The following is a 112,016-nucleotide window of genomic DNA, read 5'->3' on the forward strand; positions in this document are numbered from 1 at the left end:
AGGGCGGCGGAGGGACGCGGGCGCTGCCCCGGCCGCAGGACGGCCGGGCCTTCGTGTCGTGGTCCTGGCGCTGCCGTCAGGACACGTCGGTCAGCTTGGGCAGCTCGCCCTGGGTGGTCTTGATGTCGATGACGGCGAAGGACGCGCCCTGCGGGTCGCTCAGCGCCGCGAAACGGCCGAACGGGCTGTCCATCGGTCCGAACCGCAGGATGCCACCGTGCTCGGTCGCCTTCGCGACGGCCGCGTCGACGTCCTCGACCGTGAAGTAGACGTTGATGAAGGACGGAACCTCGGGCGGGAAGTCGTCCGTCATCTTCATCCGGCCGAGGACCGCGTCCTCGCCGACGCTGAAGATCCTGAAGTCGACCGCCTCGTCCTCGATCTGCTGGGCGGTGAGCGGGAAGACGGCCGGGAAGAACGCGTCGGGCTTCTCGGGCTCACGGGTGAAGACCTCGGCCCAGCAGTACGCGCCCGGCACGGCCGTCGCCTCGAAGCCCTTGTGGACGCCGGGCTGCCAGACGCCGAAGACGGCACCGCTCGGCTCACGGGCCAGGGCCATGGTGCCGAAATCGCCGACCTGCATCGGCTCCATCAGCACCTCACCCCCGTTGTCCCGGATCTTTCGGGCGGTCGCGGCGGCGTCGGGAGACGCGAAGTACAGGCACCAGGCGGAGTGCCCCTCCTGTCCGGGCATGGGCGGTACGACGGCGGCGACCGCCTTCCCGTCGGCGTACGCCTGTGTGTAGTTGCCGTACTCGGACGACGACTCGCCGAACGTCCAGCCGAGCACATCGCCGTAGAAGGTCTTGGCCCCCTCGACATCGCTGAACATCGCGTCGGCCCAACAGGGCTTTCCCTCGGGGTATACGGCCATGATCCGTGCCCTTCCGTGGCGTCTCCGGTTCGACGTGCGGGTGCGGTTCCTCACGCTAGCCAGGCATCGGCCGGGCCGCGCGCCGAACGGCCCGAGCCGGACCACACTGGGACGGGGCGATCGTCGACGGGACGGGGTACGGGCGATGTGGGCATGGGAAGTGGAGCGGCCGGGTCCGATCGAGGACGGTCCGCTGCGGTTCGTGGAGCGGCCGGTCCCGGTACCGGGACCCGGTGAGCTGCTCGTGCGGGTGCGCGCCTGCGGGGTGTGCCGTACCGACCTGCACGTCAGCGAGGGCGACCTGCCGGTGCACCGGCCCCGGGTGACACCCGGGCACGAGGTCGTGGGCGTGGTGGCGGGACGGGGCGCGGACGCCGGCGGCTACGCGGTCGGGGACCGGGTGGGGGTGGCCTGGCTGCGCCGTACGGACGGCACCTGCCGGTACTGCGTGCGCGGGGCCGAGAACCTCTGTCCGGCGTCCGAGTACACCGGATGGGACACGGACGGCGGCTACGCCGAGTACACGACCGTCCCGGCCGCGTTCGCGTACCGGCTGCCCACCGACGTCGACGACGTGGCGCTGGCGCCGCTGCTGTGCGCGGGCATCATCGGCTACCGGGCGCTGGTGCGGGCGTCGCTGCCACCGGGCGGGCGACTCGGTCTGTACGGGTTCGGCGGCAGTGCCCACCTGTGCGCACAGGTCGCGCTCGCACAGGGCGCCACCGTGCACGTACTGACCCGGGACCCGGCCTCGCAGCGGCTCGCGCTCGCCCTCGGGGCCGCCTCGGCGGGCGGGGCGTACGACACCCCGCCGGAGCCGCTGGACAGCGCGATCCTGTTCGCGCCGGCCGGCGGTCTGGTGCCGGTCGCGCTGCGGGCCCTGGACCGCGGCGGGGTGCTGTCGGTCGCCGGCATCCATCTGAGCGACACCCCGCCGCTGTGCTACGAACGCGAGCTGTTCTACGAGAAGGAGCTGCGCAGCGTCACCTCGAACACGCGCGCGGACGGCCGGGAGTTCCTGGAGCTGGCGGCCCGGTACGGGGTCCGGGCCACGACGCACACCTATCCCTTGTCCGAGGCGCAGCAGGCCCTGCGGGATCTGAAGGCGGGCCGCTTCGACGGGGCGGCCGTCCTGGTCAACGACGTCTGAACGGCACCGGGCCGCGCAGGTGCGGCTCCGGCCTGCGCGTGCGTGGATGGATCCAGGCGTGTGGTGGCGGAGGTGGCCCGCGATGGACGACGTGGACAGTGCGAACGCGCCGTCCGGCGCGTTCGACGCCGTCGAAGCGATCGGCACCACCCTCGACGAGCGCACCACGTGCGCGGAACTCGCCACGTACGTGTGCCGGAAGACGGGCGAGGCCGCCGCGGTGGACCTGCTGCCCGTCGACGTTCCGGCCGCGCCGCCCATGCCGCACGCGCCGCAGCCGGCCCTGACCCGGGTGGCCACCGCGGGCCGGAGCGGGCTGCTGGCGTCGTGGGGCGTCGAGGGCCCGCGGCCGCTGGCCGTGCGGGCGCTGGACGAGGGGCATCCGATCACCGCCTCGATGGATCTGTCCGGCCGTGTCCCCCGGCAGGTGATGACGGTGCCGCTGCTGGCCCACGGCCGTCTCTACGGGGTGCTGCTCGTGGTCCGGCAGGGTCCGGCGTTCACGGACCGGGACACGGCGGTCACGCACTTCGCGGCCCGCCTCGCCGCCGTCCACCTGGGGCACGCCCGGCAGCACGGGACCGTCCGCAGCACGGCGCTCGACCTGCAGCGGGCCCTGCTGGCCGAGCCGGGCCGGCCGCATCCGAACCTCTCCCTGGCGACCCGCTATCTGCCCGCGGGAGGCGGGGCCCTCGTCGGCGGGGACTGGTTCGAGACCATCCGGCTGCACTACGGGCGGACGCTGCTGGTGATGGGCGACGTCATGGGCCACGGCCTGGAGGCAGCGGTGGACATGAACGCCTACCGTTCGATGCTGCGCTACGTCGCCTCGACCGACCTGCCGCCCCACCGGGTGCTGCGCCGGCTGGACGCGGCGGTGGCCGAGGACGGCATCCGCCGCCCGGCCACCTGTCTGCTGGTGCGGGTCGACCCGGCGCGCGGGTCGGTCGCGCTGGCCAGTGCCGGGCACCTGCCGCCCGTCGTGTTCAGCGGGGACGGCACCGGCGAACTCCTCGACGTGCCCGTCGGCCCTCCGCTGGCCACGGGAGTGGGTGGCTACGAGCCGGCGACGCGGCCTCTGGCGGCCGACGAGACCCTGGTGATGTTCACCGACGGGCTGGTGGAGCGGCGCAGAGAGGACATCGACGTGTCCCTCGCACGGCTGGCCGGACTGCGGCTGCCGCCCGGCGCGGTCGTCGAGGAGATCCTCTCCCGGCTCCTCGCACACCTCGACGCCCGGAACGCCGAGGACGACGTCGCCGTACTGGCCGCGCGCATCCGCCGACGGCCCATGGTGAACCGGGACGCTCACGCAGGCTGACCGGACCCGGCCCGGGACCTGGCTGAAGGACCCGGCCGAAGAGGTGCCTCGCCCCACCGACCGGATGACATCTCCTGGCCGACGTATGCCTTCCGCCCGTCGCCCTCCTGTGCTTGCCTGGGGAACCCTTTCGGCGGTCGGGGCGGGAGTTGCTGCATGCGGAAGCCGTGGATCGTGGGGATAGTGCTGGGCGTGCTGCTGCTCGGCGCGTGCGGGGATCCGGCGTCCGGGCCCGAGGGGGCCCCGCCCGCGCCCGAGGTGCGGGGGACATCGGCGGCCACGCGTCAGGGCGCCGCCGCCTCTCCGAGGGCGAGCGCGTCGGTGCGGGCCCCCACCGTGCTGTACCTCGGCGACTCGCTCGCGATGGAGAACCAGAAGGTCCTCGGCGGCCTGCTGCGGGACGGGCTGCACGCGAAGTACACGAGCGCCCCCTACTCCGGGACCACGCTGTGCGACTACCTGGAAGGCACCGCCGTGCGGTCGCTGGTCCCGGCCGCGGACAAGGCCGCCGCCCTGGTCCGCTCGACACACCCCGACTTCGTGGTGCTTCAGTTCTGGGGCAACTCCTGGGGCTACACGCCGTGCATGGACGGGATCACCTACGACGCGGCCCGTTCGAAGTACTTCGCGCGGTACGCGGCGGACGCGAAGACGCTGACCGAGCAGATCGCCGCGGCGGGCGGCGCCCGACGGCCCAAGGTGGTCTGGGTGTTGCAGGGCCCCGACCCGATCACCCCCGACCGCGTCCGCCGTGTGAACGCGCTCTACGAGGAGCGCGCCCGCACCTCGGACGGCCTCGTCGCCGACGCGGGGAAGGCGGTGAGCCCGGCCACCGGCCGCTACACCTGGTCGCAGTACCTGCCGTGCACGGCGTACGAACACGCCCACGCGGCGTACTGCACCCAGCCGGGACGCGACCGTACCGCCCTCCACCGCGACGACGACTACCTGCACTTCTGTCTGGCGCCCACGACGTCCACACCGAAACCCTGTCCGGCCCGCTCCCCCGGCATCCTGCGCATCGCCCGCGCGATCGCCCGGGCGATCGGAGCGCACCTGGGCTGACGGCGCGCGTCCAGCGGTGCGCGGGCGCGGGTGCCGCGGTGCGCGCGAGACGGGGTGCGCGCGAGACGGGGACCCACCGCGCGCCTTTCGTCCCTCCAGGCCCTGTTGACATCACCAGGCAGTTCTTTAGCGTGGAGCCTCGCACAGCATGTCGCACGACATTCGATATATCGAACAAGGGCGGGGGGTGGAGGGACACCGCTGCCCCGTCTCTTCGACATGCGGAGGATTCCGTGAACCCATCCCTCGGCAGACGGCACTTCCTCGCCGCCACCGGTACGGCCGCGGCGGCAGCGACCGTGGCCACCGGTGGCGCCGGCGCAGCACACGCCGCCACCGGAGCCGCCCCGACCACCGCCGGCACCGGCACCGACACCGACACCGGCACCGGCACCGGCACCGGCACGCGCCCCTTCCCGCTCGGCGCGGTGACTCTCCTGGACGGCCCGTTCCGCGACAACCAGCGGCGCAACTCCGCCTATCTGCGCTTCGTCGACATCGACCGGCTGCTGCACACCTTCCGCACCAATGTCGGCCTGCCCAGTGACGCCGAGCCGTGCGGCGGCTGGGAGGGGCCGGGCGTGGAACTGCGCGGTCACTCCACCGGCCATCTGCTGTCCGGACTGGCCCTCGCCCATGCGAGCACGGGCGAGGAGGCACTGCGCGACAAGGGCCGCCGGCTCGTCGCCGCGCTCGCCGAGTGCCAGTCGGCGGCGCCCGCGGCCGGCTTCGGCACGGGCTATCTGTCCGCGTTCCCGGAGAGCTTCTTCGACCGGCTGGAGGCGGGCAGCGGCGTCTGGGCGCCGTACTACACCATCCACAAGATCATGGCCGGGCTCGTCGAGCAGTACCGGCTGGTCGGCGTCGGCCAGGCCCTGGAGGTCGTGCTCCGGCAGGCGCGGTGGGTCGACGAGCGGACCGCGAAACTGTCGTACGAGCAGATGCAGCGCGTGCTGGAGACGGAGTTCGGCGGCATGAACGACGTGCTCGCCGACCTGCACGCCCTCACCGGTGACCCCCGATGGCTCGATGTCGCCGAGCGCTTCACCCACGCCCGCGTCTTCGATCCGCTGGCCGGGAACCAGGACAAACTGGCGGGACTGCACGCCAACACCCAGATACCGAAGATGGTCGGCGCGCTGCGGCTGTGGGAGGAGGGCCGGGCGGACCGCTACCGCACCGTCGCGGAGAACTTCTGGCAGATCGTCACCGATCACCACACCTATGTCATCGGGGGCAACAGCAACGGCGAGGCGTTCCACGAACCGGACGTCATAGCGGGCCAGTTGTCCGACAACACCTGCGAGAACTGCAACAGCTACAACATGCTCAAACTGACCCGGCTGCTGCACTTCCACGCGCCGGACCGGACCGACCTGCTCGACTACTACGAACGCACTCTGCTCAACCAGATGCTGGGCGAGCAGGACCCCGACTCCGAGCACGGCTTCGCCATCTACTACACCGGCCTGGCTCCCGGATCGTTCAAACGGCAGCCGTCCTTCATGGGCCCCGACCCGGACGTCTACTCGACCGACTACGACAACTTCTCCTGCGACCACGGCACGGGCATGGAGACCCCGGCGAAGTTCGCCGACACGGTCTACTCGCACGACGGCCGGAGTCTGCGGGTCAACCTCTTCGTCCCGTCCGAGGTCGTCTGGCGGGCGAAGGGCATCAGCTGGCGGCAGACGACGCGCTTCCCCGACCGGTCCTCCACCACGCTGACCGTCAGTTCGGGCCGGGCCGCACACCGGCTCCTGATCCGCGTCCCCTCCTGGGCCGCCGGTGCCCGGGCGACGCTCAACGGCCGCGCCCTGCCCGACCGTCCGCAGCCCGGCTCATGGCTCGCCCTGGAGCGGGTCTGGCGCACCGGGGACCGCGTAGAGGTGTCCCTGCCCATGCGCACGGCCGTCGAGGCGACCCCCGACGACCCCGACGTGCAGGCGGTGGTGCACGGCCCGGTGGTGCTGGCCGGGGCGTACGGCGACCGGGCGAACCCGTGGCTGCCGCGGCTGGACGTGACCTCCGTGCGGCAGGAGGCGCGGGAACCGCTGCGCTTCACCGCCCGCGCCGACGGCGAGGAGGTCACGCTGCTGCCGGTCGCCCGCGTGCACCACCAGCACTACTCCGTGTACTGGCTCACCGGCGAACCGCCCTCCCCGCCCCCGGAGTTCGCGGCCTGGCACCGCTTCGACGAGACCACGGGCAGCACGGCCGCCGACGCCACCGGGAACGGCAGGACGGCCCGGCTGAGCGGCGGCACCTCCTGGTCGGCGTCCGGCCACGACGGCGGAGCGGTGTCGCTGGACGGCGCCGACGGCCATGTCGCCCTGGCCGACGACCTGTTGGCGGGTGCCGCCGCCCACTCGCTCGCCACCTGGGTCCGGCTGGACGGGAACCCCGGTACCTGGAGCCGGATCTTCGACATCGGCACCGGCGTCACCGCCAACATGTTCCTGACCCCGCTCAGCGGCAGCGGCACCCTGCGATACGCCATCACCGCCGGCGGCGCGGGCGGCGAACAGCGCATCGACGCGGAGCCGCTGCCCACCGGGCGCTGGGTGCACGTGGCCGTGACCTACGGCAGTGGCACGGCGGTCCTGTACGTGGACGGCACGGAGGCGGGCCGCAATGTGAACGTGACGGTGGAGCCGCGCCACTTCGGCAATCACCTCCGCGCCGGATACCTCGGCAGGTCCCAGTACGCCGACCCGTACCTCAAGGGCGCGCTCGACGACTTCCGCGTGTACGGCAGGACACTGACCGCCACCGAGGTCGCGTCACTGGCCTCGTAACCCGTCGACTGCCGCCGCCGTCCGCTACTCGCCCTCGTACGCCTTCTCCAGGGCGGCGATGTCCAGCTTGCCCATCTCCATCATGGCCTTGGACGTGCGGGCCGCCTTCTCGGGGTCCGCATCGCCGATCATGCCGATGAGCTTCGCCGGGACGACCTGCCAGGACAGGCCGTACCTGTCCTTCAGCCACCCGCACGGACCGCCCTCGCCGCCACCCTCGGTGAGCCTGTTCCAGTAGTGGTCCACCTCGTCCTGGTCGTCGCAGAAGATCTGGAAGGAGACGGCTTCGCTGAAGGTGAACTGCGGGCCGCCGTTCAGGGCGACGAACTTCTGTCCGTTGGCCACGAACTCCACGACCATGACGGATCCGGCGGGGCCCGGTCCGCCTTCGGGGTAGCGGCCGACCCGGCCGAGCCGGGAGTTCTTGAAGACCGACACGTAGTAGTCGGCCGCTTCCTCGGCCTGGCCGTCGAACCACAGACAGGTGGTGAATCCTTCGGCGGGCATGGGTACCTCCTCGGGCGGGGAACGTCTTCACCTCTGTCGACCGATCCTCGCCCGGAAACTCATCGGTCGCCCGCCGGGCAGTTTCTGCTCCCCGGCAATCATCGCGTGTTCTGCCGGTCGGGGACGTGCGGGCGTTCTTCAGGCAGCTGCGCGAAGGGGAGTGCCCGGTGGTTGCCCCGGGCGCCTCTGCCCGCGGCGAATCTGCTGCGGGCAGAGAAAGCGGATCCGGCGGCGCTCGGCGGTCAAGAGTGGAGTCGAGCGGCCACGGCAGCCGCGCCGACGACTTACGGAGGACCCATGACTCCACTCACCACGGGGTGGCATCCAGCCCTTTCACCGCGGGCCGAGGAGGGCGACACCCCGCCCTCGCGCTTCGACGACCATCTGGCGGCACAACTGCTCGCCCAGCGGATCGTGCTCCTGGGGACACAGGTGGACGAGGTGTCGGCGAACCGGGTCTGTGCGCAGTTGCTGCTGCTGTCCGCCGAGGACTCGCGCACCGACATCAGCCTGTACATCAACAGCCCGGGCGGGTCCGTCACCGCGGGCCTCGCCATCTACGACACCATGCGGCTCATCCCCAACGACGTGTCCACGCTCGCCATGGGCTTCGCCGCCAGCATGGGGCAGTTCCTGCTCAGCGTCGGCGCGGCCGGGAAGCGGTTCGCGCTGCCGAACGCGCGGATCATGATGCACCAGCCGTCGGCGGGCATCGGCGGGACCACCGCGGACATCGAGATCCAGGCGGAGAACCTGGAGTTCACGAAGAAGGCGATCGAGCGGATCACCGCGGAGCACACGGGGCAGAGCGAGGAGACCATCTCCCGCGACGGCGACCGGGACCGCTGGTTCACGGCCGAGCAGGCCAAGGAGTACGGGATGGTCGACCGGGTGGTGGAGTCACTCGACGACGTCCGCCCGACCGCCTCGCGCCGACGGATGGGGCTGTGACATGGGTTCGTACACGATTCCGAACGTCGTCGAGCGGACCCCGCAGGGCGAGCGGTCGTACGACGTCTTCAGCCGGCTGCTCTCCGAGCGGATCATCTTCCTCGGTACGGAGATCGACGACGGAGTGGCCAACGTCGTCATCGCGCAACTCCTCCATCTGGAGTCGGCGAACCCGGAGCACGAGATCGCGATCTACATCAACTCGCCCGGGGGATCCTTCACTTCACTGATGGCGATCTACGACACGATGACGTTCGTGCAGGCCCCGATCTCGACGTTCTGCGTCGGGCAGGCGGCCTCGACGGCGGCGGTGCTGCTCGCGGGCGGTGACCCGGGCCGGCGGTTCGTGCTGGAGCACGCCCGGGTCCTGCTCGGCCAGCCGGCCAGCGGCGGACGTCAGGGCACGGTCTCGGACCTCAGTCTCCAGGCCAAGGAGATGATCCGGATCCGCTCCCAGGTGGAGGAGGTGCTCTCCCGGCACACGCGGCACGACATCGCGACCCTGCGCGCCGACATGGACCGGGACAAGGTGTTCACCGCGCAGGAGGCCGTCGCGTACGGGCTCGCCGACGAGGTGCTCAGCCGGCGGCTCGCGGTCGTCTAGGTCCTGTCGTCAAATCCCGTCCGCCCCGCGACGGCCTGGGCCGACAGGGCCCCCTGGGTGTCCGACGGCCGCGAGCCACCGCGCGCGGGTCAGGCGGCGAGGCACATGCCGTCGTACCGCGCGGTCGGCGCGGTGCGTCCCCGGGCCGGCCTCGTCCGGGTATGGCGGGTCAGCTCGTGGTGGGCGAGGGAAAGGAGATCCGTCAGGCCGAGTCCGAGGGCCTGGGCGGCGGCCGCGAGGACCTCGGAGGAGGCCTCCTTGCGGCCGCGCTCCAGCTCCGACAGGTACGGCATCGAGATCCGGGCCGCGTCGGCCACGTCCTTGAGCGTGCGCTCCTGTGCGAGCCGCTCGCGCCGCAGCACGTCACCGACGAGGTCGCGCCACAAGGGCTCCTTGGCCGCGGGGGCGGCCGGCCGCTGTCCCGGCCGCTGCGGGGCGCGGCCCGGGGCGGTGACGGGAACGCGCGCGGCGTTCGGACTTCGGGGCGGGGCGCTCGCCGGGCGCAGGGCGATGACGCGGGCTTCGTTCGGCGCTTGATTGCTCACCCCCTCAGCGTAGGAGTGCCGCGCCGAAGGGGAAGGGATCGGCGTTCTGCCCTGGGTGAATCCCGCGGTGCCGGCCCATCGCCTCGGCGTCCGCCATGGACCGAGCACCCGTCAGGGATCCCGTGCGAAGTCCCGTACAACCCTGGTGACCCATCGAGTGTCAAACAGGGCGCCGGACAAGGAACGGGCCCTTTCCGGACACCCCCGCGCTGCCCGGCCACCTTTCTCTTTCAGGAGCCGCTCGTGCGCAAGAACCGTTCGGCCGCCCTCGCCGCGGCCTCATTTCTTCTGATGACCGGAGCGGGCATCGCCGCCGCCCCGTCCGCGTACGCCGGAACACCCGGCGGTACGCACGCGAACGACCGCAACAGCGACTTCAACGGCGACGGTTACGAGGACGTGCTGGTCGGCGCTCCGGGAGCGACGGTCAGCGGCAAGAAGGGCGCCGGTCTCGTCACCGTGCAGTACGGGTCGTCGAGAGGAATCGGCACCACCAACGCGGCCCGCTTCAGCCAGTCCACGGCCGACGTCGCGGGCGCCGCCGAGACCGGTGACGCGTTCGGCCGGGCGGTCGCCACCGGCGACCTCGACGGCGACGGGTACGACGACGCGATCGTCGGCGTGCCCGGTGAGGACCTCGGTACCACCAAGGACGCGGGCGGTGTCGCCGTTCTGTGGGGCTCCAAGTCCGGGCTGTCGGGCGCCGCCAGCGACTGGCTGGAGACCCAGGAGCCCACCGCCGACGAGCAGTTCGGCAGCGCGCTCGCCGCGGCCCACTTCACCGATGAGACGCCGGGCGACCTGCTCGCCGTACTCGACCGCGACGACCTGGAGCTGTTCGGGTACGACTCCGCGGCGCAGGCCTCGCTGAAGCAGCGGTCGCAGCAGCGGCTCTCGGCACGCGCCGACCAGCGCGACATCCTGCCCACGTCGCTGACCACCGGCGACTACGACGACAACGGGTACGCCGACCTCGTCGTGTCCGGCGTGACCGTGGGCGACGAGCCGGGGCACGGCTGGTCCTCGCTGCTGACGGGGCACGCTGACGGGCTGTCGTACGAACGCGATCTACGAGGCGGACCGGTCGCCGCGTCCGGGGACATCAACAACGACGGCTACGACGACCTGGTGACCGGTGAGCCGCACTCCCCCAACGACGTGTACGGCGAGACACGCACGGGCGGTGTGGTCGGCGTGCGTCTCGGCGGCCCGGACGGGCCCGCGGCCGATCCCGACTGGTGGACGCAGGAGTCGGCCGGCGTACCCGGCACCGCGGAGGTCGGCGACGGCTGGGGCACCGACCTGTCGGTCGCGGACACCGATGGCGACGGGTACGCGGACGTGGCGATCGGCGCCTCCGGCGAGGACATCGGCACGGTGGCCGACGCGGGCGCCGTGTGGGTGCTGCGCGGCTCGGCCGGCGGGCTCACCGCGGCCGGGGCCAAGTCGTGGGACCAGAACTCGGCGGACGTACCGGGCGTGGCGGAGAAGGGCGACAAATGGGGCGCCCAGGTCCGGTTGACCGACCCGAACCGCGACGGACGCTTCGGGCTGCTCGCCTCGGCGCCCGGCGAGAACGCCGGCGACGGCTTCGTCTGGGTCCTGTCGGCGGGCACCGGCGGGATCACGGCTTCGGGCTCCTGGACGTACGGCGCGGACACGCTCGGCGCGCCCTCCGTGGCCGCGGCGTTCGGCGCGGCGATCGACGAATAGCCGTACGGCGTGAGCCGTTCCCGGCGTGACGGCCGTCGACGGAAGCCCAATTGCGGGCGAACGGGCGGGCGTACAACGGGCACGGCGGGGTAACCGGGGTCGGGAGCGGTCGGAGCGCCGACCCGAATCATCAACAGGGAGACGAACGTGCTGATGGCCCACCCCGCCGTGCTGCGCAATCTCGTGGAGCAGTACGAGACCCTGCGCGCCCTGCACGCCGAGAACGGCAGTACGGAAGTGCGACAGCGCATGGACGACGCGGCCTACACGCTCTGCGTATCGACCGGTACGAAGGACGTGGAGGCCGCGCTCGTCGCCGCCCGCCGTCGACTGCCCCTGGCACGCACCAAGGAGGACTCGCTGCTCACCACGTGACCGGCGACACATCCAAGTCGCGCGACCGTTGACATGTGTTCCCGATTCCGGGGTAAGCGCGGGAGCACGACGCTTGGACAAAGCCCGACAGGCCGAACAGTGAGTTTCGTGGGAGAGGTAATGGACACCGCCATGAGCAGGTCGATGGTCAAGGACGAGGCGACCCGGACCGCGACTGGTGAGGGGTCGCTGCCACATATCGTGGATCCGCGTACCGTGGCTCCTCGTGACGCGCGGGAGCTGTCCCGCCAGTTCTTCCGGCGCCTGAGCGAACTCGAAGAGGGCACACACGACTACCAGTACGCCCGCAACACCCTGATCGAGATGAACATGTCGCTGGTGCGGTTCGCGGCGGGACGCTTCCGCAACCGTGGGGACGACATGGAGGACATCGTCCAGGTCGGCATGATCGGCCTCATCAAGGCGATCGACCGGTTCGAGATCTCTCGCGAGGTCGAGTTCACCTCCTTCGCGCTGCCGTACATCGTCGGCGAGATCAAGCGTTTCTTCCGCGACACGACGTGGGCGGTCCATGTGCCGCGCCGCCTCCAGGAGTTGCGGGTCGAGCTGGCCAAGGCGCGCGAGGAACTGTCGAGCCGGCTGGACCGCGAGCCCAGCGTCGCCGAGCTCGCCACCCTGATGAACCTGTCCGAGAACGAGGTCGTCGAGGCCCAGATCGCCTCCAACGGGTACAACTCGTCGTCGCTGGACGCCGCGCTCTCCGGGGACGACCAGGAGGGCGAAGCCGTCCTGGCCGACTTCATCGGCGAGGAGGACGACGGCATGCAGCTGGTCGAGGACTTCCACACCCTCGCGCCCCTGGTCGCCGAGCTCAGTGACCGCGACCGGCAGATCATCCACATGAGGTTCGTGGAGGAGGCCACCCAGGCGGACATCGGCGCCCGGCTCGGCTGCTCCCAGATGCATGTCTCCCGTCTGATCAAGCGGATCATCGAGCAGCTGCGCACGGGCATGCTCTCCGATCTGCATCGGGTCGAGAGCGCCTGACGGTTCCTGAAGTCGAGAGCGCCTGACGGTTTTCCTGACAGGGCGGTGGCGCTGCCCCACTCCGGTGAGTGGGGCAGCGCCACCGCCCTTTCGACGCTGTCCTCAGCGTCAGGCTTTCCTCAGCGCAGCCACTGGTCCTTCTCCGCGGGCCGGTAGAGGGTCACCGCCCTGGTCCGCTTGTCCAGGACGAGCCGGGGTGCGGCCGCCCGGGTCACCTCTCCGTCGTACGAGAACCGCGGGTCGCCCTTCAGGACTTCGAGCCGGAGGCCGCGCACCTGCGCGGTGGTCAGCACCCGCGAGTTGTGCAGAGTCCCGGTGAGCACCGCGAGCAGCAGCCGTGTCCTGGCCAGTGGCGTGCCGGCGTCCACGGCACGGACGTCGAGGAGGCCGTCGTCGAGCTGGGTGCGGTACGTGGGCGCGAAGCCGGCCGGGTGGTAGATGCCGTTGCCCGCGAACAGCAGCCACAGGCGCTTGGGGCGGCCGTTCACCGAGACGCTGACGGGGCTGCCCGCCGCGAGCACGCGCGCCAGTCCGACGACGAGGGCGGGCCATTTGCCGATCCGCTTCTCCAGCTGCTCACGGGCGTGCACGAGGTCGGAGTAGACACCGAGACTGAAGGTGTTGAGGAACAACTGCTCGGGGCCGTCGGGAACGCGGGCGCAGCCGACGTCGGCGACGATCGCGTCCCCGTCGCACACGGCGCGTGCGACGTCCTCCATCGTCTGGTTTCCCAGGTCCACGGCGAAGTGGTTGAAGGTGCCGCCGGGGAACACCGCGAGCGGTACACCGAGCCGAGCGGCCACCTCCGTCGCCGCGTTGATCGTGCCGTCGCCGCCGCAGGCGCCGAGCGCGCCGCCCGCTTCCTTCGCCTGCCGGGCGGCCCGTTCGAGGAGTTCCGGCAGTTCCTGGCCCTCCTGCGGCACCAGGAACTCGGCCTTGGGCAGGAGCGAGCGCAGGCGGCCCACGGCGTCGTCCGCGTCGGTGCTCCGCGAGACGCCGGACGAGGGGTTGACGACCACATGGAGTCCGGCTCCGTCGGCCAGTGCCGGCGCGGGCCTGCGGGGCGGCGCCGCGGCGGCCGCCGTCTCGGGCTTGACCGGCCACCAGCGTGCGGTGAGCGCGGCGGCGCCGATGCCGATGGCGGTCCCGACCGCCACATCGCCGGGGTGGCGGGCCCCGGAACGGATGCGGGCCGCCGTCAGGGCCGCGGCGGCCGGGGCGACGAGGAGACCGTACCGGGGCGCTTCCAACACGACGCCCGCGGCGAACGCGGCGGCTGACGCGGCGGGTCCCGCCGCGTGCGGGGCCTCTGCCCGGTGGGCGGTCGGACGCGCGAGCGTGCGGGTGACGGCCGACGCCATGGCCACGGCTCCGATGCCCCGCATCGCCGCCCGGCGCGCCGTGCGCTGCCCGGACACGCCGAGCAGTGCGGCGGCGCCGACCCATACGAGCCCGCCTCCGACGGTCCGACGCCACCCGGACGTCCCGCTCCGCCCCGCCTCGAATGCGGTGGCGACGCGGCGGCCGGTGCCGCCCCCTTGTCGCAGCCAAGCCGTGCGTTCGGAAGCCACTGGGCCCACCCCTTGCGTATCGACGGATCTACCGGTCGGCAAGGTGAGCGCCGCCCCTCTCCCTGATGCCCAGGCTTCTCCCCTTCATGGGTGTTCATGGGTTCACGACTGTTTCGGCAGCTCCATGACGGCCCTGACGCACTTCCCGACCGGCACTCGCTCCACGGTCACCGCGGCCGCCAGCACATGGACGATCTCCAGTCCGTGCATACCCACGCGTCCGGGGTCCGGGGGGTAGCGCCTGGGCAGCGCGGCGCTGCTGTCGTACACCGTGACGGTCACGGAGGCGTCGGTGCCCTCCAGCTCGAGGATGTACGGGCCGTGGCTGTGCCGGTCGGCGTTGGTGACCAGTTCGCTCACCACGAGAAGCAGGTCGCCGTCGGCACGGGCGTCGATGGGCGCGCACCACTCGGACCGCAGCTGTTCGAGGAACAGCGCGGCGAAGGCCCGGGCCTCGGCGATGGACCCCAGTTCCCCCGTGTAGTGGGCCGCCCGCCGCAGCGGCTCCACGGGCATGTCGAAGTCAGTAGGTATCACTGCTCCGTCCAAGCTCTCGATCATGCAGGTCTCTCTCGGAAGCGGGTCCATTCCTGGCGCGCCACACCTCGTCCGTACCTCGTTCCTGGGGTGTCGCACCAGTGCTCGTACCCAGCGAATCGCTTCGCACTCACCCCATGTTCTCCCGGAGCGCGGCGCGGTGTGGCCCGTTCAGCCGGATCGGTGCGGACCAGCGGATGCCGGGCCGCGTCCCCGCCCCCTCGCGACAGGGCTGCCTCAGTACGACGGCGGGGTCGCGGCCGGCTCCGGGGCACTGTAGGTGGTGTCGGACTCGCTGGTGGTCTCGGGCGACACGACACCCGGCGACGGCGGCTCGGTGGTGGTGGGCTCGGTCGTCGGGGGCTCGGTCGTCGGGGGCTCGGTGGTCTTGCGCTCGGTGCTCTCGGGCTCGGTGGTCGGAGGCTCGGTGGTCTTGGGCTCGGTGGTCGGGGGCTCGGTGGTCTTGGGCTCGGTCGTGGGAGGCTCGGAGTACGACTCGGGTGACGACTCGCGCGACGAGTTCGGGGACGACGGAACCGATGGGGACGACGACGACGGCTCCGGCGACTTCGAGGACGGGGAGTGCGGCTTCGGCGAGGAGGAGTCCGGCGGGAGCATCGAGGCGCTCAACGACGGGGACGGCCGATGCCGCGGCGGATCGGTCTTCTCGTCATGTCGGCCCTTGTCGCCGCGCCGGCGGTGGAACCATTCGTCGTGGTCCGGGTCGAACATCACGAACACGTTGATGGCCGTCGGCGCGGGCGTGACGAACACGACGTTCTGCGGCCGGTACGAGGCCCACGTGTCGCCCGTCTGCCTGGGCCTGGTCGTCTGCGGGACCGGGTACAGGAGCGGGTTGCCGCAGGCGCAGCGCACCCGGGGCACGCCGCGGCTGTTGACGAGGACCGCGGTGCCGGCCTGTAGCACCGCCTGGTACGGGGTCGCCACGCCGTTGCGGAAGCCGTGGTTGGTGACCCAGGTGTCCACGCGCAGTTGCACGGGGGTGAGCGACCGCAGATAGGCAGGGACCTCGGACGGCGCGATGCCCTCCACCGAGGCGAAGGCACGGTTCTTCTCGGGGGCCGCCCGGAGCGCCTTGATCTGCTTCTCCACGTCGCAGCTGGAGACCTTGCGGGTGCCGCCGTAGAGACCGGGCTCGGAGCCGTCGATACCGCGCGCCGCCTGGGCGGACGCCGACGTGCTCGCCGGGGCCGGGGTCAGGGGGGCCGTGGAACTCTCGTTCGCCGTGGACTCCGTGAAGGGGTAGGGGCCCGACTTGCCGGCGGCCTGGAGGAAGACCTCGCCGCCCTTGCCGGCGGTGGACGTGCCGTGGGAGCGGGTGAGGACGAGGGCGGCCACTACGGCGACCACGACGGCGGTGGCCATCAGAGCCACCCGGGGTGCGGACTTCCACCAGCGTTCGGGCTCCTTGCCCGCGTCGCCCGGCCCGAGGGGACCGGACGGGCCGCCGCCACCGCCGGATCCCGCGGACCCCCCGCTGCCCGCGTCGCCGCCCGACGAGCTCCGGACGGGGCGGCCGCTCGGCTGGACGGGCCGCTGCTGCGTGGGACCCGACAACGGGCCCGAGGGGGGTCCTGTGGGGCGGCCGGCCGGCGGTTCGACGCTCACGAGCTCTTCTTCCCTGCGTAGGGATGAGCGGCATCTCATCTACTTTGTGCCGCTTTGTTGTAGATCAATCCATTGTGTGCTCCGGTCCCGGGCCGCTCGCAAGCCGACGCGGTCGGCCCTCCCGAGGGGCGGAGCGCCGACGCCGTGCTTAGCGTGACAGCGTGAGCGCCCCCACACCGTCCGACCAGACAGTGGCCCGCCCGGGCCGGTCGGCGTTCGCCCGGCACGGCTGGGTCCAGGCCCTCGCGACGGTACTGGCCGGGCTGATCGTCATGGTGGTGACCGCCGCGCTCGGACTGTTGGCGGCGGGTGCGGCCGGCCTTCCCGGCAACGCGTTCGTGAGCGTCGACGCGGCCACCGTGGTGACGGCGGTCGGCGGCACCGTGAAGCTCTCGGGCGACGCGGGGGCGATCGCCGACACGAAGGCCGGGCTGACCGTGATGCCCCTGTCCGTCTCGCTCGCCGGGGTGCTGACGATCGCCGCGGGCTTCCTGCGGCACCTGCGGCACCGGGCCGTCGCCGGCGCGCGCGAACTCGCCGGCTGGTCCGCCCGCATCGCCGTCGTGTGGCTGGTGGCGCTCGTCGGCCTCACGTTCACGGCCCGTCACACGTTCACGATCTCCCTGGGGAACGGGATGATCGGCGACATCGGCGAGCTCTTCGGCGTCGCTCCGAAGGTCGGCTTCACCACGGACGTACCCCTCACCCTGCTCTTCGGACTGCTGTGGCTGGTGGGTGTGTTCGTCCTCGCCCTGCTGGTGTCGCGCGGTGCGCCGCTGCCGGCCCGGGTCGTGCGCTTCCAGGAGTCGGTGCGTCCGGCGGCGTACGCGATGGTCGTGCTGCTGCTCGCGTATGTCGTCCTGGGGATCGTGATCGGGCTGGTCGTGGCGGCGAGCCGCGGGCACACCGCCGAGACGTTCGCGGTGATTCTGCTGGGGATGCCGAACCTGGTGTGGCTCGCCCTCACGATCGGTCTGGGTGCCACCTGGAACGGCCGGGTGGACGGGCCGTTCGGTCTGCCCATGCCGCATCTGCTCGACGAGGTCCTGCGCACGCCGGACGTCGCCACGCTCGATCTGCGCTCGCTCGCCCACTACGACGGCCGGGTGTGGTGGCTGGTCGTCGTCGACGCCGTGCTGATCCTGGCGGCCGCGTTCGTGATGGCGGTGCGGTCACCGGCGCGGATACGGGCCTGGCAGCACGCCCTGCACATGGCGGTCGCGCTGACGCTGACGGTGCTCATGATCTGTCTCGTCGCCCGCGTCTACGCCCATTTCGGCCTCTCGCTCCTCGGCATCGGAGATATCGACGGCGGCCTGTCCGGAGTGCTGTTCCTGAAGCCCAGGCTCTGGACCGCGCTCGGCTGGGCCGTGCTGTGGGGGCTGGTCACCGGCTTCCTCGGCGCGCTGCTCGCCAGGCCCGTGCACCGGCGAGGCGAAGTCGCCTGAGCGGCCCGGCCCTACCGGATGCACCCGACGGCCGCCTGACACAATTCGAACAGCACTGGCGTACGGCAGAACCTGCCGCGGACGATGGAGGGGCCCTGTGCCGCCGACCTCACGACCCTTGCGGAAGCTGGGCTTCTTGACCATCGGCCTGTTCGACGGGGCCGACCCCGGCCGAGGCCACGAGTCGACCCTCGGGATCATCGAACTGGGCGAGCAACTCGGCTTCGACAGCGCGTGGGTGCGCCACCGTCATCTGCAGTACGGCATCTCCTCTCCCGTCGCGGTGCTGGCGGCGGCCTCGCAGCGCACCAGGCGCATCGAACTGGGCACGGCCGTCATCCCCCTGGGCTGGGAGAACCCGCTGCGGCTCGCGGAGGACCTCGCGACGGTCGACATCCTCTTGGGCGGCCGCCTCAACCCGGGTGTCAGTGTCGGCCCCCCGATGCACTACGACCAGGTCAAAGAGGCGCTCTACCCCGACACCGCGGACGCCGAGGACTTCGGCTACGAGCGGGTACGGCGGCTGCTGGACCTCGTACGCGGCGAGCCGGCCACCGACTTCAGCGGCGTCGAGGGCTTCGAGGTGTTCTCCGACCGCGTCCAGCCCCACTCACCCGGTCTGGGCCGCCGCATGTGGTACGGCGGCGGGAGTCTGCGGTCGGCGCAGTGGGCCGGTGAGCACGGGATGAACTTCCTCACCAGCAGTGTCGTGAAGGCGGAGGAGTCCGAGGACTTCGCCGGCATCCAGCTCTCGCACATCCGCGCCTTCCGCGCCCATCACCCCGACGGCGACCGCGCCCGTGTCTCCCAGGGGCTCGTCGTCATCCCCACGGACTCCGCCTCGCCGGAGCAGCGCGCGAAGTACACGGCGTACGTCGAGAAGCGGACTCCGCGCACCGTCACGCCGCAGGGACCGGCACGCATGATGTTCGCGCCCGACATCGTCGGCACCTCCGCCGAGATCGCCGAACGGCTCCACGCCCACGCGGCCTTCCAGGAGGTGGACGAGGTCGCGTTCGCGCTGCCGTTCTCCTTCGAACACGCCGACTACGTGCAGATCCTCACTGACATCGCCACCCGGCTGGGCCCGGCACTCGGCTGGCAGGCGGCCACCTGAGCCTGCCCCCTAGCGGCGGAAAACCGGCCGGGCCCAGCGCGGTGGTTCGGGGATCGTGGTGGGACCGGTCCGCTTCGGCGGGTGTCTTTGCGGGCCGGCGCCTGCCCCCGCGGTACGCAGCGCGGCCACGAACGCGAGGCACGAGTCGTAGCGGTCCTCGGGGCTCTTGGCGAGCGCCTTGGCCATCACCTCGTCGACCTGCGGGCCCAGGTCGGGGCGCCTGCGGCTCAGGCGTGGCGGCTCGTCGTGCTGGTGGGCCCACAGCAGCGCCATCTCGTCGTCGCGACAGAACGGCGGCGTCCCGGCCAGGATCTCGTAGACGACGCACCCGAAGCCGTAGACGTCGCAGCGGCCGTCCACCGGCTTCCCGCAGATCTGTTCCGGCGCGACGTAGTCCAGCGTGCCCACGAACTGGCCCGGGATCGTGAACCCGGTCACCGTCAGCGACCTCTTGGTCAGGCCGAAGTCCGTGAGATACACATGCTCGGGATGGTCGCTGTCCGTGCCCCGGGCCACCAGGATGTTGCCGGGTTTGACGTCCCGGTGCACCAGTCCGTGGTCGTGCGCGGCGTCCAGCGCGGAGGCCACCTGGAGGGCGATACGGACGCCGGCCGAGAACGGCAACGGGCCCTCCCGGTCGAGCAGATGACGCAGATCGCGCCCTGAGACGAAGCGCATGGCGATGTACAGGACGCCCTCCGTCTCGCCCGCCTCGAAGACCGGCACGATGTTCGGATGGTCGATGGCGGCGGCCACCCGCGACTCGTGTGTGAACCGCCGGCGGAAGGTGTCGTTGAGCGCCAGCTCGGGCGCGAGCAGCTTCAGCGCGACGGTCCGGTCCAGCCGCAGGTCCCTGGCGCGGTAGACGACGGCCATGCCGCCGCGGGCGATCTCGCGTTCGATGCGGTAGCTCGCGATCTGCTTGCCGATCAGCTCGGAGGGCCGCTCCGAGGACAGGCCCGTGCCGTGCGACGGGCCGGCCATCAGAGGTCGTCCGTGTCGTCGGGGAAGTACCGGGCGAGGCCGTCCGCGGACCGGGAGCCGTCCGGGACGGCGTCCTGGACGACGCGGGTCGGCTCCGCCGGGACCGGGCCCGGCGTGTCGCCCTCGGCGGCGTACGTGCTCAGCCGGGTGCCGTCGCAGTACTCCCACCGCTCGTGCTCGGCGTCGTACAGCCACATCGACTCCCCGTCGACGACCACCCCGATCCGCAGCCCGTGGGTAAGGCTGCGAAAGCTCTCCCCGTCCAGGCTTCCGCCCGCCAGTTCCTCCGCCGCGCCGCGATAGCGGCCGAGCGCCTCTTCGACGTGGGCGAGCAGGGGGCGCGGGTCCTCCGCGCGAACGGGAGAGCCGGGCGCGGCGGGCGGTGGCTGCGGCACGCTGACCAGGAGCCGGCCGTCGACCCACGCCGACCAGCCGTTGGCGCACACCACGTGCCCCCAGTCGCCGCGCCGGTCGACGAGCTGGACGGGCAGCAGCGCGTCGAGCGGCACGGTGGGCCGGGCGACGTCCGGGGCCTCCCAGGCGGGCATCCCGTCCTGGGGGACGACGTGGGTCGGGCGGAATCCGGGGGCAGTCATCGCCGCTACTTCCGCATGACCAGGGGTTCGTGCCGGCGCAACAGCCGGTCCACCGCGTACCCGAAGACGAGGGACAGCACGACGAGCATCCCCATGTCGAGCAGCCACACGCCCGCCGAGCGTCTGAACAGCGGGTCTCCGGTGAGGTCGCCGGGCACGATCCGGGCGAGTCCGATCGTGCCCGCCATGGCGCCCAGCGCCCACCGCGAGGGCACCAGCCAGGACAGCTGCTGGATCACCGCCACCCCGTTGAGCTTCAGCAGGGCACCGCAGAAGACCACTTGGACGATCGCGAGGAGTACCAGGAGCGGCATGGTGACCTCCTCCCTTCGCACCAGGGCCGAGACGAGGAGGCCCAGCATCATCGCGGTGAAGGAGAGCAGGGCGACGGCGAGGGTGAGCTCCACGAGCGGTGGCATGAGGACGCCCTCGCCGCCGGGCGCGTCGAGGTCGACGCCGAGCAGGGCGACCAGGGTGAGCACAATGGCCTGGAGCACGGTGATCGTGCCGAGGACGACCACCTTGGACATCAGGTACGCCGACCTGGACAGCCCGACGGCCCGCTCCCGCTGATGGATCGCGCGCTCCTTGACCAGCTCGCGCACGGCGTTGGCCGCGCCGGTCAGCACGCCGCCGACGCACAGGATGAGCAGCGCGTTCATGGCGGTCTCCTGGGTCAGTTTCCCGCCGGCCAGCGCCCGGGCCATGGCGCCCATCACGAACGGCAGCGCGATCATGATGGCGAGGAACGTGCGGTCGGCGGAGAGCGTGGCCGCGTAGCGCCGTACGAGCGTGCCGAGCTGGGCGCCCCAGCTCTGCGCCTTCGGCGGCGGTCCGACGGCTGCCGCCGGGGCGGCCGACGGCAGGTAGGGCGGTGTGCCGACGCCCTCGATGTACTGCTCGTGCTGGAGTGAGTCGCGGTATTCCCCCGCCCAGTCCCGGTCGCGGTCGTGTTCGAAGGCCTCGAACGCTTCCGGCCACTGGACGAAGCCGAAGAAGGGCAGGGTCTCGTCCGGTGGACCGTAGTAGGCGACGGTGCCGCCCGGGGCGAGGACGAGCAGCCGGTCGCAGACGTCCAGGCTGAGCACGCTGTGCGTGACGACGATGACGGTGCGGCCGTCGTCGGCGAGGCCGCGCAGCATATGCATCACCGACCGGTCCATGCCCGGGTCGAGCCCGGAGGTGGGCTCGTCGAGGAAGAGCAGTGACGGCTTGGTGAGCAGTTCGAGGGCGACGCTGACCCTTTTGCGCTGGCCGCCGGAGAGGCTGTGGATGGGCTGGTCGGCACGTTGTTCCAGGCCCAGCTCGCGGATCACCTCGTCGACCCGCGCCCTGCGTTCCGCCTTCTCGGTGTCCTGTGGGAAGCGCAGCTCGGCGGCGTACCCGAGGGCCCTGTGCACGGTCAGCTGGGCGTGCAGGATGTCGTCCTGCGGGACGAGTCCGATGCGCCGGCGCAGCTCGGCGTAGTCGCGGTAGAGGTCGCGGCCGTCGTACAGGACCGTGCCCCGGTCGGCGGGACGCTGCCCGGTCAGGGCGTTCAGCAGGGTGGACTTGCCGGAGCCGCTGGGGCCGATGACGGCGAGCAGGCATTTCTCACCGACCGGGAAGGAGACCTGGTCGAGGAGGATCTTGTGGTCGTGGTCGAGCTCGACGGTGAGGTCGCGGACGTCGAGGGAGACCTCGCCGGTGTCGACGTACTCCTGCAACTGGTCGCCGACGAGGCAGAACACGGAGTGGCCGATCCCGACGATGTCACCGGGCGTGACCGGGGCGCGGGTGACGGGCTGGCCGTTGAGGTAGGTGCCGTTGTGGCTGCCGAGGTCGACGATCTCGTATGTGCCGTCCGGCAGCGCCTGTAGTTCCGCGTGCCGGTGGGAGACCATGAGGTCGTCGATGTCCAGGTCGTTGCCGCCGCCGCGGCCGATACGGACCGTGCGGGTGGGCAGCGGCCGTACGGTCGTCGGCTGCCGGAACGTGCCGGTGGCGGAGGGCATGAAGACGGCGGAGGGATGCTCGGTTGCGAGCCGCGCGCAGTCGACGAGGACGGCGCGCGGGCCGTCGGAGGGGTTCCCGAAGCGGATCTCGCTGCCCGGTCCGACGCCCCACTCGTGGATGCGGCGGCCGTCGGCGTAGGTGCCGTTGGTGCTGTGCTCGTCCTCGAGCGTCCAGTGGTCGGCCTCGACGCTCAGCACCGCGTGGTGCCACGAGACCCGGACGTCGTCCAGGACGATGTCGCTCGAGGGGTCGCGTCCGACGTGATAGTCGCGGCTCGGGCTCATCACCGTGGAGCCCGTCTCGGTCTCGAGGACGAGCTCGGGTGCAGTCGGCGCGACCGGCCGCTCTCCCATGTGCTGAATTCTAGCTATTCGCCCACATGTGCGCCTGATCGGCGAGCCGCGACGGGGGCGGGCCCGTCAGGCCGCGGGGGTGGAGAGCGCGGGCACGAACCGCTGCATCCGCAGCGCGTCCACGGACTCCGCCAACAGCTCGTACTCGGTGGTGTCGTCGCTGGTGGCGATGCGGACGAGCCGGCCTGCGGCCAATTCGTCCGCGACCAGCTCCTGCTGGATCGCGTCGCCGCACCATGCCCGCAGCAGGCTCGGCACGTCGGGGACGGTCTCCGCGACGGGGGCGATGGAGTTCGGCGGGAAGTTCGGGTTGTCGGGGTGGGGATCGAGCCGCTCGGCGATCCATGAGGCACGGTCACGCATCCACCACAGGGCCAGCGCCAGGGTGGGCGCGCGATACGTCCCCAGGGGCACTCCGACGCGCTGACCGCCGCATATGCCGTACGCGGTGACATGGCACAGGAATTCGTCGTGCACGATCGCTCCCCCATTGCGGCGCTCGCTGCCGGGTCGGCCCTCTTTCCTTGCATTCGCTCGCTGTGCACATGGGACAGGCCGGCGATGACGCGCGAGGCGCACGAAGGCGCGATTCGATCGTGGCCGAATTGCCCTAGGAATCGAGTATCGCCACTACTGACACTCTGTCACCATGCCATTCCAGCCAGTCTCCTGGCATATTCACGGTCCGGTTTGGCCGAAATGAGACGAGCGCCGCAGTGAAGGCGGGGCGTACGCCCGGCGCGCTGGCACCCTTACCTCTGAGGTAATCGACGCCGTCCGCCCCGGTCCCGCATGGTTGCGATGTCGGATCCCCACCGCACCAAGCTCCGGGGATCCGGCCTCTGACCAGCATGTACGCAACTGCCGACGCCGATGGAGGCCGATCCGCATGAGCACGAACAGCAACCGCTACGAGTCCGCCGTCGCCCGCTACTTCGAGGCCTGGAACGCGGGTGACCAGGACGCGCTCACCAAGGCGGTCGCCGCCGCCTGGACCGAGGACGGGAGCTACACCGACCCGCTGGCCGATGTCAGGGGCCACGAGCAGATCACGGCCGTGATCGCGGCGGCGCACGAGCAGTTCCCGGGGTTCGCCTTCCGGCTCACCGGCACGGTCGACGGGCACCACGACATCGCCCGCTTCGCCTGGGAGCTGGTGAACGAGGCGGACGGCTCGGCACCCGTCGCCGGGTCCGACGTGATCACCCTGGACGGCGAGGACCGCATCCGGAGCGTGCAGGGGTTCCTGGACCGCGTGCCGGCCGGAGCCGCCTGAGCCAGCTGCGCCGTCCTGACCGCGCGTGGTCGTCGAGCCGGCCGGCCCGGCCCCGGCCGGCTCGACGAGGAGCGCCTGGACCGTCAGGGCCTCGGCTTGATGATCGCCTCGATCCGGGCCAGTTCCTCCGCGTCGAAGTCCAGCGTGCGGGTGGCCGCCACGCTGTCCTCCACCTGCCGGGCGCTGCTCGCACCGATGAGGGCGGAGGTGACCCGGCCGCCGCGCAGGACCCAGGCCAGGGCGAGCTGGGCGAGGGTCTGGCCGCGGGACTTGGCGATGTCGTCGAGGGCGCGCAGCTGTCGTACGAGATCCTCGGTGACCGTGTCCGCGCTGAGGAACGGGCTGTCGCTCGCGGCGCGCGAGTCCTCCGGGATGCCGTCGAGGTAGCGGCCGGTCAGCAGGCCCTGCTCCAGCGGGGAGTAGGCGATGGAGCCGATCTGCAGTTCGTCGAGGGTGTCCAGGAGGCCTTCCTCGGGACGGCGGTCGAGCATCGAGTAGCGCGGCTGGTGGATGAGGAGCGGGGTGCCCAGTTCGCCGAGGATGCGGGCGGCCTCCCGGGTCTGCTCCGGCGAGTAGTTGGAGACGCCGGCGTACAGCGCCTTGCCCTGCTGGACCGCCGAGTGCAGGGCGCCCATCGTCTCCTCCAGAGGAGTCTCCGGGTCGGGGCGGTGCGAGTAGAAGATGTCGACGTGGTCCAGGCCCATTCGGGTGAGGCTCTGGTCGAGCGAGGAGAGCAGGTACTTGCGCGAGCCCCACTCGCCGTACGGGCCCGGCCACATCAGATGGCCGGCCTTGGTCGAGATGACCAGCTCGTCGCGGTAGGGCGCGAAGTCCGCCCTCAGGGCGTCACCGAGGGCCGACTCGGCGGCACCGGGCGGCGGACCGTAGTTGTTGGCCAGGTCGAAGTGCGTGATGCCGAGGTCGAAGGCGCGGCGCAGGATCTGCCGCTGGGTCTCCACCGGCCGGTCGGGGCCGAAGTTGTGCCACAGGCCGAGCGACAGCGCGGGGAGCTTCAGACCGCTGCGTCCGGTGCGGCGGTACGGCATGGCCTCATATCGGGCGGAATCTGCGGTGTACAACGTGCACTCCAGGAGGGCGGCTTCGTGGGAACGTCCGCGTGCGGGCGAACGTCCGTGTAGAGACGTCGTCCACTCTCACCTGCCTCGCGGGCATCGGTCCAACAGAAGAATCGGATGAGATTCAGCGTCTAGACTTCTCAATCATGGAACTGCGCCACCTTCAGCATTTCGTCGCCGTCGCCGAGGACCAGCACTTCACCCGGGCAGCCGAACGGCTGATGGTGTCGCAGTCGGGGCTGTCCGCCTCGATCCGCGCCCTGGAGCGGGAGCTCCAGGCCCCGCTGTTCGTCCGCACCACCCGCAGTGTCACGCTCACCGAGGCCGGCCGCGCGCTGCTGGGCGAGGCGGAGCGGATCCTGGCCCAGGTCCGGGCGGCTCACGACGCGGTGGCGGCCGTGCAGGGCGTGCTGCGCGGCACGCTCTCGCTGGGCACCGAGCAGTGCATCGCCGGGGTGCATGTGGCCCGGCTGCTCGCCGGGTTCCGGCGGCAGCATCCGGATGTGGAGATCCGGTTGCGCCAGGCGGGCTCGGGTGCGCTGGCGGAGGAAGTCGCCGCCGGGCGTCTCGATCTGGCCTTCGCGGTCCGGACGGAGACGGACACCGACCAGTTGCGCTCCGTGCCACTGACCGGCGAGCCGATGACCGTGCTCTGCCACCCGACCCACCCGCTCGCGACGGCCGGCGCGGTCATGCCGGAGGACCTGGGCGGTGAGGCGTTCGTCGACTTCCACCCGGACTGGGGGCCGCGCCGCATCACCGACGCCGCCTTCGCCGCCGCGGGCGTGAGGAGGACCGTCGCGCTGGAGGTCAATGATGTGCACAGCCTGCTCGACCTGGTCGAGGAGGGTCTCGGCGTCGCCGTGGTGCCCCGGCACTTCCGGCACAAGCGTGAGGCGCTCACGGCTCTTCCGCTGAAGGGCACGGGCGAGACGGTGTACGAGACCGTCGCCATCCTTCCTCCCTCCGCGGCCACCAGTCCGGCGGCCCGGGCGCTGATGACCTTGCTGGAAGAGGAGTTCTAGCGCACCTGGAGAGGTGCCGAGAGGGGTCCCACCGCTCCCGACCGGGCCGTCGTGCCGCCGCGGACTCGCGAGCGTCCGGCACACGAACCGCGTTCAGGAGTGGGCAGCGCATCGCCGCCCAGGCGTGAGGGGCAGCGATGCGCGAGGGTGGACCCATGCACGCAAAGGACGTCCTCACCGACGCGTACAGCCGCATCCAGGAAGAAGTGCACGCCGCCGTCGAGGGCCTGGCGCCTGACGTCCTCAACGCCCGGCCCGCCGACGACGCCAACTCCATCTCATGGCTCGTCTGGCATCTCACCCGTGTCCAGGACGACCACCTGGCCGATGCCTCAGGGCTCGACCAGGTCTGGCCGGCCCAGGGCTGGGACAAGCGCTTCGGACTCGACCTGCCCCGCCGGGACACGGGATACGGCCACAGCCCCCGGCAGGTGGCGAAGGTGCGGGTGGACTCGGGCGAGCTCCTGCTCGGGTACTACGACGCCGTGCACGAACAGTCGCTGGAGTTCATCCGCGGGCTCACCGCCAAGGACCTGGAGCGTGTCGTGGACGAGCGCTGGACGCCGGCCGTCACGCTGGGCGCACGGCTCGTGAGCGTCCTGGCCGACGATCTGCAACACGTCGGCCAGGCCGCCTACGTACGAGGGCTCCTTCAGAGCGCGGCCTCGTAGCCGGGAAGCACTACGTCCTGGATGAGGGCGTTGCGCTCGTCGAAGGGGAGGAACGCGCTCTTGAGGGCGTTCACCGTGACCGTGCGCAGATCGTCCGTGCTCCAGCCCGCCTCCTCGACCAGCAGGGACATCTCACGGGTCATCGTCGTGCCCGACACCAGACGGTTGTCGGTGTTGAGGGTGACGCGGAAGCCGAGGTCCTTCAGGGCCGTGATGGGGTGCTCGGCGATCGACGTGGCGGCGCCCGTCTGGAGGTTGGAGGTCGGGCACATCTCCAGGGCGACGCGGCGATCGCGCACCCAGCCCGCGAGCCGGCCGAGCTTGCCGTCGACGATGTCCTCGGTGATGCGCACGCCGTGGCCGATGCGCTGGGCGCCGCACACCTGGAGGGCCTGGTGGATGCTGGGCAGACCGTGCGCCTCACCGGCGTGGATGGTGAAGGGGACGTTCTCCCGGCGCAGGTGCTCGAAGGCGTCCAGGTGGTCGGCGGGCGGGAAACCGTCCTCGGCACCCGCGATGTCGAAGCCGACAACACCCGCGTCGCGGAAGGCGACGGCCAGGTCGGCGGTCTCCCGGGTGCGGTCGAACATACGCATCCCGCACAGCAGTGTGCCCACCCGGACCGGGGTGCCCGCGGCCGCCGCCTTGGCCATGCCCGCCGCCAGGCCCTCCTGCACGGTCTCGACGACCTCGGACAGGGTCAGCCCGCCCTTCAGCATCAGCTCGGGGGCGTAGCGCACCTCGCCGTAGACGACACCGTCGGCGGCCAGGTCCAGGACGTACTCCTCGGCGGTGCGCAGCAGGCCTTCACGGGTCTGCATCACGGCGAGGGTGTGCTCGAAGGTCGCTATGTAGCGCACCAGGTCACCGGAGTTGGCGGCCTCGTAGTACCAGTCGGCCAGCGCCTGCGGGTCCGTGGTGGGCAGTGTGTGGCCGACCGCCTGTGCCAGCTCCACCAGGGTGGCGGGGCGCAGACCGCCGTCGAGGTGGTCGTGCAGCACGGCCTTGGGGAGCCGGCGGATGGTGTCGATGTCGAGCGCGGTCATGCGGTGTCTTCCTCGGCAGGTTCTTCAGTGAGCGGTGGGGGCGGGCGCGGGCTGGAGCAGGTCCCAGCGGTTTCCGTACAGGTCCTGGAAGACGGCGACCGCGCCGTACGGCTCGTACCGCGGCTCTTCCAGGAAGGCCACGCCCGCGGCGCGCATCCGTGCGTGGTCGCGGGCGAAGTCGTCGGTGTGCAGGAAGAAGCCGACGCGTCCGCCGGTCTGGTCGCCGATCCGGCCGCGCTGCGCGTCGCCCTTGGCGCGGGCGAGCAGCAGTCCGGTGCCGGCGGCCGCCGATCCCGGCTCGACGACGACCCAGCGGGAGCCGTCGGGCCGCGACTCGTCCTCCGCGAGGCGGAACCCGAGGGCCTCGGTGTAGAAGCGGATCGCCTCGTCGTAGTCGTCGACAACGAGGGTCACCAGGGCGATGCGTCTCATCGGGCCTCTCCGACCGTCCAGGGTTATACGTAACACGTAGCGTACGTCATCGATCGAGGTGACTTTGTGTCCGGTGGGTCACATGCGCCGGACTGACGCTGCCCCGGCCCCCGGAGACCCGGGTACCGGGGCAGTCTTCATGCCGGAGCCGCCGCCGCGGAGATCAGTCCCGCTCCTCACCTTGCGCGACCTCGACCTGATGGTGGAAGCCGATGACTCCCGTCGCCGAGGCACAGACGGACAGGGCCGCGCAGGCGACCAGCAGGGCGGCCATCCGGCGCGCTGCGCGACGGGGCGGGCGCGGCACCGACAGCAGGGCCGCAACCCGCTGCGGCACGGGACCCGTGGCCACCGCGGGCGCGAACGAGGGGCGGTCGCTGTGGGCGGCCCGCACGGCCAGGGCGGCCCGGCCGATCGCCCGGGCGGTCAGCCGCCGGTCCCCGACGGCCGCGGCGTGCGGCCTCGTCGGCCACCCGCTCCACCGCGAGCCGGATGGCGTCGCCGGCGGCGCGCAGTCCCGGGTGGCAGTGCGCGGCGAGTTCGGCGGCGACGAGGAAGTAGTGGTGGCCGCCCGCGTTGTGGGCCCGCTCGTGCGCGAACAGCGCCTCGCGCTCGTCCGGGCCGAGACTGCGGAGCATCCCGGTGGTGACGACGATCCGGTGCGGCCTGCCCGGCAGGGCGTACGCGTCCGGCTGGGGCGAGTCGATGACGCACAGGTCGCCCGCGGTGTGCCGGTCGTCGGCCGCACTGGTCGCCGCCCGGAAGGCACGGGACTGCCGCACGACCGTACGGACCAGCGTCCACAGACAGACGGCGAGGGCGCCGACGGAGAAGGCGGCCGCCGGTACGACGAACATGTTCGACGCCGTGCGCAGGGGGTGCACCAGCTCGCCGAGGGCCGCGAACAGGGGGACTTCGAGCAGGCCGGTCAGGACGAACGCGCCGAGCGCGACCAGGGAACTGCCCGCGAGCACGACCGCGGAGCAGGTCAGCATCCACAGCGCGGCCGTGGGCGCGAGACGGTCGAGCGCCCGCCGGGCCAGTACGGGCATCGCGAAGGGCAGCGCGACCGGGATCAACAGCAGGAGGATCACTGTTCACCGGATTCCAGCAGGTCCCGCAGGACTCGCTCGTCGTCTTCGCTGAGCTGGGCGACGAACCGCGCGAGGGCGGTGTGCCGGTCGCTGTCCCGGTCGAGCTCGGTGTGCATACGCCGGGCGGTCAGGCCCGGGGCGTCCTGAACGGGGAAGTAGGCGTAGCCGCGGCCATGGCGCTCGCGTCCGACGATGCCCTTCTCATGCAGCCGGGAGAGGATCGTGGTCACCGTCGTACGAGCCAGCCCCGCGCCGAGGCCGAGCTGCACCTGCCCCGGGGTCCGGGGCACGCCCGCGGCCCACAGCGCGGCCATGACGGTGGCTTCGAGTTCGCCCGCCGGTCGGCGTTCGTCCTTCGCTTCGGCCATGGGAACCTTCCTCGCCCTGCAATCGTCTACAGTGTTGTAGACCGTGTACGGATTGTAATCGTCGCGGGCCCGGTCCCGGCTGTGCCCGCACGCCCGTTTCGACTGTGCCCGCACGACCATTATGGAAGGGGCCCACGAGGATGACCGCCGCCCTGTACATCTCGCCGTTCCGCGCGGTCGGTGCTCCCGGGGTGCCGTCATGAAGCGCGAGGACGCCTCCGACCTCGCCGGCTCGACGGCGGTGGGCGCGCTGGTGGCCTTCGTACTGCTGGCGCTCACCGTGTCCGGCCGGGCGGGCGACCCGCTGTTCGGGGACGCGGACCTGTTCGACTGGTCGGTCACCCATCGCCCCCCGGTCGCCGTCGCAGTGGCACGTGCAGTGACGTACACGGGCACGGGCTTCATTCCCTACGCACTGGTCGTCCTGGCCGGGCTCCTGGTGGGCCGCACGGCGCGGCAGCGGCTCTTCTCCGTCGCCGCCGCGCTCCTCTGCCTGGCCGCCGGCCAGGCCGTCCGGTACGGCGTGATGTCCCTGATCGCCCGCCCGCGGCCCGCGACGGCGGGCTGGTCCACGCATGCCTCCGGCTGGTCCTTCCCGTCCGGTCACACCACGACGTCCGCGATCACCGCGGGGCTGCTCGTTCTCGCGGTCCTGGCGCGCGCCCCGCGCGGCAGAGGTCCGCTCGCCGTGGCCATCGGCTGCTGGGGTGTTCTGGTCGGACTCACCCGCGTCTATCTGGGCGTCCACTGGTTCTCGGACGTCCTGGGCGGCTGGCTGTTCGCCCTGTGCTGGCTGAGCCTGAGCGCCTACGTCGTCACCCGCATCGCTCCTCCCGTCCTCCACGAGATAGCGGCCTCCCGTCACCGCCCAGGTCCTACGACGGAAGAGCGCCGCCATGACTCCCCCACCAGCACCGAAGACCCCCTCGACCCTGCTCCGCCGCCATCTCGGACGGGCCGTCGGCGCGGCCTATCTCGCCGCCGCGACCGCGCCGGGACCAGGGATGTGGCTGCGTCATCCGCACCGGATCGCCGTCGTCGGCCTTCCTGACTTATCCCTGAACACGGCCCCGTTCCTGCTGTCGCTCGTCCTGTTCACTGCCGGACTGCAGGTCCCCCCGCGGGATCTCGGTCGGCTGGTCGGACGACCGGCCGCCCTGCTGACCGGTCTCGCGCTGCATCTGCTCGCGCCGCTGCTCATCGTGCCGGGGGTGGCGTTCGCCCTGCGCCAGTCCCCCGACAGCGACGGCGGCAGCGGGCTGGTCGCCGCGATGATCCTGGTCGTCGCGATGCCCGTGGCCGCCGGGGCCACGGTGTGGACGGGCGCGGGCGAAGGAGACCAGTCCACGACCGTCGGGCTCGTGCTCGCGTCCACGCTCGCCAGTCCGCTGACCGTCCCGTTCACCGTGACGGCCCTGTGTCCCCTGCTCAGCGCCGACTACGCGGACACCCTGGCCGGGGCGGCCCGCATCGCGGGGAGCGGGTTCGCGCTCACGGGAGTCGTGCTGCCCTGCGCCGCCGGTCTGGTGGCCCGGCTCGCCCTGCCCCGCCGCGCCCTGGACGCACTCCTGCACGCGGCGGTCCCCACGGCGGCCTTGGGCTCGCTCCTGCTGACGTACGTCAACGCCAGCGGCGTACTCGGCCCCTTCCTCACCCGGCCCCGGCCGGTCCTGCTCGCGGCGGCGCTGGCCGTCGCCGCGACGGTGTGCGGGCTGTCCTTCGCCCTGGGCCGGATCACGGCCCGCGTACTGCGCCTCGACGCCCACGCCGGGGCCTCGGTGACGCTCGCCTGCGGGATGAACAACAGCAGCGCGAGCGCCGTGCTGATCACGACGGCGCTGCCCGACCGGCCGCAGGTGCTGCTGCCCGTCCTCGCGTACGGCCTGTTGCAGAAGGTGGCGGCGGGCCGTGTCGTACGGGGCGGTCACCACTCCGGAAGAGGTGCGTGACAGCGGTGGCGTTCCCCGGGCGCGGATTCCGTTGGTGGCCGGGGGAACCGGCGCCGGTTCCACCGTGCACGGCTGCGCCGTTGAGCGCCTGTGCCACGGCACCCAGGTCCCATCCGGTGGCTCCGGGACGGGCTGCCCGTGGCCGCTCGCGCCCGCCGTGGCCGCCGGGGCGGCGGGAGCGGTGTGCCGGCCGCGGAGCTGGGGACCGGCGCCGCGGCACCTCTTCGAACATCGGTCATGCGGGCGGTTCCACGAGCGGCTGGTGGCCGCCAGGACCCGGCCGTCGGCCGGCGCCGTCCTTGTGCGATGCCGGCCAGTACCGTATCCGCGGCCTTACCAGGCCACGGGCAGCTCGATCGGGAAGCGTCGGATCGTCTCCGTGTCCCAGCGCACTTCCTCCGGCGGTACGGCCAGCCGCAACTCCGGGAACCGCTCCAGCAACCGCCCGATGGCCACTTCCAGCTCCGCCATGGCCAGCGGCACGGCGATGCACCGGTGTCCGCCCCAGCCGAAGGTCATGTGCGGCAGGGACGGCCGGTCCGGGTCGATGGCGTCCGGGTCCGGGTAGCGCTCCGGGTCACGGTTCGCCGTCAGGTACGACACATGGACGAAGTCACCCGCCCGGATCTTCACCCCGTCCACCTCCGCGTCCTCCACCGCCACCCGGGGAATGCCGACCCCCTTGCGGAAGGGAATGAAGCGGAGCATCTCGTTCAGGACGGCGGTCAGCGTGTCCGGCCGGCTCCTGAGGTGCTTCATCAGCTCGGGACGGGTGAGGAGGAGATAGCAGATGTTGCTGATCTGGCAGGTGGCCGTGTCGTGCCCGCTGAGCATCAGCGTCAGCGCCATGACCGCCAGTTCCTGGTCGTCGAGTACGTCCTCGCCGTCCTTGGCGGCGGCCAACGCGCTGATCAGGTCGTTCCCGGGGGAGCTCCGCCGCTTTTCGACCAGTCCGCCGAAGTACTCCCGCAGCTCGGATTTGGCCGTCGCGGCGCTCTGGCGGCTGTCCGGGCCGGTGGAGAGCAGTTGGTGCACGTACTGCTCCATCCGGGGCCAGTCGTCCTGTTCGATCCCGAGAACGTCGCAGATGGTGTGCTGCGGGAGCCGGTTCGACAAGTGGTGCGCCAGATCCGCCGGCGGCCCCTGCGCGGCCATCTCGTCGAGCAGCGTGTCCGCGAGCCGGACGATTCTCCGTCTCATCCGCTCCACATGCCCCTTGGTGAAGGCCTGCGATACCAGGCGGCGCAGACGGCTGCTGTGCGGCGGGTCCACCACATTGATCGACTCCGGGGAGACGATGGGCTCCGGTGTCAGCCGGGGATAGTCGGAGCCCATGATCCCCGCCCGGCTGAACCGCTGATCGGTGGTCACCTGCCGCACCGCGTCGAACCCGGTGACCAGCCAGGCGTCGGCATCGCCGTACGGCAGCCGGATGCGGGTGATGGAATCGCGGGCCATGAGCTCCGCGAGCGAGGGATCGAACTCCAGGCCCTTGCTGAAGTCGAACGGGCACATGATTGCTTCGTCGCTTGGGGTCATCGCGCTGTTCTCCAGTTCCAGCCGCCTTCATTGATCCATGCATATGCCAATTCCGCGTTGCTTAGACGCCTGGATACCTCCACATGCGCTATTTGGCCCCCGCTGTACCCGATGCCGGAGGACAACGGGCGGGGCACGGGGTCTTCCGGCGATCCCGGTATCGGCGCCACAAGGTGAGGCCGAAGGGACCGCGCGGCTCGGAGACACCGCGGATCCCGCCGCGCCATGACCGTGTGTCCTCGCCGGACCGCACCCAGGAGGAAGCCGCGTACCGCCCGCGCACCCGACGGCCGGCAGCTGTCACCCGGCAGCCGCACCGTGTACGACGTCGTGACGCACCAGCAGGCCGCGATGCCCGAGCAGCCGCTCACGGTGCACCGGGAAGTCGAGGCCGCGCAGGGCGTCCCGGAACGGAAGCCTCACCCGGGAGCCGCCCGGCGAGCGCTCAGGACGCACGTGGGGGCTCTGAACCGAGCGGCTGTCAGCTCAGCTCGCCCTGGAACACCGTGGAACGGCACGCCCGCGCTCACCCGGGGGCACGTTCGGAGCGGCCGCCGAGCCGGGCACCGGCGGCTTCCGCCGGCGGCCCGGCGGCCGCCGCCTCATCCCCCGTGCCGGTACGCGGCGTCAAGGCGCGCCAGCTCGTCGGCCGTGAGCCTGATGGCGCCCGCGGCCACGTTCGCCGCAAGGTGGTCCGGGTTGCCGGTGCCGGGGATGGCCAGCACGTGCGGACCCTGCTGGAGGGTCCACGCCAGCCGCACCTGCGCGGGCGTGGCCTCGTGCGCCCGCGCGACGGCGCGGATCTCGTCGTCCTCGCTGCCGCTGGAGCCCTGCGCACCGCCCTCCCCGGCGATCGCGAAGAACGGCACGAACGCGATGCCCTGTTCGCCGCACATCCGCAGCATCGTGTCGGCCCCGGCATCCGGCGAGTGGAGCCCGTACTGGTTCTGCACGCACACCACCGGCGCGATCGCCTGCGCCTCGGCGAGGTGCCGGGGTTCCACGCAGGAGATGCCGAGGTGCCGGATCAGACCTGCTTCGCGCAGTTCGGCGAGCGCCCCGAAGTGCTCGGCGATCGAGTCCTGCCGCATACGCCGGAGGTTCACCACGTCGAGGTGGTCGCGGCCGAGCTGGCGCAGGTTCTCCTCGACATGGCCGCGCAGTTGGTCGGGGCGGGCCGCGGTGCCCCACTCCCCCGTGTAGTCCCGGTACGGGCCGACCTTCGTGACGATCACCAGGTCGTCCGGGTACGGCGCCAGCGCACTGTTGATCAACTCGTTCGCGGAGCGCAGCGAGGAGAAGTAGAAGGCGGCCGTGTCGATGTGGTTGACGCCGAGTTCGAGCGCCCGCCGCAGCACCGTGACCGACCGTTCGCGGTCACTTGGTGTGCCGAGGTGGAAGGCGGCACTGCCCGTCAGCCGCATCGCGCCGAAGCCGACGCGGTTGACGGACAGGTCGCCGAGTTTCCAGGTGCCCGCGGCCTCCGCGGTGATCGTTTCCGAGGTCATCCGGGGAGTGTGGCACACGGGCCCGCAGCCCGACGGGCGTGCTTTACGGATACGTGTATGTGTTCAGGGTGTCCACGGCCGACGTCGGGTTGCCCAGGTCATAGCGGTCCACGGCGAGGAAGTTGGGCTTCTTCCGGGCCGCCGGCCGGCAGAACCGCTGGGCGCGGTCGGCGAGTTTGGTGTTGTCCGTCGTGGCCGTGGAGGCGATCGCCGCGTCGCGGAAGTGGTTCATGACGAAGAGCGGGCGGAAGGCGGATTCGGTGTACGTCAGCGGGATGTTGGTGTCGGCGCCGTACCAGCGGCTGTAGCAGGACCAGTCGGAGGAGCCGAGGCCCGACCCCATGGACCAGTAGTTCTCGACCGTCCACTCCCGCTGGTACATCACCCCGAAGCTGTCCCGGGTGAGCCCGGCGGACTCGTCGGAGGAGCGGCTGTGGTCCGTGAAGATCAGCAGCCGGTGGTTGGCGGCGATCAGGTCCGCCATCCTGGGCCAGCCGCTTTGCCGCACACCCGTCCGGTCGGGCCGGTACAGCACGTCGGACAGTCCGCTGACGCGGGCGAGTTCACTGCGCAGGACGCCCGGGTCGACGTAGTCCTCGAGAAACACGGTGACGACCTGGTCGGGGTGCTGCTTGAGGAAGTCCACCATGCGCTGGATGTCGACCCAGAGGGCGACCGGTTTGCTGACCAGGGTGCAGCTGTTGTGGCAGAGGATCGCGCCGTCCGAGGTCTGATGGATGTCCATCATGAATCCGCGTACGCCGTCGGTCAGTTGCTGGTTGATGCCGCGCGTCTGGTTGGGCACCAGGTTGACGAAGGGCGGTGCGAAACCGCCGTCCACGCCGTTGGCGTACGCGTTGTGGGCGGTGAGGAACGTGACCTGGTCCAGGGTGCGTTGGTCAGGGGACGGCATGGGGTTGACCGAGGGGGTGACCGGGGTCAGGTACCAGGAGGCCAGACTCCCCGCCGAACCGATGGCCAACTGGGCGGGGTAGTTCGACCCGGAGGGTTTCGCGCCGACGGTCAGATGACGGTCGGTTCCCGGCGCCTTGAGCGTGTACTGGTCGGTACCGGCCGGGGTGATCTCCCAGGCCGCGTCGGCGCTGGTGCACACGACCGTTCTGGCCTGGTCGCCGGAACGGCCGAGGCAGCTGCCGGCTGTGTCGGTACTCTCCAGCAGGTACGCGGATCCGCTCGTCCGCAGATTCCACTGCTGGTGGTCCTCGTTGCCCTTCGGGTTGTGCTGTTCGACTGCTCCCGCGTTGTCGGCGGCGTTGAGACCGGTGACGGCACTCTGAACGAAGTAGGCACCGCCGGTGGGGACTTGGGCGGACACGGCGGGGGTGGGGACGGCGACGACGACGGCCAGCGCGGCGGTCGTGGCGGTCGCGGCGAGCAAGGCGCGGGGGGTTCGCATCACTGTCACGATGCCCTTCATCGGGATCGACGGTCAGGTGCATGACATCATGGCCGTTGCGGCCGCCGGGCGGGAGACCTGGTAGTGGCTGATGTATCGGCCGACCATCCGCCGGCCGGATTCCCGGCCCCCCGGGGCCGCCACCCCGCTGCTCCATCACGGCCACCGCGGCGACTGCGGCCACCACCAGGCACCGGGTCCCCGCACCCCCGGCCGGCGTGGGACGCACCGTCCCCGGACCGCAGGCCGCACCGGCGGACACCCCGCCCGCACGCCCACCGCCCGCCGCTGACGCAGCCGGGCTAGAGTCGGTCACGTACGAGAAGCACCTTTTTTCCCGGACATCGCGCCGGTCTCCCGCCGGTCCCAAGGCCCGCCCCCACAAGCGGCCGCGCGCCCCGGCCAGGCCGGCTACTCAGTGAGGTGTCGCCACCGACGCCTCTGACGTGGAGCCCTTCATGACTACACCGCGGGATTTGTTGATCGTCGCCATGGACGTGGGGTCCAGCCGTTATGTGGAGCCGGGCGATCTGTCGCTCGCCCTCGCGGGAGCCGAGGTGATCGATCTCCTCGGCGCCGGGGCCCTCACCCTGGAGGGCGATCGCATCGTGTCGAACAACCAGTGGACACTGGGTGATCGCCTGCTGGACGAGGCCGCGTCGTCACTCGTTCGGCAGCCGCCCCACGAGCCGGTCGAGGACTGGCTGTGGCGCCGGGGCCGCGGCCTGTCCCAGGCATATCTGGCCGCCCTGGAGACGGAAGGACAAGTCGCCCGGCAACCCGGCCGCTGGCTCCCCGTCCGGACCGGCCGCACGGCACTGGTCGACTCACCCGCCCGGCGCCACGCCGCCGACCGCTGGGCATCGGGCGAGCCCGTCCTGGCCGTCCTCGCGGCCGCCGCCGGAATCCACGACCTGCCGACCGAGGACTCCCCGAGCATCGCCGACGAGGCGGTCGTGACGGTGCTCGCCGCCGTCAACGACGCGGTGATGGAGCTGGAAGCCGTACGCCAGCGGCGATCCATCGAAGAAGCGGCCTTCGACAACATCTGGCGAGGCCCCTGACACGAGGCACGGACGCACGGTGAGCCGTGCCCCTCACCGAGCTCCTCCCGTCACCGAGCTCCTCCCGTCATGCGGGGCAGGTATTTACTGGAGGCCGAACAATCACGCTCGGAATAATCGCTCCATACCCCGCGTGCCCCTCAAGAAAGCAACCCCCCGATGCGCCGGCTGCGCTTTCTGCCTCGACATGCACGCGAAGGACGCCCGCTCCCGGCTTCACCGAACGCGAGCGTGCCGCACTGGCGTCGACCGAGGCTGTGACCCTGGTGCACGACGGACACGTACCGGACGACGTGTACGCGGAGGCCGCCCGGGTTTCTTCGACGAGGCACAGCTCGCGGTGCCGAGCAAACAGCTGAGTGTGAATATCGAATTCCCGCCGGGTCGAATTCACCAGTGCCGACCCGGCGCGCTCCTCCGTATATCCCGTGGACTCGGTCGGGATATCTCACGGAATCAGTCAGGCAGCGGCTCCAGGATGCCGTCCAGCCATTCCCGCCATTCCGGGGCACGCACAGCGAACCCGGCGTTCATCGGCCGGCCCGTCCATTCCACCACGGGCCGAATTCCGTGCAGAGCGTTCACCAGCCACACCTCACGGCCGGCCAGCTCCGCCGGCGTCCGCTCGCGGTGCGCGAGCCGGATCCCCGTCCTCAGGGCCCGCTCCTGGACAAGGCCGACGGTGACCCCGGCCAGGACCGGCAGCTGCGGCGGTGGCATGCAGAGGGTGTCGTCCTCCCACCACAGGATGCTGGAGTTCGCCGCTTCCAGCACCACCCCGGAGGGCGTGATCAGCACGGCCTCCTCCGCCCCCTGCCCGCCGGCCCGCAGCCGCACCCGGCCCAGGGCGTCCAGATCCGGGCCCTTGCGCCGGGGCACGGTCCGCGGATCGGGCTGCCCGGCCGCCCACACCCGCACCTCGGTGGCGAGAGGCGGCGCGTGCCTGAGCAGTAGCCTCAGCTGGAGGGATCCTCTGACCAGCTCGACCCGCGGGAACCACGTCCCCGCCCGTGGCAGGACCGCCGTCATCTCCCGCCAGAATGCGGTGAGTTGATCGAGCGGCGGCGCACCGCACTCGGCGCAGGCGCGCCGAAAACGCTCACGGTGGCGGTCGAAGCCGCGCACCAGTCCGTCGCGCAGCAGCCACGAGTCCGCGGCCAGCAGCCGGGTGTCGGCCGCCAGACCACGGGTCAGTCCGCTGTCCGGGTTCCAGGCCAACAGGCCCTCCGCGATTGCCGGTTGTGTCACCGTGGCTCCTCTCAGTTCTTTCGGCCGGCGCTCGCCGGCGAGCCGTTCCTTGGTCCGCGAACTCCCCGACCCGCCGTCGCCGTCCCGTTCGCGACGGTCTTCGCCGCGGCCGCGGCGTCGGCGGTGCCGCTGTTCATGCCGCGCGCGCCGAACGGCGGGAAGAGGTGGGCCGCCTCACCCGGCCGGCACGGTGTGGCCGAGGTCGGTCCCGAGGCCGGGGTGGATGCCCAGCGGCCGGTCCAGGGTGCCGAAGACGGCTCCGTGACGGTCTGCGGCCTGCCGGAACACCGGTCCCGGACAAGAACCGGGGCCGGCGAAGAGGGGCTGTGACATGGGCCCGTTCCTTATCCGCGGTGGGCGCGGACGCCGGTGCGTCCACGGTCACCACGCGCCCTGGCGGACGAGGTGGCGGCGGAGCTTCCCGGTGGCGGTACGCGGCAGCGTGGGTACGAAGCTGACGCTGCGGGGGACCTGGACCGCGGCCAGGTTGTCGCGGGCCAGGCAGACCAGGTCGGCCTCAAGACCTACGGGTATCGGAGTGACGGGCACGACGAAGGCCCGGAGCCTGCCCGCGCCGCGCGCGTCGGTGACGGCCGCGACCGCGATCTCCCTGACCGCCGGATGAGTCCCCAGCAGGGCCTCCACCTCCAGCGGGGAGACGGTGCTGCCGCCGACCGTCTCCATGTCGTCGGTCCGGCCGAGGTGCCGGTAGGTGCCGTCCGGTTCCCGACGGGCCCGGTCCCGGGTGGCGAGCCAGCCGCCGACGAGGGTGCGGTCCGTCTCCTCGGGCAGGTTCAGATAGCCGGGCGTCAACGAAGGTCCGCGTACCCACAGTTCACCCTCCTCGCCCGCCCCCACGGGGCGCCCCGAGCGGTCCCGCAGCTCCACCTCGAAGCCGGGCACCGGGCGGCCGACGGTCCCCGGGTGATGGTGGTCGAAGCTGTTGGCGCAGAACGCGTGCCCGGCCTCGGTGGAGCCGAGCTGCTCCAGAACGGGCGCGCCGAGCAGCTCGGCGACCTGCTCCGCCAACCCGGCGGGCATGCCCTCGCCGGCCGACACCGCGGCCCGTACGGACGCGAAACACGCCATGTGCCCGACCGCCCGGTCCGCCACGAGGGCGGCGTACGCCGACGGGACGGAGTAGAGCAGGGTCACCCGGTGCCGGGCGACGAGTCCGTCGACGGCCGCGGGGGTCGGGCGCCCGTCGACCAGTACGGCGGAGGAGCCGGAGAACAGCGGGAAGACGAAGGCGTTGCCGAACCCGTAGGCGAAGAACAGCTTGGACACCGAGAGGGTGACGTCGTCCGCGGTGATCCGCAGCAGCCGTCGGCCGATGAGTTCGTGGTAAGTCCCCGGGTCGCCGTGACAGTGGACGACGCCCTTGGGTCTGCCCGTAGTACCGGAGGTGTACTGGATGTACAGCGGGGTGCGCGGCCCGACCGGGTGGGCGTCGGCGGCGGGCGAGGCGGTGCCGGCGAGCGCGACCAGCTGATCGGCGCCCAGCCGCCGCCGGTGCGCGAAGCGTCTCTCCAGCCCCGGTCCGGTCACGCACAGCGCGGCCTCGGCGTCGTCGGCCATGAACTCGTGCTCGGCCGGGGTGAGTTCGGGGTTGACGGGGACCGCGACGGCGCCGAGACGGGCGGTGGCGAGGAAAGCCGTCACCCAGGCGAGGGAGTCGGGCAGCGCGAGCAGTACCCGGTCGCCCGGGCGGACTCCGTGCTCGGCGAGCACGGTGGCCGTGCGGGCCGCGAGGTCGTGCACCTCGCCGTGGGTCCAGACCTGGTGGCCCTGGCGGAACGCGGGGCGCCCGGTCCAGCCACGGCGCTCGGCCCGGCCGGCGAGTACGGCCGCGAGGTTGTCGGACGTGCCCGCTTCGGCCGGACTCAGGGTGGGCAGCGGCGCCCTCATCGGACCGCCTCCTTCAGCGGGAGCGTGCGGGCGGCGGGCCGCAGGCCGGCGATCCGGTCGCGGTGGGCGCGCATCGGTGCGGCCGTCTTCAGCAGCATCTCGTCGTACTCGCCGACCGGATCGGAGCCGAGGACGATCGCACCGCCCGCGCCGAGGTGCATCTCCCCGTCGGTGAACACGGCCGTGCGGCTGGCGATGGCGAGGTCCGCGCCCCCACTGCACCCGAAGTAGCCGATGGCTCCGGAGTACACCCCGCGGGCCTCGGTCTCCAGCGAGTCGATGATCTCCATCGTGCGCAGTTTCGGCGCCCCGGTCACCGAACCTCCGGGGAAGCAGACACGTACGCAGTCCACCGCTCCGATGCCCTCGCGCAGCCGCCCCTCGACGGTGGAGACCAACTGGTGCACGGTGGCGCACGTCTCGGTCGCCATCAGGCGGGTGACCTTCACCGTCCCGGTCCGGCAGACCCGGCCCAGGTCGTTGCGGAGCAGGTCGACGATCACCAGGTTCTCCGCGCGGGTCTTGTCGTCCGTGGTGAGCGCGTCCCGTAGCCGGGCGTCCTCCTCCGGCCGCTCGCCGCGGGGCGCGGTGCCCTTGACGGGTCTGGCCTCGGCGACGCCGTCGCGGGTGATCCGCAGAAAACGCTCGGGGGACGAGCCGGCCACATCGAGGTCACCGAACCGCAGATAGGCCGCGTACGGCGCCGGGTCGAGACGACGCAGTACCCGGTAGAAGTCGTAGGGGTCGTACGGGGCGGGCAGCCTGGCCGCGTTGGTCAGACAGATCTCGTAACTGGTGCCGTCCTTGAGTTCCCGCTTGCAGGTCCCGATGTCCGCGAGGTAGGTCGTACGGTCGCGGACCAGCCACGGCTCCACGGCATCGAGGCGGGGTGCCGTCGGCCGCGGCGGGGCGGTCGGCTTGGCCGAGGACACGAAACTGAGCTGGGCCATCGCCGCGTCGAGCCAGTCGGCCGCTTGCTGTGCGCCCTGCCGGGTGTTCTCGGCGAGACAGACGGCGTAGGTGGCTCCGTCCTGATGGTCCACTGCGATCAGCCGGTCGGCGAACAGCCAGCAGGCGTCGGGAGTTCGGGCCCGATGACGGTTGACGGAACCGCAGTCGGCCTTCACCTCGTAGCCGAAGTAGCCCACATACCCGCCGGTGAAGTCGAACGGCAGTCCCGTGGCATCCACCTGACGGGTCACCAACTGCCGTTTCAGGTAGTCGAAGACGCTGGCCCTGACCTTGCGCACGGGCCGCCCGGGCCGCTCGATCTCACAGAGGCCGCTCTCGACGTCGTACCGTACGAACTCGGCCAGCGGTCCGGTGCCGTCACCGAAGAACGAGAAACGGGACTGTCCCTCCTCGACCCGGGAGCTGTCGAGCCAGAACGCGCGGGGCGCGTCGGTGTACATCCGGGTGAAGGCCGCCTCGGCGTCCACGGCCACGTCGATCCGCCGGGTGTGAAGGCGGTGGGACGGGGCCACGCGACGGGGCCGGGGGACCAGCACGGCGGGTGCTGCCCCGGCCCCCTCGGCGCTTGGGGACGGGGGCCGCACGGGGGGCTCGGTCGTGCGCGTTCCGGACGTACGGGCCTTGGCCGTGCGAGTCTCGCGGGCGCGGGAGGCCGTCAGCTCGCGGAAGTTCACGAACATCCGGTGGCCGAACTCGGTGAGGACGGACTCCGGGTGGAACTGCACCCCCCACAGCGGCCGGGAGCGGTGCCGCAGTCCCATCAGCACGCCGTCCTCCGCCCAGGCGGTGGGCTCCAGGCTCAGTGGCAGCGGTTCCCGTACCGACAGGGAGTGGTAGCGGACCGCGGTGAACTGCTGGGGCAGGCCCTCGAACAGGTCCTGGCCGTTGTGCCGGACGGTGGACAGATGGCCGTGGCGGGGCTCCGGTGCCGGGGTCACCCAGGCCCGCTCCCCCGCCGCGATGCCCTGGTGGCCGAGGCAGACGCCCAGCACGGGCACGGGGGCCGCGGCGAGCAGCTCGCCGACGATGCCGAAGTCACGTCTCTTCGCGGGGTGTCCGGGCCCCGGCGACACCACCACGTTGGCGAAATCCCGGAGATCCGGAATGTCGTCCGGCGGGGCGTCATTGAGGACGACCACCGGCTCCTCGCCGTTCACCTCGGCGATCAGCTGGAACAGGTTGTACGTGTACGAGTCGTAATTGTCGATGAGCAGGGTCTTCACCCGCCCACCTCCCTTTGTTCGTTCTCAGCCTTGCGCAGTCCACCGTTCGGGCCGGCCAGGAATGCCTGAAGCGACGGAGTGCGGATGAGAGAATTGAGGCTGCCAAGACAGGGGAGCACGGCCAGGTTGAAGAGAAGTACCGGCGGGAAAACCGTGCTCACATCGACGAACCGCAGTTTCCATTTCGGTGGCGGACGCGGTGCGGCCGGGGTGACGGTCCCCGAGTCGAACCAGGCCGTCGAGCCGTGCACAATCCGGTCCCCGGCCTCCCGGGCGAGCTCGTCCGCGCGGGCCGACCACTGGATTCCGGTGACCGAGGCGTCCCAGTCCCGGGCGGAACCACCGCAGCCGAAGCGGTAGACCACATGCCACTCCGCCCCTCCCCCGACCAGCACGCCACCACCGAGAAACCCTGACTGTCCCGCGCTCGCCCACAGAAGGGCCCACCCCCAGGAGTGGAAGCCTGACTCACGGCCCGGCACCACGTGATACGCCCCGGCGACGGTAACGGAATTCCTGGTCACCCCTTCGGATACGAGACAAGGGCGCCGCCTGTTCAACTCTCAATAGAATCCTTTCACAACAGCCCGGAACGCACGATTTGCCGGATTTTCACGCATCTTCATATCTTTTGTCACACGCTACTTCGGGTAACTTGAGAAAACTTCCGAAACCGCTTACTGAGAGGAATCGAGCGGACCCGCATCGCACTCGAACCGGACCGCGAAAACGTAACTGTTCATCCGGTTTCAACGGCACATAAAAAGCCCTGACGCACGGCGACACTCATTTCGGCCGGAGCGAGTTCGGCGTCCCGGGTATGCCGTACTTCCGGTTGCGAGCGGGCACCCCGCGTGAGTGACTTGGCGTGCTTTTCTCATCACGCAAAGACAAGGAAGTGCCATGTCCCCCGACTCAGCGGACAGGGCTACGGCTCGCGCCGTCTGGTCCGACTTCTGTGCGGTCTCACCCAGCCCGGAACTGCGGGACCGGCTGCGGAGCGATCTCCAACGCATACGTGAGACCAACACCGGACTCGCCGCCCACATAGCGCCGGCCCGTACCCCTCGCCGGCCCGGCTTCGACGACGGCACGATCATTCCCCCCGAGGAGTTCCCCGCCGGAACTCCCGCGGCCAGAATCCGCGCCGCCGCCGCCGAGCGCGCCCCACTGCGGGGGACCGTCCGGGTGATCGTGGTCCTGGTGGACTTCCCCGACAAGGAGCTGACGGCCACCGCCCAGCACTTCAGGGACCTCTTCTTCTCGGAGAACACGCTGGAACACGGCAGCGTGCGGGACTACTTCAAAGAGGTCACCCACGGCCTGGTCAGCATCTCGGGCGAGGTCGTCGGCCCGGTCACGCTGCCGCACACACTCGCCTGGTACGCCAACAACAACTTCGGGATCGGCCGTCCCTCCGGTGAGGCCCGGGCCAACATCATGGCCAGGGACGCCGCCATCCAGGCCGACCCGTCGATCAACTACGCCCCGTACGACAACGACGGCAACGGTTTCGTCGACGCCTTCGTCCTCGTGCACGCGGGCGAAGGCGGCGAGGTCACCGGTGAGCCCGGCGATCTGTGGTCCCACAAGTGGACCCTGCCCAAGCCCTACCCCTCGGACGGCGCCAAGATCTACGGCTACCTCACCATCCCGGAGGACGCCAAGATCGGCGTCTGCGCGCACGAGCTCGGCCACCTTCTCTTCGGCTTCCCCGACCTCTACGACATCGACGGCACCTCCGAAGGAGTCGGCGACTGGTGCCTCATGAGCGGGGGTTCATGGGGTGGAGGCGGCGACATCCCCGTCCATCCCTCCGCCTGGTGCAAGGCCCAACAGCAGTGGGTCTCCACCCAGCGCGTCACAACCGACGGAACGCTGGCGCTGCCTGATGTGAAGAACGGCTTCGAGGTGCACCAGCTGTGGAAGCGCGGCGCCCCGGGCCGCGAGTACTTCCTGCTGGAGAACCGGCAGCAGACCGGCTACGACAGGTCCCTGCCCGCCCCGGGGCTGCTCATCTGGCACGTGGACGAGAACCAGCCCGACAACAGCGACGAGAACCACTACAAGGTGGGGCTCGTACAGGCCGACGGCTGTCGCGCCCTGGAACAGGGAGGCAACCGCGGCGACGAGGGCGACCCCTACCCGGGAAGCACGGGCAACACCGCCTTCACCAATGGCAGCGATCCGTCCTCCCACTCCTACGCCGGAGCCGAGACCGGGGTGTCCATCACCGGCGTCTCGGCACCCGGTGAGGTGATGACGGCCCACGTGTCACTGGCCCCCAGCCCGACCGAGCGCATGACCACCGAGCGCATGACGGCCGAGCGCATGACAGCGGCAGCAGGCACCGGCGCCCGGGCCGAGACCACCCCCGAACTCGCCGGCGAGATCCTGGAGATACAGGCCCGGCTGGCGGCGATGGAGCAAGACCTCGCGAGCATCGCCTCCAAGGTCCTCACTCCCCTCGTCCACACGGGGATGCAGTCCGACGCGGCCCAGATGACGGCGGCACACGGCAACGGCCGACCGATACCGCAGTAATCCATGGTGCAGGCGATCGAGAACCTGACCACCTTGCGAATCCGCCTGATCAGCAGGGCCCCGCACCCCCGGCTCGCCGAATGGGACCAGGTGGCGGCCGACATCCTCGATGCCGACCCGGTGCGGGGCTACGCCGACCTGCTGTCGCACCGTGTGGGCGGGCGCGTGGAGCTGGCGATACGCCGCGACCTCCTCGACGGCGCGGCTCCCGGTGCGGTCATCCGGCTGCGGGCCAAGCTCGCCGCCGGCGAGATCGTGGCCGAACCGCACCCGCCACCTGGGGAGTTCACCATCACGCCCGCGACGCCGTGACGGACCTGACGAGGGTGGCACTCGCCCAACGCCCACTGGCGATACTCGGCATCGCGCGTACATGACCACGAACCGGACGATGACGCCGCTCGGGGTTGTGCCGATCCCGGCGCGCATCGTGACCCGCCGACATTCGACGCGCATGGCTGGCCGAATGTCCGCGATCGAAAACCTGGCGAGGTCGCGGAAGGCTCAAGGATGTGCCCGGAATTCTGGTCCCCTATCGGCCGACCGGCGCGATACACCCGGATGGGTCAAGAACTGGTTTTCGAGTTTCGCGTAAATTTTCGACGGGAACCTATTTGTCGCAGTTCATGACGATAGACCGGAGGAGCCCATGTCCCAGAAGGATTCCGTCGAGGTGGAACCGACGACCGACGCGGACGAGGAAACGCTGGACCGTGCGCTGGCTTCCGGCGCGGTCGCCGACACGTCCGGGTCCGAGGTGAGTACGAGCAATTCGCGCCCCGGCGGCGGGCCAGGGATCGCCGGACGGCCCGATGGCCGCCCGGTCGCCCGCAAGCACCCGGCTTCAGGATAAAGGAGGCGCCATGTCCCTGAATCTCAAGAACAACTACCACCAACCGGTCTGGGCGATGGTCGAATGGCACCACCCGAACTGCTCCGACGGCGGAGACTGGATGAAGAAGGGCTGGTGGAAAATCGGCCCCGGGCAGACCTCGACCGTTTTCGGCGATGACGTCCACGCGGTGAACCCGATCTGGTACTGCTACGCGCACTCGAGCGACGGTCTCGAATGGCGGGACCGCTTTCAGGAACTCGTTCCGACCCATGCCTTCGAGTGGTGTTCGAACACCGCCGACACGAGTTCGCGGACGATCCTCATGAACGAGTTCGTCGTGAGCCGCCCGAACCACGTGCACACGTTTTTGGCGCCGTAGCGGTCAGGCCGCCGCGCGCGTGAGGCGGAGGGTCGCCGTGACCGTGGTCAGGCCGCGCATCATGCTCAGCTGGTTCCAGCCCATGCCGAACTGGTCGCGGTCCGCGGTGAACTCGGCCGCCAGCGTGATCGCGTCGGAGTCCGCCCGCGTGACGCGCGCCGTGAACGACTGGGGCCGGCTGATGCCGCGCACGGTCAGCTGGCCGGCCACCTGAACAGTGTCGCCCGGGCCGGCTTCGGCGGTGCGTACGGCGAACGTGATCTCGGGGTGGTTCTCGACATCGAAGAAGTCGGCGGAGCGCAGATGCGTGTCGCGCTTGGCGTTCTTCGTGTCGAGGGAAGCGGCCTCCAGGGTGATCGTGCCGTGGGCGGTGCCGTCGGGCTCGACCTCACCCTGACCGCTGATCGAGGTGAAGGCGCCCTTGACGGTGACCAGACCCCACATCGTCTTGTGCCGGACGGCGACGGTGGAGGCGGTCCGGTCGAGCTGCCACAGGCCGGTTTCGACGGCGAGGGTCATGAGCGTTCTCCTGACAGGAAAGTGGAGGGACCCGGGCAGGGGGTGCCTCGGGCGGACGACCACCATGTCGTCCAATTTTGAATGACTTCACGCTAGCCCATCATCCAAAATTGAACAACCAACTCTTCCAAAATTGGACGACCGGTAGAATCAGGGCCATGGCCGAACCCTCTGCTCCCGCGGACCTGCCCGAGCACGTCCAGACGCCCCAGGACGGGCTGCTGCCGGCCGAACTTCGGGCGTGGATGCTGCTGCTCGCCGCGACCGGCGCGATCGAGCAGCAGCTGCGCGCCGTCGTCAAAGACGCCCTCGGGATCTCCCACGACGAGTTCCTGGTGCTGTGCCTGCTCGCGGACCAGCCCGGCAGCGGCCTGCGCATGACGCGGATCGCGGAACTTCTGGGCCGCCCCAAGACCCGGCTGACCTACCAGGTCGCCTGCCTCCAGCACGCGGGCCTGGTCACTCGGCAGTCGGTGTGCGGCGACAAGCGCGGGGTCCAGGTCACCCTCACCGACAAGGCGCGTCGCGCGCTCAGCGAGGCCTCCGTACCGATGGCCGACGCCGTCAGCGAGGCCCTCGCCCGTACCATCGGCCCCGCCCAGCGCGAAGCGATGTACGGCCTGCTGCCCACCGATTCCTGCCCGCCCGACGACGCGTGAGCCGCACGCCCGAAGCGTGACCGGCGCACAGCCCGCACAGTCCTGCGGCGCCGCTGGGCGGCTCGGAATCAGAAGCCGGGGAGCACCCGGCGCGGGTCGTCCGGGGCCGGACCGTCACCCGTGAAGGACACGGTGCGCCGAGGACGGCGTCGGGCCGGGCCGGATCGCCGTTGGTGAGCGCGACCGGGTCGCCCGCTTCACGGCGGTCACGTGTCACACGGCGGCCTGGAACGACCGCTCGGCAAAGCCCGTCGACGCGGCGCGTTCGGCCACGTCACCCCAGGCCGGCGCGTGGGCGGCCCGGCCGTCGAAGCAGGGCGACCAGGGCGAAGCCGGGCGACCAGGACGACGGGATGGAGCGGGCTAGGACCGACGGCGCGGCTTGCCTCGCTTGCCCGGCTTGGCGCCGCCCCCTCCGCTGCGCGTGCTCTTGCCGGTCGTCTTCCCGGCCGCGGGCTTCCGCCGCGCCCCGCTCGCGTCGGAGCGCTTGGCCTTCGAAGCCTTCGGCTCCGGCGGGGTCTGGGAACGCCCGCGTGAGCTGTTGGCGGTGCGCCCGCGGACGATGCCGATGAAGTCCTCCACCAGGTCGGTGGTCTCGTCCTCCCGCCACGAGAGGGCGACGCGCGACTCGGGGGCGTCCGTGACCGTCCGGTAGGTGAGGTCCCTGCGGTGGTGCAGGCGGGCGAGCGACTGCGGGACGAGGAGCAGTCCGACTCCCGCCGCCACCAGCTCGACGGCGTCCGCCGTCGTGGCGGGGCGCTCGATCGCGGGCCGACCGGGCAGGTGCTCCCAGTCCAGGGTGTCGTCCAGGGGGTGCAGCACGATGTCATCGGCCAGATCCTCCGCGGACACCTCGTCGACCGCCGCCACGAGGTGGTCCTTCGGGACCACGACCACCGTCGTCTCGGCGTAGAGGGGGATCGCGCTGAGGTCGGTGCGGTCGGTCGGCAGCCGTACGAACCCGGCGTCGGCGCCACCGTCACGGAGCAGGTCGGACGCCTCGGCAGCGGGTACCGGGATGAGGGTCAGGGGGATGTCGGGCAGCCGCTCGTTCCAGATCCGCACCCACTTGGCCGGTGTCACGCCGGGGACGTATGCGAGCCGGAATGAAGGGGTTACCTCGGAGCCTGTCACTCCGCCAGGTTACCGGTGCTGGTCAGAGGCGTCGCACACGCTCGTTACCCTTGACACCATGACGTCGCACCAGACCACCCAGACCATGAAGCCCGCCACCGCGGCGAAGAAGCTGGGTGTGTACCTCGAGGCCACCCCCGCCGAGTTCCAGGAGGGTGTCGTCTCGCGCAGCGAGTTGAACGCGCTGCAGGCCGATCCGCCCGAGTGGCTCCAGGAGCTGCGGCGCAACGGCCCGCACCCCCGGCCGGTGGTCGCGGCGAAGCTGGGCGTCTCCATCGCCGGTCTCGCGCGCGGCGGAGTCACGGACGCGCTCACCACGGAGCAGATCGACGCCCTGAAGCAGGACCAGCCCGAGTGGCTTCGGAAGGAGCGCGCCACCCAGGCCGAGGTCCGGAAGGAGTCGGCGCGCATCAAGGAGCAGCAGGAGCAGAAGGCGAAGGACGCGGCGCGGGGCGATCGCCGCTGACCGCTTCGTTCCCTCTCGGCGACGCGGTTCCCTGAGGCCGGCTTCAGGCGGAGGCCGGCCGGCCCGACCGTGCGGCCCATCAGTAGTGCTCAAGGTCGCCATGCCGGTGCCGCTGCGGCACCGGCATGGCGACCCCGCCCGCGAAGGACCGGCCGTCCCTCGGCGCGTCAGACGCTCAGCGGCTTCTCCAGCACCGCCTTGCGGTGACTGAACGTCTCGATCGAGTAGCGGCCGTGGTAGTTGCCCATACCGCTCTCCCCCACGCCGCCGAACGGCAGGTCGGAGACGGTGAGATGGGCGAGCGGCAGGCCGTAGCCGAGCCCTCCGGAGGACGTCTCGGCGGCGATGCGCTGCCGGGTCGTGCCGGACGCGGTGAAGACGTACAGGGCGAGGGGCTTGTCGCGGTCGTTGATGAAGTCGATCGCCTCGTCCAGGCCCGGCACCGTGACGATCGGCAGGATCGGGCCGAAGATCTCCTCCCGCATCACGGGCGACTCGGGGTCGACGTCGGCGAGGACGGTCGGCGCGATGTACTTGGCCGTACGGTCGCTGCCGCCGCCGGTGACGACCCGGCCGGAGTCGAGCAGGCCACTGAGCCGGTCGAAGTGACGTTCGTTGACGATGCGCCCGTACTCGCCGGAGGTCTCCGGTTCGGGGCCGTAGAGCGACGAGACGGCGCGGGCGAGCTCCGTCTCCAGGGCGCGGCCGGTCTCCGGGTCGGTCAGGACGTAGTCGGGGGCGACGCAGGTCTGGCCCGCGTTGAGGAACTTGCCGCGCGCGAGACGGTCGGCGACGACGGCGAGGTCCGCGTCGCGGTCGACGAACACCGGGGACTTGCCGCCCAGTTCGAGTGTGACCGGGGTCAGGTGCTCGGCGGCGGCGCGCATCACGATGCGGCCGACCACGCCGTTGCCGGTGTAGAAGATGTGGTCGAAGCGCTCGGCGAGCAGGGCGGTGGTCTCCGGGATGCCGCCCTCGACGACGGCGACCGCATCGGTGTCGAGGTACTGCGGCAGCAGACGCGCGAGGACGGCCGAGGTGGCGGGGGCCAGCTCGCTGGGCTTGACGACGACCGCGTTGCCCGCGGCCAGCGCGCCGATCATCGGCGTGAGCAGAAGCTGCGCCGGATAGTTCCAGGGAGCGATGACCAGCACGACGCCGAGGGGGTCGTACTGCGTCCAGGCCGTCGCGTCGTCACCGAGGTGCGGCGGGACCGGGGCGGACTCGGGGCGCAGCCAGGTGCCGAGGTGGGAAAGCGTGTGGTCGATCTCGCGGACGGTGAAGTCGATCTCCGTGCGGTAGGCCTCGGTGCTGCTCTTGCCCAGGTCCGCGTGGAGGGCGGCGGCGAGGTCCGCGCCATGTGTCGTGAGCATCTCGCGCAGTCGGTCCAGCTGGTCCGTGCGCCACTCGACGGGCTTGGTACGGCCGGTGCGGAAAGTGGCGCGCAGCCGGGCCACGGTGTCGGCGGGCTGCTCGGGGGTGCGGTCGTTCACGATGCCTCGCTGGTCGGAGCACGGGCCCGATGGCCCGTGGAGATGGTCGCGGGCGAGCGGACGGCACCTCGCACCGTCGCTCGATGTAAATGCCAACCTTTCAGGTGCCCAAATAAATTCCAGGCACACGTACATCACTTACGGCAATGCGGCGATCACTCAGAGGCCCGATTCCACGGCCGCCCCGTCGAGCGTGCCCGCCAGCCGGTCCAGCAGGGCCCGCAGCAGTTCGTCGTCGCCGTCGCTGAGCACAGGCCACCGCGCGCGGATCTCGCGGTCGAGCCGGCGCCAGTACGTCCGGCCGCGCGGGGTGAGGTAGGCGAGGATGCGGCGTCGGTCGAGGGGGTCGACCCGGCGGTGGACGAGGTTCTGGTCGACGAGGTGGTCGGTCAGCTTGGTCAAGGTCGCGGGCGGCAGGAAGGCCGCTTCGGCGACCGCCGTCATGTGGTGCCCCTCGCCGTCGGAGAGCAGGGCGAGCACCCGCCAGGCGTCCAGCGAGCAGCCGTCCTCGTCCAGCACCGCCTGGAGGTGGCGCGCGGCCAGTCGCTCGGCCCGCGTGAGCAGCTGCATCAGGTCATGGGGCCGACGCGGAGGTGGGGTGGGCATCCTGCTCCTCATCCTCATGACAGGGTGCGTACATCGTATGAGACGGACTGGAGTTCACCGGGGGGACCCGAAATCATGACGCCATGTTCCGGCACGATCCCCCTGCGCCCGACTGGTTCACGGTCGACGACTCCGTGCTCCGCGTGGCGCTCGTATTTCCCCTCCAGGGGTCGGCGGGGATCTTCGGACCGACCTGCGAACTCTGTGCGCGGCTGGCCGCGGAGGAGGTCAACCGGGCGGGCGGGGTGCTCGGCAAGGAGCTGCGGCTGCTGCCCGTCGACGGCGGCGCGCCGCCGCGCGAGATCGCCGACCGGGTCGCGGCGTTGGTCGACCTGGGCGTCGTGCAGGGCGTCACGGGCTGGCACATCTCCTCGGTGCGACAGGCGCTGGCGCCGAGGATCGCTCATCGTGTGCCGTACGTCTACACCGCCCTGTACGAGGGCGGTGAGCACACCGCCGGTGTGTTTCTGACGAGCGAGACCCCGCGCGATCAACTGCGACCCGCCATGCGGCTGTTGGCGCGTGAGCGCGGGGTACGTCGCTGGTTCGTCATCGGCAACGACTATGTGTGGCCCCGCCGTACCGCGCGGGCGGCGCACTCGTACGCACGCGAGTGCGGCGGGAGCATCGGCGGGGAGGTCTATCTGCCGCTGGGGACCCACGACTTCGAGCCCGTGCTGCGGCGCATCGAACGGTCGGACGCGGACGCGGTGCTCATGCTGCTGGTCGGCAGTGACGCGGTGCGCTTCAACCGGGCGTTCGCCGCGGCCGGGCTCGACGGGCGGTGTCTCAGGCTGAGCACGCTGATGGACGAGAACATGCTGCTGGCGAGCGGTCCGGCGGCGACCGCGGACCTCTACAGCACCGCCGGGTTCTTCGCCTCGCTGGCGAACCAGGACACGCTCGACTTCCACGGCCGGTACGCGGCGCGGTACGGCGTCGAGGCGCCGGCCCTCGGCAGTCTCGGCGAATCCTGTTACGAGGGAGTGCTGTTGCTGGCCGCGCTCATCGGGCGGGCCGGGACGCTGGAGGTGTCGGCCATCGGAGCGGCGGCGGACACCGTGTCGTACGAGGGTCCGCGCGGGCTGCTGCGGCTGCGGGGCGGGCATGTCCGGCAGCGCATCTATCTGGCGCGGGCGGACGGCCTCGACTTCGACGTGGTCGCCGAACTCGATCTCCACAGTTCCCGCCCTTGACATGCCCGCGCCGCTGCCAAGATACTTCCCACAGAAAGTAACTAGAATGCCTCGGGCGAATTGTGGATTCCGGTGTCGAATTCCGCCCCAGGCATTTTTTGTTGCCCGGTGAGAGCGGGAAGATACCGCCGGGAAAGTACCGCGAAACACCTCGGAAACAGCGCGACTTGAGGCTGTGGACCGCGCTTCAGGAGGGCGCCGTCCTCCACTGCCCGAGGGGGTTCTTTTGTCCAGCGGTCCCAGCGGTTCCAGCCGTTCCAGCGGTTCCAGCGGTTCCAGCGGTTCCCGTATTCTCCGACGCCGGTTCATGGCCGGTACGGCCGCGCTCGCGGCCGTCGTCGCACTCTCCGCGTGCGGCGCCAAGACCGACGCGGGCGGCTCGTCCGACAAGGCCGCCCAGGCGGACGTGAGCGGCGACACGGTCAAGGTCGGTCTGCTCAACTCGCTGTCCGGCACCATGGCGATCAGCGAGGTGACCGTACGCGACTCGCTGAAGCTGGCGATCGACGAGATCAACGCCTCGGGCGGAGTGCTCGGCAAGAAGATCAAGCCGATCAGCGAGGACGGCGCCTCCGACTGGCCGACGTTCGCCGAGAAGGCGAGCAAGCTCATCAAGGAGGACCGGGTCGCGGCCACCTTCGGCTGCTGGACCTCCGCGAGCCGCAAGGCCGTCAAGCCGGTCTTCGAGAAGAACAAGTCGCTGCTGTTCTACCCCGTGCAGTACGAGGGACTGGAGGAGTCCCCGTACATCTTCTACACGGGCGCGACCACCAACCAACAGATCGTCCCGGCGCTCGACTACCTCAAGAGCCAGGGCAAGAAGAAGATCTACCTGGTCGGCAGCGACTACGTCTTCCCGCGCACCGCCAACAAGATCATCAAGGCGTACGCGAAGGCCAACGGCATGACGGTGCTGGGCGAGGACTACGCGCCGCTGGGCTCCACCGAGTTCAGCACGATCGCCAACAAGGTGAAGGCGGCCAAGGCGGACGCGGTCTTCAACACGCTCAACGGCGACTCGAACGTGGCCTTCTTCAAGGAGTACAAGTCGGCCGGCCTGACCGCCAAGAGCATGCCGGTCGTCTCGGTGTCGATCGCCGAGGAAGAGGTCAAGTCGATCGGATCGCAGTACCTGGCGGGCCAGTTGACGGCCTGGAACTACTACCAGACCACCCCGGGCGCGGCGAACACCAAGTTCGTGAAGGCGTACAAGGCCAAGTACGGCCAGGGCAAGCCGACCAGCGACCCGATGGAGGCCGCGTACACCTCGGTCTACCTGTGGAAGGCGATGGTCGAGAAGGCGAAGTCCTTCGACCCGGAGAAGGTGAAGGCGGCCTCCGACGGCATCACCTTCGACGCGCCGGAGGGCAAGGTCACCGTCGACGGGGCCTCGCAGCACATCCGCAAGACGGCCCGCATCGGCAGGATCGGCACCGACGGCCTGATCGAGCAGGTGTGGGACTCCGGGAAGCCGATCAAGCCGGACCCGTTCCTCAAGGGCTACTCCTGGGCCTCCGGCCTCTCCTGACCGCCCGTCCCGCGGGGACCTCGCCCCGAACGGGGGTCCCCGCGTCCCGCCTCCCCGGAGCCGCCGTATGACCGTCATCTTCGGTCAGACCTTCACCGGCATCAGCATCGGTGCCGTTCTGCTGCTCATCGCGCTCGGCCTCTCGCTCACCTTCGGTCAGATGAACGTCATCAACATGGCCCACGGCGAGTTCATCATGGCCGGCGCCTACACCACATACGTCCTGCAGAAGTCCATTTCCAGCGCCGGATTGTCGCTTCTGGTCGCGCTGCCCGTCGCATTTCTCGTCTCGGGCGCACTCGGGGCGTTGCTGGAATGGCTGCTGATCCGCCGGCTGTATCTGCGGCCGCTCGACACACTTCTCGTCACCTGGGGCGTCTCCCTGATGCTCCAGCAACTCGCCCGGGACATCTTCGGCGCACCGAATGTGCAGACACGGGCGCCCGAGCTCCTCACCGGGAACATCACGGTCATCGGCGGTGACGACCCGCTCACCTTCGCCAACAGCCGGCTGTTCATCCTCGGGCTGGCCATCGCCGCGGTGGTCGCGCTGTCGCTGACGCTGCGGCTGACCCCGCTCGGCCGGCGCATCCGGGCCGTGGTGCAGAACCGGGATCTGGCCGAGGTGTCCGGCATCTCCACCGGCCGGGTCGATCGCACGGCCTTCTTCATCGGCTCCGGGCTCGCCGGGGTCGCCGGGGTCGCGCTGACGCTGGTCGGTCCGATCGGGCCCACCATGGGCACCAACGTGATCATCGACGCCTTCCTGGTGATCGTGGTCGGCGGCATCGGGCAGCTCAAGGGCAGTGTGATCGTCGCCTTCGTGCTCGGCGTGCTCCAGTCGGTCCTCGAGTACTCGACCACGGTCAGCGTCGCGAAGGTGCTGGTGCTGGTCGCCATCGTCGCTTTCCTCCAGTGGCGGCCCCAGGGGCTGTACACCCTGCGCACGAGGAGTCTCGTATGACCGGGTCCCGAACGTCGTTCCTCAAGGGGCGCTCCACCCGGGCGGCGGCCGGCTTCACGGGAGCCGCCGTCGCGCTCTTCGCCGTCGCCCCGCTCGCCCTCTCCGACTTCCGGCTGGGGCTACTCGCCAAGTACCTGTGCACCGCGATGGTCGCCGTCGGCATCTGCCTGGCCTGGGGCCGCGGCGGGCTGCTGACGCTCGGGCAGGGGGTGTTCTTCGGGCTCGGCGGCTACGCGATGGCGATGCATCTGAAGATCGTGGACGCCGGGCCCGGCACCATTCCCGACTTCATGCAGTTGTACGGCACCGCCACCGAACTGCCCTGGTGGTGGCGACCGTTCGCCAACCCGGTGTTCGCGCTCGCGGCGACCGTGCTGCTGCCGATGGCCGTCGCCGCCGTCCTCGGTTCGTTCATCTTCCGGCGCCGGGTCAAGGGCGCGTACTTCGCGATCCTCAGCCAGGCACTGGCCGCCGCGTTCGCGATCTGGCTGGTGGGCCAGCAGGCCACGACCGGTGGCACCAACGGACTCACCGACATCCAGGGCTTCTTCGGCTACGACCTCGACGACCCCGTCAACCAGCGGATGGTGTACTTCGTCATCGCCGCGGCCCTGCTCCTCCTGATCGCCCTGGCCCGCCAGCTCATCCACAGCCGGTACGGCGAACTCCTGGTCGCCGTACGGGACTCGGAGGAGCGCGTGCGCTTCCTCGGGTACAACCCGGCGAACGTGAAGCTCGTCGCGTATGTGGTGGCCGCCGGCATGGCGGGCCTCGCGGGCGCCCTCTTCGTCCCCGCCGTCGGCATCATCTCCCCCGCGCTGATCGGGATCGTGCCGTCCATCGAGCTGGTCATCGGCGCCGCGGTCGGCGGCCGGGCGAGCCTGGCCGGCGCGGTGCTCGGGGCGATCGCGGTCGCCTGGGCCAAGACGGCCCTGTCGGAGGAGTTCCCGGCGGCCTGGACGTACTTCCAGGGTCTGCTGTTCATCGTGGCGCTGGCGTTCCTGCCGGGCGGTCTCGCCTCGCTGGTGGGGATCGCACGGCGGCGCAGGGCCTCACGGGTGTCCGCCGACACGGCGCCCGTCCTTCCCGTGGGAGAAGCGGCATGAGTGAGCTGTCGGACCGTGCGGGCCTCCCGGGCCTCGAAATACGGCAACTGCGGGTGTCCTTCGACGGATTCACCGCCGTGGACGGTGTGGACCTCGACGTCAGGCCGGGTGACCTGCGCTTCCTCATCGGGCCGAACGGTGCGGGCAAGACCACGCTGGTGGACGCGGTCACCGGCCTGGTGAAGGCGGACGGCTCGGTGCGCTTCGGGGGCGCGGAACTGCTCGGACGGAGCGTGCACCGGATCGCCCGGTCCGGGATCGGGCGTACGTTCCAGACGGCCACCGTCTTCGAGGAGTTGACGGTGCTCCAGAACCTGGACATCGCGGCGGGCGCGGGCCGGAGCGTGCTGACGATGCTGCGGCGCCGCACGGGTGTACCGGAGTCCGTCGCGCGGGCCCTGGAGACGGTCGGGCTCACGGAGCTCGCCGACAGCCCGGCCGGGACGCTCGCGCACGGCCAGAAGCAGTGGCTGGAGATCGGCATGCTGCTCGTGCAGGACGTACGGCTGCTGCTGCTCGACGAGCCGGTGGCCGGGATGAGCCACGACGAACGCCAGTCCACCGGTGAGCTGTTGGAGCGGATCAGCGAGGAGCGGACCGTGGTCGTCATCGAGCATGACATGGACTTCATGCGGTCCTTCGCGCGCAGCGTGAGCGTGCTGCACGCGGGCAGGGTGCTGAGCGAGGGGACGGTGGCCGACGTGCAGGCGGACCCCAAGGTGCAGGAGGTGTACCTCGGGCACGCGCCCCAGGAGTCCACCACCGCCGAGCCGGCCGCGGGCGTGGCCGTACAGGAGGCGTGATGCTGGAGATCGACGACGTTCACGTCGGCTACCACCGCAGCACCGTCCTGCACGGCGTCTGTGTCGAGGTGCCGAAGGACGGCGTCGCCGCCGTGCTCGGGCACAACGGCGCCGGCAAGAGCACCCTGCTGCGCGCCGCGGTCGGGCTGCTGACCCCCGCGCGCGGCGCCGTACGCCTGGACGGGGAGGACATCACGCGCCGCAAGCCCCATGAGCGGGTGGCGCGCGGCATGGCGTACGTACCCCAGGGGCAGCAGGCCTTCCCTCACCTCACCACCGCCGAGAACCTCCAGCTGGTCGCGGACGGACGCAGGCGCGGCAAGGCGGCGATCGCCGAGGCGCTGGATCTGTTCCCGGCGCTGCGGGCGCTGTCGAACCGCCGCGCGGGTCTGCTCTCGGGCGGGCAGCGGCAGCAACTCGCCATCGCCCGCGCCCTGGTGACGGAGCCTCGGATTCTGCTCCTGGACGAACCGACCGAGGGCATCCAGCCGTCGGTCGTGGCCGAGATCGAGGAGACGATTCTCGCCCTCGCCGCCCGCGGTGGGCTCTCGGTGCTGCTGGTCGAACAGCACGTGGGCTTCGCGATGCGGGCGGCGCAGCGGTACTGCGTCCTGGAGGCGGGGCGGGTCACGTCCTTTGGCGCGGGCGGGCAGGAGGCGGAGCGGTCGGTGCGGGAGGCGCTGAGCGTGTAGCGGTTCACTCCGGCGTGAGTTCCGCCCTGCGGCGCTCCAGATACCCGCGTTCGGCCGCGTTGTCCGTGCGGGCGATGGCCGCCTCGTAGGCCCGCACGGCTTCGGTGCCGCGGCCCAGGCGCCTGAGCAGGTCGGCACGGACCGCGTGGAAGGCGTGGTAGCCGTCGAGGTCGAGCGCGTCGACGAGGTCGAGGGCCGGCTGCGGGCCCGCGGTCTCGGCGACGGCGACGGCGCGGTTCAGGGCGACCACCGGGCTGGGGGCCAGGGCCATCAGCTGGTCGTAGAGCGCGAGGATCTGGCGCCAGTCGGTGGCGGCAGCGGTAGGCGCGTCGCTGTGGACGGCGTTGATCGCGGCCTGGATCTGGTACGGCCCGGGCTGATCGCGTCGCAGGCAGCGGCGTACGAGCGCCTGGCCCTCGGCGATCAGGCCGCGCTCCCACCGGCCGCGTTCCTGGTCGGCCAGCAGGATCAGGGTGCCCTCGGGCGTCTCACGGGCCGGGCGGCGCGCCTCGATCAGCAGCATCAGCGCGAGCAGGCCGATGACCTCCGGCTCGTCCGGCATCAGCTCGGCCAGGAGACGGCCGAGGCGCAGGGCCTCGGCGCACAGGTCCTCGCGGCCGCCGTAGCCCTCGTTGAAGATGAGGTAGACGACGGCGAGCACGCCCCTGACGCGGTCCGGGAGGTCGGCATCGCGCGGGATGCGGTACGGGATGCGGGCGTCGCGGATCTTGGCCTTGGCGCGGACCAGACGCTGCGCCATGGTGGGTTCGGGCACGAGGAAGGCGCGGGCGATCTGCGCCGTGGTGAGGCCGCCGAGCAGCCGCAGCGTCAGCGCGACCTGTGCCTGGGTGGCGAGCGCGGGGTGGCAGCAGGTGAAGATGAGGCGGAGCCGGTCGTCGCGCACGGGGCCCTCCTCGGCCGGTGTGCCGGGCGCGTACAGCTGGGCCGCTTCGGCGTGGCGGGCCTCGCGCGTGGACTCGCGGCGCAGCCGGTCGATCGCCCTGTTCCGCGCGGTGGTGATGATCCAGCCGGCCGGGCTCGGCGGGACTCCGCTCTCCGGCCACGTCCGCAGTGCGGTGGTGAAGGCGTCCTGGACCGCTTCCTCGGCGAGGTCGATGTCGCCGAGGAAGCGGACCAGGACGGCGACCGCGCGGCCGTACTCCGCGCGGAAGACCTCCTCGACACCGACGGCCATCAGGCCTCGCCCATGAAGGGGCGTACCTCGATCGGGAGCGTCGTCGCCAGTGTCGCCTTGCGGCCCCACTCGAGGGCGGCGTCGAGGTCGGGGGCCTTGATGAGGCAGATCCCGCCGAGGTACTCCTTGCTCTCGGTGTACGGGCCGTCGGTGATCAGGACATCGCCGCCCTCCTCGGCCCGCAGCACGGTGGCCGTCTCCGGGCCGTGCAGTCCCCCGGCGAACACCCAGGCGCCCGCCTCGCGCAGTTCCGCGTGGAAGACGTCGAGGTTGTGCATGATCCCTTCCAGGACCTCGGGGGCGGGCGGCTCGCCGGCCGGCTGCATGACGCTGAGCAGGTAGTGCTTCATGATGTGTCCTCCTCGGTGATCTCCCACGGGGTGGTCTTTCACTGACTACACGAACGGGAGAGCGCCGGATCGACACCCGACACGACGACTTCGGGAGAATTTCCCAGATGACCACTCCACCGGATCCGCATCCGCTCGTCGCCGGGGCGCGCCGGCTCGCCGCCGAGGTGCTGGCGCCCCGCGCGGAGCAGGTGGACCAGGAGGGGGTGCCCGCGAGCAGTATCGAGGCGGTCAAGCGGTCGGGGCTGCTCGGGCTGAGCGCGCCGGTGGAGTACGGCGGGTCGGCGGCGCCGGCCGCCGTGGCCCGCGAGACCGCGGAGATCCTGGCCGGGGCCTGCTGTTCGACGTGGTTCGTGCAGACCCAGCACCACACGCCGGTGATGACCCTGGCCAAGAGCGAACTGCCTGTGCGGGAGTGGTTGTTGGGGCCGTTGGCGAGGGGGGAGCTGCTGTCCGGGGTGGCGTACGCCCAGTTGCGCGCGTATCCCCGTGTTCCGGTGCGGGTCACCCGGGAGCGCGGCGGCTGGCGCTTCGACGGGACGGTGCCCTGGTACACGGGCTGGGGGCTCAACGACGTGATGCTGCTGGCCGGGGTCACGGACACGGACGAAGCGCTCTTCGCCTTCACCGAGGCCCGTGCGCAGCCGGGGTTGCGCCCGTCGCCGCCGATGCGGCTCGCGGCGCTGACCGCCGCGCGCACGGTGTCACTGGAACTGGACGGCCTGTGGCTGCCCGAGGAGGCGGTGGCGCTGCGGACGCCGTACGAGACCTGGGCGGCTGCCGACCGGCCCAAGAACACCAACGCCGGACCCGCCGTCTTCGGGATCACCGCGTCGGCGCTCGGCCTGCTGGCGGACGGCGATCCGGCCGCGCAGGAGTCCGCGCGGGTCCTGCGCGGCCGGCTCGACGAGGTCCGGCGGCACGCGTACGCGCTGGCCGACCACCCCGTGCCGTCGGAGCGGATCGAGGAACGGCTGGTGGTCAAGACACGCGCCTACGACCTGATGCGCGCGGCCACGACCGCGGCCGTGGTGGCCGGGGGCGGCCGGGCCATGGACCTCGGCAGCCCCGCGCAGCGGCTGGCGCGGGAGGGGATGTTCCTGCTCGTGCAGGGACAGACGGCCGAGGTACGCACGGCGCACCTCGGGTCCTTGGCCGCGCCGTACTAGCGCGGGGTGCGGGTGGGTCGCGGCGCGGTTCCGGCTCACCGGGGTTCCGACCCGCCGTGCGGTTGTGGCCCGCCGTGCGGTTGTGGCCCGCCGCGCGGTTCCGACCCGCCGTGCGGTTGTGGCCCGCCGCGCGGTTGTGGCCGCCACGCCGTTCCGACCCCCCGCGCCGCTCCGACCCGCCCACGCGGTTGTGGCCCGCCACGTGGTTGTGGCCCGCCGTGCGGTTGTGGCCCGCCGCGCGATTCCGACCGCCACGCCCTTTTAACCGCCGCGCGGTTGTGGCCGCCGCGCGATTCCAACCCGCCGCGCCGTTCCGGCCCGCCATGCCGTTCCGACCCCCCGCGCCGTTCCGACCCCCCGCGCCGTTCCGGCCCGCCACGCGGTTGTGGCCCGCCGCGCGGTTGTGGCCGGCCGGCTCGCGGTGGCCGGCCGGCTCCCCCTGTGCCGCGCTAGTGCTGTGACCGCATAGGTTCGCCGGGTCGGCGGTCGTGGCGGTTGCATGTGCGGTGACATCCGATCCGACCGCTGGAGGCGCGGTGGCCGAGCCCGTCCGTGTGCGCAGACTGACCGACCACGAGGGGCAGAAGCTGCAGCAGATCGTGCGCCGGGGCAGCACGAGTTCGGTGCGCTACCGGCGGGCGATGATGCTGCTGGCCTCCGCTGGAGGGGGCACCGGCAGCGGATGATCAGGCGGATCCCGGCCGGCCCGCGGAGCGGGTATGTGCGGCGCTGATGTGTCCTCAGACGCCCGCTTCCACCAGGTCGTCGGTATGGAAGGTGCGGCGGTAGGAGGCGGGTGAGACACCGAAGGCGGTGCGCATGTGGGCGCGCAGGGAGTTGGCGGAGCCGAAGCCACAGCGGTGGGCGACCAGGTCGATGGACAGGTCGGTGGTCTCCAGCAACTGCTTGGCCAGTTCCAGGCGTTGCGCGGTGAGCCACTGCACGGGGGTCATGCCGACCTCGTCGCGGAAGCGGCGGGTGAAGGAGCGCAGGCTCATCCGGGCGTGTTCGGCCAGGCGGTTCAGGGAGAGGGGTTCGCCGAGGTGTTCCAGGGCCCAGGCGCGGGTGGCGGTGGTGGTGGCGACGGTGGGTTCGGGCACCGGGCGGTCGATGTACTGGGCCTGGCCGCCGTCCCGCCAGGGCGGGACGACGCACATGCGGGCGGCGCGGTTGGCGGCGGCGGCGCCGTGGTCGCGGCGGATCATGTGCAGGCACAGGTCGACGCCGGCGGCGACGCCCGCGGAGGTCAGGACGTCGCCGTCGTCGACGAAGAGGACCTCCTCGTCGACCTTGACGCGGGGGTAGGCGCGGCGGAACTCGGGGGCGAGGTGCCAGTGGGTGGTGGCGGGCCGGCCGTCGAGGAGGCCCGCGGCGGCCAGGACGTAGGAGCCGGTGCAGATGGACACCAGGCGGGTGCCGGGCCGGATGCCGGCGATGGCCGCGGTGACCTCGGGCGGCAGCGGGCCGCCGCGGCCCAGCTCGGGCATGGCGTGCGTGGGCGGGACGATCACGGTGTCCGCGGCGGCCAGGGCCTCGGGACCGGCCGCGGGCTGCACGGTGAACCCGGCGTCGCTGAGGACCGGGGCGCCGTCGGCGGTGCAGACGGTGACCTCGTACAGCGGGCGTGAGCCGGCGTCCAGGACGCTGCCGAAGACGCGGGAGGGGATGCCGAGTTCGAAGGGCGGGACGCCGGGCAGGGCGAGGACGGCGATGCGGTGCCGCCCGGCCGCGTCGGCGCTCGGGTCGGGGCGGGGGTCGGTGCACGGCCACTGCATCTCGCTCATGGCCAGATCCTGTCACATAGTGGCCAGACGGCCAACACCATGGTGGGGGCGGGTGCCGGATCGTGGACTGCGTCGCGCCGGGAAGGGCCCGGGCGGCCGGTACCCGATCAAGACGGAAAAGAGTGAGGCGGACAGCATGCGTGCGGTGGTCGTGGAGCAGTGGGGCGGACCGGAGGTGCTCGTGGAGCGTGAGGTCGCCCGGCCCGAGCCGGGACTGAACGAGGTCCTGGTGCGGGTCCACGCGGCCGGTGTGAACCCGGTGGACTTCAAGACCCGGGCCAGCGGGGCCCTGATCGAGTGGGGCGAGGTCCCGGCGGTCGGCTGGGACGTCTCCGGCACCGTGGAGGCCGTCGGACCGGGCGTGGGGATGTTCCGCCCCGGGGACGAGGTGTACGGCATGCCGCTGTTCCCGCGGCAGGCGGGCGCCTACGCCGAGTACGTCGTCGCCCCGGCCCGCCACCTCGCGCCCAAGCCGGCGAACCTCACCCACGTGCAGGCGGCGGCGCTGCCGCTGGCCGCGCTGACCGCCTGGCAGGCCCTGGTGGACACCGCCGGGGTGCGCGCCGGTGAGCGGGTGCTGGTGCACGCGGCGGCCGGCGGGGTCGGCCACCTGGCCGTGCAGATCGCCAAGGCCCGCGGCGCGTACGTCATCGGCACGGCCAGCGCCGGCAAGCACGACCTGCTGCGGCAGCTGGGCGCGGACGAGGTGATCGACTACCGCACGGTCCGCTTCGAGGACGCCGTCGGGGACGTGGACGTGGTGCTGGACGGGCTCGGCGGCCAGAACGCCGAGCGATCCCTGACGGTGCTGCGCCCGGGCGGTCGGCTGATCACCCTGCCCGGCCCCGACGACGTCCCCGCCGACGTCCCCGGCCACGTGCGGGCGGTGTGGATGCTGGTCGAGCCCGACCACCTGGGTCTGCGCGAGATCGCCGCCCTGGCCGAGCGGGGCGCGCTCACGCCCGTGGTCGAGACCGTCGTCCCGCTGGCCGAGGCCGCGAAGGCGCACGAGATCGGCGAGCAGGGCCGCACCACCGGGAAGATCGTCCTGAGCGTCGCCTGACGCCGGCCGCCCCGGCCGGGTCGGCTGCGGGCAGGTGGAGCGGGACCGGAGCCCCGGGACCGACCGGCCCCGGGGCTCCGGGCGCGGCCGAACGGGACGGGGCGGACCTGCGGGCACGGTCGGCTGCTGTGCCGTGACCCCGCTGACGCCATGTGCGGCGAACAGTTCGCGGGCTGCGGTCATGATGCGCTCACGCTTGGCCTGCTTGGCCCGCTCGCGGCGCCCGACCGGCATGTGACCGCGTCCCATGGGACCTCCCTTGAAACTAATCCTGAGCAGACTCATAATTGAGTGCAATCGGATTAATGGAGTGAGGCTAGGCCCCATGTCACGCCGAATTGACTGATCTGGCCTCACGCCTGGATAAACAGGATGAAGACAAGGAGTAGTGCCCCATGCGAGCGTTCGTCGTCACCAAGTACAAGGAGCCGCTGCAAGAGGCGGACGTCCCCGAACCCACCGTGGGGGAGCACGACGTGCTCGTCCGGGTGGAGGCCGCCGGACTGAACCCGCTGGATGAGAAAATCCGCGCCGGTGAGTTCAAGCAGATCCTGCCCTACAAGCTGCCGCTGATTCTGGGCAACGACGTCGCGGGCACCGTCATCAGCGTCGGGACGGCAGTTCGCGGCTTCAAGCCCGGAGACGAGGTCTACGCCCGGCCCCACCAGGACCGCATCGGCACGTTCGCCGAGCGCATCGCCATAGCGGAAGACGACCTGGCGCTCAAGCCCGCTTCCATCAGCATGGAAGAGGCCGGCTCGCTGCCGCTGGCGGCGCTCACGGCGTGGCAGGCGCTGGTGGAGCGCGGGAAGGTGCGGCCAGGGCAGAAGGTTCTCATCCACGCCGGCGCCGGCGGGGTCGGTTCGATCGCGATCCAGCTCGCCGCACACCTCGGGGCGAGCGTCGCCACGACCGCCAGCGGTTCCAACGCGGACTTCGTGCGCGCGCTCGGCGCGGACACGGTGATCGATTACCGCAGCCAGGACTTCGAGCAGCTCCTGACCGGCTACGACCTGGTGCTGGACAGCCTCGGTGGTGAGAATCTCGAGAAGTCCCTGCGGGTGCTCAAGCCCGGCGGCAAGGCCATCGGGATCGCCGGTCCCCCGGACCCCGCGTTCGCCCGCGAGGCCGGCCTGAACCCGCTGCTGCGCCTGGCGGTCGCAGGCATGAGCGGCAAGATCCGCAGGCAGGCCAAGAAGCTCGGCGTGACGTATGAGTTCCTGTTCATGCGCGCCAGCGGCGACCAGCTCCGCCAGATCACCACTCTCATCGACCAGGGCGTGGTGCGTCCGGTCGTGGGAAAGGTGGTCGGCTTCGACCAGACCCCGCAGGCGCTGCAGTCCCTGTCCCAGGGCGGCATCCGCGGCAAGGCCGTCATCGGCAGCAGCTGACCCGCCGCAACCGCGACGGGCGACACAGAACGCACGAGGACACCACCCATGTCTGTCGCCTCCCAGTCGGTCGGACGGCGCGAGCGGAACAAGCAGGAGAAACTCGACCGCATCGTCGCTGCCGCAAGTGAACTGTTCGCCGAACACGGCGTCGATGAGGTCACGACCCAGCAGATCGCTGACCAGGCCGACATCGGCACCGGGACCCTGTTCCTTTATGCCAAGACCAAGGGCGAACTCCTCCTCCTTGTCCAGAACGCCAAGTACGTCGAAGCACTTGAGCAGGGCCGGGCGGACGCCGAGACCGTCCCCGGCGTGCTGGACGCGGTGCTGGCGATCCTCCGGCCGATCGTCGAGTGCAACCGCATCCAGATCGACAACGGACGCACCTACCTGCGAGAGATGGTCTTCGGCGACCCCGAGGAGCCCCGGCACGGCGCGGCACTGGCCATCGTCGCGCAGACCGAGGAGGCCGTCGCCGCCGTGCTGCGCCGAGACGAACGGGTCGCAGAGGGCGACGCCGCGACGCTGGCACACATCGTGTCCGCCGTGATGTTCCTCAGCATGGCGGCGAGCGTGAACATCGCCTTGAGCGTCGAGGAGATCGTGCAGGACATCCGCAGGCAGGTCGACGTCCTGCTGCCTCGCTGAAGCGCGGCCCCAGCCTCAGGCCCAGGCGACCATCCGGGTAGTCCTCGGCTGCAGCATGGCCCGAATCCCCAAATGGCAGGTCATCCGGCCGTTGCTACCCATACAACCGGCATGACTGGACGGGTGGGGCGGCCGGCCGGAGGACTACCGCCACCGCGTGCTGCTGGGATTCCGGAAATTGCCCACCTACGTGGCGTCGAGTCCCCGTCGCACAGTCCCTGTCCGCAGGATTCCGGGTCGAGGCCCGTGTGGTGCGGTCAGGGCTTTGTGGGTCGATTCAGCAGTTCAAGGGCGCCTTCGACGCGATGATGCCGTCCTACCGCGTCGTGCGTGGCGCAGGCGGCCAGGTCGGGGCGCTCGTAGGGCTGCCGGCAGACATGGCAGTCGTAGGTGACCGCCCCACCACTCGAACGCCGCCCGGTCGTCCATGGGCGCATCACGCCAGTCCCGCCTGCCTCGCGCGAACCACAGGAAGTCGAAGTACGTGCGCAGGTCCCGGACATGGGCGGCCTGGGTGTTCCACGGCGAACGCCAGCCACACCGAGAAATACCGGTTCAGCGCCACGTCGTACACGCCCGCCGGACTGATCAGGAACGGCTGCCCCTCGGGCACCCCCAGATCATCCAACCCCTCACCGAGATCGGCGAACAGGGAGCTGAACTCCCGTGCTCGCCAACCGGTGATCGACATGACGCTGGACGATAGTCCGTGGACAGCTCAACAGCGCATAACAGAAGTGGGACGGTTACCGCGCCCTGGCCGGCCGGTGGGCCGACGGCCGTGTCGCCCTACGGAGCCGCAACGGCAGCGATCTAGTGCTGTGACCGCGTAGGTTCGCCGGGTTGGATCAGGCTGCGGTTGTGAGGGGGCGTCCGCCCCATCGGGTGCCTTTCTCGCTGCGGATGCGGGCGCGTTCCTTGCGTTCGGCGGCCAGGACGTCGCAGTGGCGGGCATTGGCGTTGCGCCAGCGGAGGTAGGAGTGCAGGGCCCTGGTCTGGACGGTGTGGTTGGGGTGGTGGGAGTTGGCGATGGTGAACTGCCGCAGTGGTCCGAAGTGCGCCTCGATCGGGTTCGCCCAGGAGGCGTAGGTCGGGGTGAAGCACAGCTCGACCTTGTGCTTCTTTGCCCAGCGGCGGATGTCGGCGCCCTTGTGGGCGGACAGGTTGTCCAGGATCACGTAGATCGGTGCGCCGTCGGGCCGGGCGGCGCGGATCGATTTCAGCGCGGCCAGCGTGTTCCCGGAACCCTTCTTGCGGCGGTTCACGCCCCACAGACGGTCGTCGCCCACCGAGTAGCAGCCATGGAAGTACCGGACGCCGTGGGTGCGATGGTAGGTGGCCGGCAGCCGGTCGGGCCGGGTCTGTTCGGCCCAGCAGCTGCCGCCGATGGGCCGGATCCCGAGTGGGCCGAACTCATCGAAGGCGAATACCCGGTCCGGGAAGCGGTCCAGGACGTGCTCGATACGGTCCAGCTTCGTCTCCCGTTCGGGGTCCGGGGACTCCTTCCAGGTCTTGGTGCGCTGGAAGGTGACGCCGCGGCGGGCGAGCAGGCACCGTAACGCCTCACGGCCGATGCGAATCACCCGGCCGTGGACTTTGCGCAGGTAGGCGACGAGCTTGCGCAGTGACCAGCGAGTAAAAGGCTGGCCGAGCTTGACCGGGCAGGTGGTGGCTGTCTGGACGACGAAGTCCTCTTCGTCAGACTTGAGTTGGCGGGGACGGCCTCCCGCCCACCGAGGGTCCAGGCAGGCCAGGCCCTTCTCGTTGAACGCGTGGATCACATCCCGGACGGTGTCCTCGTCGGCCTGCACCAGCTGTGCGATCACCGGCACCCGTTTTCCTCCAGCGGAGGCCAGCAGCATCATCGCCCGCCGGTAGCGCACCGAACTCGTGCTGCCCCGGTGCACGATCTGCTGCAGCTTCTGCCCCTCGTGGTCGGTCAGTCTGCGCACACGGACGGGCTCGGCCACCGCGCCTCCAGCGGTCGGATCGGATGTCACCCCACATGCAACCGCCACGACCGCCGACCCGGCGAACCTATGCGGTCACAGCGCTAGCTCGCGAACGGCACCTGTGCCGCGGGGGCCGCCGGCTTCGCGAACGGGTGCTGCCACAGTCCCTGTGCGGCCAGCCTCGGCAGGACGCCCTCGCCGAACCAGTACGCCTCCTCCAGGTGCGGATATCCGGAGAGTACGAACTCGTCGATGCCGAGGCGGTGGTACTCGGCGATGCGCTCGGCGACCTCCTCGTGGCTGCCGACCAGGGCGGTGCCCGCGCCCCCGCGCACCAGGCCGATGCCCGCCCACAGATTGGGGTGGATCTCCAGCCCGGTGGGGGTCCCCCCTGCTCGAGCGGAGTCGAGAGCTTGGGGGAGGCCGCCGCCGTGCAGGGCGAGCATGCGCTGCTGTCCCTCCGACTCGCTGCGGGCGAGCCCGGCCTGCACCGACTTGACCGTCTCCGGGTCGAAGCCGTCGAGGAGCCGGTGCGCCTCGGCCCAGGCCTGCTCGGAGGTGTCGCGGGTGATGACGTGCAGCCGGATGCCGAAGCGGAGCGTACGGCCCTGTTCCGCGGCCAGCCCGCGAACCCAGGCGATCTTCTCGGCGACCTGCGCGGGTGGCTCGCCCCAGGTGAGGTAGACGTCGACGTACCGGGCGGCGACCTCGCCCGCCACGGGTGAGGAACCACCGAAGTAGACCTCGGGGACCGGGTCGGGGACGCGCGCCAGCCTGGCGTCCTCGACCTGGAGGTGCTCACCGGCCAGGTCGACGGTCTTGCCCTCCCACAACTCCCGGACGATTTGCAGGAATTCGCCGGTACGACGGTAGCGGGCGTCCTTGTCGAGGAAGTCGCCGTAGGCGCGCTGTTCGTGGCTCTCGCCGCCCGTGACCACGTTGAGCAGGAGCCGTCCGCCGGTCTGGCGCTGGAAGGTGGACGCCATCTGCGCGGCCAGCGTGGGCGAGACGAAGCCGGGGCGGAAGGCGACCAGGAACTTCAGGCGCTCGGTCTGCTGCGAGACCATCGCGGTGGTCAGCCAGGCGTCCTCGCACCAGGCACCGGTGGGCGTGAGCGCGCCGACGAAGCCCAGGTCCTCGGCGGCGCGGGCGATCTGGCTCAGATACGCCACCGTGGGCGGCCGGTCCCGGCCGGAGGCGGTGGCCGGGGTGCCGTGGCCGCCGCCGACGACATGGCGGCTGTCGCCGTTGGTGGGGAGGAACCAGTGAAAGGTGAGGGACACGTCGGGTCTCCGATCGGGAAGGTCCGCCAGGGCCGCGCCTGATCAGCCTGGCCGGCCCTAGAGCAGGCCGTGGCGGGGCGGCTTGGTGCCGTTGAGTACGTGGCGGCCGATGTGCTGGATCTTCCAGCGGGCCGGGTCGTGCAGGGTGTGGGTGCGCGCGTCGCGCCAATGCCGGTGCAGATTGAGGGAGTTGAGGGCCGAGCGGGTGCCGGACACCTCGAAGAGGGCGCCCGCCACCTCGACGGCGGTGCTCGCGGTGTGCACCTTGGCGGCGGCCACCGCGAGGGAGGCCTCGGCCGCCGAGTCGTCGGTGAGATCGGCACGGGCCGCGTCGACGGCACGGGCGGCGGCCACGAGAAGCGCGTCCGACGCCCTTACCTGGATGGCGAGTTCGCCGAATCGCTGGATCAGCAGCGGGTCCTCGGCGGCGGTCTCGGCACCGCTCTCGAACCAGGGGCGGCTTTTCGTCCGTACGAACTCGGCGGCCTCGGCCAGCGCGCCCGCGGCGATTCCGGCGTCGATGGCGGCGTGCAGCAACTGAGCAACAGCCCCGTGCAGTTGGGGTCCCTGGAAGGTGAGGTGGTGCGGGAGGACGCGGTCGGCGGGGACGGACACGGCCTCCAGGCGGACCGTGCCGCTGGCCGTCGTGCGCTGCCCCATGCCGTCCCAGTCGTCGACGACCGTCACGCCGTCGGCGTCCCGGGGGACGTACGCGACGTGCAGGTCGTCGTTCTCCGCTCGGGCCAGCACCGGGATCCAGTCGGCGAACAGAGCGCCGGTGGAGTAGTGCTTGACCCCGGTCAGAAGGTACGAGCCGTCGGGCCGCGGTGCCAGCCGGGTGCGGATGTCCTGGACGTGCCGGGTGCCCGCCTCGGACTGGGCGTTGCCGAAGCGCCGCCCGGCGAGCACCTCGGCGAAGAAGAACTTCCGCTGTTCCTCGATCCCCTGGCGGCGGATCACATTGACGTAGACGAAGTGGTTCTGCGGGATCTGGGCGAGGCTGGCGTCGGCCGAGGCGAGCAGCCGGAAGATCTCGGCGAGGGTCTCCTGGCGTACGTCGGCGCCGCCGTGCTCGGCGGGCACGGTGACCGCGAGCAGCCCCGAGGCGGACAGCCGGTCCAACTCGGCGCGTGGCAGGCGGCGTTCGGCGTCCCGGCCGGACGCCCCGGCACGGAACTCGTCGGCGAGCGCGGCGGCGACGGACAGGGCTTCGGCGTCGTCGGCGATGACATGGGCGGGCATGACGGTCAGCCCGCCGCGGCCAGCAGGGGCGTGCGGCCCAGGGCCGCCGAGAACTGGTCGACCACCTGGGTGAGGGCCTCGGCGGCGGCCGGTGCGACGGTGAGGGAGCCGTCCTCGCCCGCCGTGATGTCCTTGTCGAGGGTGAACCAGCCCTGCACTATGTGCGCCGCGCCCATGGAGTTGAGCACGGGGCGCAGCGCGTAGTCGATCGCCAGGACATGGGCGGTGGTGCCGCCGGTGGCCAGCGGCAGCACGGTCTTGCCGGTGAGGGCGTACTGCGGGAGCAGGTCGAGCAGCGCCTTGAGGACCCCGGAGTAGGCGGCCTTGTAGACGGGGGTGCCGATGACCACACCGTCGACGCGTGCGAACAGTTCGGTGGCCTCGACGATGGCGGGGTGGCGGAAGTCGGCGCCGAGCAGGGCTTCCGCGGGGATGGTGCGGACGTCGAGCGGGATCACCTCATGGCCCTGCGCGACCAGCCGGGTGTCCAGGTGGCGCAGCAGACGGTTGGTGCGGGAGGAGACGGAGGGGCTGCCGGAGACGGACAGGACGGTGGCCATGGGTCCTCTTTCGGAACGAGGCGTTCGGGGCAAGGGCGGACGACGGGCAGGGGGCGACGGGCGCGGAGCGAGGGGCGCGGAGCGAGGGGCAGGGGGTTGGTGCCTGGGGTGAGGGGGTGCCGGGGGTGAGGGGGCCTGCGTGCGGCAGGCGCCCCGAGCGGTCGGTCAGGCGTGAACGGGGACGGACTCCGCCTCGCTTTCCGGCAGTTGGGCCTCCAGCTCGCGTACGAGGGGCAGCACGCGGCGGCCGAAGTACTCGACCTCCTCGTGGTAGTGCAGGAAGCCGAGGAGGAGGAGGTCGACGCCGAGGCGCTTGTAGGCGACGATCCGCTCGGCGATCTGCTCGGGGGTGCCGATCAGCCCCGTGCGGAAGCCGTCGTTGTACTGGACGAGGTCCTCGAAGCTGGAGTCCTGCCACATGCCCTTGCCGTCGCCGGTGGACTGCCCCGCCTGCTTCACGGCGGCGCCGAAACCCTCGACGGCATCGGTGTCGGCCTGGGCGACGATCTCGCGGAGGGTCTCGCGGGCCTCGGTCTCGGTGTCGCGGGCGATGAGGAAGCCGTTGAGGCCGAACTTCGGTGCCGTGCGGCCGGCCTGGGCCGCCGAGTTGCGTACGTCCGCGATCTGTTCGACGACCCCGTCGAAGTCCTTGCCGTTGGAGAAGTACCAGTCGGAGACCCGGCCGGCCATCGCCCGCGCGGCCGTGGAGTTGCCGCCCTGGAAGATCTCCGGGTGCGGCCGCTCGGGGGTGTTGAGGGGCTTGGGCTTCAGGGAGAAGTCGCGCAACCGGTAGAAGTCGCCGGCGAGTTCGGTGTGGTCCTCGGTCCAGATCTGGCGCAGGGCGCGAATGAACTCCTCGGAGCGGCGGTAGCGTTCGTCGTGCTCCAGCCAGGGCTCGCCGAGCGCGGTGAACTCGCCCTTGAACCAGCCGCTGACCACGTTGACCGCGAAGCGGCCGTTGGAGAGGTGGTCGGCGGTGGCGCCGAGCTTGGCCAGCACGCCCGGGTGCCACAGGCCCGGGTGGACGGCGGCGATGACCTTGAGGCGCTGGGTGGCGAGCAGCAGGGCGAGGCTGAAGCTGGTCGACTCGTGCTGGAACTCGGCGCCGTAACTGGCCATGTAGCGGACCTGGCTGAGGGCGTAGTCGAAGCCGTTGTTCTCGGCGAGGACGGCGAGTTCGCGGTTGTAGTCGTAGCCCCAGTCGGTGCGCTGCTCGATCCTGCTGGTGACGAGGCCGCCGCTGACGTTGGGGACCCAGTAGGCGAAGCGGACGGGTTCTGCGGGCATGGGAACTCCCGTTGGTGCGAATGCGGGAATGGTGACGGAGCGCCCGGCGGGTCGGCGTGAATTCACCGAAGCGGGCAGCGTCAGGGATTCGGCCCGGGCCATTCGGCGGGGCCGGAAAAAGAGCCGCGGTGGGTACGGGAAAGGAATACGAGTCGTATGCGGGCCGCATGTCAGCCGTAGGCCGAGCGCATTCCAGCCGTAGGCCGGCCATCCGCAGCCGTGCGCCGGCCGGAAGAATTCACCGGGCGGACGGGCGGTGCGAAGGGGACCCTACCGTCGGGATCGTCAGGCTTCGCGACAACAGAAGGCGCTGGAGACACGCGCGAGGTCGACGTGGCGTCGCCGCGTGAGGTCCGTTCGCTTCTTCATGTCGTCGATCGTGACAGCCACTCCTCGGGGCAGTCAAGGAATACCCGACCGGTCTCGCATCCCGGACCATGGAATTTCACGAAGGCGTGACAGGTAAACCCTTGAACGGCGCGCGGCGGCGGCCGCATTCTGCTGCGATGCGGACAGAGCAGCTCGAATACATAGCGGCGGTCACCCGGCTGGGTTCGCTGCGCCGCGCGGCCGAGGAACTCCACCTCTCCCAGCCCGCGTTGAGTGAGACCGTACGGAATCTCGAGCGCGAGCTGGGTGTCGACCTCCTGGAGCGCAAGCGCTCCGGTGCCCGGATGAGCGCGGAGGGCCGCGAGCTGCTGCCGCACATCATCAATGTGCTGGACGCGGTGGACCGGCTGCGCGGCGCCGCGGGCGAGCAGCACCGCATCAGCCGCATGGTGCGCCTGGGCACGGTGAACGCGGCGACCGTGCCGCTGCTCATCCCGGTGGTCCGGGAGTTCCGCGCGGCGCATCCGCTGACCCAGGTGGAGGTGGTCGGCGCCCAGCAGTCGGAGATCCACCGGTCGTTGCTGGAGGGCGGTTTCGACCTCGGTCTGGTGAACCATCTCGACGGGGACGACGTGGCCGCCGACTTCGAGACCACCGAACTGCTGCGCGGACGGCCGGTGGTGTGCGTACGACCGGACAGTCCCCTGGCGTCCCGGACCACGGTGTCGGTGTCCGACCTGCTCGCCGAGCCGCTGATCGCCATGCGCTCCGGTTATGTGATGCACCGGTTCGTCCACCGGCTCCTGGAGGGACACTCCCCGTCGTTCTCGTACTCCACCGACGGCGCCGAGATGGGCAAGCTGATGGTCGCCGAGGGGCTGGGCGCCACGGTGCTGCCCGACTTCAGCGTGATCGACGATCCTCTGGAGCGCCGGGGTGCGATCACCTACCGCCCGCTCGCGGACGACTCGACTCAGGTGCTGCTGATGCTCCAGCGGCGCAGGGCGGAGTCGGTGCCGCAAGCGGCCCAGGGTCTGTACGAGACGTTCGTGGGCAGGGCCGAGGCGCTCGGCGGGACACTGACCGGCCGCCCCTGACGGCGGGAACGCGGCCACGCGCGGGATACGGTGCGCCGGGCCGCACGCGACCCGACGCGCCGACCGAACGCGATGCGGCGCGCTGCGCCGGTGTCCCTCTCCTGGGCCCGGGGCGGTGCCCGCCCCCTGGGCCCGGGACGGCAACCGACGCGTAGGCCCGGGACGGCGACCCGCCCGTAGGCCCAGGACGGCAACCCGCCCGTAGGCCCGGGGCGGTCCCCGGCCGTCGCCCGCGGGGTCGGCCCGGCCGGTTTCCGCATGCCGGTGGAGCGGAGGAGATCGTCCTGGGGGCCGAGCCCTGACCCGTGCGGTGCCGGCCCGGGGAATGGCCGGCACCGCACGGGTCAGTCGTCGTCGCGTCCGGGAACCACCACGAGGAACGCGTCCGACTTGAGATCCATCACGACCGTCGCGGGCTCACCCTCGGCGCGGCGTCGCGCCGCGTACTCCTCCGCCGGCCACGATCCGCGCGGAGCACCCGCAGGAAACCGCTCCAACACCTTCGCGCCCATAGCGGCAGCACCTCCAGCGATAGACCATCGGTTCACATCGAGACCCTTGTAGGTCCCGCTTGCCCGCGATCCGCCGGCACATGTCCCCAAACCGCAGAAGCCCCCTGTCGGCGCATCCACCCCGGGGCATCCCGTGGAAGGGATGAGGAGAAGGGCACATGACGCTGCGCGAGGGAGCCGAGAACACATGAGCAGTGACGACACCCGGCCGGGGCTGCGCTGCCTGGTGACCGGCGCCACGGGATACATCGGGGGGCGGCTCGTCCCGGAACTTCTCGCAGAGGGCCACCAGGTGCGTTGTCTGGCCCGCTCGCCCAGAAAGCTGCGCGACCATCCCTGGGCGGGCGACGTGGACGTGATGCGAGGCGATGTCACCCACCCCGAGTCGGTCGGCGAAGCGATGCGCGGCATCGACGTCGCGTACTACCTGGTCCACGCGCTCGGCACGGGCAGTGACTTCGAGGAGACCGACCGGAAGTCCGCACGTGTCTTCGGGGAGCAGGCCAAGGCAGCGGGCGTCCAGCGCATCGTCTATCTCGGCGGCCTCACCCCGGCAGGCGTACCGGAGAAGGAGCTGTCCCCGCATCTGCGGTCCCGGGCCGAGGTCGGCCACATCCTGCTGGACTCGGACGTACCGACCACGGTGCTGCGGGCCGCGGTCATCATCGGCTCCGGCTCGGCCTCCTTCGAGATGCTGCGCTACCTCACCGAACGCCTGCCGGTGATGGTCACCCCTAGCTGGGTGCGCACCCGGATCCAGCCCATCGGCGTACGGGACGTACTGCGCGCCCTCGTGGGCAGTGCCCGGATGCCGGCCGACGTCAATCGCGCCTTCGACCTCGGCGGACCCGAGGTGCTGACGTACCTGGACATGATGCGCAGGTACGCGGCGATCGCGGGGCTTCCGCGTCGGCTGATCGTGCCCGTGCCCGTGCTCACTCCCCGGCTCTCCAGTCACTGGATCGGGCTGGTCACACCGGTGCCGCGGTCGATCGCGCGCCCGCTCACCGAGTCGCTGCGCCATGAGGTCGTCTGCCACGAGCACGACATCGCCCGCTACGTGCCGGACCCGCCGGGGCGGCCGATCGGCTTCGACGACTCGGTCCGGCTGGCCCTGCAACGCGTACGGGACGCCCAGGTGACGACCCGGTGGTCGTCGGCGTCGGTGCCGGGCGCGCCCAGCGACCCGCTGCCCACCGACCCCGACTGGGCGGGCGGCAGCCTCTACACCGACCGGCGTGAGCTGGCCGTCGACGCCTCGCCCGAGGCCCTGTGGCGGGTCGTCGAGGGCATCGGCGGGGACAACGGCTGGTACTCCTTCCCGCTGGCCTGGGCCGTACGCGGCTGGCTCGACCGGCTGGTGGGCGGGGTCGGACTGCGTCGCGGCCGCCGTGACGCCGCCCGGCTGCGGGTCGGCGACTCGCTGGACTTCTGGCGGGTCGAGGAGATCGAGCCGGGCCGTCTGCTGCGGCTGCGCGCCGAGATGCGGCTGCCCGGTCTGGCCTGGCTGGAGATGTACGCCGAGCCGGGCGCCGACGGCGGCAGCCGCTATCGCCAGCGTGCCCTCTTCCATCCGCACGGGCTGCTGGGTCACGCCTACTGGTGGAGCGTGTCGCCGTTTCACGCCGTGGTGTTCGGCGGCATGGCACGCAACATCGCGCGCGCCGCGGCCAAGGACGCGACCGACCGGGCGGGAGCGCACGAGCCCGCGGGGTGACACCGATTCCGGGAGGCGGCGGAGGTGTCCGCGTCCGCCCGGCGAAGCGGACACGCGTCCGCGCGGATTTCCGCGCGGACGCGGACACGGCGGCGTGCCCGGCAGAGCCGCACAGGCGCGGCACGGCGGCCCCTCCCGGCCGGCTGCCGCCCTGTGCCTGTCGCCCTACGCCGCTGGATCCCGACCGGCTGCCGCCCTACGCCGACGGATCCCGCCACGGCGCCGCACGGCGGCATCGCGCGCCGTCCGCAGGCCCCCACCTGCATCCGCCGGGGCCTCCGCCCCGGAAACACCTGGTGCCGTACCCCCCGTACCCCCCGTACTCCCCGTCCCCCCCGGGTCCCCCCCGTCCCCCAGTACCTCCTCCCCCGAACCCGGAGCAGCGCCATGAACGTCTCGGTCGTCCTGTTCACCTCCGACCTGCGTCTGCACGACCATCCGCCGCTGCGGGCGGCCCTGGACGGCGCGCGTCAGGTGGTGCCCCTGTTCGTGCGCGACCGGGCCGTCGACGGGGCCGGGTTCGCCGCCCCCAACCGGCTGGCGTTCCTCGCCGACTGTCTGCGAGACCTCGACGCCGGGCTGCGCGAGCGCGGCGGGCGACTGGTGCTCCGCTCCGGCGACGTGGTCGACCAGGTGTGCAAGGTGGCGGCCGAGGCGGACGCCGACGAGGTGCATCTGGCGGCCGGGGTCAGCGCGTACGCCCACCGGCGCGAGCAGCGGCTGCGGTCGGCCCTGGAGGCGGACGGGCGTCGACTGCACGTCCACGAGACGGTGATCACCGCGGTGGCGCCGGGTGCCGTCACCCCGTCCTCCTCGGACCACTTCGCCGTCTTCACCCCGTACTTCCGGCACTGGGAGCGGGAGCATCTGCGCGACGCGCTCGGCGCGCCGCGCGGCGTGCGGGTGCCGGAGAGCGTGGGCTCGGAACGGCTTCCCACCCGCACGGAACTGTCCGGACTGTCGCAGGGGCTGGCGGCGGGCGGCGAGGAGGAGGGCAGGAAGCGGCTCATGGCCTGGCTGCGCGGCGGCATCACGGCGTACGAGGACCGCCATGACGACCTGGCCGGCGACGCCACTTCCCACCTCTCCCCCCACCTGCACTTCGGCACGCTGTCCCCCGTCGAACTCGTCCACCGGGCGCGGCGGACGGGCGGCCCCGGCGCCGAGGCCTTCGTACGGCAGCTCGCGTGGCGCGACTTCCACTACCAGGTGCTGGCCGCACGGCCCGACGCGGCCACCGCGGACTACCGCGGCCGCGGCGACCGATGGCGGTCCGAGGCCGCGGCGCGGGAGGAGGTCGAGGCGTGGCGGACGGGCCGCACCGGCTACCCGGTGATCGACGCGGCGATGCGCCAACTGCGGCACGAGGGCTGGATGCACAATCGTGGCCGTCTGCTGACCGCGAGCTTCCTCACCAAGACGCTGTACGTGGACTGGCGGGTCGGCGCCCGCCACTTCCTTGAGCTGCTGGTGGACGGCGATGTCGCCAACAACCAGCTCAACTGGCAGTGGATGGCCGGAACCGGCACCGACACCCGGCCCAACCGTGTCCTCAATCCGGTCACCCAGGCCAAGCGGTACGACCCGGACGGCGCGTACGTCCGGCGCTGGGTGCCGGAACTCGAAGGACTCCGGGGAGCGGCCGTGCACGAGCCCTGGAAGCTCAAGGGACTCGACCGCGCCGCGTACGACTACCCCGACCCGATCGTCGAACTCGCCGACGGTCTGGCCCGCTTCCGGCACGCCCGCGGACGCGACTGACGCCCCCTTTCCCCCCGCTCGTGACCGTCTTCCGTCGGCGGGCCACCGCCCGCCGGCCGTCACCGGCCGTCGAGGTCGTGCAGCACCTCGCGGGCGGCGCGGGCGCCCGAGGCCAGCGCTCCCTGGACCGAGCCGGTGGCACGGTGATCTCCGCACACATACCGGCCCGGTGCCACTCGTGAGGTGCGGCTCAGGGACTGCGGGGGCGTCATGACGGGCAGGGCGTCCGGAATCGTACGCGCCGTCAGCAGGTCCCAGCGGCCGGTGTCGATGCCGTACGCCTCGGCCAGTGCGTCGCGTACGAGGGGTTCGCGGCCTTCGGCGTCCTCGCCGAGAACCGAGGTGGCGACGAGGGCGGTGCCCTTCGGCGCGTAACCGGGGACGACCTCGCTGAGCACACAGGTGTTGAGGAAGCGGCGCCCGGCATCCGTGAGGAGGGTCGGTTCGCCGAGCGGGGGCCGCGCGGCCGCGTGGTAGTACGTGGTGACGACACGGTAGGCGGGCACGTCCAGGCCGGGCAGCAGGGACGCGGCGGGGCCGGGTCCTGTTGCCACCACCACGGCATGTGCCGGGAGTACGGTGCCGTCGGTGAGTGCGACACCGTCGTCGGTGAGCGTGCCGACGGGCGTCCCGAGGCGCACGGTCCCGGACGGCAGGCGGTCGGCGAGCGCGCGGGGCACGGCACCGATCCCTTCGGTGGGCAGGCAGAGAGTGCCACGCAGCATGCTGCGCCAGACCAGATGGAAGAACCGGCTGGAGGTCTCCAGTCGGTCTTCCAGGAAGACTCCCGACAGGAACGGCCGGAAGAAGCGCTCGACGAACTCCTCGGAGAACCCGGCGCCCGCCAGCGCGGACCGCGTGGTGTGGTCAGCGCCGCGCTTCAACGACCGTACGGGGGCCAGCATGTCGCGAGCCGTCAGGATGCCGAGGGCCGCGAGGTCGCGGGGGCCCGCGAGCCGCCCCGGCAGCAGATCGGAGAACGTGTGCGGGCTGCGGGACGGGTCGCCGAAGCGCAGCGCCCCGCGGTTCGTGTGCACCAGCACCCCCGCGGTGAAGGGCCGCAGCCGCAGGTCCCGCAGGGTCAGGCGCCGCCGTACCTGGGGGTAGGACGTGTTGAAGACCTGGAAGCCGCGGTCGATGACGAACCCGTCGTGACGATCGGAGCGCATCCGCCCGCCGACTCCGTCGCAGGCCTCCAGCACCCGTACGGTGTGGCCCGCCTCCGACAGGTCCCGGGCACAGGCGAGTCCCGCCAGGCCCGCCCCGATCACCAGGACGTCCGGGGCATCACGGATGACGGACATGGTGATCACCTTTCATGTATCCGGCCGCTCATGTATCCGGCCGCCCAGTGGCTTGCGCGGACGGCGGGAGCGGGACGCCGTGGCACACGCCCCTGCACCCCTTTCCGGGCCGCCCGGCCCCGCGGATGCACCCGCGGCGACATCCGCGCCACGGACGGCGTACGCGGAGGGTGTACGCGGAGGGCCTGCGCGAGACGGCATACGCGGATGGCGTCAGGCCCGCAGGCGTCAGGCCCGCGGGCCGGGAGCGGACGGCGTACACGCGCGTGTCATCGGGCGTGCGGGCCGAGGGCGGACGCCGTACGCGGACCGCGTCAGCCCCGCGGCCCGGAAGCCGCGCCTTCGTACGTGGCGGCGAGCGCGTCGAGCGCCTCTCGCAGACCCGGCGGTCTGAGCATGCCCTGCGCCGAACGCCCCGCCCACCCCTGGCCGCCCAGCATCACCAGCGGGTGCCTGCGCGCACCCTTCACGCCCCACTGCGTCGCGGCGACGTGCCTGGCCAGCGGGAGGCTCGCCGTGGAGCGCGCCTGCGCCCACAGCACCACGGCCGCCGGACCCAGCCGCCGTACCGCCGCGGTCAGCGCCTCCACCGGTACGGCCGCGCCGAACATACGGGTGGGCAGACCGAGTTCGATCAGTCCGGCGTTGAGCGCCTCCAGCGGCAGCGTGTGCTGTTCGCCGGGGACGCACGCGAGGACCACGGGACCGGCGGCGTCCCGGTCGCCGGGGCGGACGGGCGCAAGGACCCGGCGGAGCGCGGTGGAGATGTGCCAGGACAGCAGGTGCTCGACCTCGACATAGCGGTCACCGGACGACTCCCACTTGCGTCCGACGGCGTGCAGCGTCGGCACCATCACCTCCGCCCAGGCGACGGTGAGGCCGTGCCGCTCCACGGACGAGGTCAGCTGGTCCTCGACGGCCGGGGCGTCGAGCCGCACGGCGGCCCGGGCCAGTCCGCGGCACTCCTGACGCACGTCGCCGAGGGGCAGCGTGCCGCCCGCGTGCGAGCGTACGCGGACGGCGGGCGCCCCGGCCGCCTCCGGCTGAGCGGGGGTGGGCGACGACGAGCCGCCGCCTTCCTTGGCCACGCGCGCCGCCTCGGCGGGCGGTACTCCGGCCGAGGTCAGCCGGCACATCGTCTCCAGCATCGCCACGTCCTGGGGCGACCAGCGGCGGTGGCGTCCGTCGGCACGGATCTGGGGCCCCACGCCGTATCTGCGGTCCCAGGAACGCAGCGTCGTTGGTGACACCCCGAGCCGGCGTGCCAGGGCTCCGGTCGTCAGCCCGGTGTCGTCGACGGCCGCGGTACCGGGCCGGAGCCCGCCCGGCCGGCCTTCCGCGCGCGTGGACTCGCTCATGAGCCGACTATACGACGCACAAACGATGCGAGTTGATGGCCTCGCTGCCCACCTCGGACGATGGTCACACCGGGGCGAACCGCCGGAAACGCCCCGGTGACCGGCACCCCGGGCCGCGAGAGCGGTCCGGCCGCCCCGCGTACGACCGGGTCGGGTTCCGACCCACACGAGGAGCCTCCGTCATGACCGCACAGCCGACCACCGCACACGCGCGAGCAACGGACGTGCCCCTGTGGGTGCCGGTGGAGGAGTCGCTCGCGGACGAGGAACTGGCCCGGGGCCTGATGAACGGCGACGAGGCCTGCCTGACCGCCGCCTACCACCGGTGGTCGGCACTGGTACACACGCTGGCCCGGCGCACCCTGGGCGACGTCAGGGAGGCCGAGGACGTCACCCAGCAGGTGTTCCTCGGCGTGTGGCGCGGCCGTGCGGCCTACCGACCGGAGCGCGGTGCCCTCGGCGGCTGGATCGTCGGCATCACCAGACGGAAGATCGCCGACGCCCTGGCCGCGCGGACCCGCCGCCGCGACCTGGTCACCTCGGCCGGTTCGGTCATGTTGCTCGCCGACGGCGCGGGCGAACTGCCGGAGGCGGCCCTGGACCGGGTGCTGGTCCGGCACGAGCTGGCTAAGCTGCCCGCGCCCCAGCAACAGGTGCTCCGGCTGGCCTTCTTCGAGGACCTGACCCAGACGCAGATCGCCCGGCGCACCGGCTGGCCGCTGGGAACGGTCAAGAGTCATGCCCGGCGCGGACTGCGCCAGCTGCGCCGCTGTCTGCAACAGGAGGCGACCGCCTGAGCAGCCGCCGACGAACCCCCACGCGAGGCCCGAACCATCATTCGATGCACAAACGCTGCAATTCGCGCGCGGCCCCGCGTCCGTCGGAGCGGGCCACGCGTCGGGCCGGTCACCGTTTCCTCTCCGCCGCCGCCTCACGCACCGGGCTGTGGCTCCTGACGATCGCGGTGGCAGTGGCGGTGGCGGTGGCGGTCGGCTTCGTCCGGCGTCGGCGCCTGCCTCGACGTCCGGTGCCGAGCGGGTGCATCCGATCGCCCCACCTTCCTGGAAGCAGGGGTCGTAACGCCGTACGGCTCGCCCGGCGGCCGACGACCGGGGCCCGGTCCCCCTCTTTGATCACCCCTCCCGGGGTTGTCGGCAATCCCGGGAGGGGCCTTGGTCGGCCTCCCCGCGATCCCAGGTGCGCAGCCGCGGCAGAACCGGCGGGGTGCCGATGGCCGATCCGGGTACGGTCTCAGCGGGTCGGGGCTGAGCCGGCCCGGTCTTCCCGGTGTACGAGCCGGGTGACCCGTACGGGCACATGAGCGAAGGGCAGCCGTGGAACGGCATACGTCGGTACCCGCCAGGAGACTGTCATGGCTGCGCCGTCTGCCGGCCCTGGCAACGGGAACCGGCCGCGCGACAGGCCCCGTCCTTCCTTCGGGTGCGCCCGCGGCACCGCACGGCGTCACGGACGTACCAAAGGCCCGTGTGCACGGGTCCTGGCGGGTCCGGCGGGCGGCGTTGCGCCGGACCCCGGTGTCGATGTGGCGGGACGACGTGTCCGACTGGGCGGCGGCATTGACGTACTACGCGATCCTCGCCCTGTTGCCGGCCATGCTGATGGCCGTCTCCCTGATCGGACTGGTCAGTCCCCGCGTCACCGACGACCTGATCGCGCATGTCACCGCCTGGGCGCCCGCGGAGTCGGGAAACACCCTGCACGGCTCGCTGCGCCACCTCGCCGGTGAACGGTCGGCCGCGCTGACCGTGGCCATCGGGGGTGGCGTCAGTGCGCTGTGGTCGGCGTCCAGCTACCTGGCCGTGTTCCGGCGCGCGCTGCACGCCCAGCACGGCATCGAGGACACCCGGCCCGCGCTGCGCACGGCGCCCCGCATTCTGCTGACGGCCGTGACCCTGCTGGCGCTGCTGTTCGTCAGCGCCCTGCTGCTCGTGCTCAGCGGTTCGCTGCTGGAGGCGCTGGGGCGGCGGGCCGGGCTGGGCGGCGCCGGTGCCGCCGCGTGGACGCTGCTGCGGTGGCCGGCGCTGCTGGCACTGGTGGCGCTTTTGGTGCTGGTCCTGTTCCGCACGGGTCCGCGGGAGGTCCGCGAGCTGCGGCACGCCCTGCCCGGGGGCATGCTCGCCGCGCTGCTGTGGCTGACCGCGTCGGCGGGCTTCACCGCGTACGCCTCCGGTCTGGGCGCCTACAGCAAGCTGTACGGATCGCTCGCCGGCGTGATCGTCTTCCTGGTCTGGCTCTGGGTGTCCAATCTGGCCCTGCTGGCCGGCGCCCAGTTCACGGCCGAGCTGACCCGAGCGGAACGTGCCGCGCAAGCTCCCAGGGATCGTGGGCGCTGAAGACCTCCACCTCGTCGCCGTGCCGGCGCACCAACTCCCGCAGGCGGGCGTGGTTGCCGAGGCGCAGGGGCCGGTCCACCTCGGTGATCTGCTGAAGGATGTCCATGCCGGGGTGCCCCCGTGGGTCGTCGGGGTCGATCTCGCGGTGGAAGTAGTAGGCGTCGCCGCAGTGCAGCAGCCAGCGCCCGGTGTCCCGGACGGCGATCGCGCTGTGGCCTCGGGTGTGACCGCCGAGGGGCACGAGCAGGATCTCCGCGTCCAGCCCGTCCAGCGGCCGGACCGCGTCGAAGCCGAACCAGGGGTCGCCCTGGGCTTCCGGATACGTCACCCAGTGCGGGCGGTGCGCCCACTGGGCGGGGCGGTAGCGGACGCGGTCCTCGGGGTGGGCGCCGGGCGCCGCCATCGCGGCGCGGTGTTCGGCCTCGGTCAGGTGGACCTTGGCCCAGGGGAAGTCGGACAGACCTCCCGCGTGGTCGAGGTCGAGGTGGCTGAGCACGATGTGCCGTACGCCCTCCGGCCGGAAGCCCAGCCCGGTCACCTGGTGCAGCGCGGTCTCCGCCAGGTCCAGCACGGGCTGGGCCCGGCCGAGGAAGTCCGCGCCGAGATTCTGTTCGGGGCGCGCCACGTCGGCCGTGCCGATGCCGCTCTCGACGAGGACGAGGCCGTCACGGTCGGTCTCGACGAGCAGGCAGTGACACACGGCGGGCAGGCTCCCCGCGTCGGTGTCGATGGTTCGCATGGAGCCGCAGTTCAGATGGTGGATCCGCACGGTTGTTTCCCCTTTGCGCCGCCGGGTGTTCGCTCGGCTCACCAGTTTTAGCTAACGATCGTTCGTAAGTTATTAGCGAACGGTCGTTAGGTTAAAGTGGTCGCATGAGCCCGCGCAAGTCCGTTGCCGAAGCCGCCGCCACCCGCGACCGCATCATCGAGCGCGCCTTCACCCTGGCCTCCGCCGAGGGCCTCGAAGGCCTCACCATCGGCCGCCTCGCGACCGACCTGGGCATGAGCAAGGCGGGGGTGATCGGTCACTTCGGCACCAAGGAAGCGCTCCAACTCGCCGTACTCGAAGCGGCGGTCGACCGCTTCCGGCAACGGGTACCGGGGCGCGCGGTGGGCGCGCGGCCGGGCACCGAGCGACTGTCGCGCGCGCTCCACGAGTGGATCGACTACATGACCGAGAGCGAGGGCCACGGGGGCTGCTTCCTCACCTCCGTGGCGAGCGAGTTCGACGGCCGCCCCGGCCCGGTGCGCGACGCGGTGCTCGACGCGCTGTCCCGCTGGACCGCTTACGTCACCGGGGAGTTGAGCACGGCGGTCGAAGCCGGCCGGCTGCCGCCGCTGACCGATGTCGACCAGCTCGCCTTCGAGCTGAACGGGGTGATCCTCGCGGCCGACCAGTCCATCCAGCTGCACCGCGACCCCCAGGCCCCCGACCGGGCACGCCGCGCCATCGGCCGCCTCCTGAAGCGCTAGGCCGCCCGCGACCTCCGTCTCCGCAACCCCGCCAACCGCTACACATAAAGAAGAAATAAGTGCAGAATGGGCATACGTGGCGCTTACCGCACATTCCCCAGACGCGGTCAGGCCTGCAGAGTTCAAAGGAGACGACTCATGGCCAACGTCTCGCACACCAGAGGTGACATAGCCAGCCACCCTGATGTACCAGAAATGCGGGAACGATACGCCCGCATGCTCGGTGGTCGCGATGTGGTGCTCGTCGACGGACCGGTGTTCCTGCTCGGTCTGTACTGCGCCGCATCCCCCTGGATACTCCACTACACGACAAGCCAGCCCGCGCTCGCGACGCACAACCTGATCATGGGCATCGCCATAGGCCTGCTGGCCCTCGGATTCACCAGCACACCGGAGAGGATGTACGGCCTGAGCTGGGCCATGTGCGCGATCGGCGCATGGATGATCATCTCGCCGTGGATCGTCGGCACCAGCCCGGACACCGGAGTCGTGCTCAACAGCATCATCATCGGCGTCCTGACCGTGGTGCTGGGAGCACTGTGCGCGGTCACGACGACGAGGAACACGCCCCGCACGTAGCCACGGAGCCGGGTGGTGCTCGGAGCGAGTCCCCGTTGGTACGGGCAGCACGAAACGGGCACCCGTCGGCCGGTCCGCGCCCCGCGGACCGGCCTCGGCCTGTGACCGTGGCCGTGGCCGTGGCCGGCCCAAGGTCCCACTGACCATGAAGAAGCTCGGGTCAAAGGACTGACCGCGACAAGAGGACGGACCGCAATAATCGGTCGCGTGGGACCGCATGGCCGATCACACTGTCGCGGTGAGTCGAACCGTCAGCGCATGGGTGACATCGGGTGCGGACTTCCTCGGTGTCGCCGGCCCCTTTCCCGTGGATGTCCCGTGGTGGTCCGAGGCCGAGCAGGTCGTCGGGGAGTTGGCCGGCCTGCTCGGGGTCCCGGTACTGGTACTGCGGCTGCTGACCGTGGAGGGCGGCGACGGCGGGCGGGACGGCCATGTGACGTACCACGTCGAAGCACTGGGCAGCCCCGCACCGGGGACGCTGCGCCAACTGCCCGTCGACGATGCCCTGTTGCACGGTCACGAGTCGCTGCGCTCGCCATGGGCGCGAGCCGAGGGCCTGCGGGAGCTGATCGACTGGGCGTCCGGGACGCTGCGCGACGCCGGGCGGCCCGTGACCGGGCCGGTCGAGCAGCGGCGGTCGTGGAACCTGGCCGGCCTCTTCCGGCTGCCCACCGAGGACGGCCGGTTCTGGCTCAAGGCCACCGCGCATTTCGCCGCGGACGAGGGCGCGGTCATCGCCGCGTTCGCCCGGGTCGACCCGGGTTTGGTGCCGACGGTGCTGGGCTCGGGCCAGGGGCGCATCCTCATGGAACACGTACCGGGCGAGGACTGCTGGGGCGCCTCACCCGAGACTGTCACGGCCGCGACGGAGCGGCTCGTGGCAGCGCAAGCCGCCCTGGCGTCGACGCGCCCGGCCGCCCTGCGGGACTGGCGCGCACCGGCCCTGGCCGCACGGATCGACGTGCTGCTCGACGGCCCGGTCGCACCGGACCTGACACCTCAAGAGCTGTCCGCGGCACGCGCACTGGCGGACCGCTGGGCCCTGCTCGCCGAGTGCGGGCTGCCCGACACCGCCGTCCACGGCGACTTCCATCCCGGCAACTGGCGCAGTGACGGCGGCTCGCCGGTCGTCGTGGACTTCGCCGACGCGTACTGGGGCAACCCGGTCTTCGACGGTCTGCGCGTCCACGAATTCCTGCCCGAGTCGGCACGGCCGGCAGCGGCCCGTGCCTGGATCGCCGCCTGGACCCGGCACTCCCGCGGAAGCGACCCGGCCCGCGCCCTCGCGATCGCGGAGCCGCTCGCCCATCTCGCCCTGGCGGTGCGCTACCAGGAGTTCCTGGACGGTATCGAACCGTCGGAGCGCAGGTACCACGAGGGAGACCCCGCGGCGGAGGTCCGCAAGGCGCTGCGGTGCGCCGAGGCGCCCAGTCCGTACCTCGCGCCGGCCGCGAGCAACGCAGACCGCTGAAACCCCTGGGCCCCCCGCCCCCGTTCGCCGGCACAGCAGGATCGACACACGGACGGCCGCGAGGTGTTCGGCTCGGCGGGCCCGCGAGGTGTTCGCCCCGGCGGGCCCGCCGTCCGTACGGCGAAGGGATGCGACGCGATGCTCCAGGCGGGTTCCGACGTGGCGCTCCACGCCGGTCCCCAGGGAGCGTGACCGGCCCGCCCCACCCCGGCGGGCCCGACCCGCGCACGGGCCCGCCCCTCCGTTCAGGTCTGCGCCGGCTCCGCGTCCGCGTCCGGAGCCGCTGCCGTGAGGTACTCCTCCGCGATCTCCCTGGGGCCGAACGGCCAGACCTTCTCCAGGCGCGCCCACACGACGAAGGCGACACAGCCGAGCGCCACCCAGGCGAGTGACCATTCGATGGGGTGGCGGCCCGGGGAGTTCTTGTCGGCGTACCCGTAGATGACCAGCCAGCCCACCAGGGCGATCACACTGGGCAGGGGGTAGAGCCACATCCGGTACGGGCGGCGCAGGGTCGGCTGCCGCTTGCGCAGGACGGTGAGGGCGACGATCTGGGCCAGCGCCTGCACGATCACCATCACCGTGGTCAGGAGCTGGATCAGCGTGGCCAGGTCGGTGTGACGGCCGATCAGGAAGCCGATCGCCGTGATGACGCCCATGGTGGCCAGGCCCAGCATGGGGAAGCGGTGCCTGGAGTGGAGCTTGGCGTACGGGCGGAAAAAGACGCGGTCGCGGGCGGCGTCGTACGGGACCCTGGAGCCGCCCAGCAGGCCGGTGAAGACCGAGGCGAAGGCGGTGATGAGGATGAGGACCGTGACCGTGTCGGCGGCGCCCTTGCCCCAGGTCTTCTCCAGGACGGCGGAGGCCACGGAGGTGGAGGCGATGTCGCCCGCGTCGGTCATCCGGTGCCAGTCGATGACGCCGAGCGTGCCGATCTGCAGCAGCAGGTAGATCGCCATGATGCCGAGGATGGAGAAGAGGATCGAGCGCGGCAGGGTGCGCCCCGGGTCCTTGATCTCGGCGCCCATGTACGCGGTGGTGTTGTAGCCGAGGTAGTCGTAGATGCCGATGGTCAGGCCCGCGGCGAAGCCGACCCAGAAGTGGCCGCTGGTCGGTTCGAAGGCGTGCGCCGGATAGGTGAAGGCCAGGTGCGCGCTGAAGTCGCTCGCCGCGGCCACGATCACCAGCAGGACCGAGGCGATCATCACCGTCCACATCACGGCGGTGATCCGCGCGATGTTCTCGATGCCCCGCCACAGCAGCATCACCACCAGGGCGATGATGCCTACTCCGACCAGGTCACCGGTGGTCCGGCCCATGTCCGGGGCCAGGTAGCCGAGGTACTGCACGAAACCGACCACACCCGTGGACATGATCAGCGGGATGAAGAGCATCGCCGTCCAGACGAACAGGAACGGCATCAGCCGTCCGGTGCGGTACTGGAAGGCCTGGCGCAGATAGACGTAGCTGCCGCCCGAACCGGGCATGGCCGCGCCCAGTTCGGCCCACACGAGCCCGTCCGCGAGGGCCAGCACCGCGCCCGCGACGAAGCCGATCACCGCCTGCGGGCCGCCGAACGCGGCGACCATCAGGGGGATCGTCACGAACGGACCGATGCCGCACATCTGGCTCATGTTGATCGTGGTGGCCTGGAACAGGCCGACACGGCGGACGAAGCCACCCTCGGGCGGCGGACTACCTGGGCTACCGGACATCGGTCCTCCTGGAGCAGGGCACGGGGGCAGTCGTACGACGTGACGGCCGACGTCGATCGGCGGCCGGCGGATCAAGGGCGGCGGGTGTCCGGCCGGCGCCGGGCTCCCCTCGGCTCGCCCGGCGAGGCTGACTGGCCGATAAAGTTAAGGAGCCTTACTAGATGCGTCAAGCCCGTGTCATGAATGCGTGAGAATGGTGCGATGCCCGCCAGTGATGCCGCAGACCAGCCGGAACAGCCATGGAGCCGTCGGCGGCTGCGCAGCACCAACGAGCGGCTGCTCCTCGACCGGCTGCGGGCCACCGGCGCCGCGTCCCGCGCTCAGCTCGCCCGCGAGACGGGTCTGTCGAAGCCGACGGTGTCGAGCGCGCTGGCGGCCCTGGAGGAGGCGGGTCTCGTGCACGAGGTCGGCACGCACGCACCGGAGCGGGGCCGGACAGCGGTCCTGTACGCCCCCGATCCGGCCGCCGGACACGCCCTGGGCATCGACATCGGCCGCAGCTGGCTGCGCGTCGCGGTCGCCAATCTGGACGGCGAGGTGGTGGCCCGCGCCGATGTGCGCAACCGGGCCCGCACTTCCGGCGCCCTGGCCGACCTCGTGGTCGCCACCGCCCGGCAGGTGGTCGCCAATTCCGGTGTCGGGCACGACGAGGTGGCCCACGCGGTGGTGGGCACGCCCGGTGTGTACGACGAACAGCGGCGGCGGGTGCGGTACGCGATGCACCTGCCGGGCTGGGGCCGGGCCGGGCTGTTCGACCGGATGCGCGAGGAGCTGGGCATACCGCTGGAGGTCCACAACGACGCCAATCTGGCCGCGCTGGGCGAGTACACGTACGGCGTCGGCGCGGGCAGCCGGCTGTTCACGTACATCATGATCGGCACCGGTCTCGGCATGGGCGTCGTCAGCGAGGGGCGGCTGTTCACCGGCGCGCACGGCGGAGCCGGCGAGATCGGGTTCCTGCCGTGGCCGGGGCAGCGGAAGCCGGAGACGTTGGAGGACGCGGTGTCGGGCGTGGCCGTCGTCGAGTCCGCGCGGCGGTTCGGCATGAGCGGGCAGCTCACGGCGAAGGCCGTCTTCGACGCGGCACGGCAGGGAAATCCGGCAGCGGTCAGGGCCGTTCGGCTGGAGGGCGAGCGAATAGCGCACACCGTGGCGGCGGCTGCGGCCGTACTGGACCCCGACCTGGTGGTGCTCGGCGGCGGCGTGGGCCACAGCCTCGACCTGCTGCTGCGCCCCGTGCGCGAGACGCTGCGCACGCTCACGCCGCTGCGCCCGAAGATCGTGCCGAGCCGGCTGGGCGAGGACGCGGTGCTGCTCGGCGCGGTGGCGACGGCGCTGGGGACGGCCCGGGACGTCGTTTTCGAGCGACGCTCGGCCTCCTGACGGTGATTGACATGAATTGCTCAGCCACCTAGCTTGTGAATCCAGTTAGTAAAGTTTCCTAACTTGCAGTGTCGTAGCGCGGATGCTCCTCCCCCACCCCCCAAGGAGATCACCGTGTTCCACCGTCCTGCCTCAGTACGGCGCTTCGTCACGACCGCCGTGGCCCTGGGCCTGCTGAGCACGCTCTCGACGGGCGCCCGGGCCGGAGCCCGCACCCACGAGCCGCCCCCGCGCCCGACCACTGTCTCCTCGACTGCGGGCAGCACCACCGCGCTGACCGGCTACGCGATCCAGTCCACGGCGAAGGTCACCGACCCCGCGGCCGCCGTCTCCTCCCCCGGCTACCCGGCGAGCGGCTGGTACCCGGCCGGTGCCCGCTCCACCGTGCTCGCGGCGCTGCTGGCCGGCGGGAAGTACGCCGACCCGTTCTACTCGACCAACCAGCAGAAGATTCCGAAGGCCGACTTCCAGGTGCCGTGGTGGTACCGCTCGGACTTCACGGTCGCCGACACCTCCGCCCGTACGTATCTGGACTTCAGCGGGGTGATCTCGGCGGCCGACGTCTTCGTCAACGGACGTCAGATCGCCAGGTCCGCCGACGTGGCGGGCGCCTACACCCGTCACGAACTGGACGTCACCTCACTGGTGCGGGAGGGCGCGAACACGGTCGCCTTCCGTATCCAGCCCAACAACCCCAACAAGAACCTGACCATGGGCTGGATCGACTGGCTCGAGCCGCCGCCCGACCAGAACATGGGCATCGTCCGTGATGTTCTCGTGCGCCGCGGCGGCCCGGTCGCCCTGCGCGACGCCCACGTGATCACGCGGCTCGACGTGCCGTCGCTCGCCACCGCGGACCTGACGGTCAAGGCGCGGGCCCGCAACGACTCGGACGCGGCCATCACCGCCACCGTCTCCGGCAGCGTCGGCGCCACGTCGTTCCGCAGGTCCGTCGCTCTCGCCGCCCACGAGACGAAGACGGTCACCTTCACACCGGCCGACACTCCCGGGCTGCACCTCACCTCGCCGCGGGTGTGGTGGCCCGCGGGCATGGGCGGCCAGCCCCTGTACGCGCTGGACCTCAGCGCGTCCGTCTCCGAAACCGTCTCCGACACGGTGCACGAGAGCTTCGGCATCCGGGATGTGAAGGCCCCGCTCAACTCCGACGGCGCACGGCAGTACAGCGTCAACGGCCGCAGGCTTCTCATCAAGGGCGGCGGCTGGTCGCCGGACGAGTTCCTGCGCTGGGACAGCACGTACGTCGAGGACCGGCTCCGGTACGCGCTCGACCTCGGCCTCAACACCATCCGCCTGGAAGGCCACATCGAGCCGGACGAGTTCTTCGACCTGGCGGACCGGTACGGCATCCTCACGCTGCCGGGCTGGGAGTGCTGCAACAAATGGGAGGGCAACGTCAACGGCAGCGGATCCGGTGACGAGTGGACCGCGGCCGACTATCCGGTCGCCAAGGCGTCGATGGCCGCCGAGGCCGCCCGGCTGCGCGACCACCCGAGCGTCGTCTCGTTCCTCATCGGCAGCGACTTCGCCCCCGACGCGAAGATCGAGAAGACCTACCTCGACGCCCTGAAGGCAGCCGACTGGCCGACCCCCGTAGTCGCGGCCGCCTCCGACAAGTCCTCGCCGGTCAGCGGCAGTTCGGGCATGAAGATGACCGGCCCGTACGACTGGATCCCGCCGAACTACTGGTACGCCAAGCGCGAGGGCGGCGCCACCGGCTTCAACTCCGAGACGAGCGCGGGGCCGGACATCCCCACGCTCGACACCCTGCGCCGCATGATGACCCCGGCCGAGCTGGACACCCTCTGGAAGAACCCGGGCGCCAAGCAGTACCACCGCTCACCGTCGTCGGTCTTCGGCACCCTGAAGATCTACGACGCCGCGCTCGCCGGACGGTACGGCGCCCCGACCGGCCTCACGGACTACGTACGCAAGGCGCAGCTCGCCCAGTACGAGAACGTGCGCGCGCAGTTCGAGGCGTACGGGCGGGGCGCCACCGACGCCTCGAAGCCCGCGACCGGCGTCATCTACTGGATGTTCAACAGCGGCTGGACCTCGCTGCACTGGCAGTTGCTGGACCGGTACCTCGACCAGGGCGGCGCGTACTTCGGGGCGAAGAAGGCCAATGAGCCGCTGCACGTGCAGTACTCGTACGACGACCGGTCGGTCGTGGTGGTGAACAACCGGCCCGCCGCCGTCTCCGGACTCACGGCCCGGGTCACCCTCTTCAACACCGACGGAACGCAGAAGTACGACAAGAGCGCGACCGGCCTGAGCGTGGCCGGCGACGGTGCGCACAGCACCGCGCTCACGCTGCCGTCGTCGGTGAGCGGACTGTCGACGACGTATCTCGCCCGCCTGGTCCTCACCGACTCGGCGGGCAAGGAGGTCAGCCGCAACGTCTACTGGCTGTCCACCCGGCCCGACACCCTCGACTGGGCGCACACCGACTGGTACTACACGCCGACGACGAGCTACGCCGACCTCAAGGGCCTCGGCTCGATGGCGCGGGTGCCGGTCTCGGCGACGGCGTCGACGACGGCGGGCACGGACGGCGCGTCCACGACGACGGTCACGGTGCGGAACACGGGAAGCGGCAGGACCCCGTCACTGTTCACGGACGTGCACCTCGTCGACTCGAAGGGGAAGCCCGTCCTGCCCGTTCAGTGGTCCGACAACGAGGTGAGCCTGTGGCCGGGTGAGTCGGCCACCCTCACGGTGACGTACCGGACGGCCGATCTGCACGGGTCCGCGCCCAGGGTGCGGGTCTCCGGGTGGAACACGGCGGAGCAGACCGTCCCGGCGGCCTAGCCGGGGCGGCGGGACGGGGAACGCGGGACGGGGAGCGGCGGGCCGGGTGTGTGGGCCCGCCGCTCTTCGTCGGCCGGTTCAGCTCACGGTGAGCGCCGTGTCGTCGAGGACGAACGACGTCTGGAGCGTGGAGCCTTCGGTGCCGGTGAACTTGACGGTGACGGTCTGCCCGGCGTAGCTCGCGAGGCTGAAACTGCGCTGCGTGTAGCCGCTCGCCGCGTTCAGGTTCGAGTAGGTGGCGAGGGTGGACAGGACCGTGCCGCCGCTGTTGAGAACCTGCGCCTTGAGCGTGTCGTACGCCGTGCTCGTGGTCGTCTCGGCCGTGTCCACGTGGAGGTAGAAACTGAGGGTGGCCGTGGTGCAGCCGGAGGGGATGGTCACCGACTGGGACAGGGTGTCGGTGCGGGCGGAGCCGTATCCGTCGAGCCAGGCGTAGTAGGAGCCGGTACGGGCGGACTCGCCGCTGGAGTTGGTGATGACATCGCTGCTCGCGGTCCAGGTGGTGGCGCCGGACTCGAAGCCGTTGTTGCCGAGGAGCTGGGCCGCGGTGCAGGTGCCGCCACCACCCCCGTCATCGCCGCCGCTGCTCGCGCCGACCAGCCATTCGGTGGCGTTGAGGGCGAGGGCGGCGTTGGTGGCGCCGGTGTCGTTCCAGCCGTCGTACAACGTGTTGCCGGACTGGCCGGTGCCGTCGTCGATCGGTGAGCTGTCGCCCCAGAACGCGACCCGCCCGCTGCCGAAGGTGCTGGTGGCGAAGAAGGCTCCGGTGTTGCCGGAGTATCCGGTGCGGTAGAGCAGCCCCTTGACGGACGAGTTGTCGGCGGGCTTGAGGGTGGCCGTCGTACCGCTGGCGATCAGGCTCTTGGTGACGGTGCCGAAGGAGCCGTGCAGGACCGCGTCGCTGCTGTCGCTGATCGCCGACGGGTAGTCGGAGCTGACGCTCAGCGAGTCGATGGAGAAGCCGAACGGGTCGGTGCTGTCGACGCTGTTGTCGGTCATCAGGTCGTTGAGGACCTCGACCGCGTCGTAGCCGTCGTTGTTACGGTCGGCACCCGTGTGGTCGGAGACCATGAACAGGCCGCCGCCGTTCTTCACGAACGTCATGATCGCGGTCTTCTCGGCCGTCGTGAACAGCGTGTTCGGCTCGGGCAGGACCAGCGTGTCGAAGTTCGACAGATCGGTGGTGGTGGAGCCGCCGTAGCTGAGGCTGCTGCCCGAAGGGAGCGTCTTCAGGCTGTAGTTGCCGGTCTTCTGCAGGGCGACGCCCCAGGAGGAGAGCGCGCCCGTCCAGTCGGTTTCCGAGGACGGGGAGGAGTCCTGGCCGAGCGGGTCGGGCTGGCTGGTGGAGACGATCCAGTCGGCGTTGCCGGCCGTCTCCGCGTGGCCGTTGTCGAACAGGACGCGGTGCGTGGTGGCCGCGTGGGCCGGGGCGGCGATGGACGCCTGGACGGCCGCGCCCGTGGCGAGCAGTCCGAACACGGCCAGCGCCGTGGTGAGTCTGGGGCGGGATCTTCTGAATCCGAGCATCCGGCGAACCTCCGTGACGGGTGGGGTAGAGGCAGTGCGGGAGCCAAGTCTGCGCGCGTAGATTGGTAGTTGACCGTCCTACGTACGACAGATTTTTGAACGGTACATGACATGAGTAACGGTGAACAGCGACCCTCCCCAGAAGATGCCGGGCCGGAATCGGAAGGGACTGCCTCCGCCGCCGGAGGGAAAACACATAGCAGCGGGGCTTTCCTACGAAGAGGGGCGGAGATGGAGATCTCGGGCATCATCAGTGCCATCGTGATCGGCATCGTCATCGGCATTCTGGGCAGGCTCGTCGTCCCGGGACGCCAGCGCATCGGCATCCTGCTGACGATTCTCGTCGGCATCGTGGCGGCCTTGATCGGCTCCGCGATCGCGGGCGCCTTCGATGTGGCCGACACGAACGGCGTCGACTGGATCGAATGGCTCATCCAGATCGGTCTGGCGGCGCTGGGCGTCGCGGCACTGGACCGGACACGGGCTCGCCGCTGAGGGCTGGGGCCGTCGCGGAGCCGCAGACCTGGAAGCCAGGGCCGAGGGACGGGGCCTGAGGGGCGGGCCGTGGGGCGGGTTCTTGGGACGGGGCCGTGGGCGCGGCACGGGACTGCGCCGAGGCGCACGCAGCCCGGCCCGTCGCTCCGCCGCACCGGTGCTCCCCTTTCCTCCCCGTGCCAAATTGCAGGTCAACCGCCGTGGCGGCTACGTTCTGCGGGCTTCGCCCCACCGTCCGCCTCCTTGTCGCCACGGAGAGACCTTGCCTCTGCGCCTCACCCCCCTGACCGATCCCGAACCGAAGCCGTCGAGCCGGCGGCTGGCCTGGCTGGCCTCCGACGACGACGGCGTCCCCGTGGGGTCGGCCTTTCTCCGGTTGTTCACGAAGGAGGGCCAGGAGCATCTCGCCGAGCTCGAAGGCGCCGTGCACCCCGAGGAGCGGCGGCAGGGCGTGGGCGGCCGCCTGCTCGACGCGGCCGTCGCCGCCGCGCGGGGCGAGGGGCGACGGTCGCTGATCGCCCAGGCCCAGGAGGGCTCCCCCGGCGATCGCTTCCTCGCGGCGCGCGGCTTCCGCCGGGTGCTGGCCCTGACCTACGCCCGACTGCCGCTGGCCGACGCCGGGTTCGACCGTATCGCCAAGATCGTCGAACAGCCGCACTCCGGCTACGAGTTGACGCGCTGGGACGGCACGGTCCCGGCCCGTCTCGCGCAGACCTTCGCCGACTCGCGGCGCGCGATGGACGACATGCCGATGGAGGACACCGACTACGGCACGGTCGCCTGGGACGTGGAACGGGTCGTGGCCGCGGCCGCGGCGATCGCCGAGCGCGGCGAACTGCTGCACACGGTCGCGGCGGTGGACTCGACGGACGGCTCGATCGTCGGATTCTCCGAGCTCGTGGTGCCGGGCGACGGTCGGGGCGACGCTCAGCACTACGGCACCGGCGTGCTGCCGGAGCACCGCGGTCACGGTCTCGGGCTGTGGATGAAGGCCGAGTCGATCCGGTACGCCCGCGAGCGGCACCCGGAACTCGCCGGTCTGCTCACGGACACGGCGGACAGCAACACCCCGATGATCGCCATCAACGACTCGCTCGGCTACCGTCCCACGCACACGGCGGTGGAGTACCAGCTGGAGCTGTGAGTCCGCCGCACCGGGAAGAGGCCCCGGGACGGCGCGCTCAGGGCACGCCGTCCCGCAACGCGGCCGGCCCGTCCCGCGTCGACGCGACGGCAGGGGCCGCGCCCAGCTCGCGCGGCGATGCTGTGCGGCTCACGGCGAGACGTACGGTGTCGTGGTGGTGAGGGGCTCGAAGCCGAGCCGGGCGAGGACCGGGCGGCTCTGGCTGGTGGCGTCGACCTGGACGTAGCGATAGCCACGGTCGGCGGCGACCTTGGCGCGGTGGGCGACCAGGGCCCGGTAGATGCCGCGGCCGCGCTCGCCCTCGACCGTGCCGCCGCCCCACAGGCCGGCGAAGCGTGTGCCGGGGACGAGTTCCATCCGGGCCGCGCTCACCGGTTCGTCGCCGGCCAGGGCCACGACGGCGACGACCGCGTCCGGATCGTCCGTGACCTGGGCGAGCAGTTGGTGCCGCATCCGTGTGCTGTCGGTGCCGAAGGCCTTCTCATGGACGTCGGCCACGAGGTCGACGCCCGCCCGGTCCGTCACGGGCACGATGCGTACGCCGTCGGGCGGTTCGACGTCGAGGGTGAGGTCGGCGACCTCGGCGACCATCAGGGTCTCCTCGGGCGCCGCCGTGAATCCGGCCGCCCGCAGCCGCCGGCCGAGGTCCTCCGGCAGGTCGTGGCCGTACAGCTTCCACTCGAACTCGCGGCCGAGCCCGGCGAAGTAGCGCTGCTGCTCGGCGATCGCCGCGTCGGCACTCGCCTCGTCCAGGCCGGACCAGACGACGCCGTTCCAGCCGTGTTCGGAGGCGACCTGCCGCACCACGCCGGGCACACGCTCGATCCGGGCGCCGGGCCCGTCCGGCCGCGCCCCTTCCCGCATGTCCCGGTCGAACAGGGCGAGTACCGCAGCGTGATCCATGCGCTCACTCCAGCATCCTGGGGCGTACTCGGCAATGGAATTCCCGGAGCAATCGCCGTGTGCGGCATGTCGGTTGTGCCCCGGCGTCGGATCGTGGCTCAGGCTCCGGTGTCCGGCCGCACCGCCGCCAGGTAGGCGCGAAGCCGGTCGCGGTTGCGGGCCAGGCAGTCGATGCGGGCCTGGATACGGTCGATCTCGCCGCGCAGGAGGGCGGCCGTCTGCGGGGTCAGGGAGTCGGGAGCGAGGGATGGTGTTCGGGGTCGCCACGGTCGCCGGGATCTGGACCGTCGGCGCCCTGATCGACGCGCACCTGCGCCGGACCCTGCTGTGCGCGCTCGCTCTGATCGGGGCGACCCTGCTCGCCCTCGGCCGGTACGCGGACCGGCCGGCCGTGCTGCTGATCTCGGTCGCGCTGTGGGGCGCGGCGTTCGGCGGGGCGCCGACGCTGATCCAGACGGCCCTGGTCGACGCCTCGGGGCCCGCCGACGCGGATGTGGCCACATCGCTGCAGACCACCGTGTACAACGCGGGCATCGCGGGCGGGTCGCTCACGGGCGGCCTCGTGCTGGACGGTGCGGGGGCGGGGGCGCTGCCCTGGACCGCGCTGCCCCTGGTCGCGGCCGCACTCACCGTGGTCGCCCTGGGCCGCCGGCGGGGCTTCCCGGCGCTGCGCCCGTCCGACGACGCGCGCTCCTCGGGGCAAGGGCCGAGCCCTGCCCGTGGCTGCACACCCCGCTCGGGGAACTCACGGTCACCGCGACCGCCGCCGGTGTCGTGACGCTGCTGTGCACGGGACCGGTCCGCGCCGTCTTCAGCCGTGTCGTCGAGCCGCGCATGGAGTGGGCGTTCCGCACCCGGACGACGACGCCGGTCCGGGGAGGCCCCGCGGGCACACTGACCGGCCGCACCTGTCGGCGGCCGGTCCCGTGCGGTGCCATCGCGTGCGTCCGGGGATCAGCCCGGGTCCGGGCTGATCCCGAAAAGGCACGCCCTAGCCGAGTTCCAGCGAGGTGATCCCGTACACGCGGTCGGCCGCGAACGGCCGCACCGGTCCGGTGTACATGCGGGCCGTCTCGAAGGACGGCGTCAGACCCGCTTCCCGGGCCAGGGCCACGGCCGCCGTGTTCGTCTCGGGGATGTCCATGGCGATCTCGCCCGCGTCGGCGGTCAGCGCCGTGAACAGGGCGCGGGCGTCCTCGGCGGAGTCGGCGAACAGGGGGCCGACCCGCAGGGAGTCGAGGGCCGGACGAACCACGCCGTAGCCGGTGAGGCGGCCGTCGACGAGGCGGACGAAGGTGCGGTGGCCGGGGCCGGCCAGCCAGTGTTCCAGAAAGCGCGGGCGGTCGGCCGGGGAGCAGGCGCTGTCGTACGCCGCGACGGCGGCCAGGTCGGCCGCCTCGGCGGGGCGGACTCCCGAAGCCGGCTCGGCCGCCGGAACGGTTCCGGTGTACCGGGCGGTGCGGTGGGCGAGCTCGAAACCGGACTGCCGGTAGTTGTCCTGCTGCGCCGGCACGCCGTCCAGGCCGACCGTGCGGTCGCCGGCGTGAGCGAGCGCCGTCTTCCAGGTGGTCAGGCCGTAGCCGCGGCCCCGCAGGTCGGGGCGTACGAGGTAGAACCCCAGAAAGGCGTAGTCGGCGCCGTAATTGACGACCGAGATCGCCGAGACCGGTTCGCCGGCGATCCGGCCGACGAAGAAGCCCTCGGGGTCCTGGGCGAAGAAGCTGGGGGCGTCGGACAGCCCCGGATTCCAGCCCTCGTCCGCCGCCCACCCGACGACGACGGGCCAGTCGTCGAGCGAGGCCTGGGTGACGACGAGGTCATCGGGACCCGGAGAGGTCATCATGCGCTCCATTCCGTGGCGGGTCGCTTGCGTGCGGTGGTCGGCCGCTCCCGCAGCATCCTTCCCGATCACGCGGACCCGCGCCAACGCGACACCGGGCGGGCATGAGCAACCTGGCTTGTCCGCAACGGTGTTGAGCGTCGCTGTAGGCGAGGCCATGAGGCATGAGCATCGATCACGTGACACCGCGGTGCGCGTGGCCCCGCATACAGGGCCCACGGCCGGTCAAGGACGTGGGCCCCCGTTGCGGGCCGGTCGGCTCAGCGCCGCGCGCCGGCCCGGAAGCGCCGGTACAGCACCGCCCCGCCCAGCAGCAGGGCCGCGCTCGCGGCGACGGCGGGCACGGTCTCGTCCGCGCCCGTTCGAGCCAGGGAGGCCCCGGGTCGCGCGGCCGTGTTCGGGAGGGCCGGCCGTGCGGGCGCGGGCGCCTTCGGCGGCGCGGCGGGCTTCGGCCGGGCGTGCCCGGGGTGGTGGGGGTGGTGGGGCCGCCCGCCGGATGTGTTGGTGGACTCGTTGCCGACGGCCGCGTTGCCGACGCCGACCACGTTCACGGTGTTGCCGCTGACATTGACCGGGAGATGGACCGGGAGCTGCACACTGTTTCCCGAAACCACCCCCGGAGAATCCTTTCCGCTTCCCTGGGCGGACGCGCCCGGGGCGGCAGCGCCCCCGTCGGCGGCGCCTCCCGAAGGACTGCCGTGCCCCTCGTTGGCGCAGGCGTTGCCCGCTGCCGGGTTGAGGAACCCGACGACGTTCGCGGTGTTCCCGCACACGTTCACGGGGACGTGCACCGGCAGCTGGATGGTGTTGCCGGAGAGGAGCCCGGGCGAGCCCGCCGCGCTGCCGTCCGCCGCGGAGTCGGCGTACGCCGGCATGACCACGGCCAAGGCGCCCGAGGCGGCGGCCGCAGCGATCAATCCATTCCGGGTAACCCGTTTCATAGGTTCCCTGCCTTCCAGACATGGTCGCGGGCACTCGCCCGCACGGGGTAAAACGCGGGCGAACCATCCGAGTTATGGCTTATCCGTCTTTCACTCCATCGAGCGGCACGGTTATCGAACTGGTGGTTGTCGTGCCGGAGGGGTGATCACCGGGCCGGACCGGGCGGCGCTCGGGACAGGACCGGCCGGGCCCGGCCCACTCGCCCAGAGGCGGGCTCCCGGACGCCCGATTATCGTGATCAGGGGGTGTCCCCGGTGCGGGCGTACCTGGAGGCGTTCATGCTGTCCACGCACAGGCGCTGCGCGGTCGCCGGCGCGGTCGTCGCGGCCGCGTCGACCGCGGCGCTGGCCCTGCTGGGGGCCGGTCTGCCGTCGGTCGTACCGGCCGCCGACGAACCCGATCTGTCCCGCTTCTACGCGCAGAAGATCACGTGGGCCGCCTGCAAGGGCGACGGCATGCCCAAGGACCTCCAGTGCGGGAAGGTGACCGTGCCGCTCGACTACGCGAGGCCCGACGCCGGCACGCTCGACGTGGCGCTGGCCCGCTACCGGGCGACGGGCAAGTCCCGGGGATCCGTACTGCTGAACTTCGGCGGTCCCGGCGCGGCGGGCATCGGCGCACTCGCCGGCGACGGCAACGACTTCATGGGCCTCACCAACGGCTACGACGTGGTGACGTTCGACCCGCGCGGGGTCGGGCAGTCGTCCCCCGTCAGCTGTGGCGAAGGGAGCACCGAGGCCTTCGCCGAGCTGGACGCGAGCCTCGACACCGGCGATCCGCAGGCCGCCCTCAAGCAGTTGCGGAAGGTGGCCGACGAGTGCGCGAAGCACTCCGGTCCCGTGCTGCCGTACATAGGCACGATCAACGCCTCGCGGGACATGGACGTGATGCGCGCGGCGCTCGGCGACAAGAAGCTCAACTATCTGGGCTTCTCGTACGGCACACGGCTGGGCGCGGTGTACGCGGCCCAGTTCCCGAAGAAGGTCGGCCGGATGGCGCTGGACGGCGTGGACACGCTCACCGAGCCGCTGGCCGAGCAGGGGCTGGTGAGCGCCGAGGGCCAGCAGACCGCGCTGGACAGCTTCATCACCTGGTGCGTCAAGGACATCGCCTGCCCCTTCGGCCAGGATTCGCGTTCGGCACGGCAGCAGGTCGTGCGGCTCGTCCAGTCGCTGGACCAGGACCCCGTACCGGCGGACTTCGGCCAGCAGCTCTCGGGGCAGGATCTGGTGGGCGCCATCGGACAGGCGCTCTACAGCAAGCAAATGTGGCCCACCCTGGAAGGGGCACTGGCCAATCTCGTGCAGAACGGCGACGCGAGCGGGGTCCTGCGTCTCGCGAGCGGCGGCATGGCCATGCCGGATCTGCCCCGGACGGGCGACCGGCCGTCCGGCCGGCCGAGCCCCGGGCCGAGCGGCGGGCTGGTCGCCCCGGCGGACGTGCCCGTCGACAACCCGTCGGCCGCGCTGATGGCCATCACCTGCGCGGACACCCCCGACCGGCCCACCGCCGAACAGGTCACCCGGGACATGGACAAGCTGCGCGCGGCCTACGAGGAGGCGTCGCCCGTCTTCGGCCGGTACCGGCTCACCGAGGTGCTGATCTGCTACGGCCGCCCCAAGGGCACGGACTTCATCCGGGACGAGGTGCGTGCCGTCGACACCCCGAAGATGCTGCTCGTCGGCACGCGCGGCGACCCGGCGACCCCGTACCGCTGGACCCTGGAGACCGCCAAGCGCCTCGGCGACTCTGCGGTCGTCCTCGACAACAAGGGCGAGGGCCACACCGGGTACGGGTCCTCTCGCTGCGCGAGCCAGAAGATCGACGCGTTCCTGCTGTACGGCTCCCTGCCGGCCAACGGCAGCTCCTGCGGCCCGGAAGCGGACCGCTGACCGCCGCCCCTCAGCCGGCCCGCTGCTGCAGCCGGGCGTGATCTCGATGGACCCGTTCGCGTTCACCCCTGAGGCACGGCGAACGTTCGCCGCCGCCGTGCCGATGGGTTTCACTCGTGGTGTGCGCCGGTTCCTGTTGCTGCTGTTCGTCGCCCTCGGCGCGGCCGGGGCGCTGGTCCTGTCGTGCGCCGTCTCGTCGTGGTGGTGGATCGCCGCGGGTCTGCTGCTGCCGCTCACCGCGCTCGGGGTGTGGGACCTGGTGCAGACCCGCCACTCGCTGCTGCGGAACTACCCGCTGCTCGGACATCTGCGGTTCTTGACGGAGCCGCCGCGGCCCGAGCCGCGGCGGTACTTCGCCGAAGGGCACCACGAAGGGCGTCCGTACGGCCGCGCCGTGCGCAGCATCGTCCACGAGCGGGCCGAGGGCGTCGCCACCGAGGAACCGTTCGGCACGGAACGGGATGTGTACGCCGCCGGGTACGAGTTCCTGATGCCGTCCCTGCGCCCGGTGGAACCGCCCGAGGATCCCCCGGTGGTGCGCGTCGGCGGCCCGGACTGCACCCAGCCGTACGACATGGCGCTGCTGAACGTCTCCGCGATGAGCTTCGGGTCGCTGTCGGCGAACGCGATCCTGGCGCTCAACAAGGGGGCGGCGCTGGGTGGTTTCGCGACCGACACCGGAGAGGGCGGTCTGTCGGAGTACCACCTGCGCGGCGGGGGCGATCTCATCTGGGAGATCGGCACGGGGTACTTCGGCTGCCGGACCTCCGACGGCGGCTTCGACGAGCGGGAGTTCGCGGACAAGGTGGCGCTGCCGGAGGTCAAGTGCGTGTCGCTGAAGCTCTCGCAGGGGGCGAAGCCCGGCACCGGGGCGGTGCTGCCCGGCGTCAAGGTGAGCGCGGAGATCGCGCGGGCGCGTGCTGTGCCGGTGGGCGAGACCGTGGTCTCGCCGCCGTGTCACCGGATGTTCTCGACGCCGCGCGAACTCGTGCTCTTCCTCGCCCGCATAAGGGAGTTGGCACACGGCAAGCCGACCGGCGTCAAGCTGTGCGTGGGCTCGCGCCGGCAGTTCCTCGCGGTGTGCAAGGCCATGCTGGCGGAGGGGATCACTCCCGACTTCGTCGTGGTCGACGGCGCGGAGGGCGGCACCGGGGCCGCGCCGCCGGAGTTCGCCGGCCGGCTGGGCACCCCCCTCACCGAGGGCCTGGTCACCGTGCACAACGCGCTGGCCGGCACCGGGCTGCGGGACCGCGTCCGGATCGGGGCGAGCGGCAAGGTCGCCACCGGTGCGGACATCGTCAAGCGGCTGCTCCAGGGCGCGGACTACACGAACGCGGCCCGCGCCATGATGTTCGCGGTCGGCTGCGTCCAGGCCCGGCGCTGCCACACCAACACCTGTCCGGTCGGGGTCACGACCCAGGATCCACGCCGGGTCCGCGCACTCGACGTGGCCGACAAGTCCGAGCGCGTCCACCGCTTCCAGCGGGCCACGGTGCGGAGCGCGGCCCGGATCATGGCCGCGATGGGCGTACGTGACCCGGCCGGCCTCGCGCCCGGGATGCTGCTGCGGCGCACGGACTCGACGACGGTCCTGTCGTACGCCGAGTTGTACGAGTGGCTGCCGCCGGGCGTACTGCTCGCCCAGCCACCCCCGTCGTGGGAAGCGGACTGGACGGCGGCGGACCCGGATTCGTTCTGAGCGGGAGGGCGGAACCCGAACGGCGGAACCCGGGCGGCCGAGCCGCCGGACGCCACAGGCCGAGGCCGGGTGCCAGGAGTCGAGGCCGGATGCCACGGGCCAAGGCCGGACACGACAAGTCAAGAAGTAAACAATTACCCCGAATGCCCGATAAGCGAATCGGTCCTATCGTGCTGGTATGGAGCATGCCCTCAGTCCCTCATCCCTCGCCGAGCTGCGCCGCCCGCGGCCCTATCCCGCCGTGTCCGTGCTGACGCCGACGCATCGCCGCGAGCCCGACAACGCGCAGGACCCGGTGCGGCTGCGCAATATGCTCGCCGACGCCAAGAAGCAGCTGGAGGCCGATCCCGCGATCACCCGCGAGCGGCGCACCGATGTGTCCGCGCAGCTCGATCTGGCGCTCGCGGAGGTCGATCTCGCGCACGCCGAGGACGGTCTGGCCATCTTCGCGGCCCCCGGTGAACACCAGGTGTGGTCGCTGGCGCGTTCCGTGCCGGAGCGCGTGGTGCTGTCGGACACCTTCCTGACCCGCAATCTCGTGGCCGCGCAGGCCGCCGAGCGGCCGTTCTGGGTGCTGTCGGTCTCCGCCGACCGGGTGACGCTGTGGAACGGCGGCGCGGGCCGTGTCGCCAAGGAACGCACCGGGGGCTTTCCCATGGCCCGGAGCCTGGAGGCCCCGAACGCCGAGCGCAAGGAGCGCGTCGGCGACCTGCCCAGCACCTTCCGCGATGAGCGCACCCGGCACTTCCTGCGCGACGCCGACATCGCGATGAGTGCCGTCCTGCGCGCACACCCTCGCCCGCTGTACGTCACCGGCGAGCAGGCGGCGCTCTCGCTGCTCGACGAGATCGGCTCGGTCACCAAGGATGCCGCCCACGTCCCGCACGGCGGCCTCGCCCACGCGGGCCCCGACGCGGTGTGGGCGGCGGTCCGGCCGCTGATCGACGCCGAGGACCGGAAGAACGTCGACACGGTGATCAGGGACCTCGAAACGGCCCGTGGCCGCAAAGATTTCGCGGCGGGCGTCGACGAGGTCTGGCAGAACGCCGGGGACGGCCGCATCCGGCTGCTGGCCGTCGAGGAGAACTACCGCGTGACGGTCCGCGACAACGGCGGCGACCATCTGGTACCGGCCGCGAGCGATGACCTCGACGCCCGGGAGGACATCGTGGACGAGATCGTCGAACAGTGCCTGGAGACGGGTGCCGAGGTGCGCTTCGTCCCCGACGGCTCCCTCGGGGAGGCCCGGGGCATCGCCGGGGTGCTGCGCTACTGACGGCCCGGGACCGCTGCTCCGCCGCCCCGCCCGGCGTCCTACGCTACGCCGACAGAGGTGACGGACAAGGAGGTTCGGGACGTGAGTCAGCTTCTCGGCGTTGCGGTACTGGGTGCGGGGCACATGGGGGCCGACCATATACGTCGTCTCGACAGCGTGGTGAGCGGGGCCAGGGTCGCGGCCGTGGCAGATCCGGCGAAGGAGCGGGCCGAGGAGGCCGTGGCCGGCCTCGACGGCGTCTTGGTGCACACCGAGGTGGCGGCCGCTCTCGACGCGCCGGGCGTCGAGGCGGTGCTGATCGCCTCACCCGGACCCGCGCACGAGGAGGCGCTGCTCGCGGCCTTCGCACGCGGGCTCCCGGTGCTCTGCGAGAAGCCGATGGTGCCGGACTCGGCGGGCGCGCTACGGATCGTGGAGGCGGAGGCACGGCTCGGGCGGCGGCTCGCCCAGGTCGGGTTCATGCGCCGGTACGACGCCGAGTACATGGGGCTCAAGTCGCTGCTGGACAGCGGAAGGCTGGGCCGCCCGCTGATGCTGCACTGCACGCACCGCAATGTGTCGTCCCCGCCCGGCTTCACCTCCGCCATGCTGATCAACAGCTCCGTGTCGCACGAGATCGACGCGGCGCGCTGGCTGCTGGGCCAGGAACTCACCGCGGTCACCGTGCTGCGTCCGCGGCCGTCCGCGCATGCCCCGGAAGGTCTGCTGGATCCGCAGTTCGTGCTGTTCGAGACCGCCGGAGGCGCCCTGGTGGACGTGGAGATCCTCGTCAACTCCGGCTTCGGCTACCAGGTGCGCTGCGAGGCGGTCTGCGAGGCCGGGAGCGTGCGGATCGGGGACGCGCACACGATGGTGGTGACCAGCGCGGGCGGCGCGTACCAGGAAGTGGCCCAGGACTACCTCGTACGGTTCGCGGACGCGTACGACCGCGAGGTGCGGGAGTGGGTGGACGCCACCCGCCGGGGCCAGGTCACCGGGCCGAGCGCCTGGGACGGCTACGCGGCCTCCGTCGTCGCCGAGGCGGGGGTGCGGGCACAGGACACCGGCGACCGGATGACCGTCGAACTCGCCCCGCGTCCGGATCTGTACGGCCAGAACCCGATCAGCCGCTGACGCTCAAGCCGTCGCACGCCTGACCATCGAACACACGCGTGAGCAACGGGGCGGCACACCTCGGCGACCCCTCAAGTCACGTACGTCACCTACGACTTGACCCCTACGAACCCCTGCGCCACTGATCCGGCATTGATCCCATGAACCCACCACGGGAGGACGTAGGCATATGCCAGAAGCACCACCGTATCGTGTGTTGCCGAATCCCTTACAGGGCGTCGCAGGCTGTGCAAGAGTCGTAACGGTCCTTCCGCCAGCCTTGGTCGTACCGTCCCCCCTCGGAGCGCGTCATGCCGTCCCATCTCTCTGCGGATCGCCCCGCCGCCCAGCCGCCCCCGCGCGGCACGGTCGACGCGCTCATCTCGCAGACGCGGCGACTGCGCGGCGACGTGGACGCCGTACGACGTGACGCGCCCGCGGACGGCACGGACCCGCAAGGCCGCTGGCAGCGCGCACTGTGCGATCTGGCGGTACATCAACTCAACGATCTGGACGCGCACTTGGCGCAGTTGCGGGACGGACCACAGCCCGCGCCGGCCGCCCCCTCCACCGCCGGCCCCGCCGAGCGAGCCGTGCCCACCGCCCCCCGGAGCGGCTCCCTGCTCAGCCGCGTCGGCTCCGCCGAGTGGAACCTGCTGACGGACGAGGCGACATGGTCCGGCGAGCTGTATCAGATCCTCGGCCGTGATCCGGCCGCTCCCCCGCTCACCCTCGACGAACTGCCGTCCTTCGTGCACGACGAGGACCGGCCGAGGCTGACGGCGATGGTCACCGACTGCCTGATCGACGCGAAGCCGATAGACGGGGAGTTCCGCATCGTGCGCCCCGACGGCGGCGTGCGCACCGTGCACATGATGGGCGAGCCCGTCCTCGACGCCCACGGCAGCACCGCCTCGATGTGGGCCGTGCTGCGGGACGTCAGCGAACTGCACCGCAGCCAGCGGACGGTGAGCGAGACCCATGACTCGCTGCAACACCAACGGCACCTCGCGCAGACCGAGCACCGGCTCGCCGTCGAGCTACAGGAGTCCGTACTGCCGCCATGGCGCGCCTCCCTGCGGCTCCCGCACCAGGGCCCCGAAACGCTGGACCTGGCCGCCCACTATCTCCCCTCGTCGTCGAGCGCGCTGATCGGCGGCAACTGGTACGACGCGCTCGAACTGCCCGACACCCAGATGCTGTTGAGCGTCGGCGACCTCACCGGGCACGGGGTCGCCGTGACCTCGGGCATGGCGATGCTGCTCGGCACCCTGCGCGGCCTGGCCATGGCGGGTACCCAGCCGGGTCAGCTCATGCAATGGCTCAACGGACTGCTCGACGCCTCCGTCCAGCCCGCCCTGGGCAGCGCCGTCTGCTGCCGCTATCAACCCGAGACGCGCGTACTCACCTGGGCACAGGCAGGCCACCCCGCCCCGCTGCTGTTCCGCAACGGGACGGGGCGCCTGCTGGCAGCACCGGACGGCGTGCTGCTCGGAGCGACCTCGGGTGCCGCCTACGGGCAGGCCGAGGAGACCCTCCAAGCGGGCGACCTGCTGCTCCTGCACACCGACGGGCTGGTCCCGCGGCGATGGGCGGACCCCCGCTCGAGCGAAGCCGAGAGTGGGGGAGGAACGGCGGCCGTCCAAAGGCTGCTCGACCTGGCCCCGCGCTTCGACGGGGTCCGCACGGCCCAGCACTGCGTACGGACGGTGGTGGAAGAGTTCGGCGAGACGGAGCGCGAGGACGACGCCTGCGTGCTCGTCGCCAGGGTCGTCTCCTGACGGACCCGGAAACCCTGCCGGTCAGAGGCACATCGCTACGCCTCGAACCCGGCGACCACCCCTGATGGACCGCGACGGTGGACGGTGTGGACGGTGACGGTGGACGTCGACGGCGGGCCCCTCACGCCCGTGCGCTGCCGCCCCTGAACTTCGACGAGTTCTTGGGGAGGGAGAGTTTGATCTCCTCACGCAGATCCTGGATCTTCGGGTAGCTGGAGTACTCCGCGGTGAGCCGGTACATCTCGCGCAGCCGGTCCCAGGTGCGCTGGGAGGAGTTCGACCCCATCGACGTCAGGGCCAGCCGTGCGTACCGGTCCGCCTGTTCCGGATCGTCGGCGATGAAGCAGGCGGACGCGAGGGAGATGTGGTCGAAGATCTTCGACCGGTCCCGGCCCGACTCCCTCAGGTGCAGCGCCTCCTTGGCGTGGCGCTGCGCCATGATCGCCGCTCCCGGCTCGTGCTCGGCGAGGGTGCGATAGGCCAGGGCCTGCATCCCGTGCAGATCCGCCTCGTCGAACATCTGCATCCAGCTCGGCGGCGGCACGTCGCCCCGGTCGGAGACGAACAGGTCCTCCGCCTCGCCGAGGGTGCGCCGCATGGCCTGCCCCTTGCCCATGGCCGCCTGTGCCCAGGCCTCGATGGTGTAGAGCATGGCCTGGGTGCGGGGCAGTACCTCGTCACCCGAGCCGGACTTGGCGAGCTTCATCAGGTCGAGTGCCTCACCGGGCCGGCCGAGGTGCACCATCTGACGGGCGGCACGGGAGAGCGCCTCCCCGGCACGGGGCCGGTCGCCTCCCTCACGGGCCGCGTGGGCGGCGATGACGAAGTACTTCTGGGCCGTGGGCTCCAGGCCGACGTCGTGCGACATCCAACCCGCGAGAACGGCCAGGTTGGCGGCGACGCCCCACAGGCGCCGCTGAAGATGGTCCGGGTGCCGGTAGGAGAGCATGCCTCCCACTTCGTTGAGCTGTCCCACCACAGCCTTGCGCTGCAGCCCGCCACCGCGGGCCGCGTCCCAGGCCCGGAACACCTCGACCGAACGCTCCAGTTCCTCGATCTCCTGCGACCCGATGGGGGCAGCCTCGTAGCGGTCGAACCCAGCAGGGTCGGCGTGCAGGGGATCGTCGAGTTCGGGAGCGTCCGCCGCGAGGGTCGGATCGGTGTGCAACCAGTCGTGCATGGCGCTGCTGAGTGCGGATCCTGTGGTGAGCGCGACGCCCGCGCCCACCAAGCCGCGTCGGTTGAGCATGAGGTCCATTCCCGTGAATTCGGTGAGGACCGCAGCCGTACGGTCGGGCGCCCACGGCATCCCGTCGGGATGTTCCACACTCCCGTCGCTCTGCCGTCTCCCCATACGCCCGTGCCGGGCCAGACCGAGGTCCTCGATGGTCACGACACGGCCGAGACGCTCGGTGAACAGGGCCGCCAGCACTCGCGGCACCGGATCGCGCGGAATCTCTCCCGTGTCGATCCACCGCCGCACCCGAGAGGTGTCGGTCGCCAGCTGGGGGTGGCCCATGGCCGCCGCCTGCCGGTTGACCAGCCTCGCGAGTTCGCCCTTGGACCAGCCGGCCAGGCCGAACAGGTCCGAGAGACGAGTGTTGGGTTGTCCGCTCACGTCAAGCCCCCAGGTTCTCGGCTGAGTTGACAGTAACCCTCTGTCAGATGCTGGGCGACTATTCGCCAGGGTTCGCCAGGGTGCGCCAGATGGTGTGCCAGTGGACCTCAGGTGTCAGGTAGGAACGCGCCACCCCGACCCGGTGGCCGCCGGGACACTCCCCAGGGTGACTCACGGCAACCGGGGCGGGCAGCGCGGCAACTTGCAGGCACACGAAGGGATCTGTCTCGCCCATGTACACAGCATCGTCCTCCGTGTCCGCACCGCCCCGGTCGCTCCACCCCCGCCAGCCGGGCAGCAGCGGCCCCTACCTCGACCCCGCGCGACCCGCGGCGCCCCTGCTCGGTGCCGGTCGGTCGCGGCGCGTTCCGGGGCTCGGCACCCAACCGCTCAGCGGGAGAATCGACTTGTCCGGCCCCCAGGGCGCCCAGCTGCGCACGGCGATCGCGTCGGTGCACCGGATCTGTCCGGAGTTCACTCCGGTGCAGGTACTGCGCCGCAGCGGGCGCTCCGTACTCCTCGTCGGCACGACGGGGCGCAGCACGGCCGTCGCCAAGTGTTTACTTGACCACTCCCCCATCTGGGCGGAGCGGATCCGGCACGAAATAGCTGCATACCGCTCGTTCGTCCGGCACCGCCCGCCCGTGCGGGTGCCCCGGCTGATCGCGGCGGACCCGGACAACTGCACGCTGGTGATCGAGCGGATGCCGGGCCGGGTGGCCGCGCTCCAGCGGCATCCGGCGGAGGCCCCGCCCCGCGCCGACATCCGGGCGGCCCTGGGCGCGCTCTGCCGGGTGAACGCGTGGCGGCCGCCGGCGGGGACGTTCGACGCCCCGCTGAACTACGCGGAGCGGATCTCCCGCTTCCATGAGCTGGGTCTTCTCACGGACCGGGACATGGGGGATCTGCAGAAGCTGATGCACGGCATCGCCCACTCGGCGGGCCGGCAGGGCATGGGCCAGTTCTGCCACGGTGACGCTCTCCTGTCGAACATCCTCCTCTCACCGGCCGGTCCAGTGCTGGTGGACTGGGAGCACGCGGGCTGGTATCTGCCGGGGTACGACCTGGCGACGCTGTGGGCGGTCCTCGGTGACGCCCCGGTGGCGCGGCGCCAGATCAGTCAGCTCGCACAGTCCGCGGGGCCCGCGGCACGCGACGCCTTCCTGGTGAACCTGATGCTCGTACTGACCCGAGAGATCCGTACCTACGAGACGGCCGTGCAGCGTTCGATGCACGACGTGACCCCGGCGGCACCGGGCCAGGCCCACCCGGCTGCTGCGCCGTCCGGCGAGGAACAGCGGCTGCTGCTGCGGCGGCTGCACGACGACTGTCAGATGGCCCGGCGGGCCGTTCGAGCGGCAGTCGGCACTCGCTGACGGGGATGACGGCCCGCGGTGCCCCTTGGGAAAAAGCGGCGCACCCCGGCAGACCTTCGTCGTGTCCGGGGTCGGACGCAATGTCCGCCGGACGAGTTATTGGTCCACTCCACTGACGCCCCGCAGGCCGGGTCACCACCGCCTCGAAACTCGCTCGCGCCTCGGCTGACATGGGAAATCGCCTTCCCCTGTAGATGATTGACGGATCGTCGGTGAGCCGGTACCACTGACGCACGTTCGGCCCCCGCACGCCCCACCGCGCTCGATCTGCCCAGGAGGCTGCATTGCGAGGATCCGCCACCGACCCCCGGTCCACCGTCGGTCACAGACGCGCGCGCGGAGCGGCGGGTGCCGTCGCCTCGGCGGCGCTGCTGCTGCCGCTGCTCGGCGCGGCTCCGTCCCCGGGCGCCGCCCCGGACTCCTCCGCCGAGCTCCAGCGGGCGTTCGCCACGGCGTCCGCCGACCACCAGGTACCGCAGAGCGTGCTGCTCGGTGTCTCCTACCTCCAGTCCCGCTGGGACACGCACGCCGGCGCGCCGAGCGTCTCGGGCGGCTACGGCCCGATGCATCTCACGGACGCCCGCAGCGCGATCGCCGGGGCCCCGCACCACAGCGCGGGCACGGAGGACGCCCGCGGTGACGAGGCGCGTACGGCCCTGCTGCCCACCACCGAGGTGCCGGAGAACTCCCAGCTCCCCGCCCGCCTCAAGACGTTGCCGAAGGCAGCCGAGCTGACCGGGATCCCGGCCGAGCGGCTGCGTACGGACGCCGCCGCCAACATCGAGGGGGGTGCCGCCCTGCTCGCCGCCGCGCAGAAGAAGCTCGGCGAGCCCCTCAGCGGTGACGCGGCCGACTGGTACGGGGCGGTGGCCGTGTTCTCGGGCGCGGACGACACCGCCACGGCGGCCGCGTACGCCCGTGATGTGTACGACGTGATCCGCGAGGGTGCGCGGCGCACCACGGACGCCGGTCAGAGCGTGACGCTGGCCGCCGAGCCCGGGTCGGCTCCCGACACCGCGCAGCTCGGGCGCGCCGGGCTGCGTTCCGTCTCCGCCGATGGCACGGAATGCCCCAAGTCCCTGGCCTGCGAGTGGATTCCGGCACCGTACGAAGAGTTCGGCGACAACGACTACGGCAATCACGACCTGGGCGACCGGCCGGCCTCGCAGAGCATCAGGTACCTCGTCATCCACGACACGGAAGGCCGCTGGGACGGTGTCATCAACCTCGTCCAGGACCCCACCTATGTGTCGTGGAACTACACGCTGCGCTCCACGGACGGGCACGTCGCCCAGCATGTGAAGGCGAAGGACGTGGCCTGGCACGCGGGCAACTGGTACATCAACGCCAAGTCGATCGGTCTGGAGCACGAGGGCTTCCTCGCCTCGCCGGACGCCTGGTACACGGAGGCGATGTACCGGTCGTCGGCGCGGCTGGTGAAGTACCTGGCCAGGAAGTACGGCATTCCGCTGGACCGGCAGCACGTCCTCGGTCACGACAACGTGCCGGGCCCGACCACCGCGACGATTCCGGGCATGCACACGGACCCTGGCCCGTACTGGGACTGGCGGCACTACTTCCGGCTGCTCGGCAGGCCCTTCCACGCCACGGCGGGCCGGGGCGGCGGGCTGGTGACGGTCCTGCCGGACTTCACCGCCAACCAGCCGGTCTACACCGGCTGCGTCACCGCGGGCCTGCCCTGCGCGTCCCACGGCTCCAGCGAGGTACGTCTGTACAGCGGCCCCGACGAGACCGCGCCCCTGATCAAGGACATCGGTCTGCGGCCCAAGGGCGACGATTCGACGATCGATGTGAACGACGTGGGTTCGCGGGTCTCCACCGGGCAGCGGTACGCGGTCGCCGACCGTGCGGGGGACTGGACGGCGATCTGGTACCTGGGCCAGAAGGCCTGGTTCAAGAACCCGAAGAAGCAGCCGACGGCGGTGAACGCGTCGGGGCTCGTGGTCACGCCAAGGGCGGGACTCACGGACATCCCCGTGTACGGCCGCGCCTACCCGGAGAAGGAGGCCTATCCGGCCGGTGTGCCCGCGCAGTCGGTCTCACCGCTGCCGTACAAACTGCTCGAGGGCCAGAAGTACGCGATCGGGGACGAGGTGCCGGGCGAGTACTACTACGCGGTCACCTTCGACACGCCCTCGCACAAGGTCGTGACCGGCACGGACCGCTACTACGAGATCCAGTTCGGCCACCGGGTGGCGTTCGTGCGGGCGGCCGATGTGCAGGTCGTTTCGTCGAGGTCGTAGGAGGGACTCGGGTGCCGGGGCCGCCCTGCGGGCCCCGGCACCCGCGCGTGTGCTGAGCCTGCTCAGCCCTGCTGGAAGAGCTCCGCGGGCAGGGGCTTCAGCAGTGCGTACAGGTCGTCCGTGATCGGGCGGTCCCAGGCGGCGATGGTCACCAGGACCTTGTCGCTGCGGTCGAACTGCACACAGGAGATCCGGCCCTCGGAGAGCTTGAGGCGGCGGACGATCAGGAGGTTGTCCCCCTGCATCACCGGCATGTCCTCGGTCCCGACGACGGTCACCTCCTCCTCGTTCTCCAGCGCGATCAGCAGCTGGGCCACCTCGAAGGGGACCTCCGACTCGGCGACGTCGCGGGCCGGGGAGCCCTCCGGCAGATTGCCGATGATCATCGCGGGGCCGCGGCCGCCGAACAGGTCGTAGCGCAGGAAGACGCCCTGGCAGCTGCCGTCGGGGGCGGGCAGCAGGCCCGCGCCGAGATT

Annotated in this window: 99 protein-coding genes and 5 pseudogenes (1 of these 104 running past the window's edge); 56 read left to right on the forward strand and 48 right to left on the reverse strand. The window is 71.4% G+C overall.

The features are described from left to right. Positions 1 to 76: 76 nt before the first annotated feature. Positions 77 to 874, reverse strand: a complete 798-nt coding sequence (locus GTY58_RS06110) for a VOC family protein (RefSeq protein WP_010982578.1) — start codon at positions 872 to 874, stop codon at positions 77 to 79. A gap of 145 nt (positions 875 to 1,019) precedes the next feature. Between GTY58_RS06110 and GTY58_RS06115 the strand changes: the two genes are divergently transcribed. The 4 genes from GTY58_RS06115 (at position 1,020) to GTY58_RS06130 (ending at position 7,208) form a co-directional block, all read left to right on the forward strand. After that, positions 1,020 to 2,024, forward strand: coding sequence for a zinc-binding alcohol dehydrogenase family protein (locus GTY58_RS06115; protein WP_010982579.1), 1,005 nt, complete (start codon positions 1,020 to 1,022; stop codon positions 2,022 to 2,024). An 82-nt stretch (positions 2,025 to 2,106) separates the two neighbouring features. Continuing rightward, on the forward strand, positions 2,107 to 3,345 hold the full coding sequence (locus tag GTY58_RS06120) for a GAF domain-containing SpoIIE family protein phosphatase (protein WP_107083075.1): 1,239 nt from the start codon (positions 2,107 to 2,109) through the stop codon (positions 3,343 to 3,345). A gap of 156 nt (positions 3,346 to 3,501) precedes the next feature. Continuing rightward, the gene (locus tag GTY58_RS06125) at positions 3,502 to 4,410 is read left to right on the forward strand and encodes a hypothetical protein (RefSeq protein WP_010982581.1); all 909 of its coding nucleotides are present in this window, start codon (positions 3,502 to 3,504) and stop codon (positions 4,408 to 4,410) included. Between the two features lie 233 nt (positions 4,411 to 4,643). Continuing rightward, positions 4,644 to 7,208, forward strand: coding sequence for a beta-L-arabinofuranosidase domain-containing protein (locus tag GTY58_RS06130; RefSeq protein ID WP_010982582.1), 2,565 nt, complete (start codon positions 4,644 to 4,646; stop codon positions 7,206 to 7,208). Positions 7,209 to 7,232: 24 nt separating this feature from the next. Here the strand turns inward: GTY58_RS06130 and GTY58_RS06135 are convergent, their stop codons facing one another. After that, positions 7,233 to 7,715, reverse strand: coding sequence for a VOC family protein (locus GTY58_RS06135; RefSeq protein ID WP_010982583.1), 483 nt, complete (start codon positions 7,713 to 7,715; stop codon positions 7,233 to 7,235). Positions 7,716 to 8,012: 297 nt separating this feature from the next. Between GTY58_RS06135 and GTY58_RS06140 the strand changes: the two genes are divergently transcribed. Together GTY58_RS06140 and GTY58_RS06145 are read left to right on the forward strand one after the other, a co-directional pair. Beyond that, positions 8,013 to 8,666 (forward strand): ATP-dependent Clp protease proteolytic subunit, encoded by a 654-nt coding sequence (locus tag GTY58_RS06140; RefSeq protein ID WP_010982584.1) that lies wholly within the window; start codon positions 8,013 to 8,015, stop codon positions 8,664 to 8,666. A 1-nt stretch (position 8,667) separates the two neighbouring features. After that, a complete protein-coding gene (locus GTY58_RS06145; protein ID WP_010982585.1) occupies positions 8,668 to 9,270 on the forward strand; it encodes an ATP-dependent Clp protease proteolytic subunit in 603 nt (200 codons plus the stop codon). A gap of 89 nt (positions 9,271 to 9,359) precedes the next feature. Here the strand turns inward: GTY58_RS06145 and GTY58_RS06150 are convergent, their stop codons facing one another. After that, the gene (locus tag GTY58_RS06150; RefSeq protein WP_010982586.1) at positions 9,360 to 9,815 is read right to left on the reverse strand and encodes a helix-turn-helix transcriptional regulator; all 456 of its coding nucleotides are present in this window, start codon (positions 9,813 to 9,815) and stop codon (positions 9,360 to 9,362) included. A gap of 243 nt (positions 9,816 to 10,058) precedes the next feature. On the opposite strand from GTY58_RS06150, the gene GTY58_RS06155 reads away from it, so the two are divergent. The 3 genes from GTY58_RS06155 (at position 10,059) to GTY58_RS06165 (ending at position 12,911) form a co-directional block, all read left to right on the forward strand. Continuing rightward, positions 10,059 to 11,528 (forward strand): FG-GAP-like repeat-containing protein, encoded by a 1,470-nt coding sequence (locus GTY58_RS06155; RefSeq protein ID WP_010982587.1) that lies wholly within the window; start codon positions 10,059 to 10,061, stop codon positions 11,526 to 11,528. Between the two features lie 147 nt (positions 11,529 to 11,675). After that, on the forward strand, positions 11,676 to 11,903 hold the full coding sequence (locus GTY58_RS06160; RefSeq protein WP_010982588.1) for a DUF5133 domain-containing protein: 228 nt from the start codon (positions 11,676 to 11,678) through the stop codon (positions 11,901 to 11,903). A gap of 120 nt (positions 11,904 to 12,023) precedes the next feature. After that, positions 12,024 to 12,911 carry an RNA polymerase sigma factor SigF gene (locus tag GTY58_RS06165; protein WP_010982589.1) on the forward strand — a complete coding sequence of 296 codons (888 nt, stop codon included), beginning with the start codon at positions 12,024 to 12,026 and terminating at the stop codon, positions 12,909 to 12,911. Positions 12,912 to 13,030: 119 nt separating this feature from the next. On the opposite strand, the gene GTY58_RS06170 is transcribed toward GTY58_RS06165, so the two are convergent. From GTY58_RS06170 to GTY58_RS06180, 3 genes are all read right to left on the reverse strand, one after another. Continuing rightward, the gene (locus GTY58_RS06170; RefSeq protein ID WP_242432184.1) at positions 13,031 to 14,482 is read right to left on the reverse strand and encodes a diacylglycerol kinase family protein; all 1,452 of its coding nucleotides are present in this window, start codon (positions 14,480 to 14,482) and stop codon (positions 13,031 to 13,033) included. Positions 14,483 to 14,584: 102 nt separating this feature from the next. Continuing rightward, a complete protein-coding gene (locus GTY58_RS06175) occupies positions 14,585 to 15,043 on the reverse strand; it encodes an ATP-binding protein (RefSeq protein ID WP_010982591.1) in 459 nt (152 codons plus the stop codon). Positions 15,044 to 15,256: 213 nt separating this feature from the next. Beyond that, positions 15,257 to 16,648 (reverse strand): DUF6777 domain-containing protein, encoded by a 1,392-nt coding sequence (locus tag GTY58_RS06180; RefSeq protein WP_242432185.1) that lies wholly within the window; start codon positions 16,646 to 16,648, stop codon positions 15,257 to 15,259. A 161-nt stretch (positions 16,649 to 16,809) separates the two neighbouring features. Between GTY58_RS06180 and GTY58_RS06185 the strand changes: the two genes are divergently transcribed. Both GTY58_RS06185 and GTY58_RS06190 read left to right on the forward strand, forming a co-directional pair. After that, the gene (locus GTY58_RS06185) at positions 16,810 to 18,096 is read left to right on the forward strand and encodes a streptophobe family protein (RefSeq protein ID WP_242432186.1); all 1,287 of its coding nucleotides are present in this window, start codon (positions 16,810 to 16,812) and stop codon (positions 18,094 to 18,096) included. A 97-nt stretch (positions 18,097 to 18,193) separates the two neighbouring features. Further along, positions 18,194 to 19,213 (forward strand): LLM class flavin-dependent oxidoreductase, encoded by a 1,020-nt coding sequence (locus tag GTY58_RS06190; protein WP_010982594.1) that lies wholly within the window; start codon positions 18,194 to 18,196, stop codon positions 19,211 to 19,213. A 9-nt stretch (positions 19,214 to 19,222) separates the two neighbouring features. Here the strand turns inward: GTY58_RS06190 and GTY58_RS06195 are convergent, their stop codons facing one another. The 4 genes from GTY58_RS06195 to GTY58_RS06210 form a co-directional block, all read right to left on the reverse strand. Then, on the reverse strand, positions 19,223 to 20,197 hold the full coding sequence (locus GTY58_RS06195; RefSeq protein WP_010982595.1) for a serine/threonine-protein kinase: 975 nt from the start codon (positions 20,195 to 20,197) through the stop codon (positions 19,223 to 19,225). After that, positions 20,197 to 20,793, reverse strand: a complete 597-nt coding sequence (locus tag GTY58_RS06200) for a hypothetical protein (protein WP_010982596.1) — start codon at positions 20,791 to 20,793, stop codon at positions 20,197 to 20,199. Before GTY58_RS06200 ends, GTY58_RS06195 begins: the two co-directional genes overlap by 1 nt. A 5-nt stretch (positions 20,794 to 20,798) precedes the next feature. Beyond that, positions 20,799 to 23,141, reverse strand: coding sequence for an FHA domain-containing protein (locus GTY58_RS06205; protein WP_010982597.1), 2,343 nt, complete (start codon positions 23,139 to 23,141; stop codon positions 20,799 to 20,801). Between the two features lie 66 nt (positions 23,142 to 23,207). Next, the gene (locus tag GTY58_RS06210; RefSeq protein WP_010982598.1) at positions 23,208 to 23,618 is read right to left on the reverse strand and encodes a hypothetical protein; all 411 of its coding nucleotides are present in this window, start codon (positions 23,616 to 23,618) and stop codon (positions 23,208 to 23,210) included. A gap of 412 nt (positions 23,619 to 24,030) precedes the next feature. On the opposite strand from GTY58_RS06210, the gene GTY58_RS06215 reads away from it, so the two are divergent. Next, on the forward strand, positions 24,031 to 24,417 hold the full coding sequence (locus GTY58_RS06215; protein WP_010982599.1) for a nuclear transport factor 2 family protein: 387 nt from the start codon (positions 24,031 to 24,033) through the stop codon (positions 24,415 to 24,417). A gap of 83 nt (positions 24,418 to 24,500) precedes the next feature. On the opposite strand, the gene GTY58_RS06220 is transcribed toward GTY58_RS06215, so the two are convergent. Continuing rightward, positions 24,501 to 25,496, reverse strand: coding sequence for an aldo/keto reductase (locus GTY58_RS06220; RefSeq protein WP_037646123.1), 996 nt, complete (start codon positions 25,494 to 25,496; stop codon positions 24,501 to 24,503). Positions 25,497 to 25,639: 143 nt separating this feature from the next. Here GTY58_RS06220 and GTY58_RS06225 point away from each other — a divergent pair, with 143 nt between their 5' ends. Both GTY58_RS06225 and GTY58_RS06230 read left to right on the forward strand, forming a co-directional pair. Next, complete coding sequence (locus tag GTY58_RS06225; RefSeq protein WP_010982601.1) at positions 25,640 to 26,518, forward strand: LysR family transcriptional regulator; 879 nt, start codon at positions 25,640 to 25,642, stop codon at positions 26,516 to 26,518. 155 nt (positions 26,519 to 26,673) lie between these two features. Then, entirely contained in the window at positions 26,674 to 27,189 is a 516-nt protein-coding gene (locus GTY58_RS06230; RefSeq protein ID WP_010982602.1) for a DinB family protein, read from the forward strand. On the opposite strand, the gene GTY58_RS06235 is transcribed toward GTY58_RS06230, so the two are convergent. From GTY58_RS06235 to GTY58_RS06250, 4 genes and pseudogenes are all read right to left on the reverse strand, one after another. After that, positions 27,171 to 28,235 carry an adenosine deaminase gene (locus GTY58_RS06235; protein ID WP_010982603.1) on the reverse strand — a complete coding sequence of 355 codons (1,065 nt, stop codon included), beginning with the start codon at positions 28,233 to 28,235 and terminating at the stop codon, positions 27,171 to 27,173. The two genes, GTY58_RS06230 and GTY58_RS06235, sit on opposite strands and share 19 nt — an antisense overlap. A 24-nt stretch (positions 28,236 to 28,259) precedes the next feature. Continuing rightward, positions 28,260 to 28,667, reverse strand: coding sequence for a VOC family protein (locus GTY58_RS06240; protein WP_010982604.1), 408 nt, complete (start codon positions 28,665 to 28,667; stop codon positions 28,260 to 28,262). 163 nt (positions 28,668 to 28,830) lie between these two features. After that, a pseudogene (locus tag GTY58_RS06245) lies at positions 28,831 to 29,761 on the reverse strand (M56 family metallopeptidase). Next, positions 29,758 to 30,129, reverse strand: coding sequence for a BlaI/MecI/CopY family transcriptional regulator (locus GTY58_RS06250; RefSeq protein ID WP_010982606.1), 372 nt, complete (start codon positions 30,127 to 30,129; stop codon positions 29,758 to 29,760). The pseudogene GTY58_RS06245 and the gene GTY58_RS06250 overlap by 4 nt, the downstream one beginning before the upstream one ends. A 199-nt stretch (positions 30,130 to 30,328) precedes the next feature. Here GTY58_RS06250 and GTY58_RS06255 point away from each other — a divergent pair, with 199 nt between their 5' ends. Both GTY58_RS06255 and GTY58_RS06260 read left to right on the forward strand, forming a co-directional pair. Further along, complete coding sequence (locus tag GTY58_RS06255) at positions 30,329 to 31,180, forward strand: phosphatase PAP2 family protein (RefSeq protein ID WP_010982607.1); 852 nt, start codon at positions 30,329 to 30,331, stop codon at positions 31,178 to 31,180. Further along, on the forward strand, positions 31,062 to 32,078 hold the full coding sequence (locus GTY58_RS06260; RefSeq protein ID WP_237529159.1) for a sodium-dependent transporter: 1,017 nt from the start codon (positions 31,062 to 31,064) through the stop codon (positions 32,076 to 32,078). Before GTY58_RS06255 ends, GTY58_RS06260 begins: the two co-directional genes overlap by 119 nt. Before the next feature lie 333 nt (positions 32,079 to 32,411). Here GTY58_RS06260 and GTY58_RS06265 read toward each other — a convergent pair whose 3' ends face one another. The 4 genes from GTY58_RS06265 to GTY58_RS06280 all read right to left on the reverse strand — a co-directional run bounded on the left by GTY58_RS06265 (position 32,412) and on the right by GTY58_RS06280 (position 36,542). After that, the gene (locus tag GTY58_RS06265; protein WP_010982609.1) at positions 32,412 to 33,617 is read right to left on the reverse strand and encodes a cytochrome P450; all 1,206 of its coding nucleotides are present in this window, start codon (positions 33,615 to 33,617) and stop codon (positions 32,412 to 32,414) included. A 300-nt stretch (positions 33,618 to 33,917) separates the two neighbouring features. Continuing rightward, a complete protein-coding gene (locus GTY58_RS06270; RefSeq protein WP_154696721.1) occupies positions 33,918 to 34,073 on the reverse strand; it encodes a hypothetical protein in 156 nt (51 codons plus the stop codon). A 146-nt stretch (positions 34,074 to 34,219) separates the two neighbouring features. Next, positions 34,220 to 35,125: an oxidoreductase gene (locus tag GTY58_RS06275; protein WP_037646119.1), complete on the reverse strand. Its 906-nt coding sequence runs from the start codon at positions 35,123 to 35,125 to the stop codon at positions 34,220 to 34,222. 43 nt (positions 35,126 to 35,168) lie between these two features. Further along, the gene (locus tag GTY58_RS06280; protein WP_037646117.1) at positions 35,169 to 36,542 is read right to left on the reverse strand and encodes a PI-PLC domain-containing protein; all 1,374 of its coding nucleotides are present in this window, start codon (positions 36,540 to 36,542) and stop codon (positions 35,169 to 35,171) included. Positions 36,543 to 37,000: 458 nt separating this feature from the next. On the opposite strand from GTY58_RS06280, the gene GTY58_RS06285 reads away from it, so the two are divergent. Beyond that, a complete protein-coding gene (locus GTY58_RS06285) occupies positions 37,001 to 37,606 on the forward strand; it encodes a GPP34 family phosphoprotein (protein WP_010982612.1) in 606 nt (201 codons plus the stop codon). Between the two features lie 166 nt (positions 37,607 to 37,772). Continuing rightward, positions 37,773 to 37,946 (forward strand): annotated as a pseudogene (locus tag GTY58_RS40495) (carboxymuconolactone decarboxylase family protein); the annotation flags it as partial. Between the two features lie 116 nt (positions 37,947 to 38,062). Here the strand turns inward: GTY58_RS40495 and GTY58_RS06290 are convergent. The 5 genes and pseudogenes from GTY58_RS06290 to GTY58_RS06305 all read right to left on the reverse strand — a co-directional run bounded on the left by GTY58_RS06290 (position 38,063) and on the right by GTY58_RS06305 (position 43,352). Continuing rightward, positions 38,063 to 38,854, reverse strand: coding sequence for an aminotransferase class IV (locus GTY58_RS06290; protein WP_010982613.1), 792 nt, complete (start codon positions 38,852 to 38,854; stop codon positions 38,063 to 38,065). Between the two features lie 80 nt (positions 38,855 to 38,934). Then, a pseudogene (locus tag GTY58_RS41555) lies at positions 38,935 to 39,033 on the reverse strand (FAD-dependent monooxygenase); the annotation flags it as partial. A 202-nt stretch (positions 39,034 to 39,235) separates the two neighbouring features. Beyond that, entirely contained in the window at positions 39,236 to 40,762 is a 1,527-nt protein-coding gene (locus tag GTY58_RS06295) for an AMP-binding protein (RefSeq protein WP_010982615.1), read from the reverse strand. After that, a complete protein-coding gene (locus GTY58_RS06300; protein ID WP_010982616.1) occupies positions 40,759 to 42,957 on the reverse strand; it encodes an aminodeoxychorismate synthase in 2,199 nt (732 codons plus the stop codon). The genes GTY58_RS06295 and GTY58_RS06300 overlap by 4 nt, the downstream gene beginning before the upstream one ends. Next, positions 42,954 to 43,352, reverse strand: a complete 399-nt coding sequence (locus GTY58_RS06305) for a hypothetical protein (RefSeq protein ID WP_137865312.1) — start codon at positions 43,350 to 43,352, stop codon at positions 42,954 to 42,956. The genes GTY58_RS06300 and GTY58_RS06305 overlap by 4 nt, the downstream gene beginning before the upstream one ends. A gap of 508 nt (positions 43,353 to 43,860) precedes the next feature. Between GTY58_RS06305 and GTY58_RS06310 the strand changes: the two genes are divergently transcribed. From GTY58_RS06310 to GTY58_RS06325, 4 genes are all read left to right on the forward strand, one after another. After that, entirely contained in the window at positions 43,861 to 45,501 is a 1,641-nt protein-coding gene (locus GTY58_RS06310) for a M6 family metalloprotease domain-containing protein (RefSeq protein ID WP_048894365.1), read from the forward strand. Positions 45,502 to 45,504: 3 nt separating this feature from the next. After that, complete coding sequence (locus GTY58_RS06315) at positions 45,505 to 45,813, forward strand: hypothetical protein (RefSeq protein WP_010982619.1); 309 nt, start codon at positions 45,505 to 45,507, stop codon at positions 45,811 to 45,813. Positions 45,814 to 46,150: 337 nt separating this feature from the next. After that, positions 46,151 to 46,354, forward strand: a complete 204-nt coding sequence (locus tag GTY58_RS06320) for a hypothetical protein (protein ID WP_037646113.1) — start codon at positions 46,151 to 46,153, stop codon at positions 46,352 to 46,354. 10 nt (positions 46,355 to 46,364) lie between these two features. Further along, the gene (locus GTY58_RS06325; RefSeq protein ID WP_037646111.1) at positions 46,365 to 46,715 is read left to right on the forward strand and encodes a DUF1036 domain-containing protein; all 351 of its coding nucleotides are present in this window, start codon (positions 46,365 to 46,367) and stop codon (positions 46,713 to 46,715) included. Positions 46,716 to 46,718: 3 nt separating this feature from the next. Here the strand turns inward: GTY58_RS06325 and GTY58_RS06330 are convergent, their stop codons facing one another. Further along, positions 46,719 to 47,234, reverse strand: a complete 516-nt coding sequence (locus tag GTY58_RS06330) for a YceI family protein (protein ID WP_037646109.1) — start codon at positions 47,232 to 47,234, stop codon at positions 46,719 to 46,721. A gap of 158 nt (positions 47,235 to 47,392) precedes the next feature. Here GTY58_RS06330 and GTY58_RS06335 point away from each other — a divergent pair, with 158 nt between their 5' ends. Further along, positions 47,393 to 47,893 carry a MarR family transcriptional regulator gene (locus GTY58_RS06335; RefSeq protein ID WP_010982622.1) on the forward strand — a complete coding sequence of 167 codons (501 nt, stop codon included), beginning with the start codon at positions 47,393 to 47,395 and terminating at the stop codon, positions 47,891 to 47,893. A 363-nt stretch (positions 47,894 to 48,256) separates the two neighbouring features. Here the strand turns inward: GTY58_RS06335 and GTY58_RS06340 are convergent, their stop codons facing one another. Continuing rightward, a complete protein-coding gene (locus GTY58_RS06340) occupies positions 48,257 to 49,027 on the reverse strand; it encodes a LysR family substrate-binding domain-containing protein (protein WP_010982623.1) in 771 nt (256 codons plus the stop codon). A 58-nt stretch (positions 49,028 to 49,085) separates the two neighbouring features. On the opposite strand from GTY58_RS06340, the gene GTY58_RS06345 reads away from it, so the two are divergent. Further along, the gene (locus tag GTY58_RS06345) at positions 49,086 to 49,493 is read left to right on the forward strand and encodes a DUF5997 family protein (RefSeq protein ID WP_010982624.1); all 408 of its coding nucleotides are present in this window, start codon (positions 49,086 to 49,088) and stop codon (positions 49,491 to 49,493) included. 167 nt (positions 49,494 to 49,660) lie between these two features. On the opposite strand, the gene GTY58_RS06350 is transcribed toward GTY58_RS06345, so the two are convergent. Further along, positions 49,661 to 50,986 (reverse strand): aldehyde dehydrogenase family protein, encoded by a 1,326-nt coding sequence (locus GTY58_RS06350; RefSeq protein ID WP_010982625.1) that lies wholly within the window; start codon positions 50,984 to 50,986, stop codon positions 49,661 to 49,663. Between the two features lie 159 nt (positions 50,987 to 51,145). Then, positions 51,146 to 51,592, reverse strand: a complete 447-nt coding sequence (locus GTY58_RS06355; RefSeq protein WP_037646108.1) for a MarR family transcriptional regulator — start codon at positions 51,590 to 51,592, stop codon at positions 51,146 to 51,148. 83 nt (positions 51,593 to 51,675) lie between these two features. Here GTY58_RS06355 and GTY58_RS06360 point away from each other — a divergent pair, with 83 nt between their 5' ends. The 6 genes from GTY58_RS06360 to urtE all read left to right on the forward strand — a co-directional run bounded on the left by GTY58_RS06360 (position 51,676) and on the right by urtE (position 57,881). Continuing rightward, complete coding sequence (locus GTY58_RS06360; RefSeq protein ID WP_010982627.1) at positions 51,676 to 52,788, forward strand: substrate-binding domain-containing protein; 1,113 nt, start codon at positions 51,676 to 51,678, stop codon at positions 52,786 to 52,788. Between the two features lie 307 nt (positions 52,789 to 53,095). Further along, positions 53,096 to 54,316 carry an urea ABC transporter substrate-binding protein gene (urtA, locus tag GTY58_RS06365; RefSeq protein WP_037646105.1) on the forward strand — a complete coding sequence of 407 codons (1,221 nt, stop codon included), beginning with the start codon at positions 53,096 to 53,098 and terminating at the stop codon, positions 54,314 to 54,316. A 67-nt stretch (positions 54,317 to 54,383) separates the two neighbouring features. Then, positions 54,384 to 55,280: an urea ABC transporter permease subunit UrtB gene (urtB, locus tag GTY58_RS06370; protein ID WP_010982629.1), complete on the forward strand. Its 897-nt coding sequence runs from the start codon at positions 54,384 to 54,386 to the stop codon at positions 55,278 to 55,280. Then, a complete protein-coding gene (gene urtC / locus GTY58_RS06375) occupies positions 55,277 to 56,386 on the forward strand; it encodes an urea ABC transporter permease subunit UrtC (RefSeq protein WP_010982630.1) in 1,110 nt (369 codons plus the stop codon). Before urtB ends, urtC begins: the two co-directional genes overlap by 4 nt. Continuing rightward, on the forward strand, positions 56,383 to 57,189 hold the full coding sequence (gene urtD, locus GTY58_RS06380) for an urea ABC transporter ATP-binding protein UrtD (RefSeq protein ID WP_010982631.1): 807 nt from the start codon (positions 56,383 to 56,385) through the stop codon (positions 57,187 to 57,189). Before urtC ends, urtD begins: the two co-directional genes overlap by 4 nt. After that, complete coding sequence (gene urtE / locus GTY58_RS06385; protein ID WP_010982632.1) at positions 57,189 to 57,881, forward strand: urea ABC transporter ATP-binding subunit UrtE; 693 nt, start codon at positions 57,189 to 57,191, stop codon at positions 57,879 to 57,881. The genes urtD and urtE overlap by 1 nt, the downstream gene beginning before the upstream one ends. Positions 57,882 to 57,885: 4 nt before the next feature. On the opposite strand, the gene GTY58_RS06390 is transcribed toward urtE, so the two are convergent. Together GTY58_RS06390 and GTY58_RS06395 are read right to left on the reverse strand one after the other, a co-directional pair. Next, the gene (locus tag GTY58_RS06390) at positions 57,886 to 59,076 is read right to left on the reverse strand and encodes a sigma-70 family RNA polymerase sigma factor (RefSeq protein WP_010982633.1); all 1,191 of its coding nucleotides are present in this window, start codon (positions 59,074 to 59,076) and stop codon (positions 57,886 to 57,888) included. Beyond that, the gene (locus GTY58_RS06395) at positions 59,076 to 59,426 is read right to left on the reverse strand and encodes a YciI family protein (RefSeq protein ID WP_037646103.1); all 351 of its coding nucleotides are present in this window, start codon (positions 59,424 to 59,426) and stop codon (positions 59,076 to 59,078) included. The genes GTY58_RS06390 and GTY58_RS06395 overlap by 1 nt, the downstream gene beginning before the upstream one ends. A 107-nt stretch (positions 59,427 to 59,533) precedes the next feature. Between GTY58_RS06395 and GTY58_RS06400 the strand changes: the two genes are divergently transcribed. After that, positions 59,534 to 60,595 carry an acyl-CoA dehydrogenase family protein gene (locus tag GTY58_RS06400; protein WP_010982635.1) on the forward strand — a complete coding sequence of 354 codons (1,062 nt, stop codon included), beginning with the start codon at positions 59,534 to 59,536 and terminating at the stop codon, positions 60,593 to 60,595. A 536-nt stretch (positions 60,596 to 61,131) separates the two neighbouring features. Then, positions 61,132 to 61,263 (forward strand): annotated as a pseudogene (locus tag GTY58_RS06405) (IS630 family transposase); the annotation flags it as partial. Positions 61,264 to 61,335: 72 nt separating this feature from the next. On the opposite strand, the gene GTY58_RS06410 reads toward GTY58_RS06405, so the two are convergent. Continuing rightward, a complete protein-coding gene (locus tag GTY58_RS06410) occupies positions 61,336 to 62,370 on the reverse strand; it encodes a helix-turn-helix domain-containing protein (RefSeq protein WP_042494272.1) in 1,035 nt (344 codons plus the stop codon). A 145-nt stretch (positions 62,371 to 62,515) separates the two neighbouring features. Here GTY58_RS06410 and GTY58_RS06415 point away from each other — a divergent pair, with 145 nt between their 5' ends. The 3 genes from GTY58_RS06415 to GTY58_RS06425 all read left to right on the forward strand — a co-directional run bounded on the left by GTY58_RS06415 (position 62,516) and on the right by GTY58_RS06425 (position 65,484). Beyond that, positions 62,516 to 63,442: an NADP-dependent oxidoreductase gene (locus GTY58_RS06415; protein ID WP_010982638.1), complete on the forward strand. Its 927-nt coding sequence runs from the start codon at positions 62,516 to 62,518 to the stop codon at positions 63,440 to 63,442. Between the two features lie 395 nt (positions 63,443 to 63,837). Further along, a complete protein-coding gene (locus tag GTY58_RS06420) occupies positions 63,838 to 64,833 on the forward strand; it encodes an NADP-dependent oxidoreductase (RefSeq protein WP_010982639.1) in 996 nt (331 codons plus the stop codon). A gap of 48 nt (positions 64,834 to 64,881) precedes the next feature. Continuing rightward, complete coding sequence (locus GTY58_RS06425; protein ID WP_010982640.1) at positions 64,882 to 65,484, forward strand: TetR family transcriptional regulator; 603 nt, start codon at positions 64,882 to 64,884, stop codon at positions 65,482 to 65,484. A 436-nt stretch (positions 65,485 to 65,920) separates the two neighbouring features. Here GTY58_RS06425 and GTY58_RS06430 read toward each other — a convergent pair whose 3' ends face one another. From GTY58_RS06430 to sfnG, 6 genes are all read right to left on the reverse strand, one after another. Continuing rightward, positions 65,921 to 66,175 carry a hypothetical protein gene (locus GTY58_RS06430; protein WP_010982641.1) on the reverse strand — a complete coding sequence of 85 codons (255 nt, stop codon included), beginning with the start codon at positions 66,173 to 66,175 and terminating at the stop codon, positions 65,921 to 65,923. Between the two features lie 157 nt (positions 66,176 to 66,332). Then, positions 66,333 to 67,454, reverse strand: a complete 1,122-nt coding sequence (locus GTY58_RS06435) for an IS630 family transposase (RefSeq protein ID WP_169788639.1) — start codon at positions 67,452 to 67,454, stop codon at positions 66,333 to 66,335. Positions 67,455 to 67,537: 83 nt separating this feature from the next. Then, on the reverse strand, positions 67,538 to 68,719 hold the full coding sequence (locus GTY58_RS06440; protein ID WP_010982643.1) for an LLM class flavin-dependent oxidoreductase: 1,182 nt from the start codon (positions 68,717 to 68,719) through the stop codon (positions 67,538 to 67,540). A gap of 57 nt (positions 68,720 to 68,776) precedes the next feature. Beyond that, the gene (locus tag GTY58_RS06445) at positions 68,777 to 69,961 is read right to left on the reverse strand and encodes an SfnB family sulfur acquisition oxidoreductase (RefSeq protein WP_010982644.1); all 1,185 of its coding nucleotides are present in this window, start codon (positions 69,959 to 69,961) and stop codon (positions 68,777 to 68,779) included. Between the two features lie 5 nt (positions 69,962 to 69,966). Beyond that, complete coding sequence (gene ssuE / locus GTY58_RS06450; RefSeq protein WP_010982645.1) at positions 69,967 to 70,521, reverse strand: NADPH-dependent FMN reductase; 555 nt, start codon at positions 70,519 to 70,521, stop codon at positions 69,967 to 69,969. Between the two features lie 165 nt (positions 70,522 to 70,686). After that, positions 70,687 to 71,808 (reverse strand): dimethylsulfone monooxygenase SfnG, encoded by a 1,122-nt coding sequence (gene sfnG, locus GTY58_RS06455; RefSeq protein ID WP_010982646.1) that lies wholly within the window; start codon positions 71,806 to 71,808, stop codon positions 70,687 to 70,689. Positions 71,809 to 72,314: 506 nt separating this feature from the next. Here sfnG and GTY58_RS06465 point away from each other — a divergent pair. Further along, positions 72,315 to 73,235 carry a LysR family transcriptional regulator gene (locus tag GTY58_RS06465; protein ID WP_010982647.1) on the forward strand — a complete coding sequence of 307 codons (921 nt, stop codon included), beginning with the start codon at positions 72,315 to 72,317 and terminating at the stop codon, positions 73,233 to 73,235. Positions 73,236 to 73,579: 344 nt separating this feature from the next. Here GTY58_RS06465 and GTY58_RS06470 read toward each other — a convergent pair whose 3' ends face one another. Continuing rightward, positions 73,580 to 73,747, reverse strand: coding sequence for a hypothetical protein (locus GTY58_RS06470; RefSeq protein WP_171033254.1), 168 nt, complete (start codon positions 73,745 to 73,747; stop codon positions 73,580 to 73,582). 187 nt (positions 73,748 to 73,934) lie between these two features. Here GTY58_RS06470 and GTY58_RS06475 point away from each other — a divergent pair, with 187 nt between their 5' ends. Continuing rightward, positions 73,935 to 75,464 carry an SDR family oxidoreductase gene (locus GTY58_RS06475; RefSeq protein WP_037646098.1) on the forward strand — a complete coding sequence of 510 codons (1,530 nt, stop codon included), beginning with the start codon at positions 73,935 to 73,937 and terminating at the stop codon, positions 75,462 to 75,464. Positions 75,465 to 75,851: 387 nt separating this feature from the next. Next, entirely contained in the window at positions 75,852 to 77,225 is a 1,374-nt protein-coding gene (locus tag GTY58_RS06480) for a deoxyribodipyrimidine photo-lyase (protein WP_010982650.1), read from the forward strand. Between the two features lie 59 nt (positions 77,226 to 77,284). Here the strand turns inward: GTY58_RS06480 and GTY58_RS06485 are convergent, their stop codons facing one another. Beyond that, complete coding sequence (locus tag GTY58_RS06485; RefSeq protein WP_037646304.1) at positions 77,285 to 78,529, reverse strand: NAD(P)/FAD-dependent oxidoreductase; 1,245 nt, start codon at positions 78,527 to 78,529, stop codon at positions 77,285 to 77,287. A 314-nt stretch (positions 78,530 to 78,843) separates the two neighbouring features. Then, a complete protein-coding gene (locus GTY58_RS06490; protein ID WP_010982652.1) occupies positions 78,844 to 79,887 on the reverse strand; it encodes a MerR family transcriptional regulator in 1,044 nt (347 codons plus the stop codon). 182 nt (positions 79,888 to 80,069) lie between these two features. Between GTY58_RS06490 and GTY58_RS06495 the strand changes: the two genes are divergently transcribed. Together GTY58_RS06495 and GTY58_RS06500 are read left to right on the forward strand one after the other, a co-directional pair. Next, entirely contained in the window at positions 80,070 to 80,684 is a 615-nt protein-coding gene (locus GTY58_RS06495; protein ID WP_010982653.1) for a sigma-70 family RNA polymerase sigma factor, read from the forward strand. 744 nt (positions 80,685 to 81,428) lie between these two features. Continuing rightward, entirely contained in the window at positions 81,429 to 82,241 is an 813-nt protein-coding gene (locus GTY58_RS06500; RefSeq protein ID WP_107083077.1) for a YihY/virulence factor BrkB family protein, read from the forward strand. On the opposite strand, the gene GTY58_RS06505 is transcribed toward GTY58_RS06500, so the two are convergent. Next, complete coding sequence (locus GTY58_RS06505; protein WP_202497305.1) at positions 82,180 to 82,980, reverse strand: MBL fold metallo-hydrolase; 801 nt, start codon at positions 82,978 to 82,980, stop codon at positions 82,180 to 82,182. The genes GTY58_RS06500 and GTY58_RS06505 overlap by 62 nt on opposite strands. A gap of 134 nt (positions 82,981 to 83,114) precedes the next feature. Between GTY58_RS06505 and GTY58_RS06510 the strand changes: the two genes are divergently transcribed. From GTY58_RS06510 to GTY58_RS06520, 3 genes are all read left to right on the forward strand, one after another. Continuing rightward, complete coding sequence (locus tag GTY58_RS06510) at positions 83,115 to 83,714, forward strand: TetR/AcrR family transcriptional regulator (protein ID WP_010982656.1); 600 nt, start codon at positions 83,115 to 83,117, stop codon at positions 83,712 to 83,714. Positions 83,715 to 83,852: 138 nt separating this feature from the next. Further along, positions 83,853 to 84,293 carry an SPW repeat protein gene (locus tag GTY58_RS06515; protein WP_010982657.1) on the forward strand — a complete coding sequence of 147 codons (441 nt, stop codon included), beginning with the start codon at positions 83,853 to 83,855 and terminating at the stop codon, positions 84,291 to 84,293. A 238-nt stretch (positions 84,294 to 84,531) separates the two neighbouring features. Beyond that, a complete protein-coding gene (locus tag GTY58_RS06520; protein ID WP_242432188.1) occupies positions 84,532 to 85,764 on the forward strand; it encodes an aminoglycoside phosphotransferase family protein in 1,233 nt (410 codons plus the stop codon). Between the two features lie 245 nt (positions 85,765 to 86,009). Here the strand turns inward: GTY58_RS06520 and GTY58_RS06525 are convergent, their stop codons facing one another. Beyond that, on the reverse strand, positions 86,010 to 87,479 hold the full coding sequence (locus GTY58_RS06525; protein ID WP_010982659.1) for an APC family permease: 1,470 nt from the start codon (positions 87,477 to 87,479) through the stop codon (positions 86,010 to 86,012). Positions 87,480 to 87,680: 201 nt separating this feature from the next. Here GTY58_RS06525 and GTY58_RS06530 point away from each other — a divergent pair, with 201 nt between their 5' ends. Together GTY58_RS06530 and GTY58_RS06535 are read left to right on the forward strand one after the other, a co-directional pair. Beyond that, positions 87,681 to 88,862 (forward strand): ROK family transcriptional regulator, encoded by a 1,182-nt coding sequence (locus GTY58_RS06530; RefSeq protein ID WP_037646296.1) that lies wholly within the window; start codon positions 87,681 to 87,683, stop codon positions 88,860 to 88,862. 114 nt (positions 88,863 to 88,976) lie between these two features. Then, positions 88,977 to 91,691 carry an exo-beta-D-glucosaminidase gene (locus GTY58_RS06535; protein WP_010982661.1) on the forward strand — a complete coding sequence of 905 codons (2,715 nt, stop codon included), beginning with the start codon at positions 88,977 to 88,979 and terminating at the stop codon, positions 91,689 to 91,691. A 78-nt stretch (positions 91,692 to 91,769) separates the two neighbouring features. On the opposite strand, the gene GTY58_RS06540 is transcribed toward GTY58_RS06535, so the two are convergent. Beyond that, on the reverse strand, positions 91,770 to 93,218 hold the full coding sequence (locus GTY58_RS06540; protein ID WP_010982662.1) for a hypothetical protein: 1,449 nt from the start codon (positions 93,216 to 93,218) through the stop codon (positions 91,770 to 91,772). Positions 93,219 to 93,449: 231 nt separating this feature from the next. Here GTY58_RS06540 and GTY58_RS06545 point away from each other — a divergent pair, with 231 nt between their 5' ends. Together GTY58_RS06545 and GTY58_RS06550 are read left to right on the forward strand one after the other, a co-directional pair. Next, positions 93,450 to 93,713: a hypothetical protein gene (locus GTY58_RS06545; protein ID WP_010982663.1), complete on the forward strand. Its 264-nt coding sequence runs from the start codon at positions 93,450 to 93,452 to the stop codon at positions 93,711 to 93,713. Positions 93,714 to 93,975: 262 nt separating this feature from the next. Then, entirely contained in the window at positions 93,976 to 94,857 is an 882-nt protein-coding gene (locus GTY58_RS06550) for a GNAT family N-acetyltransferase (protein WP_037646094.1), read from the forward strand. A 129-nt stretch (positions 94,858 to 94,986) separates the two neighbouring features. Here GTY58_RS06550 and GTY58_RS06555 read toward each other — a convergent pair whose 3' ends face one another. Further along, complete coding sequence (locus GTY58_RS06555; RefSeq protein WP_010982665.1) at positions 94,987 to 95,760, reverse strand: GNAT family N-acetyltransferase; 774 nt, start codon at positions 95,758 to 95,760, stop codon at positions 94,987 to 94,989. A 247-nt stretch (positions 95,761 to 96,007) separates the two neighbouring features. Between GTY58_RS06555 and GTY58_RS06565 the strand changes: the two genes are divergently transcribed. Both GTY58_RS06565 and GTY58_RS40500 read left to right on the forward strand, forming a co-directional pair. Then, complete coding sequence (locus GTY58_RS06565; RefSeq protein WP_010982666.1) at positions 96,008 to 96,538, forward strand: MFS transporter; 531 nt, start codon at positions 96,008 to 96,010, stop codon at positions 96,536 to 96,538. Continuing rightward, a pseudogene (locus tag GTY58_RS40500) lies at positions 96,478 to 96,774 on the forward strand (hypothetical protein); the annotation flags it as partial. The gene GTY58_RS06565 and the pseudogene GTY58_RS40500, both read left to right, overlap by 61 nt. Here GTY58_RS40500 and GTY58_RS06570 read toward each other — a convergent pair. Both GTY58_RS06570 and GTY58_RS06575 read right to left on the reverse strand, forming a co-directional pair. Further along, positions 96,752 to 97,600: a GNAT family N-acetyltransferase gene (locus tag GTY58_RS06570; protein WP_037646290.1), complete on the reverse strand. Its 849-nt coding sequence runs from the start codon at positions 97,598 to 97,600 to the stop codon at positions 96,752 to 96,754. The pseudogene GTY58_RS40500 and the gene GTY58_RS06570 sit on opposite strands and share 23 nt — an antisense overlap. Before the next feature lie 260 nt (positions 97,601 to 97,860). Then, the gene (locus GTY58_RS06575) at positions 97,861 to 98,541 is read right to left on the reverse strand and encodes a chaplin (protein WP_010982668.1); all 681 of its coding nucleotides are present in this window, start codon (positions 98,539 to 98,541) and stop codon (positions 97,861 to 97,863) included. Between the two features lie 279 nt (positions 98,542 to 98,820). Here GTY58_RS06575 and GTY58_RS06580 point away from each other — a divergent pair, with 279 nt between their 5' ends. The 5 genes from GTY58_RS06580 (at position 98,821) to GTY58_RS06600 (ending at position 106,282) form a co-directional block, all read left to right on the forward strand. Further along, a complete protein-coding gene (locus GTY58_RS06580) occupies positions 98,821 to 100,434 on the forward strand; it encodes an alpha/beta hydrolase (protein WP_037646287.1) in 1,614 nt (537 codons plus the stop codon). 121 nt (positions 100,435 to 100,555) lie between these two features. Beyond that, positions 100,556 to 102,133 carry an FMN-binding glutamate synthase family protein gene (locus GTY58_RS06585; protein WP_197586375.1) on the forward strand — a complete coding sequence of 526 codons (1,578 nt, stop codon included), beginning with the start codon at positions 100,556 to 100,558 and terminating at the stop codon, positions 102,131 to 102,133. 178 nt (positions 102,134 to 102,311) lie between these two features. Next, positions 102,312 to 103,409, forward strand: coding sequence for a chemotaxis protein (locus GTY58_RS06590; protein WP_010982671.1), 1,098 nt, complete (start codon positions 102,312 to 102,314; stop codon positions 103,407 to 103,409). An 81-nt stretch (positions 103,410 to 103,490) separates the two neighbouring features. Continuing rightward, positions 103,491 to 104,522, forward strand: coding sequence for a Gfo/Idh/MocA family oxidoreductase (locus GTY58_RS06595; RefSeq protein WP_010982672.1), 1,032 nt, complete (start codon positions 103,491 to 103,493; stop codon positions 104,520 to 104,522). Between the two features lie 290 nt (positions 104,523 to 104,812). Beyond that, on the forward strand, positions 104,813 to 106,282 hold the full coding sequence (locus tag GTY58_RS06600) for a SpoIIE family protein phosphatase (RefSeq protein ID WP_010982673.1): 1,470 nt from the start codon (positions 104,813 to 104,815) through the stop codon (positions 106,280 to 106,282). A 121-nt stretch (positions 106,283 to 106,403) separates the two neighbouring features. Here GTY58_RS06600 and GTY58_RS06605 read toward each other — a convergent pair whose 3' ends face one another. Continuing rightward, the gene (locus GTY58_RS06605; RefSeq protein ID WP_010982674.1) at positions 106,404 to 107,900 is read right to left on the reverse strand and encodes a hypothetical protein; all 1,497 of its coding nucleotides are present in this window, start codon (positions 107,898 to 107,900) and stop codon (positions 106,404 to 106,406) included. A gap of 233 nt (positions 107,901 to 108,133) precedes the next feature. On the opposite strand from GTY58_RS06605, the gene GTY58_RS06610 reads away from it, so the two are divergent. Then, a complete protein-coding gene (locus tag GTY58_RS06610; protein ID WP_010982675.1) occupies positions 108,134 to 109,276 on the forward strand; it encodes an aminoglycoside phosphotransferase family protein in 1,143 nt (380 codons plus the stop codon). 284 nt (positions 109,277 to 109,560) lie between these two features. Next, a complete protein-coding gene (locus tag GTY58_RS06615) occupies positions 109,561 to 111,540 on the forward strand; it encodes an N-acetylmuramoyl-L-alanine amidase (protein ID WP_010982676.1) in 1,980 nt (659 codons plus the stop codon). Between the two features lie 62 nt (positions 111,541 to 111,602). Here GTY58_RS06615 and GTY58_RS06620 read toward each other — a convergent pair whose 3' ends face one another. After that, positions 111,603 to 112,016, reverse strand: the 3' portion of a protein-coding gene (locus tag GTY58_RS06620) for a hypothetical protein (protein ID WP_010982677.1). It continues 84 nt past the right edge of the window; 414 of the gene's 498 nt are visible here — the last part of the coding sequence; its start codon lies off the right edge, out of view — the gene reads right to left on this strand; it ends in the stop codon at positions 111,603 to 111,605.

The organism is Streptomyces sp. SID5469 (assembly GCF_009862865.1).
Lineage (GTDB): Bacteria > Actinomycetota > Actinomycetes > Streptomycetales > Streptomycetaceae > Streptomyces > Streptomyces avermitilis.

Excerpts from the sequence above, each read along its gene's own strand:
- GTY58_RS06110 (WP_010982578.1), bottom strand. The coding sequence starts at position 874 with ATGGCCGTATACCCCGAGGGAAAGCCCTGTTGGGCCGACGCGATGTTC.
- GTY58_RS06115 (WP_010982579.1), top strand. The coding sequence starts at position 1,020 with ATGTGGGCATGGGAAGTGGAGCGGCCGGGTCCGATCGAGGACGGTCCG.
- GTY58_RS06120 (WP_107083075.1), top strand. The coding sequence starts at position 2,107 with ATGGACGACGTGGACAGTGCGAACGCGCCGTCCGGCGCGTTCGACGCC.
- GTY58_RS06125 (WP_010982581.1), top strand. The coding sequence starts at position 3,502 with ATGCGGAAGCCGTGGATCGTGGGGATAGTGCTGGGCGTGCTGCTGCTC.
- GTY58_RS06135 (WP_010982583.1), bottom strand. The coding sequence starts at position 7,715 with ATGCCCGCCGAAGGATTCACCACCTGTCTGTGGTTCGACGGCCAGGCC.
- GTY58_RS06140 (WP_010982584.1), top strand. The coding sequence starts at position 8,013 with ATGACTCCACTCACCACGGGGTGGCATCCAGCCCTTTCACCGCGGGCC.
- GTY58_RS06145 (WP_010982585.1), top strand. The coding sequence starts at position 8,668 with ATGGGTTCGTACACGATTCCGAACGTCGTCGAGCGGACCCCGCAGGGC.
- GTY58_RS06165 (WP_010982589.1), top strand. The coding sequence starts at position 12,024 with ATGGACACCGCCATGAGCAGGTCGATGGTCAAGGACGAGGCGACCCGG.
- GTY58_RS06175 (WP_010982591.1), bottom strand. The coding sequence starts at position 15,043 with ATGATCGAGAGCTTGGACGGAGCAGTGATACCTACTGACTTCGACATG.
- GTY58_RS06195 (WP_010982595.1), bottom strand. The coding sequence starts at position 20,197 with ATGGCCGGCCCGTCGCACGGCACGGGCCTGTCCTCGGAGCGGCCCTCC.
- GTY58_RS06200 (WP_010982596.1), bottom strand. The coding sequence starts at position 20,793 with ATGACTGCCCCCGGATTCCGCCCGACCCACGTCGTCCCCCAGGACGGG.
- GTY58_RS06205 (WP_010982597.1), bottom strand. The coding sequence starts at position 23,141 with ATGGGAGAGCGGCCGGTCGCGCCGACTGCACCCGAGCTCGTCCTCGAG.
- GTY58_RS06215 (WP_010982599.1), top strand. The coding sequence starts at position 24,031 with ATGAGCACGAACAGCAACCGCTACGAGTCCGCCGTCGCCCGCTACTTC.
- GTY58_RS06225 (WP_010982601.1), top strand. The coding sequence starts at position 25,640 with ATGGAACTGCGCCACCTTCAGCATTTCGTCGCCGTCGCCGAGGACCAG.
- GTY58_RS06230 (WP_010982602.1), top strand. The coding sequence starts at position 26,674 with ATGCACGCAAAGGACGTCCTCACCGACGCGTACAGCCGCATCCAGGAA.
- GTY58_RS06235 (WP_010982603.1), bottom strand. The coding sequence starts at position 28,235 with ATGACCGCGCTCGACATCGACACCATCCGCCGGCTCCCCAAGGCCGTG.
- GTY58_RS06240 (WP_010982604.1), bottom strand. The coding sequence starts at position 28,667 with ATGAGACGCATCGCCCTGGTGACCCTCGTTGTCGACGACTACGACGAG.
- GTY58_RS06250 (WP_010982606.1), bottom strand. The coding sequence starts at position 30,129 with ATGGCCGAAGCGAAGGACGAACGCCGACCGGCGGGCGAACTCGAAGCC.
- GTY58_RS06255 (WP_010982607.1), top strand. The coding sequence starts at position 30,329 with ATGAAGCGCGAGGACGCCTCCGACCTCGCCGGCTCGACGGCGGTGGGC.
- GTY58_RS06265 (WP_010982609.1), bottom strand. The coding sequence starts at position 33,617 with ATGACCCCAAGCGACGAAGCAATCATGTGCCCGTTCGACTTCAGCAAG.
- GTY58_RS06275 (WP_037646119.1), bottom strand. The coding sequence starts at position 35,125 with ATGACCTCGGAAACGATCACCGCGGAGGCCGCGGGCACCTGGAAACTC.
- GTY58_RS06280 (WP_037646117.1), bottom strand. The coding sequence starts at position 36,542 with ATGCGAACCCCCCGCGCCTTGCTCGCCGCGACCGCCACGACCGCCGCG.
- GTY58_RS06285 (WP_010982612.1), top strand. The coding sequence starts at position 37,001 with ATGACTACACCGCGGGATTTGTTGATCGTCGCCATGGACGTGGGGTCC.
- GTY58_RS06295 (WP_010982615.1), bottom strand. The coding sequence starts at position 40,762 with ATGAGGGCGCCGCTGCCCACCCTGAGTCCGGCCGAAGCGGGCACGTCC.
- GTY58_RS06310 (WP_048894365.1), top strand. The coding sequence starts at position 43,861 with ATGTCCCCCGACTCAGCGGACAGGGCTACGGCTCGCGCCGTCTGGTCC.
- GTY58_RS06315 (WP_010982619.1), top strand. The coding sequence starts at position 45,505 with ATGGTGCAGGCGATCGAGAACCTGACCACCTTGCGAATCCGCCTGATC.
- GTY58_RS06320 (WP_037646113.1), top strand. The coding sequence starts at position 46,151 with ATGTCCCAGAAGGATTCCGTCGAGGTGGAACCGACGACCGACGCGGAC.
- GTY58_RS06325 (WP_037646111.1), top strand. The coding sequence starts at position 46,365 with ATGTCCCTGAATCTCAAGAACAACTACCACCAACCGGTCTGGGCGATG.
- GTY58_RS06330 (WP_037646109.1), bottom strand. The coding sequence starts at position 47,234 with ATGACCCTCGCCGTCGAAACCGGCCTGTGGCAGCTCGACCGGACCGCC.
- GTY58_RS06335 (WP_010982622.1), top strand. The coding sequence starts at position 47,393 with ATGGCCGAACCCTCTGCTCCCGCGGACCTGCCCGAGCACGTCCAGACG.
- GTY58_RS06345 (WP_010982624.1), top strand. The coding sequence starts at position 49,086 with ATGACGTCGCACCAGACCACCCAGACCATGAAGCCCGCCACCGCGGCG.
- GTY58_RS06355 (WP_037646108.1), bottom strand. The coding sequence starts at position 51,592 with ATGCCCACCCCACCTCCGCGTCGGCCCCATGACCTGATGCAGCTGCTC.
- GTY58_RS06360 (WP_010982627.1), top strand. The coding sequence starts at position 51,676 with ATGTTCCGGCACGATCCCCCTGCGCCCGACTGGTTCACGGTCGACGAC.
- urtA (WP_037646105.1), top strand. The coding sequence starts at position 53,096 with ATGGCCGGTACGGCCGCGCTCGCGGCCGTCGTCGCACTCTCCGCGTGC.
- urtB (WP_010982629.1), top strand. The coding sequence starts at position 54,384 with ATGACCGTCATCTTCGGTCAGACCTTCACCGGCATCAGCATCGGTGCC.
- urtC (WP_010982630.1), top strand. The coding sequence starts at position 55,277 with ATGACCGGGTCCCGAACGTCGTTCCTCAAGGGGCGCTCCACCCGGGCG.
- urtD (WP_010982631.1), top strand. The coding sequence starts at position 56,383 with ATGAGTGAGCTGTCGGACCGTGCGGGCCTCCCGGGCCTCGAAATACGG.
- urtE (WP_010982632.1), top strand. The coding sequence starts at position 57,189 with ATGCTGGAGATCGACGACGTTCACGTCGGCTACCACCGCAGCACCGTC.
- GTY58_RS06390 (WP_010982633.1), bottom strand. The coding sequence starts at position 59,076 with ATGGCCGTCGGTGTCGAGGAGGTCTTCCGCGCGGAGTACGGCCGCGCG.
- GTY58_RS06395 (WP_037646103.1), bottom strand. The coding sequence starts at position 59,426 with ATGAAGCACTACCTGCTCAGCGTCATGCAGCCGGCCGGCGAGCCGCCC.
- GTY58_RS06400 (WP_010982635.1), top strand. The coding sequence starts at position 59,534 with ATGACCACTCCACCGGATCCGCATCCGCTCGTCGCCGGGGCGCGCCGG.
- GTY58_RS06410 (WP_042494272.1), bottom strand. The coding sequence starts at position 62,370 with ATGCAGTGGCCGTGCACCGACCCCCGCCCCGACCCGAGCGCCGACGCG.
- GTY58_RS06415 (WP_010982638.1), top strand. The coding sequence starts at position 62,516 with ATGCGTGCGGTGGTCGTGGAGCAGTGGGGCGGACCGGAGGTGCTCGTG.
- GTY58_RS06420 (WP_010982639.1), top strand. The coding sequence starts at position 63,838 with ATGCGAGCGTTCGTCGTCACCAAGTACAAGGAGCCGCTGCAAGAGGCG.
- GTY58_RS06425 (WP_010982640.1), top strand. The coding sequence starts at position 64,882 with ATGTCTGTCGCCTCCCAGTCGGTCGGACGGCGCGAGCGGAACAAGCAG.
- GTY58_RS06430 (WP_010982641.1), bottom strand. The coding sequence starts at position 66,175 with ATGTCGATCACCGGTTGGCGAGCACGGGAGTTCAGCTCCCTGTTCGCC.
- GTY58_RS06445 (WP_010982644.1), bottom strand. The coding sequence starts at position 69,961 with ATGCCCGCCCATGTCATCGCCGACGACGCCGAAGCCCTGTCCGTCGCC.
- ssuE (WP_010982645.1), bottom strand. The coding sequence starts at position 70,521 with ATGGCCACCGTCCTGTCCGTCTCCGGCAGCCCCTCCGTCTCCTCCCGC.
- sfnG (WP_010982646.1), bottom strand. The coding sequence starts at position 71,808 with ATGCCCGCAGAACCCGTCCGCTTCGCCTACTGGGTCCCCAACGTCAGC.
- GTY58_RS06465 (WP_010982647.1), top strand. The coding sequence starts at position 72,315 with ATGCGGACAGAGCAGCTCGAATACATAGCGGCGGTCACCCGGCTGGGT.
- GTY58_RS06470 (WP_171033254.1), bottom strand. The coding sequence starts at position 73,747 with ATGGGCGCGAAGGTGTTGGAGCGGTTTCCTGCGGGTGCTCCGCGCGGA.
- GTY58_RS06475 (WP_037646098.1), top strand. The coding sequence starts at position 73,935 with ATGAGCAGTGACGACACCCGGCCGGGGCTGCGCTGCCTGGTGACCGGC.
- GTY58_RS06480 (WP_010982650.1), top strand. The coding sequence starts at position 75,852 with ATGAACGTCTCGGTCGTCCTGTTCACCTCCGACCTGCGTCTGCACGAC.
- GTY58_RS06485 (WP_037646304.1), bottom strand. The coding sequence starts at position 78,529 with ATGTCCGTCATCCGTGATGCCCCGGACGTCCTGGTGATCGGGGCGGGC.
- GTY58_RS06490 (WP_010982652.1), bottom strand. The coding sequence starts at position 79,887 with ATGAGCGAGTCCACGCGCGCGGAAGGCCGGCCGGGCGGGCTCCGGCCC.
- GTY58_RS06495 (WP_010982653.1), top strand. The coding sequence starts at position 80,070 with ATGACCGCACAGCCGACCACCGCACACGCGCGAGCAACGGACGTGCCC.
- GTY58_RS06500 (WP_107083077.1), top strand. The coding sequence starts at position 81,429 with ATGTGGCGGGACGACGTGTCCGACTGGGCGGCGGCATTGACGTACTAC.
- GTY58_RS06505 (WP_202497305.1), bottom strand. The coding sequence starts at position 82,980 with ATGCGAACCATCGACACCGACGCGGGGAGCCTGCCCGCCGTGTGTCAC.
- GTY58_RS06510 (WP_010982656.1), top strand. The coding sequence starts at position 83,115 with ATGAGCCCGCGCAAGTCCGTTGCCGAAGCCGCCGCCACCCGCGACCGC.
- GTY58_RS06515 (WP_010982657.1), top strand. The coding sequence starts at position 83,853 with ATGGCCAACGTCTCGCACACCAGAGGTGACATAGCCAGCCACCCTGAT.
- GTY58_RS06525 (WP_010982659.1), bottom strand. The coding sequence starts at position 87,479 with ATGTCCGGTAGCCCAGGTAGTCCGCCGCCCGAGGGTGGCTTCGTCCGC.
- GTY58_RS06530 (WP_037646296.1), top strand. The coding sequence starts at position 87,681 with ATGCCCGCCAGTGATGCCGCAGACCAGCCGGAACAGCCATGGAGCCGT.
- GTY58_RS06540 (WP_010982662.1), bottom strand. The coding sequence starts at position 93,218 with ATGCTCGGATTCAGAAGATCCCGCCCCAGACTCACCACGGCGCTGGCC.
- GTY58_RS06545 (WP_010982663.1), top strand. The coding sequence starts at position 93,450 with ATGGAGATCTCGGGCATCATCAGTGCCATCGTGATCGGCATCGTCATC.
- GTY58_RS06555 (WP_010982665.1), bottom strand. The coding sequence starts at position 95,760 with ATGGATCACGCTGCGGTACTCGCCCTGTTCGACCGGGACATGCGGGAA.
- GTY58_RS06565 (WP_010982666.1), top strand. The coding sequence starts at position 96,008 with ATGGTGTTCGGGGTCGCCACGGTCGCCGGGATCTGGACCGTCGGCGCC.
- GTY58_RS06570 (WP_037646290.1), bottom strand. The coding sequence starts at position 97,600 with ATGACCTCTCCGGGTCCCGATGACCTCGTCGTCACCCAGGCCTCGCTC.
- GTY58_RS06575 (WP_010982668.1), bottom strand. The coding sequence starts at position 98,541 with ATGAAACGGGTTACCCGGAATGGATTGATCGCTGCGGCCGCCGCCTCG.
- GTY58_RS06580 (WP_037646287.1), top strand. The coding sequence starts at position 98,821 with ATGCTGTCCACGCACAGGCGCTGCGCGGTCGCCGGCGCGGTCGTCGCG.
- GTY58_RS06590 (WP_010982671.1), top strand. The coding sequence starts at position 102,312 with ATGGAGCATGCCCTCAGTCCCTCATCCCTCGCCGAGCTGCGCCGCCCG.
- GTY58_RS06600 (WP_010982673.1), top strand. The coding sequence starts at position 104,813 with ATGCCGTCCCATCTCTCTGCGGATCGCCCCGCCGCCCAGCCGCCCCCG.
- GTY58_RS06610 (WP_010982675.1), top strand. The coding sequence starts at position 108,134 with ATGTACACAGCATCGTCCTCCGTGTCCGCACCGCCCCGGTCGCTCCAC.